The following is a 115,343-nucleotide window of genomic DNA, read 5'->3' on the forward strand; positions in this document are numbered from 1 at the left end:
TTATTTAATGTGAGCAATTCGTCTCTGTCCCTGGATAGATTTGTTTGAGCTCTTATCATTACTTCCCGATGATCTATAGAGTCTATCATATCTGCGATGTGAACTATTCCTTTTTGATTACCAGTCTTGAACTTGATTATTTTTTTTACTGGCTCTGGTGTAATAGGAAGAGGTGCTGTTGTTGATTGAGCATTTTGCTCCGTTGCTGATCTTACAGAGATATGTGTTTTATGATGTACAGATTGATTTTCAGTAGATTGTACTTCCATGGCATTGTCCATGTTTGTTCGGTATGAAGTATCACTTTGGGTTGAATTGTAGTCTGCATTTGCATTCTGTTCTTTGTTATGGTCAATATTTTGATTGGAATTTGGTGTGAAAATCAGATTTGCTCTGTTTGCGATCTTTTCAGTATTTACTTTAACATCAGTTCTGAAAGAGTCGATGGATTTTAAGAGTTGAATGGTATTCATCATGTCCTCCCTGTTTCTGTTAAAATTAAGCAATCCATCTTGTCCATCAAACTGATTCATATCAAATGATTTTATCCATTGGTCAAAATATGTTCTCGTAAAGGGTATCTCTGACTGATCTGAACCAAGTTTCAGCTTTTTTTCACCTTCTTTGTAGTGAACTCCGGTATCTAACTGCATTACAAAGTAACGACCATCATCGGCAGTATACATTTCTCCATTTTTGGCACTCATGATACCGATCAGGCTCTTATCATTGGCTGTGTGGTCAAAGATAAGTACATCATGGATCCCCCGTTTATCGTCATCTATCTTATTCACCCTGATGATCGTTTCTCCAAATGCATCATTGAAAATTCCTTGCTCTATTGCCAGTGCAGCTTTTTGTTTCCTGATGGTCTGAAATCTTTTGTTGAACTGTAGTAAAGAAACGGGTTTAAGGTAATTGGATGCGAAAATGGAAAATAAGGCAATCAATGAAGCGACCACCAGTCCTGGTATCATGATACGATATAATGATACTCCGGCAGATTTCATGCTGGATAATTCATATTTTTCAGCCATGTCTCCAAAAACCATTACCGAAGATATCAATACTGTAATAGGAACAGCCATCGGTATGAGTGTCACAGCATAATAAAATATCAATTCGATGATTTCAAATACTGTAATACCTTTACCAAGGATGTCGTCGATGTATTTCCACAAAAACTGCATCACCAGCACAAACGTAGCTATAAAGTAGGAGAGAATGGCGGGTCCGATAAAACTTTGAATAATGAGTTTATCTATCTTTTTCAATGATAATATTTGCTTACTTTAATGCAAAATTACCACTTTTTTTTGATAACTATGACGAAATAGAAAATTTGGTGTGTATAACATATAGCACTTCTTTTAGGGTAAGAATGAAAACGAACAAACGGCACTTTTGAGAATGTGTCTATAAGGAATATTTCGTCAATTTACCCCCAACTAAAGGCCCCTGAAGGGGAGATCAGATGTCTGAAGAGTGGTAAAGGGTGGGGCGTCCAAAAGTACAATCTAATCAATGGTTTCTCAGAATATTATTTTTAATTTTCTGATTCTTGCGTTGAGAGATGGGATATGGTGTGTATAACATATTGCACTTTTGTGAAAAAAATTAACTTGCTACATTTGCCTATACATACCCCCAACCCCTAAAGGGGAGACCAGCGCTAATATTGAAAGCATTGGCGTGGCTCGTCCCTTTAGTTATACCGTTGATTTTATAATATTTGGCGGTGTTTTTTATTACAAAGTTCAATCAAATTTATATGTTTGCACTTGGTAATGGTTTTGATCTCGTGCGCAACTCTTCAATTGAGTTTTGAGACTCTTCCATTGCCTTTTTATTTTATTTTCTGCTCTTCGAGAAACTGGTGCGTTTTGCATCTTTTCTAGCTCTGCCTTATAATCTGCGGTTTCTTTTCCAACTTCTCTATTTGCTGATCTGCGTCTACTGGTTTGTTTTTTTGTGTTTTAGGTTTTGATGAATCGTATGCCTCTTTGTTTGTAAGCATACCATAGATCACTCTTGTTAACTTGTTCATTATTACACCTAAAGCATCGTTATAGGTCTTACCTTTCGCTCTTTGATTTGAATATATCTCTTTAAAATAAGGGTCATACATAATCGCATTTTTAGCTACCATGTATATTGTACCCCTATATGAACTACTTCCTTTTTTGCTCATTTTAGGTTTCTTTGATATATCACCACTTGTATGGTTTTCTGGGTGTACTCCAAAATAGCAACAAAGTGATGCGGCACTGTTAAATCGATTTATATCTTCTATTTCTATGCTTAATGACACTGCTGACTCGATGCCGCAACCAGGAATTGTGACTAAGAAATCCGCTAAGTCGTTGGCTCCGTGTTTAGCAAGCTCTGATTGAAGTTCTTTGATCTGGGTGGAGAATAAGTTAATAGTTTGGGCCAATGTTTTAATATTTAGCTCAGTAAGTATCGTATTACCCGACCCTGAATCTAGCTTCACCGCTTTTTGGATGGCCTCAGCCTTCTCCATGGTTAACCCTTTGATTTTAGCCAAAGAAGCTGTTTTCGCATTTAATATCTTTGCCTTTGATGGATACTTTTGAAGTACTTTATACATGTATTTTGGCATGCCATTTTTACTAAAAGTTAAAAGACCAGGAATACAACTATACACTACTTTCTCAAGTTGGTTGATATTTCTCGTCTTTTGTTTAATAAATCCTTGTATAGTTTTGTGCATCTGTTTCGCAGTATAAAAATGTAAGGATCTAGGCTTGGCTTTCTCTAGTTCTTCATAATTTTCAGATACATGCCTAGCTATAATTTCACTACTGATGGCGTCATTAATATTGCGATGCATATTCTTTTTGACTCATGATGTGTCCGCAACGGATTAATCCTGAACATGATGATTCGCTTATCAAAACTTACCAATTGATTATACCAATTGTTTTCATACCCACCGGTACTTTCAATAGCCAAATAGATTTTATCAATAGACAAAAGTGCCTGTGATAAGACTTTTTTGAGTTCATCAAGACCGGATTGATTATCAATAAAATTCATCCTGCGATTAGTAAATTCATTACCCTTCGAAATTAAACTGAAATCACAATAACCTTTACTTGCGTCCAGTCCTCCAAATCCAACTTTCATACATAAATTACTTTAAAATGTGTTAAAAAATGTCAAGCCTTAAATTCCCTTATATTATACGATATCAATGTATCAAGTTATACCTCATGATTAAGCTTGGCGAAAGGGACACTAAAGGACGATATCTAAGTATCAAGGGGTGTTCCCCTTCAACCGCCAAGTTATAAATTATTTGTTTATCTTGAAACCATTAATTTTTAAAATGCAAACATATAAGGGGTGTTCCCCTTCAACCGCCAAGTTATAAATTATTTGTTTATCTTGAAACCATTAATTTTTAAAATGCAAACATATAAGGGAATGAGGGTAGCGAGGGAATTTAAGTATTTGTGCAGTTTGATATACACACAGGGATATGCTCTTTTTCTATTTCTGACAAAAGATTTTAAGGATGTCTATTACAGGTTTTGCAGCAAGTCCTTTAATGGCCGTGCTGCCAAAATGCTCTATTCGCTTTACAATATCAGTTCCTAAAGCTTTTTTAGCTTAATTTTTTCTATTCTGAATCTTTCAGGCCATTTTTCAATATAGGGTACTATTTCAATGGGAAATAGTCTTCCTAATGCTTCATTTGATAATTGACCAAGACCTGACATACACTATTAACTTTACATCAAACCATTTTGTACACCTCATCAAATGGTATTCTCATTCTGTCCCCCCAGACGCCTCCATTGTCCCTGATCCCGCATGAAACGATCATATTGATTTCGGCTCCCCATGCCAGATTTAATATCTTTTTTACCATTTTGCTATCAAAACCTTCCATTGGACAAGTATCACAACCTGCATCAGCCATAGCAAGCATAAAAGTTTGTGCAGCCAGTCCACAGGTTTTGTGGACAACGACTCTCTGGTCATTTTCAGATACCTGGTAGAAGATTGGCCGGAAAAGGCCAATTATAATTACAAGGATCTTTCTCAATAGACCTAAAAGTCCAAAAAATCGGGCATATAAAAAAGGCATGACTTTGCCATAATACAATTCCCAGCGTTTTACTCTCTTAGACTGCCTCTCAGTAGGACTATTTTTAAGTACATTTTGTGATTCGAGTTCCAGCATTTTTTTAGATCGTTTCATAAATAAATCCTGTCTGGTTACAAATACTACCATCTGCTGAGCAGTTCCAGCAGCTGATTGATTAAAACATGCCAATGAAAGTTTTTTAAGAATTTCGGGTTTGACGACATGATAAAACTCCCAAAGTTGCATGTTGGAACTGTTAGGTGATAAGACCGCAAGTTCCAGGCAATTTTTAACTTTTGCTGCATCAAGTGGCTCATCCTTAAAGATCCTTACTGAACGTCGATATCGTACTATTTCTTGAAAAGTCATAACTATTTATTTACAATTTTAATTCACAGATCATTATTTTATCAGATCTAAAAGTGGGTTTAAAATGATTCTGAGTAGCTCATCTATCATATTTACAATATGGATTCTGTACAAATTGTTTTAAACATTATGGTATTTTTCATTCTTGATGATGGTATATGCCCTGTAGAGTTGTTCGACAAAAAAAAGTCTGACCATCTGATGTGAAAAAGTCATTTTTGACAATGAAAGTAAATGATCGGCTCTTTTTTTCAGAATATCATGATGCCCAAATGCACCTCCTATGATAAAAACCATATGTTTACCGGCATGAATAGTCTGCTGCTCAATAAACGCTGCAAATCCTTTTGAATCATATTGTTTACCTTGTTCGTCGAGCAATATGACTACATCTTCTTTTTTTAATCTGGACATAAATAATTCAGATTCCCGCTTTTTTGTTTCATCAGCTGTTTGACCTTGTTTGATGTCTTTAAATTCTTCATATTGTAATTTTGTATAGTGTTTTAACCGCAAAAGATATTTGTCTATTCCGGAGGTAAGATAAGGTTCGTTGGTTTTTCCGATAGACCATATAGATATTTTCATACATTCAAATTTTGGTGTATTTAATGTAAAATGGATTGCATATGCCGTAATGAAAATTAGGTTGATGCAACAAGATTAAAAGTATGTTTTAATTTGCCGCTTGGAGCTAAATGATAAAAGTTTAAACATACTCTAAACACAAAAGTAAGAAATTCACTTTCTTTAGAAGACTTCAAAATACTAAAATAAAAGATTTTTTAAAAAATAAAAAAAATAATGTTCAAAAATGATCAATATCATTTATAAATGGAGACTATATTTAATTATAATACGTTATACAGAAAGAATGTTTTATATCGAAATGGCAAAAAAGAATGTAAAACCTATTTTTAATCACTTTTTATGTTTGAAATTATGAAAATTAAGATATTTATAAGTCTGTTTATAGTAATAGGTTTGTTGTCTTCGTGTGAAAAAAAGCCGATGGAAGCTTCAGGTGGTGATATCAACTTCAGATTTAAACTCACCTATGGTGATCAACCATTTGAAATGTTTAAAACTTATGACTATCCTGTGATTAAAGAGAAATTTCAAATGACACGATTGTCTTTTTATATCTCAGACCTTACCATCAGGTCAATCAATGGAGATATTAATGTGAAAGATATAGATTATCTCAACTTGACAGTAAGTCATACTTCACCACTTCCAGCCAACGGTTATGAGTACGTGATTAAAGGTGTTAAACCTGGTTCTTACACCTCTTTTGATTTTGGTGTAGGTGTTCCAAAAGCACTCAATGCATTAGCACCTAAAGATTTTAAAGCGGGGCATATCTTAAGTACTACTGCGGAATATTGGTCATCCTGGAAAAGTTATATATTTTTCAGACCTGAAGGACAAATATCTATAAATGGTAAGCCAATGTCTGAAACACCATTTGCACTTCACCTTGGAGCAGACGAAGCTTTCAGAAAGATATCTTTTGCAAAACCAATCATTGTAACTGAAGGAAATGTCACCAATGTTGATATTATGCTGGATATACAAAAGTTTTTTAATGGTAAGAAACTATATGATATCAAAACCACCCAACAGATTCATTCTTTGGAACAAATGCCCTTAATACTTCAATTGACAGATAATCTTGAAATTTCATTTAAGTGAAAAAATGAATTTTGACAAAGTAATGGTCTCTAGCTTTAAATTTATTCATTTTTACCAATCTTTTTGATCTTTTTCTTAATTTTCCGCTCTTTATCAAAAGTATAAATTATGAGCAGGAAAATTAGAATGGGTATGGTTGGCGGAGGTCAAGGTGCCTTCATTGGCGCAGTACATAGAATGGCTGCATTAATGGACGGACAGATCGAATTAGTCTGTGGTGCATTTAGCAGTGATCCGGAAAAATCAAAAGCCTCAGGAGCTGACTTATTCCTTCCGTCAGATAGGGTATATGATTCTTTTGAACAAATGATCACCTCTGAAAAAAAACTACCGGCTGATCAAAGAATGGATCTTGTATCTATTGTGACACCCAATCATGTACATTTCAAGCCTGCTGCAATGGCCATTCAGAATGGTTTTCATGTGATTTGCGATAAACCACTTTGCTACAATCTGGAAGAAGCCTATGAACTAAATAATCTCGTGAATCATTCTGATCGGATTTTTGCTCTCACCCACAATTATACAGGTTATCCTATGGTCAAACAAGCCAAACAGATGGTGCGTAGTGGCGATCTGGGTACAATTAAAAAGATAGTGGTAGAATATCCTCAGGGTTGGTTATCCACTCTTCTGGAAGCATCTGACCAAAAACAGGCGACTTGGCGTACGGATCCATTAAGATCTGGTATTGCGGGTGCTATGGGTGATATAGGCACTCATGCTGAAAACCTGGCTGAATATATCACAGGTTTAAAAATTTCAGAATTATGTGCGGACATCAGTACTCTTGTAGATGGCAGAAAACTGGATGATGACGGCAACGTATTGCTTCGCTTTGAGAATGGAGCCCGAGGTATCCTATATGCATCACAAATCTCAACCGGTGAGGAAAATAACCTTCGTATCCGTATCTATGGTGAAAAAGGAGGCTTGGAGTGGGCACAAATGGAACCCAATACACTTGTGGTACGTTGGGCGGACCGTCCTGTAGAATTGCTTAGAACAGGAGGTACAGGTATCTCCAAGGAGGCAGCTGCACACACAAGAATTCCTGCAGGCCATCCTGAGGGATACCTTGAAGCATTTGCTAATATTTACAGAAATGTAGCAAAATGTATTCAGGCACAAATCAGCGGTGTGCAAGTTGATCCAATGTACAAAGATTTTCCTGATATAGCAGATGGTGTCAGGGGAATGGAGTTTATATACAAAGTGATCGAATCCGGAAAAAGCGAACAAAAATGGATTAAACTATAGAAATTAACCTTAAACCTTAACCTAAATCTATATCATCAACCTTAATCTAAATAATTATGAACACAATCAAAGGACCTGCAATCTTTCTTGCCCAGTTTATGGGAGAAGATGCACCTTTCAACACTTTGGAAACGATCTGTCAATGGGTAGCAGACTTAGGTTATAAAGGCATTCAGATCCCCACTTGGGAAAGCAGACTGATCAATCTCGATCTGGCAGCCGGAAGTCAAACCTATTGTGACGAACTCAAAGGTAAAATCAATAGTTATGGACTCGAAATCACCGAATTGAGTACACATTTGCAAGGGCAATTAGTGGCGGTACACCCCGCTTATGATCTCATGTTTGATAATTTTGCTCCAGAATCGCTGAGAAACAATCCAAAGGCAAGAACTGAGTGGGCAGTAAAACAAGTCAAAAATGCAGCATCTGCATCCATGCGGCTGGGATTAAAGGCACATGCTACTTTTTCAGGTGCCCTGGCATGGCATACTATGTATCCCTGGCCACAAAGGCCAGCTGGACTTATCGACATGGCATTTACCGAGTTAGCAACAAGGTGGATACCTATTCTTAATCATTTTGACCATTTTGGTGTGGATGTATGTTATGAAATCCATCCGGGAGAAGACCTTCATGATGGTCTTAGTTATGAACTATTCCTTGAAAAAACAAAAAATCATCCGCGTGCCTGTCTTTTGTATGATCCGAGCCACTTCGTACTTCAACAGCTGGGCTATCTGGAATACATTGATATCTACCATGAGAGAATCAAGGCCTTCCATGTGAAAGATGCTGAATTCAATCCGACAGGTAAGTGCGGTGTATATGGAGGATTTGCTGACTGGAAAACAAGAGCGGGGCGATTTAGATCACTCGGTGACGGTCAGGTAGATTTTAACGGTATTTTCAGTAAATTGTCACAATATGGTTTTGATGGATGGGCAGTGATGGAATGGGAGTGTTGTATCAAATCTCCTGAGCAAGGCGCAAAAGAAGGTGCTCCTTTTATTCAGAATCATATTATCGAAGTGACTAAAAAAGCTTTTGATGATTTTGCAGGAGCAGCGGTAGATGAAGGTTTTTTGAGGAAGTTGCTGGGGATATGATGTCGAAGTGACACTACCCAACCATTTGACTGATCTCAGGGCTGTTCAACAACAATGAACAGAAGGACTGAAAAACAATGAGGTTATGCCCTAATTTTATAATAAATCCACCTTAATGGCAGATGGTTGTTTAATATTATGTCTTTTTTGTTACAAACTTTTACTATCAAAATTAGTTATAACTTTAAACATACTCTTACATACAAATAATTCAAAAATTCAAAAATTTAAAATGATAGACTTACCCACTCGCAAATTAAATTTGATTCAGTATTTAGCACAATCACAAGATGAAGTGTTTTTGGAAACATTGGAGCAACTGATATTGAAGAAAGAAGGTATAACAAAAAATAATTACTCACCTTTCACAGTCGAAGAATTAATAGAAAGAATAGAAAAGTCAGAATTGGATATTAGAAATGGTAAGTATAAAACTCAGGAAGATTTAGAAAAAATATCTGCTAATTGGTAATAAATGAAAATTATTTGGACTGATTTTGCCACCGAAAATTTGAAAAATATTTTCGACTATTACAGTGTCAATGCTAATAAGAAAGTTGCCCATGAAATTCGAAAACAAATCTTAGAGGCTACCAAACAATTAAAAAAGAATCCGGAAGCAGGTCAAAAGGAGTTGTACCTAGAAAGTTTAGGTCCAGTTTTCAGATATTTAGTGGCATCAAATTATAAGATAATTTATAGGTTTGATGATAATCAGATATTTATTAATGATGTGTTCGATACTAGACAAGACCCTATCAAGATAATGGATAAGAGTAGGAGATTGAAGTAATTTCTAATCTAAAGAAAGTTAATAATTTATCTTGAATTTTATTCATATATTAAGGTTTTTTAAATATTAGCGAATTAGCTAATAATTTAAAATATTAGCGAATTAGCTAATATTTTGCAAAATAAATTGTACGTTTGTACTAAAAATCAATAATATGATAGGGATATTGACTGGAGATATCATTAATTCAGAGAAATTCACTGAAGATAAATGGTTAGTGCCACTCCAATCTTTTCTAAAAACCGTAGGTGACTCTCCAGCAGATTGGGCTATTTATAGAGGTGATGAATTCCAAATAAAAATTGATGAACCTAGCCAGGCTTTCTTAAGAGCATTGGAAATAAAAGCTACAATGAAAAAAATCAAAAATTTGGATGTACGGATAAGTATAGGTATAGGCAAAGCAGATGTGATGAGAGAAAATATATTGGAGTCAAATGGCCCCGTATTTTTAAGATCGGGAAGAGGGCTTGATGATTTGAAAAAAAGCAAAGTAACGATGGCAATCAATACAGGCAATGAACTTATGGATACTGAATTGAACTTGTATCTGAAGCTGGCATTATTTGGAATCATGGACTCTTGGACAGTGGCATCTGCAGAAATGGTCAGCATAATACTCCAAAATGACAGTGTGCCTCAAGAAGATATTTCAAAAAAAACAGGAATAGCGCAATCAGCCATCTCTCAACGACTCAAAAGAGCAAATCTTGAAGTTTTGTTGGAATTGAACAAAATGTTTGTCAAAAAAATAAAGACTTTAGAATGATATTATTGGTAACTAAAGTGATTTTAGCACATTTTATTGGAGATTTTTATTTACAACCTTCTTTTTGGGTTCATGATAAAGAGCAAAAGAAGCACAAAAGCATTTATTTGTACTTGCATTCAGCGATTCATGGTTTGTTGGTTTGGATTTTACTATGGGAATGGAGCGCGTGGAGAATGGCCTTTTTGTTTACTGTAGTTCACTATGTGATAGACTTGCAAAAACTAGTGTTTCAGAAGGAGAAGACAAAGAGAAATTGGTTTTTTTTAGACCAGCTACTACATATTTTCTCTATCTTTATACTGATTGACATATATAAAAATGGAGAGATATCTATTGACATTTCACAAATATTAAATAGCAAAAACATCATTTTTGTGACAGGGTATGTGATTTTGACACTTCCTATATCTATCATCATTCAAAAGATGCTTTTACCTTGGTCTGATCTTATAGGTGAAGCTGATGACGATTCGCTGCTCAATGCCGGAAAATACATCGGTATATTGGAGAGATCCTTTGTTTTTGTATTCATTTTGGCTAATCGTTGGGAAGCGGTAGGTTTTCTTTTGGCGGCAAAATCAGTTTTCAGATTTGGGGATTTAAAGGAATCTAAAGACCGAAAGCTCACTGAGTACATTCTTTTAGGCACACTCTTAACCTTTGGTATTCCCATCGTTCTTTCTATGATAACCATTTATCAAGCCAGTTTAATTCAATAAAATGTTTCGTAATATAAAGTATCAATTAATCATTATCGTCAGTGCTATTTTCATCAATGTCGGAAAGTCGCAGGTAATAGAAGATACGATAATGAATATAAAACCTGGCATGGTGCCGGGTGTCACTATTATCGAAAAACCTTACCAATCCGGCGATCTCACTATGACTCAAAATCAGTACAAAATGATGCCGGCTTCATTTCAGGATCCGGCACGTATTCTAATCAAATATCCGGGCTTCAGTACACCCAATGATGGGGCAAATGGAATCATTTTCAGAGGTTTAGCTCCGGAGACCGCCAGATGGCAATTATTTGGTGCCGATATTATCAATCCCAATCATTTGAGCAATGCCGGTACTGCCAATGACCTATCGACAGAGAGTGCCGGCGGTGTCAATGCATTGAGTGGTTCCATCCTGGGCTACTATCATTTTGAAGCAAATCCTGCTGAAGTGTCAAAGGCTGACGTCCTATCCGGTCTTTCAGACATGAAATTAGCACCAAAGATAAAATCATTCATTGATCTAAATCTGATAGGATTGGAAGCGGGTTTGAATTTATCTTCCAAAAATGAAAATTCCACAAGATTTAAAAATATATATGCAGCATACAGATATAGTTTTGTAGGCCTGCTGTCACAATACGGAGTGGATTACGGAAATGAGAAAATAGGATATCAGGATTTTACCATGAATGCTGAAATAATAAGATCTTCTACAATCAATCTCAATATATTTGGAACTCTGGGATCAAGCAGTAATAATTTTCAGGCCGTCAGCCATGTTGATTCTATTTCCAGATTTAAGGATATGCAGGACATTTTTTATAAAAGTAACATGGTAATCGGTGGTGCACAATTTTTGTGGTATAAGAGAGGTAAGGCATTTCATAACACTACGATATTTTCACAAAGAAAAAATGAAAGACGTGAATCCACAAATGAAAGATTTTTATCCACGATAGGACAACCATATGGACAATTTCATGATCAGATTGAATCATTGATTTCTTCACACAGCTATTTTTCAAAGTTGACAAAAAAAGACGTTTTGAAGATTGGTTTACGTGCCAACGGACGAACAAATGATATCATAACAGGAAGGGTGGGGAAGCCCGATTTAATATTATCATTTTATCCATATATTCATTTTTCAAAGAATGTGACCGAAAAGTTTAAATATGAACTAGGCTCGGGTATATTGTACGACTCCTATTCTGAAGAGTGGACTCCTGAACCTTTTGCTACTATAACTTATGGTTTGTCAAAACACTTATCGATGGAGGCAGGCTACAGGCATTCATCACAGCTACTACTTCCTGCGCTGCCATTGCGGCAATACATTGATAAAATACCACGTGTCAAAGCACATAACGTACAACTTGCACTATCTTACATACTCGATGAATTAAACATTAACGCCACAGGTTTTTTTCATCAGTTGAGAGACCTTAGCAATTATGTTTTGGCGGGTAGCGGAGACAAAGAAAGTCATTTTAATATTTTTAACGGCAGTTTTTTAGGATATGATCAGTTTTTGACTGATCCGGTTTTATCATTCAAAGATTTTTCAAGAGGAAGAGTATTCGGGGCAAGTGCTTCGGTAGATAACGTTTTTTATGCCAAAAATAAGCATAAGTTTTCTTACAATGTGAACGGTACTCTTTTTAATGCTGAATATCAGATTCCCGAACTTGTAGAAGAATGGTTTCCGGGTAAGTATAATTATGGTTACACTTCCTCTGTACTTTTAAGTTATGAAACAAACTTATCAGGAACAGATAAAGCCAAAGTACTTACTTTTTCACTATCAAATCACTTGCGAGGAGGCCAGAGAGAACCAGTTTTAAGCAGTGAGCCTAATTTGTCAACTAGGACGATATATGAGTCCAACTCTTCTTTTTCAACAGCATTTGCACCTTATCAAAGATTGGATTTCAGGGTGGTGTATCAGCCTGGATCAGGTAAGAAGTACCAACATAGATGGTCTCTCGATATCCAAAATGTTTTAAACCGCCAAAATGATGGCTTCAGATATTATGACAGATGGCTTAAAAAAGTAATTTTGCAAAATCAATTAGGTCTGGTTCCGGTGTTGAGCTATCGTTTGGAATGGTAAAACTATTTAGTCATCACCAAATTTCAATAAATCTTAATTGTTAATAAAATATATTAAAAATGAATAGAAGATACTTTCTTGAAGTGGGTGGTATGATGTGGGCTTCCAGTTTATTTTTAAACTCAATAAAAATGGTTGACCTGATCAAGAAGAGCAAAAAAGGTATTGGATTGCAACTTTATACGGTGCGAAATGAAATGGACAAAGATGTCAAAGGTACATTGAGAAAGATTGCGGACATCGGATACACATTTGTTGAAAACGCCGGCTACAGCAATGGGAAATTCTATGGGATGACAAAAGAAGATTTTAAATCTATTTTGGAAGATTTGAATTTGAAAATGATATCTGGTCACATCGGATTAGGTCAAGAATCAGGTGAAAAGGGGCTAATCAACCAATTTGAGGAAGTATGTAAAGATGCAAGATATGTAGGTCAGAAATATTTGGGAACTGGCGGACTGGCAGCGGATAAAAGAAAGACCATTGATGATTATAAAAAGTTTGCACATTTGCTTAATAAAGGTGGTGAGATGGCAAAACAACATGGTTTAAAAATATTTCACCACAACCATGATTTTGAGTTTGTCAAAATAAATGGTATCGTTCCGTATGAAATATTGCTCAATGAGACAGATAAAAATTTGGTTACTTTTGAGTTGGATCATTACTGGACAAAAAAAGCTGGCATTGATTCAATAAAACTTATGAAAGATCATCCAGGCCGTTTTTCTCTTTGGCACATCAAGGATATGGATAATACTGAAAGACAATCTTTCACAGAGGTCGGAACAGGTATCATTGATTATTCAAAAATATTTCAAGAAAAATCTATTCCCAAGATGGAATATTTTTTTGTTGAGCAAGATAGTTGTGTGAATTACCCGCCACTTAAAAGTATTGGAATCAGTTTTAATAATTTGAAAAAGCTTCAACTCTGATTCAAAAGACATTTTTACAATTTCGAATCATCAATAGGGAGTTTTCTCTTTATTTGATGACAAGACTTATTTTCACCATAGGTATGAAAATGATTCCTGTCTTGCTAGGCTGGTATCTCTATGAGCTTACCGGCAGCAAATTTGCTTTAGGTATGCTGGGATTGAGTGAAGTAATACCGGCTATTCTTTTTGCTTTGCCGGCAGGCGTCAAAGTAGATACCAGCGCCAAAAAAAGCCTGATTATAAAATGTATTTCCGGATATATCATCATTCTCATCATGATGCTGTATGTCATTTCCGAATATTCTGTATTTAAAGATTCTATTACTTTTACACAATATCTGATTTTTATTTTAGTTGGTCTGACAGGTTGGTTGCGGGCATATATCTCACCATCTTTTTCAGCCATCATAGCACAACTTGTTCCTCAGGCTGCTTTGGTTCAAGCCGCTTCAGTAAATAGCATGACATGGTTACTCGCAGCGGTTGTTGGACCAACACTATCAGGCATGATGATTGGATTTTTTAGTATTTCCTTTTCATTTATTTTCGCTATAACATTGATGATCATTGCTGTTTTTATTTTCAATCATATAAGTGAGAAAGAAGTGAGTTACGATCCTGGTAAAACCCGCACCTGGCACAGTGTTTTAGAAGGATTGAGATTTGTCCATAGCCAAAAGGCTTTATTGGGTGCTATGGGTTTGGATATGTTTGCAGTACTTTTTGGAGGAGTAACAGCATTATTGCCTGTATTTGCAAAGGATATTCTCCATATCGGACCCCAGGCATTTGGATTGCTCATGGCTGCCACTTATTTAGGGAATTTTTTAGCCATTTTGTTTTTGACCAAATTTCCATTGTCAGGAAGTCAGGGATTTAAGCTGTTATATTCAGTGGGTGGGTTTGGGATTTGTATCATTGTTTTTGGAATTTCCCAATCCTTTTGGCTGAGCTTTGTGGCATTGTTTGTCAGTGGACTTTTTGATGGCGTCAGTGTGATAATAAGAGGTACTATCTTTCAATTATTGGTTCCGGATCACATGAGAGGGCGTGTTTCGTCAGTAAGTTCCATTTTTATCAATAGCAGCAATGAATTAGGACAGTTTGAGAGTGGGGTAGCAGCATCACTTTTAGGTACAGTGCCGTCAGTAGTTTTTGGAGGATGTATGACCTTGTTGATCACATCATTGGCATGGATAAAAATTCCGGCCCTCAAAAAAATCGAGTATTAAAGGCCGGAATAGTGAAATCTGATTAAAATTTATATCCTAAGGTAAGCATCAGACGTGATGGAGTTTCAGCAAATGAATATTGATTTCCGCCTATAGTGATATGGTCACCATATTTATCAAAATTACCCTCATACATCAAGTCAAGTCTCAATTTCCATATATCCAGGCCTGTACCAGCTTGCCATCCGTAGGTGGCATTTTTAAATCGTTGTTCATAACCTTTTATATCTACCACATCAGAAACACTGTTGATAAAAAAGTGCCCCACTACGCCACCCTGAAATCTTAGGACACCCAATTTAAAGCCTGCAATGACAGGGATATCCATATGATTATATTTTTCACTCTTTATGGTATTGAATACACCTGATTCTCCATAGGTTTTTATGTCATAATTTACTTTACTCGAATTGAATAAAAGAGAAGGCTCTACAAATATTCCCAATAAGGAAAGTCTGGTATATATCCCGAAATGATGACCATAACCAGCGTTTTGTATATTCCATTCGATATTTTGATTTCCTTGATTGATGATGATACCATCCTTGGCCAGATCATAAGAACTTAATCCTGTCTTTATCCCAAATTCTATTTGAGCAAAGGAATTTAAGGAAGTAAATGCCAGCAGAAAGAAAAAAATGAATCGCTTCATGACTTTTAATTTTTTGATTGGGGTGAAAAAATGATTTTGAAATGATAAAATAATAAAAAAAAGAAGTTATTAATTCCGAAACGGATTATTGGGTAAAAAATGGTTACTTTTGCACCTTGTTTAACTTATATTTAACCCGAAGAGATATTAATTTTATTTTTTAACAGGCTGTAAATTAATGTATTGTGTTGATAATTAATATTTAACTTATTTAGATTAATTTTAATATATCAAAAACAGTGCCGATATGAAAATCAAGCAAGCAGAATATATCGCCAGTTTTCCCAACGTTGCATCTTGCCCCCAGGACAGCAAACCCGAATTTGCTTTTATAGGGCGATCCAACGTAGGCAAGTCGTCACTGATCAACATGCTGACCAATAAAAAAGGTTTAGCAAAAGTATCAGTTACTCCGGGGAAAACCCAAATGCTCAATTTTTTCGAAATCAATAGCTCATGGGTTCTTGTTGATTTACCCGGTTATGGTTATGCAAAAACTTCAAAAGCCACCAAAGCTACTTTCAGCAAGATGATACGAACTTATCTCACTGAAAGGCCAAATTTATTTCTTGCTTTTGTTTTGATTGACATCAGACATTCTTTACACAAAATAGATGAACAATTTATTGGTTGTTGTGGTCAAAATGGAGTACCTATTTGTGTGGTTTTTACTAAATCTGATAAAATTAGTAAAAATCAGATTTCTCAAAATATCAATCATATCAATAATGCATTGCTAGAAACATGGAATGAATTGCCACCACAATTTATTACAAGCTCTGAGACAAATGCAGGCAAAGAAGAGATATTGAGCTATATAAACCAGATTATTGAGTCTGCAACGGTGCTGAATACCTGACATATCATGATGAATAATACATATCCCCATATCATACCTGATGTAAGTCAATGGCCTGTAGCAATGCAAAGCAAATACAGAGCAGAATTTATTTCTGAGCTGAATACTTATGTGATTGAACAGATTCTGGAGACTCATAAGCACAATTTATATGACTTGATTTCCAAAACCATTTATATGGAAAATCAAAGGATCAAACTAAATCCATGGAAGGTTGATCCTCCTGACGAAAGAGAATACTGGAAATCCATATCCACTGAGCTTGAGAATACCACTATCAGAGAAGATCGATTTGATGCTGAATTAGAACTACTCAAGAGAATCATCAACAGGTATGCAGAAGAAATTGTAGGGAATTTTAAGCCCGGTGCTTTTAAGTTTTCACGCGTGTTTTTAACATCATTTTTTAAAAGGATTTTCAATAGATATTTTGGACCCTCGAGTTGGCGCTGGGGTCAAAAAGAAGCCTTCAGGAAAAATCAAACTCCGCGGAAATATTGATCTCATAAGGAACCTGTTTCATAAAGGTACAGTAGTTTTTATGCCCACACACTACAGCAATCTTGATTCAATTATGATAGGTTATGCTATTGATTCCAATGTCGGCTTGCCTTCATTTTCGTATGGAGCCGGGCTGAATCTATTCAATGTGGAAATAGTAGGTTACTTCATCAATAGACTTGGGGCTTTTAAAGTGGACAGAAGGAAAAAGAATCCTATTTATCTGGAATGTCTGAAATCTATGGCCAGCTATTCGATCATAAAAGGGGTCAATTGTCTTTTTTTTTTCCGGGAGGGACTAGATCAAGGAGTGGATCTATAGAAGATAAGTTAAAACTGGGACTCATCAGTTCCTCAATAGAAGCGCAGAGATTACATCTGGAGAAGGGTAATGAAAATAAAATATTTGTGATTCCTTTAAGTGTGGGATATCATTTTGTTTTAGAAGCCTCACAACTGATAGAACAACATCTGCAAATCATTGGAAAAGAAAAATATAAAAGAGCGCGCCCGGCAGGTTTGACTTTTGGTACCATCATCAGATTTGTAAAAGACTTATATACACGGTCATCAGAAGTGTATATGTCTTTTGGCGATCCTATGGATGTATTCGGAAACAAAGTGGATGCGGATGGCAATAGTTTTGACAAGTTCGGTCACAAAGTCAATATGGGTGATTACTTTACATTTGACGGAGAACTTTCCAGTAACAGGCAAAGAGAAGGGGTTTATGCCAAGTATCTCGGTGAAAATCTGGTGGATTCATATCGCAGATTTAATGTTGTATTATCATCCAACGTTGTATCATTTGTTGCCTTTCACACTATTTATAAGGAATACAATGGCACAGATTTGTTTCAATTCTTAAACCAGAAGATAAGTCAGTATGAAATCCCGTATGAACTTTTTTATAAAAATGCTGTCACGGTAATTGAGCATATAAAAACACTTTCAAAAAATAACGCTTTGTTACTGTCAGATGAACCATGGAATGATGACCTAAAACTTATTAATGAAGGTTTTCAAAAATTAGGCATTTATCATGCTTCTGATATTTTGAAACGGATCAATCATGACAAAATTACATGTAAAAATATCAGATTATTATATTTTTATCAAAACAGATTGATTGATTACGGTTTGGAAGAAAAGATGAATTGGAAGAAAGCCTGGCATACTTAAGACTTAAAAATGAATTATATAATATTTGACCTGGAAGCCACCTGTTGGCTTGGAAGACCGCCAAAAGGATTAAACGAGATCATTGAGATCGGTGCTATTAAGGTCAATGATTACGGAGAAGCTGAATCAAAATTCTCTAAATTTGTAAAACCTACGATCAATCCTATTCTTTCTGACTTTTGTAAAAAACTCACTTCTATCTCACAAGAAGATATCGAACGCTCGAGAGTATACCCACATGTCATCTCTGAGTTTATGGACTGGATCGGAGTAGAAGACGAGCCATATTGCCTTATATCCTGGGGTAAATATGACTGCCAGCAACTTGCACAGGATTGCGAACTCCATCGCCTTGATGTACAGTGGTTAGATCATCACTACAATCTTAAGCCTGCATATAGAGAACTTAAAAATTTAAAAGATGAACCAGGCTTGAAAAAAGCTGTAAAACTGGAGGGTTTTGAATTTACTGGCGTTCATCATAGAGCCATCTCAGATGCTGAAAATCTGGCCAAAATATTCATGAAATACTTTAAAGAGTGGTCGGTTGGTTGATGTTAGCCCAAAAATACAATAACCAAATAAAAAATTGGTATAATCCAAATATTTTCAAAAAGCATTTTGAAAATTTGGGTATTATACATAATATAAAATATTATTTTTTTCATACAATAGTATTTCTGAAGTCGGATACGGTTTTCTGATTAAAATAAATAAAAAAAAAATAGTGAAATAGCTTGTTTTTATAAATTCTTGTTATTTTGCACCTGTTTTTTACAATTTGTTAACAATCGATCTTTCATTACGCCACATTATGACTATTAAGCCATATATCAAAGTTTTATATTTCTTTCTTTCTATTTTTATTTGTAACCATTTATCCGGCCAGATTACTCTCAAAGGGGAAGTTTTAGATGAAGGTAATGGAGAAGCATTGATTGGAGCCAACGTGATATTAAAAAATGACCCTACCAAGGGGACAGTTACTGATTTTGATGGATCATTTGAACTAAAAGTAGATAAGTTGCCTTGTGTGTTAAACATCTCTTATATAGGTTACACGCCGAAAGATATAGAAGTGACAGTTTCCGGGCAAAAATTGAAAATATTACTTGGGGAAGAATCTGTTACAATAGATTTGGGTGTAGAAATAAAAGGGCAACGAATATCTGAAAAACAAAAAGCTGCGCCACTCACTATTGAATCTCTCGATGCTATAGCTATCAAACAAACTGCGTCAACAGATTTCTACAACGGATTAGGTTCATTGAAAGGGGTTGACCTTACGACCGCAAGCCTTGGATTTACAGTTATAAATACAAGGGGTTTCAACAGTACCAGTCCGGTACGCTCATTACAGACTATAGATGGTGTAGATAACCAATCGCCAGGCTTAAACTTTTCACTTGGTAATTTCCTGGGTTCTTCTGAGTTGGATATACAAAAAGTGGATCTGGTAGTAGGCGCCAGCTCTGCATTTTATGGACCGAATGCCTTCAATGGTGTCATCGCTATGGAGACCAAAAATCCTTTTTTCAGTAAAGGATTGGCGGCCAGTGTCAAAGTGGGTGAGAGGTCTCTTCTGGAGACAGCTGTCAGATATGCTGATGTCTTTAAAAATAAAAGCGGTAAGCCTTTTTTAGCCTATAAGCTTAATTTCTCTTACCTAAGAGCCAATGATTGGGGAGCTGACAATTATTACCCGATCACTGATGCAAGAGGGAATGACATTTTTAGTGCTGCATTAAACCCGGGAGGATCCAATGCAGTAAACGTTTATGGTGATGAATACAATATTTTATTTAATGGTACAGACTTTAATTCTTTTACAGGGTTAAATACTTTTCACCGAAGAGGTTACAAGGAGGAAGATTTGGTAGATTACGACACCAGAAATATCAAATCCGGTGTGGCGGTCCATATTAGGACAAACCCTTCAAAGGATTTCGAATCCCCTGAAATTATTGCTTCATCCAATTTTGGCTACGGTACCACGGTCTATCAGGGGGATAATAGATTTAGTCTTAGGGGTATACAGTTCTATCAACATCGTCTTGAATTCAGAAAAAAAGATAAATATTTTATTAGGGCTTTCGCAACACATGAAGATGCAGGAGATTCATATGATCCATATTTTACTGCTCAAAAAATGATTGAAGCCAGCTCATCCAATGATTCATGGGATAGGGCATACCGTGACTGGTGGGAACGAAATAATTCTTTCAACAAATTGAAAGCCCTCGGTATGTCACAAGACAATTTCCAACAATGGCAAAAAGAAAATAAAAGTGTTTTGGATGATTTTCACAGACAAGCGCAAAATTTTGCATCATCTTCCAACAGGACCTTTAACATTAATGATTTTTATCAGCCTGGTACGCCACGATTTGACTCCCTTTTTAATTCTATCACTTCTCGAAAAAATAATAGGGTTGAAAATGGCACAAGATTTTTTGATCGTTCTGCTTTGTTTCATATACATAGTGAATACAAATTTTCTTCAGATTTCTTCAAAGAAGTCACTATTGGTGCCAATGGCAGAATGTACAAACCCAATTCTGAAGGTACTATATTTACCGATGAAACAGAAAGAATCACCAATATAGAATTTGGTGTTTATGGAGGAGCTAGTAAACAATTCGGTAATTTTACTTTATCAGCGGCCACAAGATTAGATAAAAATCAGAATTTTGATTTTCTGTTTTCACCGGCTGGTTCTGTGGTCTGGAAACCATCTGATAATAATTATCTGAGAGTTTCATTTTCATCCGCCATCAGAAATCCGACGTTGACCGATCAATACCTGGATTTGGAAGTTGGGCCTGCCAGATTGCTGGGGAATTTAAATGGGTATGATAGTTTAGTCACTTTAAATTCGTTTTTGGATAACCGAAATGATCCGAGGCTTGCATTAAAAGAGATCTCTATAGGTCCTATAAGATCTGAAAAAGTCAAAACTTTTGAAGTCGGTTACAGGACAACATTGTTTGAAAAGTTATTTTTGGATGCAAGTTATTACTATAACGTTTATGATGATTTTATTGGCTACCAGATTGGATTAAAAATACCTATTATATATGTTGAGTTGATTCCAGGTTTCCCTCCAACCCCTATCAGACAGTTTACTAATATTAAAGCAGTCAGAGTGTCAGCAAATTCAGATAAAATTGTCAATTCGCAGGGTTTTGCATTGGGCTTTAATTATTACTTTGGACGATATTATTCTTTTAATGGAAACTACAGTTATAACAATCTCATCACACAGGTAGATGATGATATTGTTCCGGCCTTCAATACACCTAGAAACAAATACAATATCGGTGTATCAGGTAGAGATATTCCGTTGGGTGAAGGTAAAAATGTTCTGGGTTTTAACCTGAATTATAAATGGATTCAAAGTTTTACATTTGAAGGCTCTCCTCAGTTTACCGGATTGATTCCGACTTACGATTTGGTGGACGCACAGGTCAATTATACTATACCAAAATATCATTTGGTTGTAAAACTGGGTGCATCCAATGCGCTCAATAATAAACAGTTCCAAACTTATGGTGGACCAAGAATCGGCAGAATGGCTTATCTTACTATTACATATGACTTTAAATCTAAAATTCATTAATTAACATTAAAAAAATTTTTCACATGCGAATTTTTACTAAATTATTCATTTTGATAGTTCTGTTAACTATCTCAAACTATTCTATTGCTCAGGAGGGGCGATTTACAAAAGAAGTATTTACCAAGGTAAATGTATCTACTTTAGGACCTGCAACTGGGTTGCAACAAAATTTTTCAGTAATGCCATGGGTAGGAGGGCTGTCGGCTACTCCACCAGCAACTGCAGGTACAGTACGCCAACCACTTAGGGCCCAATTTTATACACCTGACGGAGATGCTAAAAAAGACAGACCATTGATTATATTTTTACACACGGGTAATTTTTTTCCATATGCTGTTAACGGATCATGTGGTGGAACAGTTGCCGATTCTGTCAATGTGGAAATGGCTACCAGATTAGCTAAAATGGGATATGTAGTTGCTGTAGTAGAATATAGACAAGGATGGCTCCCAACTATAGCCCTAGAGATCATGAAGCGTTATTCATTGATACAAGCTGCCTACAGAGGGGTTCAGGACGTAAATAGTTACGTACGTTATTTCAAAAAAAGTGTTAAGGACTTAAGTAACCCACATGGTATTGATACCACAAAAATTACAGTATGGGGTGTAGGAACAGGTGGATACTTGTCTTTGGCAAGTGCATTTTTGAATCAATACTCTGAAATCACCAATACCCCTGGTGGTAAGTGGCTGCTTCCTACCTCAGCTACAACTTCAATTCCCATGATTATTGAAGCTCAAAATGGTTTAATCAACGGAGATGGTCCTCCAACAGTTGCAACCGAACAATATGTACCTGTTTTACAATTATTCTTCAAAGCTGGTGACACCTTAAGTGTTCCAAATCATGAAGGATTTAACTCAGAGTATGCACTTACAGTAAATATGGGAGGTGCATTGGGTGATTCATCATGGATTTCATCCAATGAAACCCCTATAATTTCTTTTCATGTCGGTAGTGATGCTTTTGCACCGTGTAAAACATCAATTTTAAGGGTACCAACTCAAAGGGGACCTGAGCCAGTTGTTGAAGTCTCAGGATCATGTGACGTTGCTACAATAGCCGATAGAAAGGGATTAAATGAAATCTTTAAAACGATTCCGGCCGGAAAAGACCCTTTTAAAGCAGCGAGTAAAACTACAAATTTAGGTTTTTATCGTTTTGAAGGTACACCTAATGATTCCGGTTCTCCATGGGAGTGGACAAATGCAGCGCAACCTAAACCAGGAACAGATCCAAACACTAAGGATTGTAATACAAATGCTGTATCAGCAAGAAAATATATCGACACTATCTTGGGTTATTTTGCACCTAGAGCATGTGTTGCCTTAAAATTAAATTGTTGGTCTGCATCAACAAGCGTCACTGATGCCCAGGTAAATCTAAAACTCGCTCCAAACCCGGCTACTTCTGAAATCAACATTACTGTAGCTGACAACAAGCCTGTAAAATCATACGCTATCTACGATATCAGCGGACGAATGCTCAGAAACATGAATGATGTCAACAGTTCTTTTGTTGCTGTTCGTCGTGAAAATCTTCAGGATGGAATGTATCTTATTCAACTCAGATTTGAAGAGGGAGTACTGACCAAGAAGGTGATATTTGAATGATAAAATTCATGTGAAATACTTTAAAGGCTCTGCAGTCAGTATTGCAGGGCCTTTTTTGGTGGATTGACTTTCAAGATAATATTTCGGTGCAATATCCAAATGATCTCACACTAATGAATGATGGTTGGAGGTTAAAATGTATAAAGTTTTCTACTTCAGTCTGTATTGAAGGTTTTCAATGCGTAGTTCTAAAAAATCTAAGTCAATTATACTTTCATCAAAAGGTAATCAGCCCGAAATCTGATAATTTTTCATTGTGAAATATCAATGAATGGTTAAATTACAGTCAAAACTGGTGAGTTAACACAGTTTCCAATCAATAGGAAAGTGGGTATAATTTGACAAAGGAGAATTAGAATTCAACAATTATGATTTTAAACTTTCGCAATCAATTTTCTGTCTGAAGCAAAACTTCTGAAAGCTTTTAAATGGAGGATCTTGGAAGTGTTTTTGGATGAAGTAGAAGGCTGATTACTAATTTTCATCAGACTCAATCATGTTCTTCAATTTCAGGATATCAGTTTTTAAAGAAACTAATTTTTTAAGCATTTGATTTTGTTCTCTGCTGGTAGATTTTTCAGATTGAAGTTCTTTTTTTGCCCCATCAATTGTAAATCCTCTTTCCTTGATTAGGATGTAAACACTCTCGAGTTTATGGATATCTTTTGGAGTGTATCTTCTTTCACCTTTACTGTTCTTTGCCGGACTCAAATAGGGTATTTCGCCCTCCCAATATCTGATGACCGATGTAGCAACACCGAACATTTCGGCGACCTCGCCGATAGAGTAATATAACTTAGTTAAATCAGCTGGCAGCATTACTTTATTTGATAATAGCTAATGTACTGCCATTTAAACCATTCAGATCAAAAATAGTTTCGATCTTTTGGATTTATTTTGAGATTCCCAAAAGTGATTTTTATCACCTTGATCAAACTGCCACTAAATCCCTCTTTTTAGTTATTTTATAAGATGATCAAACATTAAGATCAGGCCATTCCTGCTGTGGGAAAATTCATGGGAGGCATCATGCCAGCATCAGGATCTTCAATGTTTCCATACTGATTTTCATATCGTTTGACATTGTCCATAAGTGCTTTCATCAGACGTTTTGCATGTTGTGGTGTTAGGATTATTCGTGATTTAACCTTAGCTTTTGGTACGTTCGGCACCAAACGTATGAAATCCACTATAAACTCAGAGTGCGAATGTGAAATGATAGCAAGGTTGGAATAAGTACCTTCTGCGATTTCTTCTGACAATTCTATATTGATCTGATTTTCCTGTATATCTGACATTGTACTGATAATTTTAAAATACAAATTTAAAAACGCAAATGTAGCATAAATAGTTTTTATTCAATCGAAATAAGTAATTAATTGAAATGATTTTATGTCTCAACTATTAATGCCCACATGTTTTCAAGAATAATTGGAAAAACGTATATTTGCACTTCTTTACAATAATTCAAAAATAAAAAATACAAAAAATGGGAATAAAAAAAATCAAGGTGACCAATCCGGTAGTGGAATTGGATGGAGATGAAATGACCAGAATTATCTGGAAATTTATAAAAGATAAACTGATAGTCCCGTATCTGGATATTGATATCAAATATTATGATCTTGGTATGGAATATCGTGATGAAACTGATGATCAGGTCACCATTGATGCTGCCAATGCTATCAAACAATATGGAGTCGGGATCAAATGTGCTACTATCACTCCTGATGAAGCACGCGTTAAGGAATTTAACCTAAAACAAATGTGGAAGTCGCCAAATGGTACCATAAGAAACATCCTGGATGGAACTGTCTTTCGCGAACCAATAGTCATGAGCAATGTACCTCGTCTTGTACCCAACTGGACTTCTCCGATTATCATCGGGAGACATGCATTTGGTGATCAGTACAGAGCCACAGATACAGTAACCAAAGGAAAAGGAAAGCTGACGATGACTTTTACAGCCGAAGATGGTGCCGAAACAAGTTGGACTGTGTTTGACTTTAAAGGAGATGGTGTAGCTTTATGTATGTACAATACTGATGAATCTATCAAAGGATTTGCACATTCTTGTTTTAATATGGCGATCTCCAAAGGGTGGCCATTATATCTTTCGACAAAAAATACAATTCTTAAAAAATATGACGGAAGATTTAAAGATATATTTGAAGAGATATACCTGGCTGACTACAAATCAAAATTTGATGAATTAGGGATAGTCTATGAACACAGATTAATCGACGATATGGTTGCAAGTGCCTTAAAGTGGAATGGTAGTTTTGTATGGGCTTGTAAAAATTATGATGGTGATGTCCAATCTGATACAGTGGCACAGGGTTTCGGTTCATTGGGATTGATGACATCAGTCCTCATCACACCCGATGGCACGACTATGGAGGCTGAAGCCGCTCATGGGACCGTTACCCGACATTACAGAGACCATCAGGCTGGAAAACCAACATCAACAAACCCGATAGCGTCTATATATGCATGGACAAGAGGGCTTGCTTTCAGAGGTAAACTTGATGGCAATGAAGATCTTATCAAATTTAGTCAGGCGCTTGAAGATGTATGCGTTGAGACTGTCGAAAGTGGAAAAATGACCAAAGATCTGGCTGTAATCATCCATGGCAATAAAGTGACGCATGGTGCACATTATTTGTATACTGAGGAGTTTTTGGAAGAATTGGATAAAGGATTAAAGACTAAGCTGGGCTACTAATCATTACTTTTTTCAAATTGGATTGTGTTAAACTATTTTCGTAATCCAATTTCGTTCGGGCTTATGTCATAATTGCTGTTCAGTAGAATTAGAACACTCATGAAAACACATGTACCTTTTTGCTGGCCAACATTTAAAGTCGATCCATCCTGGTCTTTGTTTTTGGATAGGGACGGAGTTATTAATGAGCGTCTACCTAACGATTATGTTAAATCCTGGTCAGAATTCAGGTTTCTCCCCGGAGTATTAGATGCTATCGGAGAGTTATCAGCTCTATTTCATAGAGTATTTATTGTGACCAATCAGGCAGGTATAGAAAGAGGATTTTTTACACACGATGATTTGAAGGATATTCATGAAAAGATGTTGGACTGTATCTTGTATCACGGAGGCAGAATTGATGAAATATATTACTGTCCATATAAAGGAGATCTTGATCCACTATGCAGAAAACCAAATCCTTGTATGGCTTTAGAAGCAAAAAGTGATTTTCCTGAAATTGATTTCAAAAAATGCCTAATGGTAGGAGATTCGGATGGAGACATAGCATTTGGAAATAATTTAGGTATGAAAACCATTTTAGTAGGCGATAAAAATGATAATTCTTTTGCTTATAAAAACTCTTTACCGGATGCAAGATTAGATTCGTTGACTGATGTTGTTTCATTTTTGAAGAGTTTATGAGCTTGATTAGTTAATTTATAATCCAAAACGACTGAGGACCGTATAGTCAAACAAGCTAATATCTTAATGTGCTTAAATTCAATATATTATGAACTAATTTCAAAATAGTCGTCTTTTTTGGTTGCCTGACTCCCTAGTCAAGCAAAATGAGTTGATTATTGTATAGTCAGAACATGATCTATTGATTAACAACTAAGAAACATTTTAAACATACTTTAACAATGGTTTATTCCAAGCCCAGGCAGATCATTTGGGTACATATAGCCATCTATTATGGTAAACCCACCTAAAAAAAATGGATCTTCAATATCTAAACTGCCATCGAGGTCCAGATATTTTGTGTTTTTACATGAATAGGCTGCGTGCATTGCTGCCGTAATACTGACGATATTTTCATCGTTGCATCCCCAAAAGAGAGAAATACCGGACTTTAGAGCAATTTCAGAAATTTGACGTGCACCCATGATACCACCACACTTCATCAGTTTGATATTGAATATACCAAATGGTTGTGTTCTTTTAGCCAATTTGATGGCTGAATGAATATTGATCAGGGATTCATCTGCTACCAAAATGCTTTTTTCGCTTTCCTCCAGTTTATTTAACTCAACATCCATTTTAACAGGCAAAGGTTGCTCAATGAGTTCGATATCAATTTTTTTTGTTTCCTTGATAAACCGTTGCAATGCAAACAAATCATATCCCTGATTGGCATCCACACGGATGATCATTTTATTCCCAAATGTTTCGGAGATTTTAGTTACTCTTTCTATGTCTTCATCAATATTTACGCCTGTTTTAATTTTTAAAATCCTGAATCCTTGCTCATAATATTGTTTGGCTTCCATTATCATCTCACTGACATCTTTTATTCCAATGGTGATCGATGTTGGAAGGGGTTTGATTTTTTGTCCATATATATTTAGCACCGAAACATTTTTATATTTGCCAAAGGCATCATGAAGGGCAATATCTATAGCTGCCTGCGTACCAGGTAAATCAGGAAAAAGCCTGACTACTGCGTTTATTAATTGTTGAAAATCGTTGATGTCTTTGCCGATGAGAAATTGTAAGGCATCACTTTGCAGGTTTTCCATTGTATTTTGTGGTGTTTCACCCACGACTTCCGGAAAAGGATTGGATGCACCGAAGCCCACAATACCATTGCTAAGTCTCAATTCAAATAACACTATGTCAGTATCAAATATAGTTTTATACGCTATGGTATAAGGTTTGGTTAGTGGAAATTTTTGCAAAGTGGATTCAAAACTTACAATTTTCATAGAGTATCGCTTGAAATTAAATTTCTGAGTATAGGGATAATACCATTTACTCCTTGTTGTAATGGTAGTAACACAGGTATATCCAATTCTTCTTCATACATGCTTTGAAATTGTTTCGATTCATCTTCTGTACAATCCTCTGTATTGATGGCAATAGCAATAACTTGCGAATCATACATTCTGATCAATTCTATTTCTGATTTGAGTGCATGGATGGCGCCCCAGGACTCTGTATGTTCATAAAACTGTCTTTTGGGAGCGTGTACCAAAATGACATATTTTGCATTGCCGGATACCAGCAATTCTGCGCCACAAGGGCCACTTGGGTTTCTTAAAGCCGACTGACCCTCGATGAATATGACATCTGGATGTGTATCCTTCCAGCAGCTGACGATGGCATGTTCCAGTTCGCCGGATATAAAGTCATTCAATGTAGAATCCAGGACAAAGCCATATTTCCCGCCTTGCAGCCAACCTGTTTGACCTGTGTATATCATTTGCGCATTGAGTCCAGCATTGTGACAAGCTTGTATTACATATCTGCAGGTAGTCCTTTTTCCCAATGCACAATCAGTGCCCAAAACAGCGATTATTGGTGATTTAACACTAAATATTTCTCCGGACCAGAAATGTAAGTCTTTTTTATTTTTTGGCTTTCTGACATCGATTAGCTGTACACCAGAATCATTTGCAGATTGTACTAAATCGGGAAAATCGGTCAGGTATTCATGCAAACCATTGACAATGGACATACCGTGATGTATACATGATTTTATGACGGGCAAAAATTCTTTGGGTAGTACTCCTCCTACGGTGGCTATTCCAATGATACAATACTGAATATCAAGTATTTGCTGGACTACTTCTTCTATATTTGACAGAACTGGGATATTTCTATGTTTTCCATCCAGCACTTCGCCGGCATCCTTACCGGCATGTTTGCTGTCTATTACAGCACATATCGTGAAACGTTCTGTGCCGCGTATCAGACCATGGGCTGTTTTAGCATCAGATTCATGCAGCATACCGTCCGCGAGGACGATAGCTTTGGGTTTATGCTCAGACATTTTTTGGTTTTCTGGGTTTATTCTTTTAACAATAGTTTTCCGGGATACTTCTGAGTTGATTTTTTATCTTTATATACTTTTATGCCATTCACCCATACGGACAGTATGCCATCGGACAATGCACCCGGATTTTTAATATCAGAGTTATCTTTTACGATTTCGGGATCAAACAAAACCATATCGGCAAAATATCCGGAAGCAATAACACCCCTTTTTTTCAAACCTACATGTTCAGCAGCCAGGGATGTCATTTTTTGAATGGCATTTTCAAGACGCATGATTTTTTTATCCCTTACATAATAGCCTAAAACCCTTGTGAAAGCACCAAATCCTCGGGGATGACCACCAATGGCACCATCAGAACAAATATTGGTGTGCGCCCAGGAAAGAAAAGGGACAATGTCTGAGTCGGTCATAGATTTACCCATGATTGTTTCAATACCACTGGCATCAGGATGGTCTTTTTCGTAGGATTCGGCAGCAGCTACCAGATAAAGGAGTGTTTTGGCTATGTTTTCATTCCTCATTTTGGCAATTTCTGATATAGTTTTGCCTATATAGGATGGCTCAGGAGCAAATCTGACCATAACAGAACCAAATGGGTCAAAAAGGTGATCTATAGCATAATTTGAACCAGAAAGACTAGTGAAATTTTTTTTCGGAAAAAGCACACGAATGGTTGAGTTCCAGAAATCATAAGGATAACAATCCGCAGTAATATCTATTCCATCCATTCTGGCACTCTGCAATTTGGCCAGAAGAGCAGGACCGGTACCCCATTCGTCTTTAAGTGCAATTTTAAGATGCGATATCTGCACTGGTAATTTTGCAATACGTCCTATATCAATGATTTCGTCGATGGCATCAGTCATATTTATATCTTCGCTCCTTATATGACTGATGTATCTTGTTTTAGCTTTTGCAGCTACTTTGGCCAATTCAATCACTTCATGACGACTGGCATAAAATCCTTCTTCATACTCCAGGCCTGATGACAAACCCAATGACCCTTTTGATAATTCTTCAGCCAGCAGGTTTTTCATTTTTTCCATTTCAGCAGGTGTTGACATCCGATTGAGATCATTATTTCCCATAGCCATTTCTCTTAGGGTAGCATGACCGGTGTATGTGGCGACATTGACAGCCCGAGGCGTTTTTTCAAATCTCGTTTTTAATGTATCCATCAGATAACTTCCTCCATCCTGACCGGAAACTATGGTGGTTATTCCTTGATTTAAAGCGGCAATGGCTTCGGGCATTCTATTGAGGGAGCTTTCGATATGGCTGTGTGTGTCTATAAATCCCGGCGCTAATATTTTGCCTTGGCCATCTTCTATTATTTCGTCTTTGTATGGTTTCAAATCCCCGACTGCCGATATTTTATCTCCTTCTATGCGCACAGATACATTACGTGTCGGTGTGTTGGTTCCATCTATCAATCTTATATTAGTTATAAGAAATGTATTGGGAATGCTTGCCGCTGAGCCACTAAAAATTGATCTTACTGCATTTCTTGCCAGCTCATTGTCTCCGCTGCTTAAAAAAATCAGGGTTCTTTGATTTTTTACATCTCGGATAATCAGGTTTTTGAACCCTACCCAGCTACCTGTATGAGAATATTGTTCGTTTTCCTTATCAATAAACCATCCGAATCCATATGGATAGGTAGTTCCATCCTTAAGTTTTACTGGTGAAAAGACTTTTTTCAAGGTTGATTTTTTTACCAGTTTTTCGGTATTCAGTGCTTGTTCCCAATTCAACAGGTCTCCGGCTGATGCATAAAAATTACCATCACCCGTTACTCCATCGATATAAAAAAGGTCATTAAATACTCTTTTACCGTCTTTTTCAGAAAATCCCCTTACATGAGTGACTGGGATATTGCTATTGTATACATTGTGCACGTAGGTATGTTTCAGTCCAAGCGGTTTCACAATATTTTCATCAACAAAACCTGCCAAAGTCTGCTTGGATATTCTTTCTATAACGACTGCCAGTAAGATGTACCCAGTATTGGAATAATTCCATTTTGTCCCGGGTTCAAAATCTATCGAAGGTTTTAGATTTACGAATAATTTGACCATTTTTTCATTGTCAAGGGTATCCAGCGGGCTCCTGTTCTGTATAAAAAGTGATTCATAATCAGGAATCCCTGAAGTATGGGTCAAAAGATGGCGGATACTGACATTTTCATAAGGTAGTTCAGGGATATATTTTTTTACATTGTCGTCAATGCTAAGTTTTCCTTTTTCTTCGAGCATCATGATACACATGGCAACAAATTGTTTGGATATGGATGCCAGATTGAACGATGATTCCGGAATTAATGGTTTGTTGGTAGCAATATCAGTGACCCCTAAGCTTTTTTGAAATAAAATTTTCCCATTCTCAGCATAAAGAACAGCTCCGTTGAACCTACCTGTATTGTATAAATTTGTTAGAGTTGAATCCAGTTGTCCGGAAATATTGGAAATCTGAGAGCGACAAAAAACTATTGATAGTAAAACAAAAACGAATGACATAATATACCGCATAATGCAAGATAATTTGCGCTAAGATACAGAGTATTGAAATGTGTTGATACTTTAGATAGTCAATTTGTGAAATTAATCAAAAGTCATTAAAAGGTATTAGCCTCTTTTAAAGGAATATTATGCGAAAATTTAAATAAATAATTACAAAATAAAAAAGTCCTTTCTGTACAAATACAAAAAGGACTAATAAAAAACTATATTGAGAGTATCTTTAAAAATTATTCATAAAATTGTGACGATATATTGTTGTCATTTTTGGCTCTTATTTATATCAGGAAAATAAGAGTCATATTCACCACACTTTATTCTTTTATAAATTTATGTGACGATTTTAAGATTCCTTCTTCACTGACTATTTTGACAAAATAAATACCCTTTGCCAATTGATCTACATCCAATGTTGTCAGCATCTCATTAACATTTTGCTGATATATCATCTTGCCAGCTACATCAAAGATTTTAATCTGATTAGAACTATTCGGAGATATAATATAAATGTTAAGTCTGTCTCTGGCTGGATTTGGGAATAAGTTTACCACTGTTTCTTGAGTTTCAAACTGATTATCTCCATTCAATTCCTGACCTGCAGCTGTACCTAACTGTACTCTTAAAGTATAACAATTTGTGGCATTGAAGGCACTGCTGTTCTGACCATTAACCCTCGCATAGTAGGTTCCCGGCGTATATGTTCTGGCTATTGATTCATTATTTGTGCTACTTAGAGTTGATGAAGCTAGTAAGGAGCCCGAACTATTGTAAATCCTTAGGTTGTAATTTGCAGGCAGATTTGTTAATGTTACTGTGGCAGTTCCTCCTGTGGTAATAACAAATTTATAATAATCATTGTCTCCGCTTGGATTGATTAAGCCAAAAACATCTGTATTGAAAGGTATTGTTGCTGCCCCGGAAATGGTTCCGTTAGTGGATACATCATATACACTGGGGCATGTTGTAGCTGCGGCTGTTGTAAATTGTGCTTGAGTGTAAGCACTACTACCGCCGGTACAATTAGTTCTGACTCTCCAGTCATAAAGGCTGCTTGCGGTCAAACCCGTTAAATTAACAGTAAGAGATGTTGTAGCTGCTGCAGCTGTTGTCCATGTCGATGCACTATTCAATTTATATTCGACGGTATAATTGGAAGCACCAGCTACTGTAGACCAACTTACGGTAGCTGCGGAAGAAGTAATGTTACTGCTTGAAAGCCCTGTTGGTGCGTTACAAGTGACTGTAGTTAAAGTTGTAAATTGTGCCTGAGTGTAAGCTCCTGTAGCTCCGCTGCAATTAGCCCTTACTCTGTAATCATAAGTTGTATTTTGAGATAAACCAGAAAGATTTTGCGACAATAGTGTTGTACCTGTTGCAAGGTTTATCCATGTTGATGAAGTATTCACCTTGTAATCTACGTCGTAACTGATTGCGCCAGCAAGTGCATTCCAGGATATAGTTGCACTATTCGTGGTTATATTTGAAGAAGCGAGTCCAGCCACTGCTCCGCATGTTGGGCTCACAGCAAGTGCAGCAGTAAAAATACCACGTCCATGTGTTGCTGCGGCCAATAACCCATCACTTGCTCTGTACTGCAACATGTCCGTCCGTACATTAGGAAAACTGGTTTCCGGATTCCACACTGTTGATGAGCCATTAATCAATGAAGTTTGCCATACACCTGTTTCAGTAGCAATGATTGCTTTAGTATTATCTCCAGGATAAAACATAGCCCATCTCACCGGCATATCAGGAAGATTTCCGTCAATCTGTGACCATGATGTTCCGCCATTTGTTGTAACCCAGACATTATTTATTCCATAATTTGAAAAAGTGACTATAATATTTTGTTCGTCTGTTCCCAATTCTATGTTTGAAATATTAGCACCACTTATACCCAATGTACTTCCAATGTTAGTAATTGTTGGAGTAGTAGCATTAGCATTGGTGACCTTTACTAATGTTGATGCGACACCACTTGCTTGTCCTGCAAAATAAACGGTATGATTCGTAAAAGGCGAAACTTTCAGAGCCGATACTTTTCCATTATTGAATTGGGATACTGTTCTGGTCGAAAATGTAGATCCGGTCTGTGGATTTGTCCAAATGACATATTGATTGGCATTGCCGCTACAATACATGATATTATTGGCATCATCATAGTCAGTGGGATTAATGAACCGACCCGCAGAACTTGAGTAATTTATTGAAGACCAGGTACTTCCACCATTTGTACTTCTTCGGTACTGATTATAGACATAAGCTCCAAACTGATAGTTTCCATTGTCCTGATCTATATGACTAAAAGCACCATCTCCTCCCGTCACTTCAATGGATGAAGCCAGTCCCGGTGCATTCATACTATGTGTTCCGTTATCCTGAGTTCCGCCCAAAAAGTAATTTGTAGAAGTAGGGTGAATGGCTACGGAATAGTATTGTTTTATTCTTAGGCCTTCGTTTCTATCATTAAAGGTAGTACCGCCATCCGGTGAAACATGTATTCCTCCATCACTTGCAACAATTACTCTATTGTCAGGTCTCCAAATCATAGATTGTTGATCCGCATGAACATATTGACCTGTTGTGCCCACCCAATTGCTTATTTTTGACCAACTTGTACCACCGTTAGTAGATCGATAGCAATCCAGACTACCGACAATCACATTATTTGCATTATTAGGGTCTATAGCTACAGCCATACAATACCATGCCTGACCACTTGTAAAAGCAGGTGTCGCTGCCGTGGCAGACCAATTTACACCTCCATTGGTAGATTTATAGATTGTCGGAACTTCCCAACTGGAGTTAGATGGCAGTGCATACAATGTGTTTCCGCTACTTGCCAGTGTCACATTATAGTTGCAGGGAAAAGTGGTGGACGGACTACTCCAGGTTGTTGATGTGACTGTAGCAGGGTTATCAGTATATCTATATCCTGATGTTGCGGTAGTACTATTAAAGTATCCACAGACTATATGCAATCTGCCGGTATTACTAAGTTCAAGGTCAGGCACTCTCTTGTCCAAACCTGATGGAGATATGTCATCCCATACACTAGTTGATTTTGTGTACCTTCTCAATCCCGCATTGTTTGATGTAGAATTACATCCTACATATAAGTTGCCTTGAGCGTCACAAATGACTTTACTGACATTCCAGAAAGAAGTGGTTCCTGCCATCAGAGTCCACGTCACTCCATGATCATTGCTCATCCAAACACCTGATCCGCGCACGGCATCAGCATTGATAGCTTTTTCACCTGTTCCAAAATACATAATATTGTGGTTGGTAGGATCCTGACAAATGCTGCCTATAGCAAGATTTCCCAAAAAGTCATTTACCAAGGTCCAGGTGGCTGGTCTAACAGAAATATCGTTTGTTTTCCAAATACCGCCATCTATTCCGCCTACCCAGAAAGTATTTCCAGTTGGATCTGAAAGATCTACCCACATGGCTCTGACTCTTCCTGATGTAATGGCTCCTGTACCTGGTCTTGTGTTTCCATTGCTTGAACCGACTATATCCTTAAATGGACCTCTTTCTGTCCAAACCAAAGGCGATCTGTTACCACTGTATTTGGTCAATAATCTTTCTCTCACTTCATAAGCTTGATTCAATCGAAACTTTGGCACATATCCCAGATTTGGGTCTTTTGTGATGTCAATTTCATGCTGAAGACGGCGGGATATGCCATTTGCGGTTTCCTTAACTTCTCTGATTTGAGCATCTAATAAATAAGTCTGCAAGAGCAAAACAAATAAAATAATAAAAGGTGATTTCATTGTAAAGATTTATTAGTTAAAAAATAAACATAAGCATAGCCATTGGATAAAATTTCCATTAATCAAAAGAAATACAAATGTTTTTAGGTGAAGTAGTACAAATGTAAAGCTTCATTTGTAAAAAAATCAAAATTTTAATATAAAATCTTTCCAAATTTAAAAAATTGGTCGAATATACGGATAGACAAATCAGGGTATTCCCTAGTTATTTCATTATTCAGCAACTCAAATATTTTTAACTCTTATCTACCGAATTGTCGCCGCTAATTTACTTTTGTGCAATTGAAATACATACTTAATAACAAATTTTTATCTACTTTATTTTAAATTTTAAATTTTCATAATCAAATGATATTCAATGATATAAATTATATTTATCAAAATAAATATCTACTTTATCATCCTCCTGTTAGATAATATCACCAGAAATATGCATTAGCTTTGATTCGGTTTTGAATTCAAAGTATTCAGAAAATTCGATCCAATTTGCTAACAAAATATAAAACCTAAATTTTAAAGCCATGATTTCTTATTTCATTTTTCAAAGAAATATAAGCAAAATTACCTTTTTACTGGCATTTGTATTTGTCATACTACATTTTGATATGAGTGCACAAGATCAAAATACAATAGAAGTAAGAGGCAAAATTGTTGATAATAAAGCCAAAGGAGATTTGATTGGAGCCAGTATTTTAGTTAAAGGTTCAGAAAATGGAACTATTACCGATTATGAAGGAAATTTTCAATTGAATGTGCCCAAAAACTCAATTTTAGTATTTTCATATATTGGATATAAGCCAACAGAAGTATTAATAGTAAACAGTGATTTTCTTAATATTGTATTGGAGGAAGATTCCCAAATGTTAGAGCAGGTGACTGTGATTGGATATGGTTCGGTAAAAAAACGAGATGTCACTGGATCAGTTGTTTCTTTAAAACCTGATGAGTTAAATCGTGGCTTACAAGTAAATGCTCAGGATGCACTTATCGGTAGAATTGCCGGCTTGAATATAGTACCAGGAAATGGTGCTCCCGGAAGCAATGGAAATATCCGTATAAGAATGGGGGCATCACTATCTGCAGGAAATGATCCACTTATTGTGATTGACGGTGTACCTGTCAGCAACACATCCATAAATGCTATAAATCCTAACGACATTGCAACATTCACTGTCCTGAAAGATGCATCTGCAACTGCAATTTATGGTTCACGGGCATCCAATGGAGTTATTGTAATTACCACAAAAAAAGGTAGTCTGAATGAAGGTACTAAATTTAGCTTCAGCTCAAATAATTCCTTGAGCACTATTCCTAAAACATTCAATGTTTTATCTGCCGGTGAGTTTAGAGAAGCATTTAAAAAGTTCTCAAATGCTCCTGCTGCATACCAATTAGGAAATGAAAATATAAATTGGCAAGAAGAAATATACAGGACAGCTTTAGGTACTGATAATAATCTTTCAGTTACCGGATCAGCAAAGAATACACCTTACCGGATTTCTTTGGGTCACACCCATCAGAACGGAACTGTAAAAAGTAATAATTACCAAAGGTTTAATGGTAGCATTGGACTGTCTCCAAAGTTTCTGAATGATCATTTAGCCTTTGATATAAATGTTAAAGGAAGTTTGGAAGATGACACACCAGCTGGTGGTGTAATAGGCAGTGCAATTTCTTTTGATCCTACAAGACCGGTTTTTGAAACTTATCCTAATAATGTTGGGCTTGGATATTTTGTTTGGATGAACGGGGGAAAACCTATTTCGCTCGCACCTAGTAATCCTGTAGCAGATATTGCACTTAGTGATCGTTCCGACAAAACCAATCGGTCTATCGGAAATGTTGCTTTGGATTATAAAATACACGGATTTGAGGCGCTCAAGCTAAATGTAAATGTGGGATATGATATTCGCAAGAATACATACAATGAAAATATTCCAGAATTTGCCCCATCAATGTATACATCCAATAGAAGTGACGGCACCGGAAGAATGCTGTCACGCGAAAGTAATAATACCAATTATTTGCTGGATATATATGCTAATTACAGCAAGGATATTACTGAGAAGCATAATATAAATGCTATGTTGGGGTATGGATGGCAACGTTTTTGGTTTGATACAAAAAGCACGAATACAGATACTAAAGGTGTAGAATTGTCTGTGCCAACTCAAAGCGAAGGCGAGCTTTTTTTACTGTCTTATTATGGTAGATTTAATTATTCTTATGCTCGCAAGCTTTTACTTACAGGAACACTGAGAGCTGATGCATCTTCCAGATTTGCTGCTGACAACAGATGGGGATATTTTCCATCTGTTGCTTTAGGTTATATATTAAGTGAAGAGTCAATGTTTAAATCCGTCAAGTCTTTGTCAAATTTGAAAGTTCGTTTAAGCTATGGCCAAACTGGACAACAGGATATAGGAGGCTATTATCAGCACTTAGGCACTTATACAGCTTCATTTAATGATGCACGCTACTTATTTGGTGACGAATGGATTACAGTTTACAGACCAAATGGATATGACCCTAATATCAAATGGGAGACGACCAGTACCTACAATGCAGGATTGGACTATGGATTTTTTGATGATCGAATTTCCGGAAGTATTGATGTTTTCACCAGAGAAACAACGGATTTATTAAACAGAATATTTGTGCCGGCAGGGAGTAATTTTGCAAATGTCATAGAAACCAACATTGGTAATATGAAGGGAAATGGGGTGGAATTTGCCTTAAGAGCTGAACCAATTAAAACTAAGGATTGGTTATGGTCTATAGGTGGCAACTTCACTTATGCAAACTCACAAATAACAAAACTAAATACTATAGACACAGAAAATAGTTTTGTAAAAACCGGCAGTGCAGGAGGAACCGGTAATTTTCTCCAGGTACATAAAGTGGGCCACACTCCTTTTACTTTCTTTCTGTTGGAACAAGCCTATGGTGAAGATGGTAAACCTTTGGAAGGAAAATACATTTCTAAAAAAGATGGTACAATTACTACCAGTGAAGAAGATGCCAATAAATCAGAATATGGAAGTTCAACAATACCTTATTTTTATGGTCTTCAAACCAGAATAAATTATAAGGCCTTTGATTTAGGGATAACCGGGCATGGAGTTTTTGGAAATTTTGTATATAATTATCAGGAAGCAAAGCAGTCCCTGGAGTCTCTGTATTCAGCTACAGGTGTTTCAAATAATGTTTCCCATGTTACACTTAAAAATGGTTTCAAACAACAACGTATTTACACTGATTATTTTCTGGAAAGTGGTGCTTTCTTTAGCATAGATAACATTACATTGGGCTACTCAATAGACAATCTTTATAAAAAAATGCAAATGAGAATAGCTTTAAGTGCTCAAAATTTAATTAGAATAACTAATTATTCAGGAGTTGACCCTGAAGTTTTTAGTGGAATAGATAACAATATTTATCAGCGTCCTCATATGTACACATTATCATTAAATCTAAACTTTTAAATTCAAAAGATCATGAAATTTAGTTCAATTAAAAACCTGGCTGTTATAATACTTGTATTTGTACTTATCCCATCGTGTATCAAAGACTTGGATACTTTGCCTTTGGATAACAACAGACTAGTAGGTGAAACAGTATACAGCACCCCAAATGGATATAGGGGAGTACTGGCAAAATGTTATTCTTCATTAATTCTTACAGGACAAAAAGGTGGGGATTCAGGAGATGGAGATGTACCCGGGATTGACGAGGGGTATAGCGGCTATACAAGAGCTTTGTTTTATTTACAGGTGGCAGCCACAGATGAAATAGCACTGCATGCGGGTAGTGGACATGGAACTAGATCAATGCTATTTATGGACTGGAATCCATCCATTAAAGTGGTGAGCTATCCTTATTACAGGTTGTATATGTCCATTGGATATTGCAATGAATTTTTGAGGGAATCTGAAGAAAGTAAGTTAAGAGAAAGGGGAGTATACGAGGGTCTTAAAAATGAAATTGAATTTTACAGAGCGGAAGCCCGATTTATTCGTGCTTACTGTTACAGCATGATATGCGACCTTTATGGGGCAGCACCATTTATAGATGAGACCCAAAAATTAGGTATCATACCAATCCAAAAAACTCGTCAGGAAATTTATAATTATGTTGTATCGGAAGGGGAATTACTAACTAATGCGCTAAAAGAACCAAAAACAAATCAATATGGACGAGTAGACAAAGTAGCTGTCTGGTTTTTGCTTGCAAGAGTATATTTGAATGCTGAAGTATATATTGGTAAAAATGAATATGCTAAGGCCTACAATTATGCTAAAAAGGTTATAGATTCGGGAAAATATCCCCTTGCGTCCGATTACAGACATATATTTTTAGCAGATAATAATACTTGTCCTGAAATCATATGGCCATTGGTCCAGGATGCTGATTTTGCTCAAAGTAGTGCGGGTACAAATTTTCAAATAAAAGCATTGATCAATGGACCAATGGATAATTTTTATAAAACAGGTGTTGGTGCAAGAAGTTGGGGAAACGCAAGGGTAAAACCTCAGCTAGTGGATCTCTTTGAGCTTGCTGATCAGAAATTTGATCAGTTAGATAACTGGGGCGATAAAAAGAAGGACAAACGTGCTCAGTTTTTTACAATAGGAAAAACAAAAGAAACCTGGGCTGCAGGTAAGGCATTTCAAAATGATTTCAATAGCGGATATTCATGCATAAAATGGAGAAATGTAACAAAAAACAGACAGGAACTGGTACCAGGAGGTACTGTTTATTCTTCCGTGGATTTTCCATTGTTTCGTACTGCTGATGCATATTTAATGGCAGCAGAAGCTATTTTAAGAGGTGGAGGTGGTTCCCGAAATGAAGCACTGGGATATATTAATACTGTGAGAGACAGAGCTTATATGTCCGGAAGTTTCGGTTCGGACGTTTCAGGAAGAATTACTGATAGTCAAATGACATTGGATTTTATTTTGGCTGAACGCGGACGTGAACTACACACAGAATTAATTCGGCGTACTGATCTGATACGTTTTAATAAATATACTAAGGGCTATAATTGGGATTGGAAGGGTAGTGATGGGCAGGCCGGAAACTTTATGGGTAAAGATGTTCATGATAAGTATAAGCTATTTCCCATCCCTCAAGATGAGTTCACTGTCAATCCTAATCTAAAACAAAACCCTGAATATCAATAAATAAAGTTCGAAATGTGGCTTTGATGATAGGCAAAATTATAGGCAGGTTTCTTAATAAAGACCTGCCTATTTGCCTGCTTTTAGGGATAAGCCGTATTTTTTGTAGCGAATTTAGCTTGGAGAGTGGGTATACACTATTAAATCTTTCTAAAAATGTACTTAAGAATTAAATTTTTTATGTGTAGGCAAGGATATATTCTGCTCTGCTTAATTTTCTCAATTGGAGCTCTCTTCGGACAAACAACTGAAAATGAGATATTTGAAAATATTGAAAAAACAGGTGGTGTCCTTTTTGCTTATCCCGAATCTGAAATAGGCAATCAATCGATGGCGCCTAAAGGCTACAAACCATTTTATATAAGTCATTTTGGTCGCCACGGGTCAAGGTACTTAGCCAGTGATAGTGATTACAAGACTGTACTGGACGAATTTTCCAATGCTTCCCACTTTAAAAAGCTCACACCTCTTGGTTCTGAAGTTTTGAATCGATTGAATCAAATATGGGTGGAAGCACAAGGTCGGGGTGGCGATTTATCTCCTTTAGGTTTAAAGCAAATGCGGAGCATAGCTGAAAGAATGCACTTGTCTTTTCCTGAAATCTTTGAAGATAGTTTGGTCATTTCAGCAAGGTCCACATTAGTCCCACGATGTATTTTAAGCATGGATGCTTTCTGTGAAAAGCTTAAAGAATTTAATCCCACACTTCAAATTTCCAGAGAAGCTAGCAATAAATATATGTCATACCTGAATTTTCATACCAAAGAGGCTGTAGCTTTCAGGTCCGAAATCAATACCTGGCGAAAAGATTTGCAGGAATTTGAGAAGAAGAAAATAGCTCCTGAAAGATTAATGAATTCCCTTTTTAACGATAGTACATATATTATTAAAAAATTGAATAGCATTTCATTGATGAAGGGATTGTTTGAAATTGCAGGTGGTATGCAAAATCTGGAACTGAAAATATCTTTACACGATATTTTTAGCAAAGAAGAACTATTTAATCTTTGGCAATGCAAAAATTATAAATTGTATATAGAATACGCAAATGCAGGGCAAAACGGCGGTATAATGATGCATAATGGTAAAAATGTTTTGAGAAATATACTTGATTCCGCTGATGAAGTAATAGATAAAAAGAAAAATGGGGCAACTTTCAGATTTGCTCATGATGGAAATATAATTCCATTAGCCATGCTTCTTCACTTGGACAATTGTTACAATGTCTCATCCAACCCTGATGAGTATTATAAGGCTTGGAGTGACTTTAAAGTAGCTCCTATGGCTGGTAACATACAGATTGTCTTTTTCAGAAATAATGATACAGGTGATATTATAGTTAAGTTTTTATTGCACGAAAAAGAAACACGCATTCCTGCAATTAAAAGTGAATTAAAGCCACATTTTTATCGTTGGAGTGAAGTGAAACAATACTATGAGTTATTATTAGAAAAATATAATGTAGCAGTATCAAATTGACTTTGGATATTTGCTATGTTAATAGTTAACATTCTATTCAGCAGGGTCTGTAATATTTTCTTCTTTGATTTGCATTTATGTAATATTAGCACAGTTTATTAAGATAATAATCAGATGCTATATTTTTTTTTACTTTTGGGATTATTCTTAGCATTTTAACTTAATTTTGCTGTAATAAGTTTGATTTACAGATATTGAATCAAGTAAACATCGTGCGATGAAAGAAATCCTAATAGTTCTGTCATTGTTTTTTTTATCTTCTAAAATGGCCGCAGGGGGTAATCTTGATTCTATTCTGATTGTTTTAGACAAAACCGTAAAGGAGCGGCATTTATATGTTTTAGACAGGGAGAAACGTATTGAACTCCTGATGAATAAAATCAATCAGTCAACTACGGATGAAAATCGATTTAAATTATATGGAAATTTATTTAATGAATATAAAAAGATTCAGTTAACTTCTGCCCTGGAAGTAGCCAATAAAAGAATAAATATAGCTAAAAAGCTAAAAAATAAAGACTTTGACAATGAAGCTATACTTAATCTCGCAGAAATTATGGTGGGATTAGGGATGAACCACGAAGTCCACATGCTCTTAAGTGATTTTAAGATTTCATCACTTAGTAAAACTCAAAAAATTTATTATTTTCATATATGTCACTCACTTAATATACTTAATGAAAAAAACGCATTAACAGAGGAAAGAAAAAGCTACTATAACAAATTAATTTTTCAATATAAGGATTCTCTATTGGAAAATGTATCCCCACTTGAGCCTTCATACATACTTATCAAAAGCGGGAAACAACTGATGGAAGGCAAAGCTAAAGAAGTAATAACTTCAATATCTGAAGTCATAGGTGCCAAAGAAACAAATGAAAGAACATTAGCACATGCTGCATTTCTTTTATCAGAAGCATATAACAGTCTTGGTGATGACTTTCTGCAAAAAAAGTTTCTTGCTATTTCAGCAATTGCGGACTTGCATTCTGGTACAAAAGAGTATATTTCTTTGGGTAAATTAGGTCATTTACTTTTTAAGACCGGAGATATATCCAGGGCATATGAATATACTAAGTGTTCTATGGAAGATGCCATACAGTGTAATGCTCGTCACAGGGCTTTAGAGTTTTCTGAAATGTTACCTATTATAATTTCTTCGTATGACACGAAAATGAATTCAGAAAAAGAAAATCTTTCGAAAGCTTTATTATTAGCACTTCTTTTGTTTTGTATTTTAGTTATTGCTTTGATTTACATTTACCTACAATTAAAAAAGTTATCAAAAGCAAGGGAATTGATACACCAAATAAACCAAGATCTGAATTCTACGAACAATGACTTAAAAAAGTTGAACAATAAGCTGTCAGAAGCTAATATTATTAAGGAAGAGTATATTGGGTTTGTATTTAACTTGTGTATTCAATACATCGACAATATTGAAAATTATAGGATTAACATCAATAAAAAATTAAGAACAGGCAAGGCAGCAGAAGCACTTAAAGTTACTGAGTCTGGTAATCTGGCAATAGATGAACTAAATGATTTTTTTGCAAATTTTGACTTGGTTTTTTTAAATATATTTCCAAATTTTATTTTTCAGTTTAATAACTTTTTAAAAAAAGATGAACAAATAGTCATCAAAAAGGAAGGGACCCTAACACCTGAACTTAGGGTATTTGCACTGATAAGATTAGGGATTGTTGATAGTGATAAAATTGCGAAGTTTTTACACTATTCTGTACAAACAGTCTATAATTATAAATTGAAAATACGGAGCAAACTTTTAATCTCAAAAGAGGAGTTTAACTTGGCCATTCATGAAATTGGAAATTAGCAGTAAAAGCTTTGAAAGTGTAATGGGTATATATTACAGATTATTAATAAAATCTGAAATGTTGTTTTGAAGGTCTTGATTTTCTTCCAAAATTCTGATAAAAGCGCTACCCACTATCGCACCGTTACTATATTGATTGGCAATCTCGCGAGTGGGTTTATCATGAATACCAAATCCAATCAGAGATGGACTTTTCAGATTCATAGATTTAATTCTGTTGAAATATGCCAATTGATCTTCAGAAATCCCACCCTGTTTACCCGTTATAGATGACTGTGAAACGACATAGAGAAAAGCTGAACTTAAGCTGTCTGCTTGCCATATGCGCTCTTCTGAAGTCATAGGCGTGATGAGAAAACTGACTTCCATCTGATACTTTTTGAATAAATCCAGGTAGTCACGTTCATAAATTTCCATAGGCATATCCGGGATGATAAGTCCCTGAATACCTGCATCATGTGCATCCTGAAGGAATTTTTCTGCACCGTATTGCAGCATCTGATTGAAGTAACCCATCATGATGATCGGTATGCTATGGGTAGTTCTTACATTTTTAACATTGTGAAAGATATTGTCGATGGTTTGACCATTTTTTAAAGCTATTTCACTGCTTTTCTGAATGGTAGGTCCATCAGCAAGTGGGTCAGAATAAGGCATGCCAAGTTCTATCAGATCGACCCCGTTTTCTGCAAGTGCTTTAATGATCGTTTCTGTACTTTCCAAGGTAGGATGGCCTGCTGTAAAATACACATTTAGGACATTTTTTCCTTTATCGAGTATGGTTTGTCTGATGGTTTGCATGATTTATAATTGGATATTATGGTCTTCAATATATTTCAAATAGGTATTCAGGTCTTTGTCACCTCGTCCGGATAAGTTTACCACTACATGATCTTCCTTTTGGAGACCTATTCTGTCCAAAATAGCCAAAGCGTGTGCGGTTTCTAGTGCAGGAATGATTCCTTCAGATCTGGAAAGGTCGATCACTGCCATCATTGCTTCATCATCTGTGGCTGCGTGGACAGTTGCTCTTCCGGATTTAATGAGGTGAGCATGCATGGGGCCGATACCAGGATAATCAAGACCTGCAGACAAGGAATAAGGTTCGATTATTTGCCCATCTGCTGTTTGAATTAAAAGCGTCATACATCCATGGATGATACCTTTTGTGCCAAGAATGCTTGTTGCTGCAGAGTGGCCAGTATCGATGCCTTTACCTGCGGCTTCTGCAAGAACGAGTTTGACTCTTTCATCGTGCAAAAAGTGATAAAATGCTCCTGCTGCATTGCTCCCACCACCAACACAAGCGACAACATAATCAGGGTGATCTTTTCCTGTCTTTTCTTGCAATTGCCATTGGATTTCTTCACTGACTACGGCCTGAAATCGGGTAACCATATCAGGGTAGGGGTGTGGCCCTATCGCTGAGCCTATAATATAATGTGTCGTCTCAGCATTATTGATCCAGTCACGTATGGCTTCATTGGTTGCATCTTTTAGTGTTTTACTTCCACTTTCAGCCGGAACAACTTTTGCACCCAGCATTTGCATTCTGGCCACATTGGGAGCTTGCCTGACAATATCAACAGCACCCATATAAACGATACATTCCAGGTTCATCAAAGCGCAAACTGTGGCTGTTGCCACACCATGTTGTCCCGCACCTGTTTCTGCAATAATCCTTTTTTTCCCAAGACGTTTTGCCAATAGGATTTGACCGATAGTATTATTGATTTTATGTGCTCCGGTATGATTTAAGTCTTCACGTTTCAGATAAATATTCGCGCCATATTTTTTTGATAATGTTTTAGCCAGATATAATGGAGAAGGTCTTCCTACATAATCCTTGAGTAGGTTATTAAATTCTTCCTGAAAATCTGGTTCAGATATAATATTTAGATATTTGGTTCTGATTTCCTCGACATTTGCATAAAGCATTTCTGGTATGTATGCTCCTCCAAATTCACCATAGAATCCTGTGTCAGAGACATTGTATGATATTGTATCGGTCATAATAAGTTATTTAAGTTATTGTTTTATGGATGGGGGATTTTTTAAGATTATTTGCTTCTTCTAAAATTCTATTTATCACGTCTTGGAAATTTGAATTAACTTCATTGTTTGTGTATCTAAGTATTGTGATGCCAAAACTTTTAAATATATTATCTCTATTAATATCTGCTTCCGTGCTATATTGATGATTTATACCATCAATTTCAACTACAAGTTTAATAGAATGGCAATAAAAATCTGCTATAAATAAATCAATGGGGTGTTGCCTTCTGAATTTTAAACTAAGAGGCTTTGATTTTAAAAATTCCCAAACCTTTAATTCTTCTGAAGTCATCTTTCTTCTTAGAGAAGCCGCTTTTTCAAAGATATTAGGATTAGCTCCGTAAAACATATCATAAGAAAATTCGTCTTCATTACTCTTGTCTTCATTTCTTTTGCCTTTACTACCCCCGGAATCCTTGAGCGTAGGTCGTCCCTTTAGGGATTGATGGTTGAGCGCGGAATTTTCATCTTTGTTACCTTTACTACCCCCAGCCCCTAAAGGGGAGAGCCCCGCTTCACCTGAATCCTTGAGCGTAGGTCGTCCCTTTAGGGATTGAGGGTAGTTGGTGGCATCTTCGTCTTCATTACTCTTCTCATGCCCGACATCCTTGAGCATAGGTCGTCCCTTTAGGGATTGAGGGTCGCGGGATGTTTCTCCATTGCCCTTCTCACCCCCTGCCCCTAAAGGGGAGATCATCGCTTCACCTGCATCCTTGAGCGTAGGTCGTCCCTTTAGGGATTGAGGGTCGCGGGATGTTTCTCCATTGCCCTTCTCACCCCCTGCCCCTAAAGGGGAGATCATCGCTTCACCTGCATCCTTGAGCGTAGGTCGTCCCTTTAGGGATTGAGGGTAGTGGGTGGAATTTTCATCTTTGTTACCTTTACTACCCCCAGCCCCTAAAGGGGAGAGCCCCGCTTCACCTGAATCCTTGAGCGTAGGTCGTCCCTTTAGGGATTGAGGGTAGTTGGTGGCATCTTCGTCTTCATTACTCTTCTCATGCCCGACATCCTTGAGCATAGGTCGTCCCTTTAGGGATTGAGGGTCGCGGGATGTTTCTCCATTGCCCTTCTCACCCCCTGCCCCTAAAGGGGAGATCATCGCTTCACCTGCATCCTTGAGCGTAGGTCGTCCCTTTAGGGATTGAGGGTCGCGGGATGTTTCTCCATTGCCCTTCTCACCCCCTGCCCCTAAAGGGGAGATCATCGCTTCACCTGCATCCTTGAGCGTAGGTCGTCCCTTTAGGGATTGAGGGTTGAGCGCGGAATTTTCATCCCTGCTGCCTTTACTACCCCCAGCCCCTGAAGGGTAGAGCATCGCTTCACCTGAATCAGGGAGTGTAGGTCGTCCCTTTAGGGATTGAGGGTTGCGGGATGTTTCTTCATTGCTCTGTTCATCCCCGACCCCTAAAGGGGAGATCAGCGCTTCTTTTAAGTCCTTGAAGGTAGGTCGTCCTTTTAGGGAATGAAGGTAGTGGGTGGCATCTTCATTGTCATTTCTACCCCCGACCCCAAAAGGGGAGCTCAACGCTTTATCAGAATCCTTGAGCGCAGGTCGTCTCTTTAGGGATAGAGGGTTGCGGGTGGAATCTTTCTCTTTTCCTTGCTTACCCCCGACCCCTAAAGGGGAGCTCAGCCCTTTATCAGAATTTTTGAGCATGATTTTCCCCACAAACTTTCTGACCAACTCTACATCCTTAATCCCTGGACTTATTTCAAATTTACTATTGATGTCTATACCCTTAAATTGGGGATGGCCAATTTTTAATATTTCATCTACATCGTCCGGACCAATACCACCACTTAATAAAAAAGGTCGACAGATAGGTTTATGATTCAATATATTCCAATCAAATTTAATCCCACTCCCACCATAGTTTTTAGTTTCTGTATCGAAAAGAAAAAATTCGGCCATTCTAAAGTCATCAAGCATATCAAAATCAAAATCTTCATAAATTCTGAATACCTTTATTATGGGTATAAGTGATTGGGCATTGATACAATATTCGGGTGTCTCATTGCCATGAAGTTGTATTAGGTCTAAATCATATTTATCAATGTAATCTTTGACAATATCCATGTCTTCATTTACAAAAATACCTACTTTTTTTTGATGAATTTCATTATTTATGGTTGGTACAATCGTAATATATCTTGAAGATGGTTTGTAGAAATTGTAACCAATCCAATCTATATCCAGACTGACGATATCCTGGATGTTCTGACTTTCTTTAAGACCACAAACTTTAACGATCATACATTAACTTGATTAATCGCATTGATAAACTCTGTACATGATGCTCCGGGATCGGATGTTTTCATAAAATTCTCTCCAATCAGGAAACCTTCATAACCGGCTTTTTTCAGGTCAATGACTGTTTGCGTATTATCTATTCCACTTTCTGATACTTTCATTACACCATTTGGAATTTGAGGTAAAATGTCTATTGAAAACCTTATGTCTGTCACAAACGTCTTAAGATTCCGATTGTTTACACCAACATTTCTGATGGATTCATGATACTTTTTTAATTGATCAGCGGTATGGACTTCTAATAGTACTTCCATACCTAATTCTGTCGCCAGTTTTGCCATCTCTTCAACTTCGGATTTGGAGAGTATTTCTGCTATTAGAAGAATAACATCGGCACCCAAAGCTTTTGATTCTATTATCTGATATGGGTCTATCATAAAATCTTTCCTTAAAATAGGAATATTGACCAATGGTCTTACATTTATAAGATCTTCGTCACTTCCACCAAAAAAATCAATATCTGTAAGTATAGAAGATGCAGACGCACCCGCTTTTTCATATTTTGGTACTATTTCAGAACTTATAGCTTGTAAGTTAATCATTGGCTTCGAAGGAGATTTCCTTTTAAATTCTGCAATGATACCTGATCTCTCCACCAAAAAACGGGATAATGAGAACCTCGGTTTATGGAAGTGTGGTGTGCTTTCAAGTTGAGTTTCGCTCATCTTTTTCTTTCGTTCTGCGACTTCTTCACGTTTCCTGTGGACAATTTTGTTTAAAATATCGGACATTTGAAAATGATTATTGAACTGTTGAAATTAAACTTTTAAAAGAAGCAAGTGCACTACCTGATTGTAAAGATACTTTAGCTTCTGAGACACATTCAGCTATGGACTTATTTTGATCAAAACATTGAATTCCTAATGCTGCGTTGGCCAATACTACATCGTTTTGCGCGGCAGAACCACTGTTTTCAAGCACATTTGAAAATATTTTTGCAGCTTCTTCAACACTATTTCCACCATCAATGTCTCTTTGTGTATATTTAGGCATGCCGAACTGCGCAGGCTCAATTAATTGTTCCAATCCATTGGTTATAAGTTTTACCGAGCCTGTAAGTGATACCTCATCATATCCATCTGTAGAATGAACAATAGAGTATTTTTTATTGGTTTGTTCATGCATAAATTGATAAAGCCGGGCTAGTTTTAAAGAAAAGACACCGACACTTTGATATTGAGTACGTGCCGGATTGACCAATGGACCCAACATATTAAAAAATGTTTTTACACCCAACTCACGTCTGATAGGTCCTACTGATTTTAAAGCAGGGTGGAATAGGGGAGCGTGAAGAAAGCAGATATTAGCCTTATCCATTTGTTTGTATAGTAAATCAATATCATTTGAAAACCTGAAACCAAAATGCTCGAGCACATTGGATGAACCACTTACCGACGATACACCATAATTTCCATGTTTAGCCACATGATATCCGGCACCGGCCACTACAAAAGATGCCAGCGTGGAGATATTAAAGGTGTTTTTCCCGTCACCACCGGTACCGCATAAGTCTATAACGGGCAAATCTTCAAAATCTACCGGGATACATAAATCCAGTAAAGCATCTCTGAAACCTGATAACTCATCTACTGAAATATTTCTCATCAGGTAAACACTGATAAAAGCAGCAAGCTGAGAAGCGTTATATTTGTCTTGAGAAATATTGATGAGAACTTCTTTTGCCTGTTCGCGTGTAAGTTTCTGATGATCAAATAGTTGATTTAATATTTGTTTCATATTTTTTCTTTAAAGATTCAAAAAGTTGGAAACCATTTTTTTTCCATCGGGAGTCATAATAGACTCCGGATGAAACTGCACACCAAATACCTGTAGGGTTTTATGTCTTGCTGCCATAATTTCATTTTGATCATCCACTGCAGTAATGACAAGGTCCGAAGGAAAATTCTCCCTGTCAATCACCCATGAATGATATCTTCCGGCTTCAAAGGATGCTTCAATATTATACAAGATAGGATCACTTATTTGCGTTTTTAGGATATTGGTCTTTATCCCATGAAATACTTTAGACAAATTCTTCAATTTCCCACCAAATACTTCTCCTATCGCTTGTAGTCCCAAACAAACGCCAAATATTTTTTTACTATTTGCATAACGACGTATGACTTCTTTTAAAAGGCCGGCTTCTTCAGGTATACCTGGACCAGGAGATAATATAATATAGTCATATTTTTCCAAATCCTTGAGTTCAAACTGATCATTTCTGATCACGTCAGTTTTTGTTCCCAATATCTCATTTACAAGATGTACAAGATTATATGTAAATGAATCATAATTATCGATAATGACAACTTTTTTCATGGATTGAATGCTTGGATGATAAAATGATTGAATGATAAAATACAAATTTTGCTGTAAAACTCAGCTTTAGGTCTTCCACGAGACGCAGCTCTATAGTTTGCACCAACAGATGTTGCTGATTTCATAATTTGATATGAGACAACTGACGCAGCATTTGTTGCCTGTAGATTACCACAAAGTGAAATAATGTCAACAGCAAATTTCTTTGTTCGCAATTTAAACTCTCTTATAAACTTTTCTTTGTCATTCATTCTATATGAGATTTAATCTTGTAATTCTTTGATTCTCGCATTTATTCATCTTCTCATTCACTATTTACAAGTTTACACCCATTGTTAATGCCTTTTTCAAAGCCGCAAGTTTATTGTGTACTTCCTGAAGTTCACTCTCCGGGATACTGTCTATAACTATACCTGCACCTGATTGGTAATGCAAAGTATTGTTTTTGCTTAAAAATGAACGAATTATGATAGCATGGTTCAAGTCTCCATTTAACTTGATCATACCCAAACCACCGCCATAATAGGAGCGGGTAGTGGGCTCGTATTCATCAATAAGTTGTAATGCCCTGTATTTAGGGGCGCCGGATAAAGTTCCCGCCGGAAAAGTGTCTGCAAATATTTGGTAGCCACTGACTCCTTTGTTGATTGCTCCCGTTACTTTAGATACCAGATGTATAACATGACTAAAAAATTGAACTTCTTTATAATTTGTCACTTTGACATCATGACAATTTTTACTTAAGTCATTGCGTGCCAAATCTACCAACATGATATGTTCTGCATTTTCTTTGGGATCTTCCAGCAATTTCATGGCTAGTTCCTGGTCTTTAATATCATCACCGGTACGACGAAATGTACCAGCTATAGGATGGATTTCTGCAATACCTTCATGGACAACCATCTGAGCCTCAGGAGACGACCCAAATATCCTATAAGTGCTATAATCATAGTAAAAAAGGTAAGGACTTGGATTGATAGAACGCAAGGCCCTGTATACATTGAATTCATCTCCTTTAAAATCCTGTGAAAATCTCCTGGATAAAACCATTTGAAATACATCGCCACGCTGACAATTGGATTTTGCTTTCTTTACAATATTCAGATAATCGTCGTCTTCCATATTTTTTTGCTCCACACCGGATAGGAAAAATGGATAGGTCTGATGATCCTGCCGACTGATGATACTTAATACTTCGTCAATATGTTCGTCTTGACCTTCAATGACATTTTCTATAAGAAATAACTCACCATAAAAGTGATCAAACACAATGATATTTCTGAAAAAATCATACCGTAACCCTGGAATTCCATAATTGGGTTTGGAGCTATCAAACTGCACACCTTCGAATTCCTGCACCATGTCAAAACCTGTATAACCAAATACACCATTGAAGCGTTCAGTTATCAGATCATTGTTGCAATCAAGTTCACTCAGGAATCTGGTGATAGCTTCAACCGAATTTTGACCGTAAGAATTTTCCGTTTCTCCTGTTATTTTATTTGTAAATATGAAATGTTCATTTTCAAATTGTAATGTCAAAATCGGATCAAAACAAATAAATGACTGGCTGTCTTCTTTACTCGAGTAATCAGAACTCTCTAATAATAATATTTCAGGAAAATGTTCCCTTAACTTTAAAAATATACTTACAGGTGTTGTTAAATCTGAAAGTAATTTCATCGACGATGTTTTGACTCTCAACATAATTATAAATTATTAATATTAAAAGGTGCAATATGAAATTGTTGAAAACAAAAGCGGCTTACCAGGAATCTGATAAGCCGCTTTTATTTATTTTATACAATGGTATGGCTAACTCATTCCCGGTTTGAGATTCAACGAAAGCCACCACCAATTTGTATTCAAAAAATTCATTTTAATGTTTTGATGCTGCAAAGAAAAAGAAGTTATATAACTTATGCAAATAAAATTTAAATAAAAAGTAATAAACTGTGACAGTGATATATTTGAAAACGATTGTGGAATACTTTCCAGTGGATATATTCTGGTTTCTCAACAAGGTTTTCAACAATCAAATAATTCCCATAATTAATATTATGTTAAATAGAAAATAACAAAAACCCTGTACATCCTATCAAGCAAATAAATATGCACCAACTTTCGATTTATGGAACCACCGATATCTAATGTCAATCCGTCCATCGTTTTATATTTGGTGCCTGATGAAATTTTAATATCATTGAAATGTTTTTATCTTTGCCAAACAATTTAATAGCATTGAAACATTACATTCCTTCAGCCATCACTTCACTTAATTTACTTTGTGGATTTACCGCAATTATGATAGGTGATTTTTATTGGAGTCCGATATTACTATTATGTAGTTTTGTATTTGATAGTCTGGATGGTTTGGTTGCCAGAGCATTGAATGCCCAAAGTGAGTTTGGCAAACATCTTGATTCCATTGCAGATGTGATAAGTTTTGGTGTGGCACCAGCCTATCTGTATGCATTGTATTCTCCCGACCCTGAAAACGGTTTATTTACTATATCGGCGGTAGCTTTTATCGTGATTGGTGGCGCTATTCGTCTTGCAAAATTTAATTCTTCTCCTTCGAAGCCTTACTTTATGGGCTTACCTATACCTGCAAATGCATTGTTTTTTATAGGAATAATCATTGCTATTGAAAATGACAGTATGCCCTTTATAGAATTTTTCGGATCTAAAACAAATTATTTTATCACTCCCCTATTTATGGGTATTCTGATGGTCAGTTTTGGGTTCAGAATGTTTTCAACAAAAGGAATGACCAAAAATTGGAAAGATAATATTTTTCAATACATTATGGCTGTTGTGGCCGTCCTGATTATTCTTATCTATAGATATGAAGCTGTTTCATATATTGTACTGGCTTATGTTGCCCTTTCCATTATCAATACATTAACAAGTATCTTTATAGAAAAGAAGCAATCAATAGATTAAGAACTATAACTTTGCGTCGTATTTCAACAATTATAATTTATTATGGCTATTATAATAACTGATGAGTGTATCAATTGTGGCGCGTGTGAACCCGAATGCCCTAATAATGCCATTTATGAAGGTGGCATAGAGTGGACTATTAAGGATGGTACTAACCTGAAAGGAAGTTATACTCTCGAAAATGGTGCAACTGTAGATGCCGAAACAAAACAAAAGCCTGTGATGGATGACTACTATTTTATTGTACCTGACAAATGTACAGAATGTGTTGGTTTCCATGAAGAGCCGCAATGTGCCGCAGTCTGTCCTGTTGATTGCTGCGTACCAGACCCAGACCGTGTTGAGACAAAAGAAACATTGCTAAGCCGTAAGGACAGACTTCACTTATAATCTAAATTGCTAAAACTACATTCGTTGTGATTAAGTAAGGATCTTGATGTTATTTTAAAGCAAATGAATATCATTTCAGTTTGTAAAGTATTCCCAATTCAAATGATATCTTGCCCTGATCAGGTATAAGTAAATTTATAGCATTCTTGTCACTCGTAATCTTTAAAACTTCAAATGATAATGAAGAATTATCCTGATCCTTTGATGTGGTGCTGAAAAGTTGACTATTGAATAAAACAGGCGTATAAACTACTGAGGATCTTATGGACATTTTCTCAGATGCATTGTACTCCACTCCCACTGATCCAGAATAAATCCACTTTCTTATTAATTGGTTACCTGATGTTAGTTGTGATTTTTGCAATAGATCATTGCCAAGGTTACTATACAATGCCATATTGGTCTCATTGAGTTCATATGCTGTGCGTATCCTCCTGCTGATGCCCAAACCACCTATTAAATTCCATTTACTCAGGACTTTGTACCCGGCATTAATTTCTGCATTGATAAGGTGTAGGCTATTGACAGAGTTTGACAATATAGTTTCATCAACAAAATCTAATTGATTAATTGTCAGTGTCTTACTATTGCTTATAAAAGCAGAACTTACAGCCCTTCCTGATGGACTGCTTGCCGTGACCTGAGCATTTTGGTACAAGATATTATTTATACTTTGTCCATTGTGATGGATTACCTGATATTGAAAATATTTTTGATACTGCAAGCTTAATTCTGTATTCCAACGCCTGTTTATAATTTTTTGAGCGTAACCACCAATTTTAAAACTTCCGGGTGCTTTCACACCTGTAAATGCAGCACTTGTTTTTAGGCCATAATGTACTTTGTAGTCTTTCACTGTCTTAACCGGAGCAATTTGTATTTTAGTTACATAATTTGATGATAAAGGAACCATCGCATCTACAGGTAAATTGGAAATGGCATATATTCCTTCTTTTTTAATAGCATCGTTCTTAACATCTTCCTTATTAATAAGACTATTTTCATATTTTAGATCTTCAACATTTTCTTTTCGGTTGATGTCACTTGACAATTTCTGCAATGAAAAGGTTTCACTTTGTTGATCTACATGGTTTGTTTGTGGTGCTGCTTCCTTAAATTTTGGCTTAATATGATCAAAAGATATTGGAGTTTGATTGGCTGGCCATAAGCTTTTAATTTCTACTTTATCCACTGATCGATTGGAGTTAGCAGTATTTTCGTTCAGAGTTACATTTATAGCCGAGTTATTTGCAGATATGGTGTTGACTTTTACATTTTTTTTGTCTGTTTCACTTTTATCAACATCATCATCTTTTTGTCCTCTTTGATGGGCGATGATTTCATTTTGAGATTTTGGATTTCTATCTATTTCTATATTTAAATTTTCAGCTGTTGGATATAATTGATAATAGCTAAGGCCTGCCAGTACACATCCTGCCAAAACCAGCCAAACGTATACAAACTTTCTATCCTTTTTGACAGGCAATTCGGATTCTAAAGTTAGATTGAGCTTTTTCCAGCCCTCATCCATAAGTTGATTTATTCTGTTATCGTCCATATTTTATGTCGCTTAGGCTTGAATTAAAAAGTAATTGCAATTTTTTTCTGGCTTCTGAGAGATACCATTTAGATGTACCTTCAGAAATATTGAGCTCCTCTCCTATTTCTTTATGATTGTAACCCTCTATAGCATATTTGATAAAAACATCCTTAAAATGTCCCTGAAGTGTATAGACTTTATTCAGGATATGCTCATAATCCAATTGATCAGAGTACACAGTATTGTCTGAAATCCCGGCATGTGCTGTTTCATCTATAAAAAGAAACTTTATACCTCGCTTTTCTTTCCTGAAGTGATCTGCAATGGCATTGAATGTAATACGACGGATCCATCCTTCAAATGAACCTTTTCCCTCGTATTTTTGAATATTTTTAAGAATAATTAAAAAAGCATCATTGACTATTTCACTGGCTTTATTCTCGTCATTGGAATACCTGTAGCACATCAGAAACAATTTCCTGAAATATTTTCTGTATAGTGCTTCCTGTGACTTTCTGTCATTTCTTTTGCATCCATCCAGGATTACTTGGTCATTATTGTAATATTCGCTCAAATGAAATATGTGCCTTTTGTATTACAGTATTCTTTAATTTAAATGGTCATCATTTGCCACTAAAGGCCAATTGATAAGATTTGTAATAAACTATAAAGGTAAGACGTAAAAATCTAAAATACGGTTGGTAAAATACAAAAAAAAATGTTAGATAGTAAACCAAGACAATTTACAATCTAACATTTTAAGCATGAATAGCAAGACCTAAGGAATAATCTTAGTTTCTAATAATTCGATTCATACTGTAGGCGCTAAAAGATATTGAGTGATTAGGGGGAATCCACTCAAAAATTTATTAAACACCGATAAATAAGTCCTGTTCCTCCTCCTGAGGAAAAGTGACTACTCTCTTTGTTTTTGTAAACAAATTTACAAAGAAAGATTTTACACTTTAAAAAAATTGTTCATGGGTTGTAAATTATAATTATATATACGTGCAAATTGCAGTTTTGTTACTACAATTGCTCATAATAATTTGTTAATGTTGTAAATTCAGGGGAAATACGGATACAAATAGTTATTATTCCCGCAGCAATTTATCAAAGTTATCTTCTTCATCTTCATAAATTTCATCCCAGAATTTTCTGGACTTGATATTTACTTTTTCATCTCCTGAATGGGTCTTTTTCTTTATCTTCAAAGAATCCATGTCATCAAATTCAGGTTTTTTCAAATTCTTTTTTTGCTTATTATTTTTCATGACAATTCACAAAAATATTATTATCAATTGATTTTGATTGTTTAATAAATATAAGAGTATGTTTAAATTTTTATTGCCTTAAAATCAATATATTATGAACCTGGCTTCAAAATAATCGCCTCATTTAGTTCACTAAATTCGTTAATTATTTTATCGCCAGAACCATAATCTCTTGATTTACAACTAAAAAAAATTTTAAACATACTCTAAATTACTCTACAAATATCAAAGTATTCTTGAAATTTCCAAAAAAAATAATATTTTTTTTTTTACCGATTGTAAGCCAATCAAAAAAAATAGTTGAAAAGCTTATAGTTGAATAGGAAATAGTTGAATAGGAAATATTGAAGTCAAAATGGTCATCCTTCAATGTCTTTTTTGATGAGATTAGCAATAAGTCGGATGGTTTTTTTCCTGATCATCTTTTCTATTTCCCTGTTCACTTCTTTAAATTTGTACTGAAATTTTAAAGATAAATAATCATGATGGACATCTACTATCTTGATATTAAATGAGTTGGGCTCAATAAACTGATAATATTCTTTAAGTGCAACAGAAAGACTCTTTTCAAGCTGTTCGATAGTGGTGTGATATTCCATTCCAAGCTCAAAATCGATACTAACCTTTTTAATTTCTTTCTTGGTATAATTGATGATGTCCGCCATATATGCCCTATCATTTGGAATGTAAATAACATCATCATCTTCATTTAGGACTGTGATTTTTGTCAGGTTGATGTCCAGGATTTTACCTTTTGTGTCACCTATTCTGACATAATCATCGATGTTGATCTCTTTTGAAAAACTGATGATGATACCACTAATGATACAACTTACATATTCTTTTGAAATGATTGCAATAGCCGCCGCTACAATACTTAGTGATGTCAATAAATTTTTTAAATCTATGCCCCAAAAACCAAGAATCATAAGCATCACTCCTATTGTTACAATGATGTAATACAAATTATTAATCCCGTTAATGACATTGTCAGTGTACTTGTATGGTATATTTTTGCGTAACCTATAAGTAATGATTAAAATGGCGGTAACAATATTGACTACTGTAAAGAGAAGTAAAAAACTAACTACACTGTACAATATATCATACAGCCCATCAATGGTTGGTTTGTTGATCGTAAGCCATTGTTTGCAATAGAACAAGGCCCCTAACAGTAAAAACCTGATGATATATCTGAAAATTACGGCATTCATTAGTATATGTTTTGAGTGATTATCTAATTTATATTCAAAATGACTTGAATAAAAAATGTAAAATTAAACCATTTTTACCAACATGAAAAATATCCGGACATTGGGGTGCATTTCATTTTTTTCACCCTTTGCTCGATTTCTTTTCAAGTTTCGTTTGTTCGTCGTAGCTTCCAGCTACGATGCCATATAGACAGGCATCTTGCCTGAATCGCGAAATAATGGAATAATGATTTTTAATGTGAAGCGAAAAAATGAAATACACCCGGACATTGCACATTGGAATATAAAATATCAATGGCAAAATTTAAGTCTCCTAAAAATACTATTGAATCTCATTTTTTAAAACCACATTGCCGGATATTCTGACCATTGGTTTTAGTCAAATCATCCCCTAAGTCTGAACGGGCCACATTCGCCGCTTTGTTAATGGCCTCCACAATATCAGGATGCTGATCATACACATTGTATCGCTCAGCCGGGTCCCTATTCAGGTTGTACAATCCTGATGACACGGGAGTGTTTTCTGGTGCAGGTCCCGGAAACCCATCTGCTCCCGGCAATTGATTTTCATAAGTACGCCCTTCATGAGCATATACCAATTTCCAATTTCCCAATCTTACAGCTTCTAATGAGTTTCTTCTATAATAGTAATAAAATGTATCTCTTATGGGCTTATTTACATTTCCTTTCAATATTGAAGTGAAATCCAATCCATCAATTTTATTTTTTGGCAGCTGTGTACCACATACTTTTGCAATGGTGGGCAAAATATCTAACGTGGTAACCAATTGATTGCAAACCAATCCAGGTTTCGTAGTGCCTTTCCATGACATGATGGTGGGGACTCTATGGCCACCCTCATACGTTGTCCCCTTCCCTCTCTAAAACCACCCGACGAACCCGCATGATTGCCAAAATTGAGCCAAGGTCCATTGTCACTTGTAAATATTACCAAGGTATTTTTTTCTACCCCTGCATCCTTCAATGTTTTTAATATTTCGCCTATCGACCAATCTATTTCCAACATCATATCGCCAAATAAACCAACCTTACTCTTGCCTCTAAATTTTTCAGAAACGGCTATAGGTACATGTGGCATTGAATGCGGGAGATATAAAAAAAATGGCTTCTTTTTATTTTTTTTGATAAATCCAACCGCCCTTTCAGTATATAAGGTGGTAAGTTTTGCTTGCTCTTCAAGTGTTTTTATTTCTGCTATTTTAGCATCATTTTCAATTAATGGCAAAAATGGATATTGATTTTTTCTTTGGGCTTGTGAAGCTGACAACCCATCATATCCGACTGGCCACATATCATTGGAATATGGAAGTCCGACAAACTCATCAAATCCATGTTGACGTGGCAAAAATTCTTTATGATGACCTAAATGCCATTTACCAAATATACCCGTGGCGTATCCTTTTTGTTTCAACATCTCAGCTATGGTGATCTCATCAGGATGCAGTCCTTTCTCACTATTTGGCATCAATGCTCCGGAAATGCCTATTCTATTGGGGTAGCAGCCCGTTAAGATAGCGGCCCTCGAAGCACTGCAAACTGCTTGAGTGGCCAAAAAATTGGTAAATAACATACCTTCTCTGGCCATTTTGTCCAAATTTGGGGTTTGATAACCCAGAGCTCCGGTACAACTTAAATCACCATACCCAAGGTCATCCATAAAGATCAATACTATATTTGGATTTTGGGCTTTAACTGAAAAATTAGAGAAAACAATACAGTTGAAAATTCCAATTATTAGTGATAAATATTTGTTCATTGTATTATTTATGTTTTAAGTACTTACGATTTTTGGTGTAACTGTTTGGGTACACGCCTTCAAATCACAAAAATCAGATAAATTTTCGTCAGATTAGCCTACTTTTTGAGTTTTATTTCAAATTAATTATAGCTGCACCACTCTTTTTAATAGAATGAAGGTCAAATTGATATTTTGCTTGAGCTTCTATCCATTTTTTATCAATCCATTCGGGTACATTTCTGTCTATGATCACATGACCTGGATGAAAACGTTCTGACCATAGAGCCGGGTCATTGTATTTGTTTTTTGTAATTACCAATATATCTATATTTTGTGATCTGATGTTTTTAGGATTTTCGTCGTGATTGTTGATGTAGATTGTTTTAGTCCCGACTCTCCAAAACTTACCGATCGTATCTGAAGTTGTAAGATCTGCAACAGCAGATACACCATGCTTCATCCTGTTATTTAATGCTGCAAAGTTTTCTGATTTTATAGGCAATTTACCGGTTTTAATGGAATAAATATTTTGCCCATCTATAATATCTACCAAATTAGCACCAAAAGTATCATAAACAAACATTTTGGATTGTGTCTCTTGCTTGGCCATTCTAAACCCATTATCCAACAATACTAAAAATGCCAATAACAGCATAGAATAAAACACCTTGTAATTTCTGGTCTCCAACCACAGGATCAGAAGAATAACAAATAGAAGTAAAAAAAGCAATTCAACGTGACTGATCCAAATACCCGAAATGGTACTTGAAGGCCAGCTGCTTATGAATTTGATAGAACCATTTAAACATTCAAGCAAAAAATTCAGGATCGGGCCTAAGGCAATATTTACAGCCGAAAATACAGATTCAAAAGCGATCAGCATCGTGCCTACATATATAATGATAGTCACCAATGGCACCGCTACAATGCCGCTTACAGCAAAATAAACAGGAAACTGATGAAAATAAAATACAGTAGCCGGAAAAACCAGAATCTGCGCTGCAAGTGAGACGTTGATGAGATCCCAAATAAATTTAAGTACTCTGCTCGAAGGCTGCCACCAGGAAGCTATTTTGGGCTGGAAGTACAAGATACTCAGCAAAGAAAGAAATGAAAACTGAAAAGAAACCTGAAACAGGTAGAATGGATTGTAGATAAGCATACATATAGCTGCGATGGACAAAAGATTGAAGCTGTTTGTGCCCTTAAAAAAATGTGTACCTATGATATACAGAGACACCATGGCTCCAGCCCTGACTACTGATGGCGATAATCCCGTAAGTACCACATAAAACCATACGATAAATAAAAGAATCACAACTTTGAAAAATTTCCAACCGGAGTTACTTGAACTAATAAGTGACATGATCCACACAAACAAACTGATAAAAATAGCTACATGCAGTCCTGATACTGACAATACATGAATAGCGCCGGTATCTGTATAGCTTTTGTAAATATCTTCTGAAAGCAAAAGCTTTTGTCCAAGTAGTAATGCCTGTGCGATACTATTGTTTTCCTGATCAGTGATATATTTATTCAATGTTTGGGTTGCATAATCAGATGTATTTCCAACAGTCCTCTTTAATAGACTCACGCTATCAATTGAATCTCTCAAATGTAGCCCCGGCGGTACAAATGTCTGGAAAACAATATCTTTTGATTTCAAATAAGCACTATAATCAAAGGCCTCTGGATTGGTGTTTTTTGGAATAGTTTTTATTGCAGCAAGAGCCAGGAACCTGTCTCCGGGTTTGTATAATGAAGCCAGTGAATCATTTTGCGAAAATTTCACAATCATCTTTGAATCATCATTGCTGATTTCTCCATTTTCTGTTTTGATGTATTCCAGTTCGGCGAGGTATTTATGATTTCCTGAAGACTTGAGTATTTCAGTGATCGTTCCGTAGATGGTGACTTTTTGATCTACATATGCTGAGAGCACGCTTTCCGATAGCTTTTTATTTTTAGCTTTAATGAGCCATCCTCCAGCAGTGAATACAAACAAAAGTAATATAAAGCCCTGGATAAAAGATTTATTATGATACACCTTAAGTGTCAACTCTCCTGCTATATACAAGACAGATATTAGCAACAACGAGTATGATAAAAGACAAGAAGAAAGATTAACGTACTGAAAAGTGAATACCCCTACTACCAAGGCAATAGCTATCCGCAAATATGGAAACCGGGAAAAATTTATCACACCAGTATTTATTTTCAAAAACAAAAATATGTGATTCTTTATAAAAGAGTGAGTAAATTACTGAAAATATCATGGAAGTGGGGATATTTCTATCTTTTTTAGAGTTTTAATAGGATCAGAATATAAATATGAGAAAAATATATATAAAATTTAACATTATTTTAATATTAAGGTATTACTTTTGCGGAACATTTTTTAACCAAAAGTAAATATTTTATTTATCAAATTTTGCTTGAGCTATCACTCTTTGATTTATAGGTCAGGTAAACCTAAACACACAAAATCACAAATTTATGAAGACGAGAATTTTACAATTATTTTTATTTCTGATGCTGGGTCTGGGTGTCCAGGCACAGGTGACGACATCCAGTATGGTCGGTAAGGTCACTGATGATAAAGGAGAGGCGCTCATTGGAGCGACGGTGTTGGCCACACACACACCTTCAGGTACGCAGTATGGTACTACAACTAATGAATCCGGACGCTTCACTTTATTGGGATTAAGGGTCGGAGGACCATACACTGTTGTAGTATCATATATTGGTTATGAGGAGTTCACCCATAACAATATATTTTTGTCTTTGGGAGTAACAGCAGATGTTAATACAAAGCTAAATGAAGGATCTGTCGTCCTTGGTGAAGTGGTTGTAACTTCATCAAAAAATGACTTGTTTAGTTCAGACAGAAGCGGAGCTGCTCAAACCTTTGGAAGAGATGCACTTGCTTCAGTACCAAATATTGGTCGTACTATTAATGATATTACCAGATATAATGTTTATTCAAATGGAAGAGGATCTTTTGCCGGACAAGATTCAAGATTCAGTAGTTTTACGATCGATGGATCTGTATTTAACAATGGTTTCGGTCTCGGATCTTCAGCATCGGCAGGAGGTAGAACCGGTACAACGGCTATATCATTCGATGCACTTGAGGAAGTACAGTATAATGTTACTCCATATGACGTAAGGCAATCAGGATTTGCAGGAGCAGGTATTAATGCAGTTACCCGATCAGGTACCAATGAAATATCCGGCTCAGCATACTTTTTTACAAAAACTACAGATTTAACAGGTAACAAAGCTGACGGACAGGACCTTCCACCTTTTAAAGTTGATGAAAAAACTCTTGGTATGCGATTAGGTGGAGCTCTGGTGAAAAATAAACTTTTCTATTTTGTAAACTTTGAAAGACTAACGAGTTCAAATCCAGCTTTGGATTGGGTTCTTAACCGTCCAGGTGCTACTGGAAATGTTTCCAGAGTGTTGGAATCTGATATGCAGGATCTCTCAAACTTTATGAAAACCAATTTTAATTTTGATTTAGGAGCATTAGATGGTTACAATAATGATATAACAAGTACAAAAGGACTGGTTCGCTTTGATTACAACATAAATAATAACCACAAACTTTCTTTAAGGTATTCTCATCACGATTCTGAATCAGGACAAAGAATTTCCGACAGTAATAGTAGTAACACAGCTGGTTTTGGAAACAGAACAAACAGGGCTTTGGCGATATCACCTGAAAACACCGGATACTTTATACAGGATAACACAAGATCGATTGCTCTGGAATTGAATTCAATACTTAATCCAACATTGTCCAATAATCTTGTAGTGGGTTATAACAAACAAATTGAAGACAGAAGTTACAGAACACAATTGTTCCCTACAATTGACATCCTTAAAGATGGTTCAACTTATACTTCTATAGGCTTTGACCCGTTTACTCCGAACAATAAGTTGAATTATTCTACATTAAGCGTTACAAATAATTTAACTAAATTTGCAGGAAATCACCAAATTACCTTAGGTCTGGCATTTGAATATTTTAATTCCAATAACGTATTCTTCCCTGCATCAAATGGAGTATATACGTATAATTCTATTGCTGATTTTAAAACAGCTGCATTGCAATACAAAAACGACCCAAATAATCCGGTTTCACCTGTTACTTTGGCCCGTTACAATTTAAGATATTCACTGCTGCCTGGTGGTGCAGAACCACTACAGGTACTAAAAACAACCACATGGTCAGCTTATATTCAGGATGAATTTAAAGTCAACGACAGATTAAAAGTTACCGGTGGAGTGCGGGCTGATTATATTGCTTATGACAATTCTACTGCCAAAGACTTTTTTAATCCTGTAGTAGCCGGTTTAACTTACAAGGATGAAAATGGTCAATCTCTTAAAATAAATACTTCTGAATTTCCACAGCCAGGCATTCTGTTATCTCCAAGAATTGGATTTAATTATGATCTGACCGGCGACAGAAAAATGCAGCTTAGAGGCGGTACAGGTATATTTGTTTCAAGGATACCTCAGGTATTGGTATCAAATCAGTTGGGTAATAATGGTGTGAATACAGTCGCAACAAGATTTGATAATACGAAAAACTATCCTTTCACTCTTGACCAAACAAAATACATACCTGCAACAACTGACATTACAAAACTTCCGGCTTATGTTATAAACGCATCTTCTGATGGGCTTAAATACCCGACTATTTGGAAATCAAGCCTTGCCATTGACAGAAATCTTGGAAAAGGATTTTCTGCAACTATAGAAGGTATTTATAACAAAACCATACATGGATTAAGATATATTGATGCCAACCTAAATAATGCTGACAGAAAGTTCTCTGGTCCGGACACTAGAGAAAGATATCCAGCCACTAGATTTATTAATGCGGCAACAAGTAATGTTTTTGTTTTAAGAAATACAGATATAGGTCAATCTTACTCACTTACGGCAAAACTCGAAAAAGCGGCCATTGATGGAATCGGTGGTTTGTTGGGTTATACATATGGAAATGCAAGGGATATGCAATCAGTAGGTAGTACGGTTCAGGCAAATATGCCAACTGTACGAGGTCAAAATTTCCTGGATGAAACACTTAGCGATGAGAATAGAAGACATAGATTTGTAGGTTATCTTACTTATAATATTCAGTATGGTGATAAAATTGGTGGAGGTACTACCATTACTTTAGGTTTTGAATCAAATGCAGGAGGACCCATTTCTTACACTTATGGTAATGACCTTAATGGAGATGGTCAGAACAATGATTTAATTTTCATTCCGAAAAATGCATCTGATATTAAATTCTCAAATATTAATGTTTCATCAACTGACCCAACTGTACTATTTACACCTGCTCAGCAAGTTGAAGCTTTTGAAAAATTTATTTCAAACAATGAATATTTTAATTCAAAAAGAGGTACTTATGCTGAAAGAAATGAAGGGGAATTCCCATGGTTTACAAGAGTCAATCTGGCGGTGATTCAAGATGTGACATTTAAAATCGGAGGTAAGAAAAATGGTTTTCAGATCAGATTGGATATGATTAATTTTGGAAATCTTCTCAATAACAAATGGGGAGTTGGTTGGGCAACAACTACCAACAACCCTTTGTCAGTAGCATCAACAGGTGCAGATGGAATACCTTCTTTCAGACTTGCAACTCAAGTGGTAGATGGCAAGACGATACTTTTACAAGATGCTTTCAGAAAGAGTATCAATGTGGATAATGTCTGGCAAGCGCAGTTGGGTATAAGATATACTTTCAACTAATTTTAGAAATATTTATTTTTTATAAGAGTCAGGCAAGATTTATAATTTGCCTGACTTTTTTGTTTTAATTCAATACGATGTTAAAATCCAAATTTATTACAATTTGCATTTGCTTAGCTTCCTATGTCACTCTTGGACAAAATCAAAGTTTAAAGCAATTACTGGCAGAATCACATCCATTAGTTTGTGGCCATAGAGGTGGGTATTATTCCGGTTACCCGGAGAATAGCATTGAAGTGACCGACTTTATATTGAATAAAATCAGTCAACGGCCTATTATGATTGAAATTGATCTGAGAAGCGATCAAGGCGGGAAAATTTGGCTGATGCATGATAATACATTGGATAGAACCACCAATGATACAGGAGAGATATCTTCTAAATCATCAGAATACCTGAAAAAAATCAACTTAAAGTCTCAACATGGCGCAATGACTACTTTTAAGATGGTATCATTTGAAGAGTATTTACTTTTTGCTGCCGACAAGCCCATTTATTTAATGCTCGACATAAAAGATATAGAATTGTATCCAAAAATTGATGTGCTTTTAAGTAAATTTAAAATGGCAGACCGATCAATAGTTTTGACTTTTTCTGTTGAAAATACAAAAAAGGCTTTAGAATGTACAAAAAATACTATGATATCTATGCTGGTTTCTAATGATGAAGAATTTAATGAATATAAAAAACTTCAAAATCATCATCATCGTTTAGGAACATACGTGACAGATTCGACACCTGATTCCCTTATAAATTATCTTGACAAAGCAAACACTCCGTTAATCAGTGATCCACGAGAGTTATGGAATAAAAAGACGGCGCCTGAGACTTCTGATTTTTATCACTCATTCATCAGAAAAAAGCAATTAGACATCCTTGTCACAGATTTTCCTGTGGAAGTCATCCAAATGCTACACAACGAAAATGAGTTGCGCATCAAAATTCAAAATCTACATTTAAAAAAGTTTAAATGGCTTGTTGACAAACAAATAGACTCCCTCACTACCCTACTCCATGATGATGTGTTTTATATCCACTCCAATGGCTGGAAAGAAAACAAAACAGAAGTGATAGCCAATATCTTATCCGGAAAACTTACTTATAATGATGTGAGAGTACAGGAATCAACAGTAAGAATTGTAGATAATACTGCCGTTGTTACTGGCAAAGGTACTTTTTATGTCTCCTTAGAAGGGAAATCTTCAGAGTTCAACCTGTTTTACACGGAGGTATATGTGATGACAAATTCAGGTATCAGGCTAATCAGCCGACATGCGTGCAAGATATAATTCCGGACAATTCCCTTTATGGACAAATGTATTTTCAGTACATTATCCTTTTACTTCTCTATCTTCGGCATAATCTCAGCCTTCATTACTTCAATTCTGTTAAAATTAATTTAAGTTTGGCTAAAACTGTATCTTTTAGTATATATATGGTGTTATCTTTGCATTCATAATTATTTTAATAAGTCCTTTGGAATAAACATAATGAGGGTAATTTTATTGTTATTTGTCTTATCACTTTCTACTCACGTCATCGGTCAAAACCGAATCAAATGGTTGACATGGGAAGAGGCTATTGAAAAGTCCAAAAAGGAAAAAAGAAAGATATTTGTAGATATCTACACCGACTGGTGTGGTTGGTGTAAAAAATTAGATAAAACCACTTTTGCAGAAGAGCACATTGCAAAATATATCAATTCAAACTACTACGCTGTCAAATTTGATGCTGAAATGGAGACCTCTATATCACTAAAAGGTCAGGAATATAAGTTTGTCAAAAGTGGTAATCGGGGCTATCATGAATTGGCTGCGCAATTGCTGCAAGGACAAATGAGCTATCCATCCATGGTATTCATGGACGAAGATTTCAACATCATTCAGGCTATTCCTGGTTTTCAGGATATCAAGACATTTGAAATGATTTCGACATACTTCGGAAGTAATAGCCACCGCAACACACCCTGGAACAAATATATGCAGACGTTTCAACGGTATGATTTTTTTAATCTGCCTGTTGGGAAATAATAGGATGCGCTATTGCTTTGAGAGTTAAATGTAATAAGACATATATCCAGATTATAAATCCTTCTTTTTCAGCAATCTACATCCATCCTCTAACATAGATAGGATAGGATAGTATTCTATTCTATTTTAAATTTAAAAAACCTAAGTATCCATAACCAAAACTATCATTCTACATACTACTTTTTACTTCGAAAATACTGTACCCTGTAAAAGGTCTCCCGTCTAGGGTCATTCCCTGTATATTGATGATGTATTTTGATTTTTTGTCTGAAGTGTAAAAAGAAAAATCAGATTTCCCATTTGCATCAGACTTAATAAGTGGTGACCAGTACAAAGTGTTACGGACATCAGGTTTGCCGGCTATTTGTGATTTTGCCCCATAGTCCGGACTATAAAATTCACGTGCTTCATGAAATCCCTCTGCAATATATTTGGCAACATTTTTCTTTTTATCTCTTTTTTGTGGTTGAGCACTTTTGAGTCTGGTGTAAATGTGTATAATACCTCCCATGCCATCGTTACCATACATTGTAGTAGCAGGCAGGCCCCTAAGGACATCAATAAAATCAACTGTATTGATATCAATAGTACTGACAACAGTAGAAGAAATAGGCACTCCGTCAAGGTAAAATACAGCTGGTCTCACAGTCCCCAGAGAATTTAATCCTCCCCTGAAACGTATAGATGGATCCCCGGAATTTCTTCCTACATATTCAGCTCCCGGAGTTGTATTGACCACAAAATCATATACAGTCCAAGTAGGGTTAAAAAATTTTAGAGAATCCATAAAAACCCTTGAATCATATCTGGGATAAATAATGCCCCTTTCTTTTGCTATGATGGCGTCTCTTTTTGTTCTCGACACCTTTATAGTCACCTGATCCAACTGAACAGACATTGATGTATATAAAGAATCATTTCTGTTTTTTTCAAGTGATGTCATAAGAAATTCATAGGGATTGAAGTCTTTTTGCCAGTTTATCCTATTGGTGTAACCCGCAAGCACTTGCAAATCTTTATCCTGATCTATTTCTAATTCTACTTTGTCTGATGATTCTATTTTTTTACCTTTCTTGGCTTCTTCATAAGACCGCAGGAACACTGTTTGGCCTTTGTATGCAGGAACATTATAAAATGCAAATCTTCCTTTTGCATTAGTACTTGCCTGGTCGGCATATCCGGCTCCTTCCAGGATACTTATATCTACTTTGGCATTTCTTAGTGGTTTACCATCTTTCAGCACTGTACCACTTATGGTGACACCTTGCTCTGGTCCATAAGTAATGGCCGGATCAGCTTCGTCAAGTAAAGCATCACTTTTGATTCTTGTATATCCGTGCACCATCATGGCTATATCGAGGAGCATTATATTTTTAGCTGAATTCTCTTTGAAATAAAAACCCGGATGTCGTAATGAACGGGTCAGGTCAGAATTCAACAAAAAATAGGATTTAATATCGAGGTCATTTGGAGAATAATGGACTTCATTTGCATCTATAACCGAAACTGCATATTCTCCTTGAATAGGAACTCCGACAGGATCAGAAATTTGGCATGTTACTTCCGCTTTACTTCGTGGATTTTGGAAAGCATATGGCATCTCCACCTTGACTATAGGTGAATCTTTGATATTATTGACAAATATAGTTCTTTCAGCTACAGGCACACCATCCTTATTGAATAGGGTCACTTGTGAGACTCCTGAAGAAATATCACTTTTTTCAATTTTTACATTTATGGTATTACCTTTCAGATCATCTTTAGTGTAAAACACTTCTCCTCTGGTATGACAAATCAAAAATGCACCATCAAGACCACCTTGAATATTTGTGTTAAGGACTACATTAAAATTGTCATTGTTTCTATTCATAACTCTGATACCATATCCTGAAGGTAGAATTTCTGGCAATTCATACTTTTGATTATTGGCCTCTACAATATATTTTTTTCCTGAAGTTGGTTTTAAGGTAAATATCCCCATTCCGTCATGAAGGGTTTTTGATTGAACTATGGGATTACCTTCACCATCTTTGATGGATAACGTAACTTCTGCAGGTTGGCCGGCATTATTAAGTGCTTCAAAAGCAACTACAGTCTCAATGCCTTCGACTAATTGACCTCCTTCCGGAAAAAATCGAATATTGAAATTATCATTTTTAGGAACAGTAGAATTTTGTATCTCCTGACCAGTAGCCATTGAATTTGCTTTCCAAATTTTTATTTCTTTGGAGAAAATGTATTTTGTGTCGTAGTTCAACATGTATGAGGTAAACGCCTGAATGGTATAGTTACCTTCTTCCAATTCATAATCCAAAGGAATGTACCCTTTTCCATTTTTAGCAATGACAGGTACTTTAAGTTTTGTTTTGATACTGCTGTTATCATCTACAAGCTGAACATAAACAAGATTTGATACATTATTTTTTTCATGCAACGATGCATCAGTAGCCTTTACACTAAACCAAATCGTATCTCCCAAAATGTAATGTGGCTTATCTGTAATCACATACACCTTTTCGTGGGGAAAGTTGTAAATCAGATAATCCAATCTTTTTACAATTTTTTCAAAGACAGGATTATTGATAAAAAATGAACATAAGACTAATGTCAAAGGCATCAAAACCAGTAATTTTTTATTTTTTATTTTTTCCAACATAGAAATATTAATTTTTAATGATTAACAAACTTCAACAAATATATAAATTTCTCAATATAGTTTAATTTCTTCCGCACTTTTAACGAAATAATAACTTGAACAAAATTCTAAATACACTATACTTAACGAAAATAAAGCCAAATTGTGATTAAGGCGTCTATTTTTTTGTAGAGTCAACGCATATATTAAAAACACGGAGTTGTACATGTCTTTATTATATTATAATGATAAATGATCATGACGATCCATGTCCTGATTTTAAAACACTTTAAACTTTAAGCTTCATCAATACTAAAAATCCTTAGGTCGGTTAACACATTTTCGAAAACTAATTCATTTTTAAGTACAAACAATTTTTTTCTAAAAAATATTTGTTAGGTCAATTAAAAGTGTGTACATTAGCGTCACAACGACAATAAGTTTTTTTTTAAAAGCCACATATATGCGACGTTTTTATCATTTCTTTGTGCTGTTATTAGTATTAACAGGTCTAATTTCCAATAATAGTTTTGCTCAGAATGGATTTAGATCAGCCGATGGTTGGGGTACAGGTTGGAGTACTACAGACTACTGGGTCGGCACAGGGTTTGGGACTACTTATGGTAAAACCTATCAAAATACATCTGGTAGCGGCAACAGATATTTCCGACTTCACACAGATTGGGGCGGAAACCAAAGAACACATGGGCCAATAGAAAGTGATTGCATGACAGCCTCTGATGAAATTATAACTATTGGGTCTCAAAAAAACTTAGATACTTGGGGTGGATGCAAAGCATACTATATCAATGTATCAAATACTACAGACCGCTATGTTTTCAGGACAAGATTTGGCGATGGCATTAACAATACTCCAAAAATGGTTGTTTTTAGGGTGCAAGGTGCTATCCAAATTGTGCAAACTGTCAGCCAATCTCCTACCAGCACAGCTGTCACTTCATCAGCCCCAGTCATTATTACCTCCAATTTAAGTGGCACATTATCGACCGGTCAAGGAGTTTATTTGCGATTCACAACTGATAATTGGTTTAGCTCCACTATAATCCCAATGACAGGAAGCAATACTACTTATACTGCATCAATTCCACCTCAAACATCAGGTACTGTCGTGAAGTATTATGTATTTACTTCTGGATCAGGTCTGACGATTGGTCACGGAGATGCTGACTTTTATACTATCAATGGTAATACTAACAATGGCACAAATTACCAGTACATAGTGCTGACAAGTAATTCAGCAGTGTCGGTAACTCCTTCCAATCCCACTGACAATGTGCCCGTGACTATCACTTTTAATGCCTCAGGAACCGCATTAGCAGGTGTTACTAAAGTGTATCTTCATTCGGGTGTTTCAAGCACAGAGTCAAGCCCAACAACCTTTAACCATACAATTGGTCACTGGGGACAGGATGATGGAATAGGGCTTATGACCAATACTGGTGGCAACACCTGGAGTATATCCATAACTGCAGGATTACGGTCTTATTACAATGTGCCTTCTGAAAAGGATATTTTTGGTATAAATTTTTTATTCAGAAGTGCCGATGGGACGCTTAAGGAGCACAATAATGGTTCAAATTTTTTCAATACAGTAAATCCCGGTAACTACTTCAAGATAATTTCACCAGCCAATAATCCTCAATTTAGTCAAGTAGGAAGTACATTATCTATTGATGCCACCACCCCCATTTCACCAGCTATCTGGACGCTTGACCAAATTGATCCTTTGAATGGCAATTTAATCCAAAATCTTGTAACGGGTAATATAAATGATCAGGTATTTACGTATAGCTTACCAATAATAAATACAAACCAAAGAAAATTCAGAATTTCAGCAGATTACGGCTCAGGAATTATAAAAGTAAAAACGTTTGTTGTACAGGGATTTAATCTTGTAAATATTGCATCGAAACCAGAAGGGACTAAGCCAGGGATCAACTACCATCTATCGGATGCCACAAAAGCTACATTGGTTTTGCATGCCCCAAAATATACCAGATACCTGAAAGGGACAGGCGCAGAAGGTGGAACAAATACTTCTGCGCCCAAAAATGTAGTATATGTGGTAGGGGATTTTAACAACTGGACACCTTCTGAAGCATATAAATTGAACAGAGACACAGTGATGAATGGAGTGCATGATCGTGGCGATTACTGGTGGATAACTTTAGATGGCCTTACTCCCGGACAGGAATATGTCTTTCAGTATCTCATTGATGGCAGTATCAGAGTGGCAGACCCATATACGCACAAAGTTTCTGATCCTGATGATTGGCAGATACCGGCATCAGTTTATCCAAATCTGATAACCTACAGACCCCAAGCCGTAGATAGGGCATCTGTACTCCAGACAAATAAACCCCAATACAACTGGACTGCTCCATCATTTACAAAACCTACAACTGACAGACTTAATATTTATGAGTTGCATTTCAGGGATTTTACGGAAGAAGGGACGTATCTTAAAGCAATAGAGAAATTAGATTACATCAAAGGTTTGGGCATCAATGCGATACATGTGATGCCCGTTTCAGAATTTGAAGGCAATAGCAGCTGGGGATACAACCCCAATTTTTATTTTGCTGCAGACAAAGCCTATGGCACAGAAAATGACCTCAAGTTTTTTGTTGATGAGTGTCATAAAAGACAAATTCAGGTTTTTAATGATGTAGTTTTAAATCATGCCTTTTACTCAAATGTAATGGCCAAAATGTATTGGAATACTTTGGAAAACAAACCAGCCAATGATAATCCTTGGTTTAATCCTAATCACAAAATGGTCAGAAATACCGGAGGACATTGGGGAGCTGATTGGAATCATGAGAGTGAGCATGTACAAAATATGGTGGATTCTATTTTGGGGTATTGGTTGAAAGAATTTAAATTTGATGGGTTTAGGTTTGATTTTACGAAGGGTTTTGGTCAAACAGATCCTAACGACTTTCCATCAGGAGATGATTGGGCAAGCGCAACCAATACAGACAGAATAAATCTATTAAAACGAATGGTAGACCGAATGTGGAACGTTTATCCTGGTTCAGTAGCCATCTTTGAGCACTTAGCCAATTCTGATGAAGATAGAATCCTTGCAAACCATGGAATACTGATGTGGAGTGGCGTGGGTCATCACAATGATTTGAAGAGGTTTGTGTTAGGCTATCCAGACAATGACCCAAATATTTATAATTCAGGCCTTTATAATGCTCCTGATCTGGCATTTTCACTACAAAACTGGATGAGTTATGGAGAGAGTCATGATGAAGAAAGATTAGGATATGAACTGATGCAATATTACAATGGAACAAAAAACACTCCAAATATGATAGACAGGTTGAAGATCGCTTATGGTTTTAACCTGCTTTTGCCTGGACCGCGCATGCTATGGCAATTTGGTGAACTCGGTTATGAAGTCAGTATCAATTTTAATGGTCGGACAGGAGAAAAACCTGTAAGATGGTACTATTATGACGAACCAAAACGTAGAGAATTGTACAGGTTCATTTCTTACCTATTTCAGATAAGAAATAGGTATAATTTATATCCGGTTTTTCCAGACAATACAAGTACATTTGATGCTGGGAATATAGGATTAGGAGCTGCAGATGGACTAAACACCCCGAGGATAATGCGATTGTCAACCGTAGATGGAAAACATGCTATCATTATATCAAACCTCCACACAACTCAAAGTAAGACCTTAACGAACGTCCTTTATGATGTCACAGGCACTTGGTACAAATATAATGGTACTACAGCTGTAGATGGTCAACAATTTATAGTGACCAATACTTCATCAGATTATCCACTTTTGCCTTCAGAAACAGTATTATTGACCAATTTCCCCTTGGATTTCTGTACTAATGTAACAAAATCTTCAAATGATGGTGATTTTTCATTGCGATATGCACTGGAGTGTGCAATAGAGGGAGAAACCATAACCCTTGATAATGTCATCCCATCATCCACTATCAATTTAACAGAACCGATAATATTAAACAAAAATATAACAATCCGGGGGCTGCTAGGTGCAAATATAAATATAGATGGCTCCTTCATAAATGGTCAATCTTTGTTTCAAATCATGGCAGGTAAATCAATTACGATAGAAAATGTAGATGTAAAATGTAGCCAAGGCAATATCAATGGAAGATGTCTCCTGAATAATGGAGGTAATATAATTCTGAAAGATGTAGAATTTATAGATAGTACAAGTAATACCAGCGGAAACACAGTATATAACTCTGCCGGCACCATCGATGTACAAAATAATTTGACAATAAAAAGACATTAATTTGTCCTATAAAATTCAAAAAAACCTTAATTGAGAAATTATAAAATATTATTTTGTGCCCAAAATATTATTTTATGAAGATCATCTGTATAGGCCGCAATTATATCGATCATGCCAAGGAGCTCAACAATCCTGTTCCAAAATCTCCCATCATATTCATGAAGCCGTCTACTGCATTATTGAAGGATGGAAAACCTTTTTATCATCCTGATTTTAGCGAAAACGTGCATTATGAATTGGAAGTTGTACTAAAAATATCTAAAAATGGAAAAGCCATAGCAGAAAAGTATGCTGAAGACTATTATGATGCAGTAGGATTGGGTATTGATTTTACAGCTCGTGATATTCAGGATAAATGTAAAGACAAAGGACATCCTTGGGAGTTGGCCAAGTCATTTGACAATTCTGCAGTGGTCGGAGATTTTATTGAAAAGTCAAAAATAAATTCACACGGTATAAAATTTCAGCTTATAAAAAATGGCGTCCTGACCCAAGACGGAAATACAAAAGATCTGATATTTAACTTCGGTTATCTGATCAATTATATTTCCGGATATTTCACTCTTCAAAAAGGAGATCTTATATTTACAGGTACACCTGCCGGTGTTGGAAAAGTAAATATCGGAGATCATCTGGAAGGATATCTTGAAGGACAAAAAATGTTGGATTGCAGAATAAAATAACCTGAATAAGCATTTCGCACAATAATCAACTGAATTCGAGCCTGAGACAATCATCTTTAGTATAAAAATTAGGGTGTTTGTCTGTTTCATATATATTTTTTAAATAATAGTTTGGTGAATGCATTTTAATAATTGTACTTTTGCAATTGAATATTTAAAAAAAATATAATATGCCATATTTGTTTACATCGGAGTCGGTTTCAGAAGGCCATCCGGATAAAGTAGCAGATCAGATATCTGATTCATTGGTTGATCATTTTCTTGCTTTTGACCCTAACTCAAAAATAGCGTGTGAAACTTTAGTAACCACTGGCCAAGTAGTGCTCGCAGGTGAAGTAAAATCCAAAACCTATCTTGATGTACAGCAAATAGCAAGAGATGTAATTAAAAAAATCGGATATACAAAATCCGAATATATGTTTGAAGCACATTCATGTGGTGTATTGTCAGCTATACACGAACAATCGCCTGATATCAATCAAGGAGTAGAACGTGCAAAGAAGGAAGACCAGGGTGCTGGTGATCAGGGAATGATGTTTGGCTATGCTACAAATGAAACGGACAATTATATGCCATTGGCATTGGATTTGTCGCACAAAATACTTCAGATACTAGCTCAGATAAGAAAGGATGGTAAAAAAATGAAATACCTCCGACCTGATAGTAAATCTCAGGTTACTATAGAGTATTCTGATGATAATCAACCTATAAGAATCGATAGTATAGTCGTATCCACACAGCACGATGATTTTGGTCCGGATGAGGAAATGCTGAGCGAAATCAGAAAAGATATAATAGGTATCGTCATTCCTGAAGTCAAAAAGACACTTAAACCAGAGTTGAGAAAACTATTCAATGACGACATCACTTACCATATTAATCCTACAGGAAAGTTTGTGATTGGTGGCCCGCATGGAGATACAGGTTTGACTGGCAGAAAGATCATAGTAGATACCTACGGAGGAAAAGGGGCGCATGGAGGTGGTGCTTTTTCGGGTAAAGATCCAAGTAAAGTGGACAGATCTGCGGCTTATGCAACAAGGCATATCGCCAAAAATCTGGTAGCTGCTGGAGTTTGCAGTGAAGTATTGGTACAGGTTTCGTATGCAATTGGTGTCGCAAAACCCACAAACATTTACGTGAATACCTATGGTACTGCCAAAGTCAAAATGAAAGACAGTGAAATCGCCAATATAGTTTACGATTTATTTGATATGCGACCGTATGCGATTGAAAAAAGATTGAAGTTACGTACTCCAATATATTCAGATGCAGCAGCTTATGGCCACATGGGAAGAAATTCTGAAACAAAAGAAGTCACATTTAAAGATGGATCCGGTACTGTAAAAACAATAAAAGTCGAAACCTTTACATGGGAGAAACTGGATTATGTAGATAAGATTAAAAAATTATTCAGGATTTAATAGATAAAGTGCAGTATCTTAACTTCTGGTGTCTAAAAGCGAGAAATTGTCAAACACCTTTGTACTTTTTGAAAAACCAGATTTTCAATATATCCGCAGTAATGATATATGCTACAATAATTGAAATCATTGATGATAGCTGTATAATGCTTAAAGGTACCAAACCCAACTTTTGAGCAAATGACAAGTAAGGAAGTACTATTGTAAACAGCAAGCCAATCATACTCAGGATAAACAGAATTGTCGAAGGTTGGCTCTTGAAGAAACTTTTATGAGTTCGGATTATAAAAAGTATACATAATTCAGTAAGTACTGATTCAATAAACCAACTTGTCTGGAAAGTTGATTCCTTAGCTTTCAGAATGTACAATAGCACAACAAAAGTCAAAACATCAAAAAATGAGCTGTGGATGCCAAATATTATCATATATCTGTTAATAATTTTCTGATTCCATTTTCCGGGTTTGGAAAGCTGCTCTTCATCTACATTATCTGATGCAATCATCATATAGGGAAAGTCTGAAATAAAGTTTGTCAATAAAATTTGTTTTGGTAACATCGGTAAAAATGGTAAAATCAGAGATGCTGTAGCAACACTAAACATATTTCCAAAAGTGGACCCAGTACTGATATAAATATATTTTAATGTGTTGGCAAATGTTTTTCTTCCTTCCCTTATACCTTCCACCAAAACAGACAAATCTTTCTGCATTAAAACAAAATCCGCTGCTTCTTTTGCAACGTCTGCGGAATTATCAACACATATCCCTACATCAGCTGCATTTAAGGCAGAAACATCATTGATTCCATCTCCCATGTAAGCTACTGTAAACGATTTTCTCAAAGCCTGAATAATAATTTCTTTTTGGTGTGGTTCTACTTCAGCAAAAATATCAATACTCTTCACTTTTAGTCGCAAAGCTTCACTGCTGGTATTAAAAAGTTCCTTGCCCGTCATAATTACCGGATGATCAATACCTAGTTGCATACCGATCGACTTTGCAACGTTTTTATTATCACCTGTTATAATTTTCAAACCTACATTGAGCTTTCTTAGTTGTCCTATTGTTTCTGTAATGCCAACTTTTACGGGATCTTTCAGAAGCACATAACCTGCAAATATCATTTCTGATTCTTCACTTTTTTGGATAGGGTCATCAATATAGTTTTTGTAACCTACAGCAATAACTCTATAACCATCAAAACCAAACTGCGTGTACCGATCCTTTATATTCTGAGTAAAAGGAGTAATTTTTTTTATTTCACCATTGCTGCATCTGACATATGTACAAATTTCAAGTATTTGATCGAAAGCACCTTTTGAAATGAAAATTTTATCAGTACCATTATCAATTCCAATACTCAACCTCTTTCTTAAAAAATCAAAAGGTATTTCTCCTGTTTTAATTATTTTTTCATTCGGGTTAGTATTTAATATTTTCAATGCTTCATCTATTGGATTGCTATAACCTGTTTCAAAAGATGCATTCCAGATAGCCAATTTTTTAGTAAATTCACAGTTGTTTCCTTCAAAATCAACAGTTCCATCAACTATGATGGTCCCTTCAGTAATGGTACCGGTTTTATCAGAACATAACAAATTTACCTCCCCTAAATTTTGTATCGATGATAATTTTTTGACAATAACTTTTTTTCAGCAACCTATTTGCCCCTGCACTCATGGCAATCGTGGTAATAGCAGGTAGTAATTCAGGAGCCATACCCACAGCAAGTGCTAAAGCAAATAGTGTTGAATCAACAATACTTTTATGATTTAAAATATTGGCTATCAATATAAAAATTGATAAAAAAAGAGTGATTTTCATTAAAAAATACCCAAAATCTTTGATACCTTTCTCAAATGTTGACTCAACAGTTGTTCCGGATCTGATAACAATGTCCCCAAAAAACGTATCATTTCCGGTATTAATTACAAGTGCCTTCGCTTTTCCACTTACAACATTTGTACCTTCCCAAAGACAGTTGTACCTTTTGGGCAGCGGTGTATCTTCTTTTATTTTTCCAGCAAACTTTTGAACCGGAAAAGATTCTCCGGTTAGACTTGCCTCATTAATGTGTAACTCATTGGATGAAACAATAATACAATCCGCCGGTATGATGTCTCCGGCATTAAATACAATTATATCTCCTGGAACAACTGAAGCAGAAGGTATATCTGAATATATCCCACCTCTTAAAACTGTACATTTTGCTGAGATGAGTGATTGAAGCTTTTGGACGACTTTGCCTGCATTTCTTTCCTGAATATAACTTAATATCCCTGTTGACAATACAATCATGGAAACAATAACAACTTCGGAAATATCACCTAAAAATGCAGATAAAATAATTGCTCCTATTAGCAAGAGCATCAATGGGTTAAGAAATTGACCTGAAAGCAACTTCAAATCTCTATATATATTAGATTGTTTCCTTTTGTGAATTCCAAATTTTTGTAGATAATCGTTGGCTTGCTTTATACTAACTCCATTTTCCGAACTTCGAAGTTTATTACACCACCACTCAATATCATATGCCCAAAAACATTTTTGTTCATCACGAGAAATCATATGCCTATATTTGATTATTGATTAAAGCCGGGATGACAAGACTTTACTGTTGGCTATTCGATGAGTATATTCTCTATTATTTCCAATCCATACCCTATCAGCCCTACCCTTTTTTTCTTATGATTAGATATCAACCTAATTTTTGAAACACCAAGTTCTCTTAATATTTGAGCACCTGTTCCAAAATCTCTTTGCTCATCTGAAATTTTTGGATTATTGTTGGGGTTGTTATCCAGGGTTTTAAGTTTTTCAAGAATAGATTCAGTCTTTTCACCGTGTCGCATAAACAGCAAAATTCCTGACTGATTTTGAGCTATGAGTTGAAGAGACTTTGATAGCTGCTCAGCGTATCCTTCAAATAATATACCTAAAACATCACCCGTTTCTGTACTGGAATGTACCCTCACTAATGTAGGTTGATCATTAAAAACCTTTCCCATAACAAAAGCCAAATGTATATCTCCCGTAGTAATTTGCCGGAAAGCTCTAACTGAAAATTTACCAAAAGATGTTTCAAGTTCAGTTTCGAATTCAAGCAAAACCAATCTTTCTTTTGACATCCTATAGGCCACCAAGTCTTTAATAGAAATAATTTTGATTCCTAATTTATGACCTATTTCGACCAATTGAGGTAAGCGAGCCATAGAGCCGTCCTCATTAAGAATTTCCACAAGAACTCCTGTAGGATAACAACCGGCCAATCTAGCCAGATCCACTGCTGCTTCTGTATGTCCTGTTCTTCTCAAGACACCACCTTGTTTTGCTATCAATGGGAAAATGTGTCCGGGACGGGCAAAGTCTTCCGGCTTAGTATCCGGATGGATAAGTGCTTTAATTCCTGTAGCTCGATCATAGGCTGAAATTCCGGTAGTACAACCATGACCAATCAAATCAATAGAAACAGTAAATGCGGTATTGTGCATGGCAGTATTGGATTGCACCATCAGGTTAAGATCGAGTTCTTTTGCTCTTTGTTCAAGGATAGGTGTACAAATGAGTCCCCGACCGTGACTTGCCATAAAATTTATCAATTCAGGTGTAATTTTTTCTGCAGCGCATATGAAATCACCTTCATTTTCCCTATCTTCATCATCTACTACTATGATGATCTTTCCATCTTTAATGTCTTCTATTGCTTCAGAGATAGTGTTAAGCTGTATAGTAAGAACTTTATCTGCTACCATTGATTATCTAATTTGCCGCAAAAATAGAATTTAATATCTCACCTTTTTGTTTCCAGCTATAATTTTCTCTTACAAATTGTTTTCCATTAGTAGCAATCATTTGATATAGTGCCTGGTTTGACGTTAATTGCAATATATGCTGAACAAATTCATCCCTTGTCTCTGCAAGAAGTATTTCCTTATCAGTCTGTGCTCCTATTGAATCATTGACTGCTTTTGTTGTAACACATGGTATGCCAAGAGCCAATGCTTCCAAAATTTTATTTTGCTGACCTGTCCCCGACCACATCGATACAATAAAAACTTTGCCTTTAAGATAAGACAGACGTATGTCGTTGACCCTTCCAGTGATTGTGATTTTTTCAGATGCAAGTGATTTTACAGTCGATGATGGATCAGTACCGGAAATCAAAAACTTAAAGTGTTCAGGAAGTAAGGGCATGATTTCATTGACTGTGTACTTTACTGATTCTACATTGGGCAGGTATGACATATTTCCGACAAACACCAGATCAAATTCCTTTTTAATATTAACACAATGAAATTCTGTAAAATACTCATCAATTCCATTACCCAAAACAATCATACTCTCAGCTTCAGGAAAATCAAATAATGACTTATCCTGTTGTGATATGATCGTCAGGTGATCAAAACTCTTTGCAATTAGTTTTTCATATAGCTTCATCCTTTTTGCTTCCAGTCTAAAAAAAATGCTGAGCGGGAAACCTGCAATTTTTGCCCTGCGATCCATACTTGTACCAAACCCATCCATGTAATCAAGGGTTTTAGGACCTGTAAGGTCTTTGGTATATTCTGCCATTCTCAAAAGCTGACAATAACAATGATCCGGATTTATCTCGTGGTATAAGCCGTTAATTATTTCTTTGATTTTTTTGCTATAGAACCATCCTATTTGTATAGGCAAACCATAAACAAAGGAACTGAAAACCTAAAGTATCCTTTCAATTGGGGTAATCCTGATCACACTTATACTCTTAGTGTAAGATTGAAGGGTTTCAAGCCATTCTGGCTTTATATCTTCGTCAATGATACTGATCAAATGAATGTCATGATCTGCACTTAGATATTTTATCTGATAAAAAGCTCTTAGTTTATCGCCTTTGTCAAGTGGATATGGAAATCTTGATGTAACAAATAGAATCTTCAAAACTTTGCGATCATTTTTGATATTGAAGACTTAATGCTGGAGAATTACCTAAATTATCATTCAAGGCGACAGCTGATGAGATACGATAAGTATTTTTTAAGTTGAAATGTAACCCAAAACTGTAAAAACCTAGTGTTGGATTAATTCCTACATTGATTTGAGCCTCCTGAATTACATTATATCCTACTCCGATCTTAAAATCAGGTTTTCTGTATATGAGTTTGTCCATCTCCATGATCATAAATACTTTATTGGATGGTTTGTACATGACTCCAAGCCTGACTCGGGTTCCCAAATCTGTTGCATCGGTAATTTTGGACTTACCGGGACTGAATATATGCGTTGCAATACTAAATTCTTTATTTAATTTCAGTTGCATTCCGAGTTCGACTGTGTATAAATTTTTACTTCCTACTTTTTCGACATTGTACCGCAATATGTCAAATTGACTGCCAATACTTAAGTTCGGGTGGAGTTTTCTGGCATAAGATAAACCAAATTTCTGTTCTGAATACTCAGTAAAACCAAAATGGGAAACCAACAAACCAAATGTTCCGAATTTGAAACTCTTAGCTCCTGCAATGGAAATAGTAGTCATTTCTTCCAGATTAAATCTCCTCTCAAAACTGATATCTGCACCAAGATTAGTAATCTCTGTCAAACCTGCCTGATTGAGATAAATGGATTTGATACCGCCCAAATTTACTCCGGCTCGTGACAATCCCAGAAAGTTAGCACCCCCTAAGCTTGTAAAGCCCGATTGTGCCCATCCTGAAATGGAAACAAACATGAGAAAAAATGTCAGATACTTCATATCACTTCGCTATTTGCAGACTTAAGGGGATAAAGTTAAAAATATTATTCAATCCGAAGTATGTTTAGATTTTTATGTTTGAGTGAAAATGTCCCAATTTAACTACAGTCTATAACTACTCCAATTAAAATTAAGGAAAATTGACCCTCCTTGAGCTGAAATTAACTACATTACTCCGATCAACACACAGTATAAATGACTTTTGATGTAAATTTTTTGCCTATAAAAGGATTGTTATATGACTTAGAATATATATCGCCTTTTTCGTAGGTCCACGAGATATCAGTATCAAAAACACACAAATCTGCTTTTTCCCCCTCCAAAATATTTGGAACCTGCAGATTCAGAATTTTTCTGGGGTTGACAGTCAGTTTTTCCACTATTTTTTCTACTCCCAATTCATTTTTAAGATATGAAAGGCATGCAACAAAGCATGTTTCGATACCCGATGCACCCGATTCTGAATAAGGAAATTCAAGGTTTTTAACTTCTTCGTCAAGTGGAATGTGGTTGGAAATGATACAATCGATAGTGTCATCTTTTAATCCATTAATCAAAGCTTTCCTGTCTTTTTCTGACCTTAGCGGTGGTGTAACTTTCAGGTTTTGATCAAAGTCCATCAGAGTTGTATCAGTAAATATCAAATTGGTGTAAGGAACTGAACAAAAAACTTTCAGACTCTTCTTTTTTGCAGATTTTATTTCATTTATGGACTCTTTTGCCGAAATGGCATGAATGAGTAGCTTTCCATTGTTATACTCAAGTAATAGAATATCTCTTTGTACCGCATGAATTTCAGATATGGATGGTTGTCCTTTCATCCCTAATAAAGTACTGGTTTCACCTTCGTGCATCTCTCCACCGCTACTCAAAGTGTGGTCATCGGGATGATGAATGATAAGTCTATCAGTAGTTGACGCATATTGAAGTGCCCGACTCAATAGACCCGAATGCTGCACGGAAACCAAACCATCTCCAAAAGCAACTGCTCCTGCCTCACGCATATCAAAAAACTCGCCCAAATCCTGCCCCTTGATGTCTTTACTCAAAGCACCGACAGGTAGTATTTGTACATTATTTCTATCCGGATGATTTATCAGGTAGCTGATTTGGCTTTTATTTTGGGTTATGGGCTTTGTCCCGGGAAAAACCACAAGTGAGGTAAAACCACCTTTTAGTGCAGCTTTTGTCAAAGAATCTATGGTTTCTCTGTGTTCAAATCCGGGTTCCCCACTATGAGTTCCAATATCGCAAAGTCCAATGGTACAATGTAAATTATTGCCGGAAACAATTGTCGGTTTTTTTGAACTTAGATTATGACCAATTTTAGAAATTATGCCGTTTTCGATCAAAATGTCTACCTTCTTCAGATGATATTCTGATGGTTGGTGTACTATAGTTACATTTTTTACTAAGGTCTCCATCATTAATTCTTTAACAATCTGATCAAAAGAGTTTCAGCTGCCAAAAATAACAATGCCAAAATAACAAACCACTTCCACAAGACAACGCCTTTATCTTTTTCAGTGATAGATCCTGATAAATTGGCTTGCTGCGTATCTGAAATCAATTTGATCGAGGGGTTTTGGGTATTTAAATCTTCCAATTCAGACTCACTAAGATGCGACATATCTGACTCTTTTCTGTCGTAGTTTAAAGCTATTTTGCCAACTGTCTCACTGTCAAGCAATAAATCAAAGATGCCATCATTTTTTATTTGCCCGCCCATAGATAAGTGTATTTGATTACCTACAGGTGTTTGACCCGGTATTATTTCATTTTTATCATCTTTGAGCTTGTATACATAATCACCAGTTTTTCTTTGGTTTGGTACTATCACACTCATATTATTGCTAATGATATAAGATATAGGCTTTTGTTTGGTGGTAGAAATAGCCATTTTATATATCAGAGGAACAAAAACTTCAGCATTATACACCAGATCATTGGACTCAGTATTTAATGGGGAAGCACATAAAAATAACTGTCCATCTCCTACCCTGAATTTTGAAAGATATGAACCTGCGTCCCTATATGTAAGTAGTTTTTCTTCTGCCGTAGACGATAGTGTCAAAAAATTGTATGACAATGTGCTTACCGGCAATTTTAAGTTTCTTCCAGTGTTGATATAAACATCTGAAAATACAAACTCTTCAGTATTGATAATCGAAACTTCCCGCTTCAGGTTTGTTTGATTTCCAAGTCTGCTTGCCCCAATTGTGGTCAGAAAATCATTGTACGAACCGATATCGACTGATTTGCCTGGAAATATGAGAACCTTGCCCCCGTCACGCATATATTGAAGTAACTGATTGCCCAGACCACTACTGATAGCTTTAAGGTCATGGAGCATGATCATATCAAAATTCTGAAACTGCTGGTACTGAAGCTGATTGGAACTTTGATTGCTTAGAGTGAAGTTTTTTATTCCATTAAACAACGCATTCATAAATCGGTCAGGTCCTGCATCATTGATAAAAAGCGCTTTGATAGTGTCAGCCACATTGAAAGATATGTAGTATTTGTCATCAAACTGAACCGGATAATCAGAAACCTGCAGGATACCTGTATGCCATCCTGATTTATCAATAGTCAGATTAACTGTATCAGTGACTGTACTATTTGCAGCAATATCTCTTATAGCTACAGGTTTTTCCTGCCCGTCTTTCAAAAAACTGATTTTTACTTGTTCGATATCTTCGGGACTGTTATTTTTTACTTTGACGAGTAGTTTATTGGTTTGATTTAAAAAAGGAATAGGCCCTTCAAACCATGCGCTATCTATTGTAACATTTTTTTGTGTTGTAGACTGGACAGGCACCATATTAATTTCCATAGTAGTATCCCGGTACTCTTGTAAGTTGACTATACTCTTTTGAAAATCTGAAAGAATATAGGAGAGTCTGTTACCAGATGACCTTTCAAGGAGCTGCCTTTGTCTGTTCAGGACAAGATCGAGATCCTGCACTGATGAGGTAATTTGCACATCTTCAATGTATGTCAATGCATCTTCTTTACTTAATAGCCTCTGATGCTTGCCTTCAAAATCATGTGTCAATATCTGAAACCTGTCTTCATCACCATATGAAGAGACCACTGAACGCGCTTTATCCTTGGCAATGTCCATAAGTGGTATTTCACTTTTATTGGTAGTCATGGAAAAAGAATTGTCAATAAAAACAGAAACATAATTTAGTCCTGATTTGATTCCGGTCCCTTTGGGTATAAATGGTTGAGCAAAAGCAAATACAAGACACGCCACGGCAAGACACCGACTGATCAGAATCAGCAAATTCTTCAGTTTATTGCGATTTGAAGTTTCTTCCTTTATTTCCTTCAGGTATTTGACATTGGTAAAATATACCTTTTTAAACCTTCGGAAGTAAAACAAATGGATTATAATCGGAATGGAAAGTGCCAATAAGGCCCATAAAAAAGCTGGAAAAAGAAATTGCATAAATGTTTTTTAGCAATGTGCGTGCAAAATTATCATTATCAATAATAATATAGAGCAAAATGTTTAATATTTTATAAATTGTTTAACATGATTAGGGAACAATACGCGGTTAAATGGCCTTCAGTCTTGTCTCTAAACTCTATTTTAATCCCAATTTCTGTTGATTGCATTTTTGGAAATGGCAAAAAAAAAGCAACCTGAGTGCTCAGATTGCTTTTTATGTGGAAGTTTATTCCATTCTACTTTAAATGTATGAGTTTTCCTGAAGCGACATGATCCCGTAATACTAACTTGTAAAACAACATGCCTGATGGTAATTCTGAAAGATCGATTATAGACTCAAAATTGCCTTTATCAATGTTTATCGTATTTTTGTACAACTCTCTGCCATTCATGTCCAGCATCGACAATACACCTTCTCCTCCTTGCGGATGAGATATGGACAAGATCACTTTGTCATTGTAGGGATTGGGCATGAAGACCGCAATCAATTCTTTGACAGGCTGGATTCTGGACTCAGTCTGAAAATCTTCTTTTATTGAACCCTGGTCAACAGAAATATTACCTTTTTTAATGGCGACGAAATTGACTGCAGGTGTGTTTGCTGTAATAGAATCCAGACTTATTTTCAATGGCAAACTACCTTTCAACACATCCACAGGATTAGGATATGTCGCTTTAGTATCGAGCAAAAACCATTGAAATGCCCCCGGTAATCCGGTAATCTTTTTTTCAACTAAATCTGTGAGGGCTTGCAAATCAGCTTCATCAATGCGTCCATTTTCATCAATATCAGATGCCAGATATTGTTGGTAACTACTGAATGTAATTTCACCAGCCAAAAACTTTTGTAAAAGCAATACATCTTTCTGATCAATAAGAGAATGTGTGCTATCACTATATGTCGCTGATAAAAAGGCTGATTTGTTGACCAATGCCGATGTATCAAATTTAAACTTCCCATCCGCTACTGTTTTTACTGTCCGGGAGATAAATGATGTGGTAGTATCTCTTTTTTCGTTGATCTTCTTACCATAATTGTACCTATAGAGTTTATAACCGGACGCATTGATAAATGAATCCAAAAGCAAAGTTTCAATAGTATCAAACTTTGAAGTATAAGTAACTATGGCATCCTTATACTCAAGTCTTACATCAACTTGGGCCATAGGTTTGTCTGTAATTGTTGTGGCAGAACCATTTAGTCTTCTTGATGTCACAATTGGGGCTACAGGAGCTGGAGGTGGTGTTGAAGTTTTAGGTTTACAATTGGGTATATTTGCACCATTATTTTGCACATTGATCTCAGTCATACAGAAAGTCTGAGCCCCTTTACTGTCTGTTACCCAAATTTCCACATTATTTTTTCCTACATGATCACAAGTTAATATTTTAGAAGTCTCATTGATGTTTTTTGAAAAAGAAAATTTCAAAGGGTTATTACCACACTTGGAATGACTACCTTTATCAAGGTCTTTCGCCCATATTTCGACCATACCATTATCAACCTTTCCGTCTTTATCAGTATCTACGCCCATCAAGGCTGTAACCAACTCACCCAAACAATATGGTACCGGTTTCGCACCATTGAGCACTGTGACATTAGTGTTGCAATAAAATGTTTTCCCGCATCCATACCTGATACTGTAAGACACTTTAGTAGTTCCTATCGGGTAAGTGCCGGAAATATTATTCCCTTTTGCTGTAGCATACGGGGAGTTGTTTGTTATTTCGAATTCACCGCCACAAGTACCTGGGGCAAGTGTCATCGAGTTGGTAGTCAAATTTGCATTTTGACAATTTATACTCTCTATGGTGATATCGGCCGGGCAATTTACTACAGGCGGAATATTATTGACTATGTATATAAATTGAACATGTTTGTAAAATGTGTTGCTGTAAGAAGATGTTGTAGCACACCAATCCATGACTTTCCATGTTCGCATGATTTTTTTGCATTGGCTGTTGACAGTAAAAAGCATATCGCTGTATGATTTTCCATACATACCGCATCCGGTATTGTCCCACTCAGGATAGTTGTATCCGGACGGCAATTGGCTGGGATTTGTGACGGGATTGCATCCTGTCAGTTCGATATCCTGAGGCCACGATATATAAGGTCCTGATGCCGACCCTGAAGATACATAAATGGTCTGTGTGCACGAATGCCATCGCCACATATTGTCCTCGACCATCCAGGTACGGGTGATGTATCCTGAGTTGCAGCTGTTTAAATAATACTTAACGACCGGGGTACCGGCAGAATAGGTTTTATACCCCTCAGTATATGTGGCATTGCCGTATATGGATAAGTTCCATATTTCATCGTAGCAACTGACAGTGACATCTTTAGGACAATTGAGTGAAAAAGGCCATTCTTCAGCAAAGCATTGGGAAGAAAAACTGTTGAAAAGGATAAAAAAAAGAAAAAATCGGGAATTGAGAATGAATGTTTTCATCTGTTTATTTTTATTTGTTTTTTAATGGTCAGATGGAATTGATAACTTATCTCCATCTTTGGTGTTATCGAACTTACGTTTCGCATGAAAATAATCATCAAGGTTTGTGTACCACAAAGATGGTTCATGCTCATTTCATGTGTTTATTTTTTAATTTTCTTTTAATTGCCACATGGAATTGATAACTTACCTCCATCTTTGGTGTTATCGAACTCTCGTTTCGCATGAAAATAATCATCAAAGTTTGTGTACCACAAAGATGGTTCATGCTCATTTCATGACAATAAAAAATGTTTTAATAGTGTGATCATTTACATATTAAAACAAAAGTACATATATTTTATATTGATTGTATGTATTTTATAAAATATTTTATAAAAATGGGTGATTCCCCTTAGGAAAAGAATGTCTGAATTGTTCTTTTTAAAAAATATTGTTATTTTTGTACTCTAAAGAATAACTATTTATCTATTTTAAATTATGGGTTATGAAAAAATTTTTATCTCTAGTCATGATAATGTCTTTCTTATTGTCGATCCACCAAAAAGCATATCTTCAAAAGTATAAGTATGGAGATGTAAAAATTGACTTATTAAATCTTGCTGAATGCGATTTTTATAAAGGGGCTGATGCCATGGTGACCTACATAGCTGGAGACAATTCGGTACTATATTCAGACGGTGAAGGATTTTATAGCGTCAGAAAGGTTAAAAAGCAAGTTAAAATATTTAATGATCGTGCAAAAGATGCCGGGACTAATCATGTTGTTTTTTATAGTCCTAAGGACAGACGTGGTAAAATTAAATTCAGGGGACTTAAAGGAAAAACCTATCATCTTGAAAATAATAAAATAGTAGAAACAAAGCTAAAAGATGACAATATCTTTGAAACGCAAATAAACAATTATTATAAAAGGATATCATTCACCATGCCAAATATCCAAAAAAACTGTGTGTTTGAATTTGAATATGAATTACAATCAGAATATTTTTATAACATAGATGAATGGCATATACAAGGTGAATATCCGTAGTGTATAATGAGTTTTATACAAGCACTCCGAAATACTATCGATATCAAATAAGTGTAACAGGAGGAATCCCCATAACAAAAGATGAAAATAATACTTATGATGTCAAACTCCATTATAAGTCAACAACATCTGATGGAATATCACGATCCAGCCAAATTGAATCTGTGGCCTTTCCTTTCAACAAAAGGGCATTGATACATGAAAATATTCCTCCAATAGAAAATGAGCCCTATTCAGTAAACACTTCAGACCAAATGGCAAAAATAACGCATCAGTTAATTCTTGTTGACTGGCCTGGAGAAATGATCAAGAACATTGCAATTGATTATCCCAACTTTACAAAATCATTGCTTGATGATTCAAATTTTGGAAATGTATTGAAAAAAGGAGATTTTATTAAGGATTTTGTTGTTCCAATCCAAAATGAACCTCAACTCGAGACTGCAGATAAGGTGTATAAAACTTTTATTGAAAAAGTACAATGGGACGGATACCATCACTATCGTACAGAAATGAGTGGAAAAACTCTTTTTAAGCAAGGTAAAGGAGATTCAGGTGACATCAACCTGAATTACATTGCCGCCCTTAATGAAATGGGGATTGCATCTTTTCCGGTCATTATGAGTACAAGAGGAAATGGAACACCACATCCTGTTTATCCCGACTTCTCTGATTTCAACTATGTATTTGCAGTATCTGTCATTGGAGAAAAATTGTATTTTTCAGACGCAACATCAGGTTTGGGTTTTGGCATTTTACCTATAAGATGTCTGAATGGTGATGGATGGATCGTATCGGAAAATGGAGCTGATTGGATTAAAACAAAAAAAGATTTCTCCGGCAGACATGCTTTGTTATCAAATATTTCTTTTGCCGATAATAAGATGAATATGAAGTCATCCGAAGTAAGATCCGGATATTTTGCATTTGCAGATAATGAAATCTTAAAAGACAATGAAGCCGATTTTATTAAAAGTAAATACCAACCCGATAATGTAATTTTGGATTCTATGTTGATCGTGGAAAAAAAGATAAACTCAATAAAGTCTCAGTTTGTATCCCATTGGGATTTTGAAGACGAAAACTTGAAGTATGTATATCCTTTTGAGCTAAGGCCCTTTAAGGATAACCCATTTAAAAAGGAAAAAAGAAGTACAACCATTGATTTTCCTTTTATTCAGGAATACAAATTATTGACACATATTGATATTGGTGCTGATGAAGTGTTTGAAGTGCCTCAAAATATACATGCTGCCATGGGAGAAAATGCAATTGTCTTTAAATATACTTCAAACTTTAATAATTCTCTTGGCAAACTGTCTATCAACATTGATTTCAAAATAAATCAAACTGAATTTCTTCAAGAAGAATACCCTGAACTGCGTGAAGCATTTGACAACATCATTAAGAAAATATCAGAACCTGTAATTATCAAAAAAAAGTTATGAAATGATGATGAATCACTGGAACAAAAAATATAACTAAAAAATGGAAATATGAAATGTCTCCAACTTTTTTTGATTCTTCAATTTTATTGTTGTGGTGTGACTGCTCAGCTTTCATTTAGCGGGATTCCTGATAGTCTTATCTCAGGGGCAGATGCTATTGTAATAGACCAATTGGAAAAACTGGAAATTTTCAACAAAAATAAGTGCTCTTATTCTATCACTTCAAAGTCTTTAATACTTAAAAACAGCGACAATAATCTGACAAATATTATGATCTTTTACGATCAGTTTACTAAAGTTGATGCATTGGAAATTGTTATTAAGGACATAAATGGCAAAAAGTTAAAAACCATAAAAAGAAAAGATTTTCAGGATGAAGCGGCATATGATGGATTCAGTATCGCCAATGATTCAAGGTATTTGACATATCATATATTAGGTATACCTACACCATATATTATTGAAAAAAATATCAACAGGTCCTGGATTCAAACATTCAATTTGCCAGGATTCAGTCCGTATGAAGGTAAAAACGTATCCATAATCAATAGCATTTTTCAGATAGAAAATCATGAAGAATCGAATCCTGTTCATTTCTACAACGCATCAAATGAAAAAATGGATACGTTTTCGATAGCTGGTAAAATGAATACTTTATTTAAATTTCAAAATATCCCACATACCAGAATGGAGAAAAAAAACTATAAATCGGAGCATGGAACGCTGATCACTCCCATCCTTGCGACATTCAGCATGGAAGGAAAATCGGGAAGTTATAGTTCGTGGAAAGCCCTCGGAGACTGGATTTGGTCGTTGATTCAGGAAACAGGAGAGCTCAATGAAAAATCAAAAAATGAAATATTGCTTTTGATAGGTGAAGAAAAAAATGAAAAGGAAAAACTAAAAAAACTATATAAATACTTACAAGCAAGTATGCGATATGTCAGCATCCAGTTGGGGATAGGTGGTTGGAAACCTATGGATGTCCAGCAAGTGCACAATTTTAAATACGGAGATTGCAAGGCATTGAGTAACTATATGCGATATTTGTTAAAACTTGCCGGAATAAGATCCAATTATGTCATAATCAATGCAGGCGACCAACCATCATTCAAGGACACATCAATAGTCAGAAATGCCTTTAATCACGCGATTTTAGTGGCATTTCCTGATAATGATACTGTCTTCCTCGAATGTACTTCCAACCTTTCTGCGCCGGGATATCAAGGTTCATTTACAGGTAACAGATTGTGTCTTTTTATTGATGAACATAATTCAGGTATAATAAAAACAAAAACATACAATCATATCAATAATCTGATGGAAAATAATTATGTCATAAATGCGGAAAAGCATTCAGTTTTACACCATCAACGATTGAAAGGCATCGGGATTGAATATAAAAAATTGCATTTCAACCTGTCTTTAGATAATGAAAAGTTTATTCAGCATCTTACTGAAAATAGTTCTGATATCAATTCACAAAAAATTATAAGTAAAAAATACTCAAATGAATCTTTTGATCCGGAAATAAATCTGAGCACTATGTATATAAGTCATAAAAAAACTATGCAGACAGGTGACCGATATTTTATCGATCTAAATCATGACAAACTACCTGTTGAATTGATTTTTCATACATCATCAAATGATATTTCTGAAGTATATAATGGATTTACCGCCACAGACCATTATGAAATTGAAGTTCCCGTAGGCTGTTTTGTTGAAAAACTTCCAAAAGACCTGCAATATGCTTCCCATATCGGCGACATCACTTCCACAACGACAAGTACTCCTGACGGAAAAATAAAATATCACAGAAAGGTGGTAATAAAAAACGGAAAATATGAAGTCAGCGGGCAAGACGGGATGTCAATGATGCTGGACACTGTTAAAAAAGCTTACAATGAAAAAATAGTCATAAACTGTAAATCCTGACTTCCTGAAAGGTGTACCGTAGGCGGGACACGAACCCCGCGCACTATTGCATAATGATGATTTTTAATTTTCGCATTCAATCAGATGTTTGGTACAATATAGTCGTGGACTTTTGGTTAAGTTAACTTATTAAAAAGTCCTAAAATGCTTGGCACCTTACATTAGGGTCGACCTGATACGGATGAGCCAGGATGATTGATCAGTGCACCAGTGCCTGCGATCCTATTGCCAAAAATATTGATTACAGAATAGTTATTGAAGGTAGAACCTGGATTTAGCCATATACCTTTGTCACTGATATTTTGTACGACTGAAGGTGTAGGTAATATGATGGTGTTACCTGATGCAGCATGATGGTTGAAAGTACCTTGATTATAAATGATCCACTCAGGAAGTTTCGATCCATTGGCAAGATCTAAATTTCCATAATTATTAAATGTACCAGTATTAAAAAATACATATCCTTGTATATCGAGACCACTCCATGATCCTCTGAAAGTGAAGTTGCCGTTGTTACTTAATGCTCGGTTATCTATGTTTATGGTTGAAATATTGGTAGTGCCATTACAAGAGATAGTGGCGGATGGATTATTTTGAATAGCATTTTGGCCTATGTTGGTCAGGCTTAGATTTACTGGAGATCCAGCAGAAGATATATTCATCACATTGCTATTGTCAATTCCATGCCCGACGGTATTGGATATCGTGACGGATGAGCTGGGAGAAATATTTATGACACCGCTATTGTTTATACCCGCTGATGCACTTCCTGAAACCGTAACATTAGCCCCATTGATGTTTAAGGTTGCTCCTGATGCAATTGTGATAGACCTGCATTGTATAGGAGCACCTGAATTAACATTTACAGTTTGGCCGGGAGGAATGATGACATTGAAACAAGGAAGCGGAACGGTTGGTGGACTCCAATTTGCTGAATTACTCCAAAGTGTATTCATACCAGCATTTGTAAATGTACTAGTTCCCGTAGGAATACCTTCGTCTATCATACCGTCACAATCGTTATCAATATTGTCACATACTTCAGTAGCTCCAGGTTTTATTTGATTGTTATTGTCGTTACAGTCTGAGCTATTGGCTACGTATCCACTAGGCATCGCACAAGCCACTATCGATACAGCGCTATTTCCAAATCCATCACCATCACTATCCTGATACCATGTGGATGGAGGAGGTAGTGCACCATTGATATTGCCATCACAATTATAGTCCTTATCATTGCAGTTTTCGGGTGCTCCCGGATACACCTGAGTATCATTATCGTTGCAATCAGGAATATTTTGGGTGTAACCCGACAAAGAAGTACCACAATGGGTAGTAGTGATAGCAGGATTGCCCCATCCATTGCCATCAGCATCAGCATACCAAGTACCAGAGACGATTGGATTCTGAAAGCGTACAGGAACTACCACTGGCGAGCATCCTGTTTTTTTGTACCTGAATATATAAAATATTTAAACCCACACAAGCAATATTTGGCGTAAATTCATCCAAGACCCAGTTTAAGGTGCCAGTAGATGTTGTTAGCCCTACATTCGTAAATATCCCTGATGTAGGTGCATTGTTTATGTTTATCTTCTGTCCGGATATAAATGCAGGTATGACTACATTTGTACATTTAGTACCCATGATGCGCTGGGCAAATAAGCCGGGATTTTCAGCTGCTGGCAAAGTGACTGGAAATGCACAATTGATCATGATGCCATTATTAGTGAAAGTACCTATTTGTGTGAGAGATGTCGATGAAACATTAAGTGGGTCAAAGGTGATCGTACCATTGTTGGTTGTGGTGCCTTGATTGTGTAGCGTGAGCAGGTTTACTGGCTTACAGTTTTCTATAGTCAATACGCCTCCCGTAAGATTTCTAAAATTTTTTGTGCAGGTAAAAGTAGTAGCCGCATTATTGAGATTAAAAGTACTCATATTTTCTATACCAGCCTGATATACATTATCGGTCGCATGGATATAGCTTGTCCCTGAAATATTGGTGGTGCCTTCATTGCGTATGGGAAACCTTTGTGATGTGATGTTAAGGTTGCCTGATGAAGTAAAAACAGTGGTAGGTTTGACTTGTATACCATAAAAAGCACCGGACTGAGGATTGGTCATATTAATGATACCTTGATTAGTAACAGTTCCTATGATTTCCATAGGTGATGTATAGGCAAATGTTATAGGGTCAATACTATTCGGGTAGTTATCGATGGTCATGACACCGGTGGCGGTATTGGTCGTATTTTTAAGATAGTTGTAGGTATTGGAATTAAAAACTCCATGATTAATAAAAGATGCGGCAGCACTTGCAATTATCATCTGAATACCTGTAGCTCCATTGAGCGTCATACTATTATTATTGATCACTTGTGTATGATCTTCAAACTGTATCCCGAGGCTACTTGTAGTAATGGTACCATTGTTGGTAAGAGCTGTATGACAAGGAAATCCAGGGTCACATCCTTCTTGCATATATATAGTAGATGTAGTGATGGTACCTTGATTATTGACATTACAGTTCCAGACTTGACCACTACTATGTGATACCGAGATCAATACTAAGCTGCCAGCATTGATTGTCACCGAAGGTGCTACGGTAAGGTCTGCACCGTTGATCACCCTGAATTGACTAGTTGTGGTGATACTGGCATTGACATTCAGATTGGCATAAGAATGGAGCTCTGCTACTGAAACAGCCACGTCTACATTAACTGTTATGGTAGAATAAACACTGGGTATCTGAGCAATCTCACCTGCAGCTGGCAGACAGTTACAATCCCAATTATTGGCTTCTGACCAGTTGTTAGTGCTGCCGCCGCCATTCCATACGCGGGTTTGTGTCGAAGCAATAAAGGGTAAAATGAGCATTACTATCGTAAATAAACTATTTTTCATATTATAAACATATAAAAATTAATAAAAACTGATATCTTTTATACAGTACACAACTGAGTTATTCTCCAAAACTTTCCTTGATCAAAGCCTTTTTGTCTCTGCTGATCGGAATTTCTATATCATTTGAAAGGACAAGTTTGCTGTCATCACTCGCAAAAGATACCATTGTGATGTGCGCCGCATTGACCAAAAAACTTCTGTGTACCCTGAAAAACATGTGTTGAGGTAGACCTTCCTCCACCGCTCCCAATGTTTTTGCCAATATCCTGCGACTTCTGTCTTTGAAAACAACAATAGTGTAGTTGCTTTCGCTCTTGAGATACGAGATGTCGTCATACTGACAGCATTGATAGCCACCCGGAAGAGGCAGGATGACCTTTCCACTGGTTTTGATGGCTTGGGCAAGTGATACCTCCTGATGGATGATGATGGGATCTAAAGTAGGCTCAAACGTCTTGATAGCTTTCATTTTTATCTTGTTTTTAAGGTTTTAAAAAAAAAGTCCAACAATTAATATGATTTTACAAATGGTGTCCATGATTTTGGGTTTTGTATGGCAAAAATAAAGGCTATTTCTATGCAAAAAAAATTTATGGTATCACATAATGATGTGAATTTTTCCATACAATTAGAGGATAATCTTACCTGTATTAACCAGAAACAAACCAAAAATTTCTATAGCTTAACAAGTTTTGCTGAAATCCTCACCGAAGTAACCTTGACCTAAATCTTTCATCATTGTATTCTGTACCAATGGTTGCCATCACTTTGAATGGTCACTGCACTGTTTTGAACAACATTTGTCGGGTCTGACCCTGGAGTAACGCAATTTAAGTTAACAAAACCTGGCTTTACCGGCACATCTTTATCACTATGATTTACATTCTAAATTTTGAGCTACCGGGTGAGGGAAGAGTTATAGTAGGGTTTGTGGTCAATCCCTGTCCAACTCTTATGGTGTGATGATCTTCATTGAGTGTTAAATCGGATGAAATTGTCAAAAATCCGGCACCAAAAGATTTATCAGTTTCGATTGTGCTTTTACCCACACCATTGTAACCTACAGTAAGCTGCCCATGCACGCTGGCCTTACCTTGCGTGGTTGATGAGCCTTCGACAAGGGCATCGTCTTGTACTGTGAGATTATCCTTTATCAATAGATTGGTATGCATGGTGGCGTCTGCCAAAGCATCAAGAGTACCGCTGACTGATGTATTGCCATTTTTTCTTACTAAAAAAGCATTACGTCGATCTCCATCAGCAGTACCATTTCCTATCATAAATAGTGGGTCGGTATCTACCCAAGTTGTTCTGTTTGCAGTATTAAATTCACCTTCGTTGTACCTACCTACTGCAGTAGAAGAGAAGGCTACAGCATGTGTCCCTACTCCCAAAGCAGCTGAATTGACTCCAAAGGCGCCACCGCCAGATATGCCTGCCGCGTTGGTTCCAGTATCACCTACGTACCCATTTCCTGTGGCAAAAGAGTTTTCTCCATGAGCTTGGGCTTCATTGAATGCACCTGATCTTAGACCTGCAGCCCATGAGCTGTTTGCGGCTAAAGAAGTCTCACCTGTAGCATATGAACCATCACCCATGGCGGTGGAATAAGACCCACTTGCAGTTGTGTAAATACCAGTGGCTAATGAATACCAACCAGTTGCACCTATTGTTGAAGATGGATTATCAGCATAAGACAAATCTACTGCACCATCTCCTATATCTCCATAATTATTTGGGTCTCTTCCTAAGAGTCTCCAGCCGGGGTTGTAGCCTTCCGTGATGCGTTCTAGCTGACTTGGTGCACTATCATGAGCCAGTATCCACCCAGTATCACCAAATAAAAACAACTTGCTTTTACCTGATGGTATCTGCGCCAGCGTGCCTACTGTAGCAACAAATGATGTTGTATTTTCTATGAGTAAAAAAGTACCCTTTACTCCGGATGGTAATGTCACCGAAAAGTCTGCGGAAGGGCTTCCATTGAGTGAAAAATACCCTTCTCCTATGCTCTGAAGTGTGATAGATGTGGAAGTTACTTCAAAACCTGACGGCCTTATACGTAACTTACCATGTATATCCAGGGCAGTTTGTGGATCAGAGTTATTAATACCCACATTTTGTCCTATGGCATTTGCCAAAAACAAAATCATTATGAAAGATGTAAGAAAGTGTTTCATTGTATTAAATATTTAGTTGGTTAAAAATAATAAGGTTATTTAGTTGGTTAAAAATAATAAGGTCATCATCCGGTGTGTCAGGATGATCTATTTTATCAATGGACAAAAATATAGGCATTTTGATGGCAAAAAAAATTTGGGGCATCACATAATGATGTGAATTTTTGTTTGACAAACGACGAACGAGCACAGGATTCCCCTAGGGGTCAGGCGTCGCAGGAAGGTAACCGATCCGAAAGTAGAACGCCGAACAAAGTCTGGTGGCTGAGCGCATCCGCCGCAGCGGAGGAGTCGAAACCCCAACGAATGATGCCGCTAAAGGTCCACATAGCCTACCGATGAAGGAATCTTGGTGGTTGAGCGCATCCGCCACAGCGGAGGAGTCGAAACCACAACGAACGATAACTGCTAACTCTTTACAAATTTTTCTACCACAACACGATCCCTATCACTCAGTACAAGAAAGTATGTACCATCCGGCAAGGTGGAAATATCTATAAAGCGGCTGACTGACATATTCATCATGATTTTGCCTTGTATATCTATGATCTTTATATTACCTTCTGAATCATTCAAACCGTAAAGCTCTATGGTGTGACTTGATGGATTGGGTATGATCTTTATTTTATTAGGAACGATATTCACTACATTACTAGCGATGGGTGTACCAAGAACACTGAAATTATTGAATGTCACACGATTACCCTCATCTGCTTTGGGATCAGAGCTTTGGAACCGTATTCTCACCTTAAAGTCATCCTTACTTCTTGCCACTTCTACATTTGCCAGATCGATATTGTACAATTTGTAGGCGTCTCCCAGATTGAGCGATGTAGCTATCAATGCATCTGAAGACCAGATACCATTAGGAAGCTGATATTCTAATATGAGTTTGTCAGCTGCACCTTCATTTTTGCAGGCAAGGTTTAGTTTGATTTTTTCATATCCTGATGTGCGCAGATGCAGTATGAGTTGGTTTTCACTATCGGCTGTAAAGGGTTGTTTTACCTGGATACCTCTCATTTCCGTAGGGTCATAATTTTTATTGACATTGGCCGCAGGGATATAATTGATGTCAGTAGGACTGTTGCGTCGCTCCATAGATGCTTTTCTGTATTGCGGATGATCTTTTACGAAGGGATAACCACTTAGGGCAGATACAAACCCAAGTTTCGTTCCTGATAATGCAGCGTACTTTGGGGCAATATCCGTCAGAGGCTCATCATTGGGTATGGTGGAGTCAAAATACCAGAAATACAGGAGCTGTTCGGTATTGGATTTTTTAAATACTGCGGTGATTTGGTTATTATTGGACAATGAAAGTTTGATTTTTTTATCTGTAGCAGAGCTGGCTCCTGTCCAGTGGCTAAACTCATAACCCACCGATGCAATAGCTTCCAGCTCTATGGGTACATTGCTGAAATACCTGCCACTCCATGGATAAGGCTGAGCAGCTATGCCGGGTGTAGATGGGATAATAGGGATCGTATTGACTCTCACTTAGCCATGGTCTTTATTAGAAACATTGATACTAAGAGTGTGGTGACTGCCTGCGTTAAGGCTGGTTTTGATATGTTCAAACTGCGCCGGTGACCTTTGACTGGCAAAGTTTTTCAAGGCTTGCACATTTGACTTCCATGTGGTCAGATTTTCCGGTCTTCTCCATCTGTTGCAGTGCTCCGTCATTTCTGGCTCAATGTTTTTTGCAAGCGTATCAATAGTATTATTTATATGGCTGACAGCGTACCGGGTATTGAGCAGGTCACAATATCTATTGACCAAATAATGTCTGAATTCCTGATTTTCAACCAATTTCCTCAACAATAATGTGGCCCATGATGGATTGGGCCAGGCAGGGCCATTCGGCTCCAAAGCCATTTGCAGTGTATTGTGAGTAGGGCCACTATTCAGGTGGGGCACGTAATCAAAAGGGAGGTCAAAGCCAAAATCAAGATCGAAAATCATCCACCTCCATCGACCATCTTTGATGCCTGCAGTCGGATCAAAATCCGGGCGCATATATCTCCAGTACATATTATTATTGCCGGGCCAGTCGGTATTTTTTACATAGATATTGGACAACTGAAAATCCACAAAACTTTCGATACTCATCCATTCTTTTACTTTGTTATAATTTGATGAATTTTGCATGCTGTTGGTGGAGATGTATTGGATCATGTTGTCGTAATGTGCCTTACCAGCCGGATTTCCCCATTTATACTCCCGATCATTATTGACTATACATATTTCTTCCTCACTGAGGTTATATTTATTTTCGATATAGTGGTCGTTGTATTTGTCTCTGACATTATGAATTCCCCAGTATTCGCCATTGATAAAAAGAATGGACGGTCTGTAATATTGGGTTTCTATATTCATTCCTTTGGCTAGTGACTGAAAAAGTCCATCCCTGAATACAGTGAAATCCCAGTCATTTCCGGAGTTGCGCAGGATAAACTGCTTGTAATTATTAGTGGTTTTGTCAGGAAACAACCGGTAATCCAAATTACTCTTCCCAATATGGTCTTTGTACATGACCCTGATAGACTTCCTTGGTCTGCTGGTCGTAGTATTGCCATTGAGTTGGATGGCTATGTTGTCCTTAAAACCCAGCGTCCCATTTTGTTCAAAAAAACTGATATGGGCAGGTCTCTCCCAGTCCTGCTTAAAATTCTGATGGTTTCCGGCTACATAAATTCCTGTCTCCGGATCAAAGAGATTTTTTCGGTCTGTAGTTAGCGAAAATACAGGAAGGGTGTATCTTTTGTTGGATTTGGGATCCACGATATAGGTAAATGTACTCACAGGACCCGGTGGCGCATCTTGATGAAATGCCCGTGCCTTGATGGTGTTGATTTTATACACTTCACCTAGAGGCGGTTGCCAACCTTCGTAGTAAGGAGGCCCTGTTGCCGGATCTGCATTAGTAGGTATCATGCTGAACACATTGGGCTCAGAGGCTCTGTTTCTCACAGATATCGGCGACTGAAATACCGGTGATGCAGACATCGGATCAGTACCATCGGTAGTATATCTGATGTTGACACCCTGGTCTTGTGTTTCGAGTTTTATATCAAACGATGACGTATAGTACCCATCTTTGTGCGATGATGTCACTGACCCAAGCAATCTGGTAAAACCATTGCCGCTATTAGTGGTTCCGGGCGAAGAAGGTTGCATATACTTCCATGATAGAGCACCATCCGGAAGCCTGCCATAAGATATCCCTCTGCTCTGTGATACTAATGGCATAGAATCTGCCAGCATACCGTCTGGAGCGAACAGATATATGGTCTCATTGTCCTGATTTATTTTAAAATTGGTGTGCAAAACTCCGGACTTTCGGTCTTTGCCGGAAGCCCATACCAGAAGATGCTGCCCGGAAGCAATAGTGACTGCCGGAAAAACCCACTTGTTTTTTATACTCTTATCATCTGTCAGGGTATAAGATGACAGTACTATATTTTGAGCACTGCCATTGTAAAGCTCTAGCCAGTCTTCATAGTCTTCGTCAGCATCCGGATGAACATTGTTAGTAGCCATGACCTCATTGATCACAAGCTTGCCGGAAAGATTGTCTGCCAGACTACCCCACCTGTTTTGCAACGTAACAGGAACGTTTTTCACTTCCAACTGTCTGTTGGGGTTACCACCCGGCCACTCACCAAAGTCCCAGGTTGCGGTATTTCCAGATATATAAAAGTATTTATATGTGTACACACCAGATGTCACATTTGGAATGGTCAAGGTATATATCCGATCACCGTCAGCATCAGATAGCTTATATGCTGAGACTGTTCCTGGCATAGGCCATGCAGGATTATTTCCGATACCCTTACTATTATCAGCTGTAGCACCTGATACATAAACGGTATGAATGGATGGGTTAAAAGTTGAGGCAGTACCCATATTGACATGTAAGGTCACAGTATTTTGGCCAAAAACCATATACTGAAGGGATACCCATAAGAATATTAATAAACTCTTCTTTATCATATTACTTTAATATTTAGGTTGTTGTTTAGTTTTTAGAACAGCATGATTCTGCTTTTTTTTGTGGTAGATGATAAGCTAAGGTGTAAAATGGAATGATAAGGTATAAAAGACGTTTCATCTGTTTATTTTTATTTGTTTTTTAATGGTCAGATGGAATTGATAACTTATCGCCATCTTTGGTGTTATCGAACTTACGTTTCGCATAAAAATAATCATCCCAGTTTGTGTAACACAAAGGTGGATTCATGCTCATTTCATGACTTTAAATATTTTAATGGCGAAGAATCATTTTTTATAAAAAGGAGTGATAGGGTCATATAATACTTATCACATCACAAAATTATGGGCATTTTGAATGCGATAAAAATTTCGGGTATCACATAATGATGTGAATTTTTATGTTAGTAAAGTAATATGTAGAAATCGCCCATATTGGATTTTATAGCTTGCCGTGGTGTCGATCCTACTACAAACGACAATCAGCAGGTGTGCTTTTGGAGGCAGGACAAAGAATGCATGAAATACTAATCGCCCTGGGTTAATTCTTTATTCACTCATTTTGTACATATCAAAATATAAAAATCATTTGCTCAATTATGGATATTTGCCATTAGGGATTGTATATTTGTCATTAAGTAATAAATGCAGCATTGAAAAAGATATATATTGCTATTGCTTATCTCTATATATGGTTTGTTCCTTCATTTGCACAGCAGGAAGCATTTTACAATATATACAACTATACCCCGAGAGATTTGGGATTGGATATGCTACTATTTGAGATTGTACAGGATTCTCGTGGTATCTTGTGGTTTAGAGACTATAGCAGTATAGGAACATACGATGGTCATAAATACCAAAACAAGACCTTTGATCTTGAAAAAATCGCCGGAGAAAACCAAGATATTTTTGATATACATTCAGATAGTGACGGAATCATCTGGGTAGCTTGTTCAGCAGGATTGTTTTATCATGATAGTGTAAGTGGGTTTGTAAAAGCAGAAATCGATGGCATTGCAAATCTTACATTTTCATCTGTCACAGATACCCCAAATAACACTTTTTTTGCCGCAACTTCAGAAGGAAAAATCTATAGATTCAATACTGAAACCAAGACTATCAACCAATCATTTATAATTGATCATGGACATCACATTGTCAAATATATGCTTTATCATGAGGGAAGCCTATGGGTATCGACTCGCGATGGTATCTTTATGTGTGATGAACATGGATGTTGTCAGAAGGTCTATACTTTTGATCCATATGATCATGCTTATACCTTTGCAGATAACAGATATCTGAAAATCAAACCCTTGAAGGACGGCACGATTCTGGCCAATGATAATAATGGTCAAATTATTTTTTTGAATAGAGAAGGCAGCGTAAAAAAAATATTGGATTTCCACCTAAAATCCACTGAAAAAGCGGTCAATGACTGGATAGAAATTTCAGACCATCATATCCTCTTTGCAACCTATGACGGTATTTACAACTATAATCCTACTACAGGTACTTTAGTACACAAAGGCAATAAATACTTCAGCAACAATCAACTTTACAATACTCAACTTTTATGTAGTTACAAAACAAAAAACAATACGATATTTTTTGGAAGTGCCTTATGCCTTTCAAAAATTAATATTCTCAACGAAGACTTTGCCAATTTCAATTATGTATTTCCATCAAAGACTGTCCTCGTAAAAGAAATTCCTTCTTTATCCCACCAATGGCTGATCGTCACTGAACAAGATGGTATTTTGATCTTTGATCCTGTAAAATCAGAAAGCCGTAATTATCTGAATCTAAAAGGTGAAACAGTAGATTATGCCTTATATGATGAAGATGAAAACGTATTGTGGCTAGCAACTCGGCAATCTATATTAAAAGTAAATGCAAATATTAAACCAGGGATCATCCGGCAATATAGAAAATCGTACGCCAAGACTACCGGAATGTCTGTGTATCACAAAGATGTGTGGTTTGTATCCGGAGGAGTATTACATCAATTAGATTCCCAAAAAAATACTGTAAAAGTCATAAATCACCCAAATATCATCCTTGAGGGAATTTCTCACAACTCTGACGGGGACCTCTTTGTAGGGATGGAAAAACTATATTTAGTCAAAAGTGACAGTCTTATTTCGATGACAAATGAACGGTTGCCATTGCTACATGGGATACACTGCATCACTCATGACCAAAATGGGAGCATATACTTTGGGAGTGACAGAACATTTATAGTATATCACCACAAAAGAAAAAAATGGGATATTTTTAATTTGAAAAACGGTTTACCCAATGAGCCTTTGGGATATATGGTACATGATGGAGACCACCATGTCTAGATGTGTACCCGAGCTTCGGGCATATGCCGGTTTGACCTGCGTACTCATACCAGCAGATATTTCAAAGAGGATGATGGTTTGGTGGACAATATTTATCTTTTTGGTATATCCAATATCAAAAAAGGAATTGTCGCGGCACATCGATGGCAATTTTTTAGTTATTATCAGCCAAAAAAATCAAAAGAATTAATCTCATCGACAAAAATTATTTTTGACAACATCATGATCAATGAAAAACATGTGGATTTGACTCAATTGAGAGAAGGTAAGTTATCGTTTTCATCTGGTAATTCATTGGTCAAAATGGATGTATTATTTCCATCGTATATCAATAAGTCTATGTACCAGCTTCAATACAGGCTGAAATCTGAAAATGATTCTTTATGGACCGATATCGAGGATCACCAACGGCTGATTTTAAATCAGATCTCTCCCGGGGCATACAAATTGGAGTGTCGTGCTTTCAACAAATTAATTCCTGAGGACCAGGTTTATGCCTCACTCGATGTAGTGTCATTAAGTCCATTTTACCAAAAATGGTGGTTTATTATGTTTTGTCTATTGACATCATATTTGATTTTATATTTAATATATAGGTACAGGAAATTGCAAAATGCGAAAATTGCAAAACTGAGATCATCTATATCACAGGATTTGCACGATGAGATGGGCAGTAATCTGAGCAATATTATGCTACTGGGAGAATTAGCATTGCTCCAAAATACAAACAACAGGTCCACTATGAAACTTATGGTCGATAAAACCAGGTCCGTAATACAAAGTATGTCAGATATCGTATGGAGTATTCATCCCGGCAATGATGTACTACCAAATATTATTCAGAGAATTCAGGATAATTGTGTTGAAATACTCGAGCCATTGGGGATAACTGTAAAATTTGAAATCCAGGATGATGTAAAAAATGAAACCCTGAATATGTATCAACGCCAGGCTTTTTATATGATTCTGAAAGAAGCCATCAATAATTGTGGGAAATACAGTCATGCAAAAAATGCAATGCTCCAAATTAATCTTTCAAACAACAAGCTTATATCAATTTTTTCTGATGATGGCAAAGGATTTGAATACTCACCAAATAAAAAAGGAAATGGCATCTATAATATCAAAAATCGTGCTCTCAGTATTGGGGGAAAAGCTACAGTGGATTCTGCACCAAATCAAGGCACTAAAGTGATATTGGTCATACCTATCAAGTCAAACAGACCTTGGATCCGTTAGAATGATGTTTCCATAAACTCAAAATCAAAATGTTGGATAAACTATTTTTCGCAAACCATTTTATTTTGAGTTTAAACACTTCTGGCAGCAACGGGTGAGACAAAGATCATTCTTTGATAAATATTTTGTGCACGGCTTCTGTGACAGAGTGTACATGCAGTTTTTTATATATGCTTTTTATATACGTCCTTATCGTATCGAGACTTAATGTCATCTCGTGAGCTACCATTTTATAGCTCATGCCTTTAGCCATAAATTGTAGTATTTGCAATTCTCTTTCTGTAAGATCAAAATGTGGTACCTTTTCTTTATTTTTGTCAAATGGCAACTGTAATACTCTACGGGCTATGGAAGGTGTCATAGGCGCTCCTCCGTTATAGACTTCCTTAATACTGTTCAGTATCGTTGTCATATCGCTTTTTTTCAGCAGATACCCGGTAGCACCTGCCTTCAATGCCTGAAAAATCTTATCATCATCATCAAACATGGTGTTCATAATGACTTCGACTTGAGGAAACTTGGATTTTAACTCCAATACACCTTCTATGCCTGATTTTCCGGGCATATTGATATCCATTATGATCACATCCGGTGGATCGTCCTGTATATTTTGTATTATATTTCTGCAATGTCCATAATCACCCATGAGCAAAAACTCATCTGAAGACTTGACGATAGAAACCAAAATTTCCCTTAGACCTGCATTGTCCTCATATATGGATACCTTAATTTTGTCCATAAAAAAAGATAAGTTAGATAAAAATGCAAATAAATGTATTTTTTAACAAAATGCAATATTTCTTTCATCACATAATGATGTGATAAAAAGGTGATTAGTCAGGTTTATCGACGAAAATATAATGGACAGAAAATATTCTGCGAAAAATTTAAATCATAATGTTTGTAAATTAAATAATTATGATTGTAAATTTTCGCAATCAATTTTCTGTAAGCTATAATAACTTGTCTAATGAAGAGATTCATACTTACCAAATGTGACTAAACAATAGTAATGTAAGAACCTCCAATTCTTATAAAAATGAGGAAAAAGTTTATTCCGACGATATTGTAGTCAATCGCAAGTTGTAGTATTATAGCTTTTTTTTGTACCGAAGGCGGGACTCGAACCCGCACACTATTGCTAGCACTGGATTTTGAGTCCAGCGTGTCTACCAATTCCACCACTTCGGCTAAATAATCTAAGAATCACCTTTCTGGTAAGGCGATGCAAAGTTAGTAATATTTTCACGAATGCGCAAAAGATATCTTGTTTTTAAATAAATATCTCTGATATCCTCAAGTATATTTTCTGTATTTGACTGATTTTCAACGCACACAGCTTTTTCTTTCATCAATGTATCCAAATCGGATTGCTTCGAATCCAAAGTTTCCATGATGGCTTTATAATTTTTATCATCAGGATCTGATTGAAGTTCTTCTATGAGCTCATTGATTTCCATCATTTCCATCAGAAAGTCCTGATCTACAGGAGCGGTTTCTGTTTCACCCAATAAACCTCCTCCTTCTAGAATGTACTTTGTACGTAGATTTTCATCAGACAAAGTACGGTACGCCGCATTGATATCACCTGATTTGGATAGAACTTCATGCTGGGAGCCATCATCACTACTACTTGAAAAGTGATCTGGATGTGTCTCACGACTCTGTTTGTAATAGTTTTTGCGGAGCAGTGAAAGATCCGGCATAAAGCTCACAGGTACCTCCAACAAGTCGAAATAATACACGCTCAAAATTGCTAAATTGTTAAAAGAGTCTCGAAATATCCAAACCCAATGCAAAGATCATCAAGCCTATCAGCAAGAAAAATCCGATATAATTGACCACTTCCATAAATTTGTCTGAAGGTACTTTGCCGGTAATCACTTCCCAAAGTAAAAATACTACGTAACCACCATCTAGGGCAGGTATTGGTAGTAAGTTGAAGAATGCAAGCAATATCGAAAGGCTGGCTGTAATATTCCAAAACACTCTCCAATCCCATCCGGTATCAAACATGGAAGCGATAGAAAAAACACTTCCCAAAGAATCTTTCGCTTTGATTTTGCCAGAAAACATCTGTCCAAATGCCTTAAGCTGATCACCAAGAAAATTAACACCCATTTTTGAACCCTTGGAAATAGATGCCAAAAGACCAAATTTCTCTGAAGATAGCGGAAGTTGCTCCATGGCAATACCTATTTTTCCTTCTTCAGTAATCTCTATTTGTTTGGTTATAGTATCTCCGGCAGTTTCGAGTATTTTAAATTCAGCTTTTTTGCCTTTGAAGTCCTGAAGTGCCTTTCTGAATTCATGCTGGAAAGCTATGAACTTATCATTTACTCCTATGATGTTCATTCCTGGTTTCAGACCTGATTTTGCAGCTGGTCCATCCTGACTTACTTCCATGATATTCATGGGTATACGCGGATAAAACAAAGATTTTCCCTTGTTTTCAAACTTAGTAAGTTCAGCAACTAATGTAGGCGGTACATTCAACGTCACTTGCTGACCATTTCTATCCACGATGATTTCTTTAGCTTCATTGATGATGATTTCTTTGGCAACCACACCTGCATTAAATTTTACTACAGGTACACCACCCGCAGATAGTACCTTATCGCCATCTTGCAATCCCAGTTCCATTCCCAAACTATCCACAACCATACCATACTTCACGTCATCTGTCTTGATGTATGTCTCTCCCCAGTAATAAATCATTCCTGCAAAGATCAGAAGTCCCAGAAAAAAATTGACCGTAACACCTCCTATCATGATGATAAGACGCTGCCAGGCTTTTTTGGAACGAAACTCCCATGGTTGAGGAGGTAGTTTCATTTGCTCTTTATCCATGCTCTCATCGATCATTCCTGATATTTTGACATAGCCACCAAAAGGTATCCAACCTATACCCCACTCCGTATCACCGATTTTTTTCTTAAACAATGAGAAATAAGGATCAAAAAAAAGATAAAATTTTTCAACCCGGGTTTTAAACCACTTGGCCGGAAGATAATGGCCCAACTCATGTAAAACAACGAGTATAGAGAGACTTAATATAAGCTGCAGTGCCAGACTGACTTTATCCATAAATTGATGAGATTATTAAAAGTGATAAATAGTTTGTGTTTAACGGAAATGATTTCATGAATGTTTAAGAAGATAGCCTTGAAAATATTGAATTTCTACATATTAAATTTTCGGAATTCCATCTCCAAACACCATAAAAGTCGCAAAAGTATGTGTTTATATCCTATTACTGGCATACTTTCATATAAAATCCATAGCTTTATGAAAAATTTAAGATGAATGATAATTTTTTATACCACAGACATCATTGAAAATCACATAAAACTTCGTGGAGAAGAGCATCATCATTGTACAAAAGTGCTAAGGAATCAAGCAGGAGCACAAATATCTGTGACAGATGGAAAAGGGCACATGTTCTTCGCGGAAATAGGGCAAACTACCAAGCTCGAAACTCACTGTAGAATTATTGAAATTAAAAAACAACCACAATCTGCACACCTACCTTCCGTTGCTATAAGTCTTCTTAAAAATCCGGCAAGACTTGAGTGGTTTGTTGAAAAAGCAGTCGAAATAGGTATTGCTGAAATAATTTTGTTTCAATCCTGTCGAACCGAAAAAAAATCTGTGAATACAGAAAGAATAGAAAAGCTGATGATTGCTGCAATGAAACAATCACTGAATTTATATCTTCCAAAATGTACAATATTGAAAAGTTTTGAAGACCTAATTTCAGAATCTCAAAAATTTGACGGAAAATATTTAGCATGGTGTGGAAGTAATACTACTCATTTGCAGGATTTGCGCCATAAAAATGAACACAACATCTTACTCTTAGGTCCTGAAGGAGATTTTACAAAAGAAGAGACAGAAATAGCTGAACATAATGGTTTCCAATTAGTCTCATTAGGAAGCACTCGTCTAAGGACAGAAACTGCTGGTATTGTCGGACTGACGATGATGCATTATTGAATTACATCATTATTTTTTTGATAAAATCATCTGATAGTTGATTTTATCTTCACCAATGTAAGATAAAAATATTTTGTTATTCTCATATTTTTCAATGGTCCACTCCCTTGTTAAATTTTCTGCTGTAATACCAGGTGGAGAGTAAAGGGAAAGGGACAAGATGGCAATGTCATTTCTAGCAAAAACCTGCCAAAAACCATTTATATTTTTACTCGACCCATTTGAATAGAAATAATTTCTTCCTCCTACAAAAGTACTAAAGCTCAAAGACATGTTATAAAAAGCATTTGTATCTCCATTTCCATTTTTACTAAAACTAGTTATTGTCCATATGGAAGCTACCAAAGCATTTGTAACTTGATATGTCAATACTTCGGTTTTGACTTCTTCATTTTTTGAACAAGAAACAAAGAAAAGTAACATAAAAATTATGGGTAATGTGAAACTCTGTTTCTCCTTCCATATTATTTTCATGGTTGAAATATTGAATTTTTAAAAGGTTGTTATTTCTCCAAAAAAACTTTTGCGCAGAAACAATTTTTCCGGATCCTAGAAATATTGTTTTTCTTTCTGAAGGCATATCATGACCATCGTAGATGTAATCAATTTCAAAACTAAGTTTCAATGCAAGAGATAACCGCCTATATAAATTGACTTTATCTAATTTGCCATTTTGATCATAAATGAAAGAATCAATAGCATTAATCGAATTAGGAGTATGAAAGTAATGACTTGTATGCTTCAATATCTTATCATCTTTATATTCAATGTAAAATTTTAGATTTTGAGCAAAGTCCTCTACTGTCAGTACTTTACCTGTTTGGTCATAATGAAGATTTGTACGCTCCTCATAATTATCAGTTGTAGTTGTTGAAATTTGGACTAATCTTGACCCATATTGATCAATAATATCATCACTGCTACAACTAACTATACTAAAAAAACATACCCATAAAACAAGTAAACTATGATATGAAACCATTATCGTGTTGTTTCTAAATACAAATTTAGGCTAATAATTCGATATATGTGATAAAACAAAAAAAATCTGATTGTCAATCGAGTTGTTAATCTTTGTTAATTATGATTAATGTTTCTTCGACATAGATCAACTTTGAAATTATAAAGTGCAAATTCATGTAATTTTGCTCAATTATTTCTATCCACCACAATAGCAACAGAACATGTTTACACCAATTAGAGTTATTGGCTTATTTATCATATCGTTAATCCTATTGACATCATGTCAAAAAAACAGTAAGGTATTTAAACCTACTACCACCATAATCGATGGTCAGTTCACTTCCATGCAAGGTCCTGTTATTATTTTCCAGGGAAAAAATGAAATAAAGGTTCCTGTTGACCCAAATGGTAAATTCAGAATTGATACCAAACTTGAAGCAGCGGGAGTATATAAGATTTCTTTCGGTTATGATGCGCTGTCTGTTTTTTTAATTCCCGGTGACAAAATTTCGGTGACAGGCGATATACGCACACTCCTTTCAGGTACAAAATTCACAGGTGATCGTGCTAATGAGAATAATTTTCTGATTTCGTTTGAAAATCTTAAACAGACATCGCAACCACATGATTTTCAGGCGTTTTTCAGTCAGTCAGAAGAAGATTTTATTGCAGCGATAGAAAAGAGAACCAATGAATTGAACCAACATCAGCAAGAATATCAAAAACAAAATGGCCCTTTCGAAACTATATTTGCCGAAATCATTTCTCAGGATCTCAAATATGATGAAGCCATCGTAAAATTAAATTACCCACTATACCACAAATACTACAATCCTGATCAATCCCTTCAACTTTCTGATACATATGACAGTTTTTTGCAAAATACTGAAATAGATTCTGATGAAAGCATGATGGTACCCAATTACAAACAGTTTTTAGGGTCATATCTTGAATATAGAGCAGAAACGGATTCAACTCTTAAAAATACTTCAACTGCTGAAGCAAAGTTTAATATTATAAAATCTGTATTTCAAAGTCCAAATGTAAAAGACTGGTTGTTGCATGATTTGATGTCGCAAACGCTGGATATGTCGGTCAATGATGCTGCTTCTCTGATCAAACCATTTAATGATTTGCAGAAAAATGAAGAGTATAAACTCGAGATCAATAACAGATTTCGTCAGTGGGAGCCTTTACTGAAAGGAAAAACTGCACCTGATTTTGTTTGTACTTCCATAGATGGAAAAAACATTTCGCTTAAAAGCCTGGAAGGCAAATTGGTCTATATAGATGTTTGGGCTACATGGTGCGGACCCTGTTTGCGCGAACTTCCATTCTTAGAAAAGCTGCAAAATGAATTTAAAAGAGATGACCTGACATTTGTAAGCATCTCCATCGATGAAAACAAAACTGCATGGCAAAATATGGTGAAAGAAAAAGGTATGAAAGGCTTACAATTGTTTTCTGAAAACGCCTGGTCATCGCCTCTGGTTTCATCCTATATGATTAGTGGTATACCGAGATTTATCCTTATAGGAAAAGATGGAAACATTATAGATGCCAATGCACCCAGACCATCATCATCAGAAATCAAACAACTTTTATCTGCAGGCACGGGGAGTTAAAGCAGATGATCAGTTCGTTTTGTTTGCAAGATACCAATTTTTCAATTTTCACAGGTGGAAAATTTCTGATTGTAATTTTTACTGAGCGACTTTCCTTTTTACCAAAAAAATACTCCATGTAGTAATACTTAAGCTTCCTTCCAGGACGAGTGTGTCATTGGTAAGTCTTTCTATGTTCATACTAAAACCATCAGGAATATCTATTGATAGTTTTCCTCGGTTTATCTCATATTTTAGTTCTTTCTGATTTTCAAAAAGATTGGATTGCACTTTAGAATCTTTTGAAAAATCAAACCAGGCATCCTGCATAAAGTTATTAGGTTTATTGTTCATTTCTGAAGCAAATACATCCCAAGTGCCTTCAATTTGGGATTTGAGCGTTTGATCATCTTGTTTACAACCGGCAAACACGAATAAGCAGGTAATTCCGTATAAAATTGAGTTACACTTCATTTGAAGTATATTATTGCTTTTAAAATCAGAGTGCAAAGTTAATGATAATTAGAAATTACAAGCAATTATATTAGCAAAAGTGTGAAGAACAATAATGTATACAAATGTTTATCGTCATTCAGTTTAAGCGCTTGTCAAACCATAAACTGAGCAATCTGTATTTCATTTTTCGTTAACCAATATATTTTAACTATATCTTTCCCTGGAATTGAAAATACTTTCCAAAATTCCTATTCAATCGATCTTTTCCGGTAAAACCAATACAGGAACATTGGACGCAAATAATTCAGAAATAGTATTGGATTCAAAGAAAGCTCGCTCCAGAAAAGTATGCTTACGCCCTACCATCGCCAAAATACCGACATCATCATGATTGTCTACATAATTCTTTATCTCAAACACTGGATCTACCCCATCTACTTCGATGATCTTATTGACTATTCCGTCCAGCATTCCGGTAGATGAATTTAACTTTACATTTTCGCCGGGGACTACCACATGAAAAATATCAATGTTTGTATCAGGAAGATTTTTAAATTCTTTAAGCACAGAGATTGAGGAAGGGTTGTTAATCCCTTTTTCATCCAAAGCTAAAATGATATTGTTTCCTTTGATATCATCTTTCACACCTACCGGTATTGCCAAAACAGCCACTTTTGAATATTTTATAACTGACTCAGTCACACTTCCCATCAACATATTTAGAATTCCGGAACTACCTTTTGTGCCTAAGACGATGAGATCTTGTTGGGATGACTGGGCATATTTGACAATCGATTCCGAAGTTTCACCTTCTATGACTTTCAATTGCGGTTCCTCACTTATTTTGATCAAAGGTCTCAATTTTCCGACAAAATACTGAAGGTCTTCTTCCGTTGCTTCTCTGACTTTCTCTCGTATTGACCTGATAGATTCAGTAATAGCACCTGAATCATAAGTAGTGACAAATGTCAGTTTTGCATTAAGTTTATTTGTCAAATCAATGGCATACTCACAAGCAAATTTGGAGTTTTTAGAAAAATCTGTTGTACATAATATTTTTAACATAACATGTTCTTTTTTAAATTTTAAACTGTAACAAAAACTAATACCAGAATTATAAATTTGAAAGAAAAATTGCAAATTACATATCAATGTCATTTAGTTAAGACCTCTTTATGAAGTCTTTCCCTTGTTAGACAAAGATTTAGATAGAGCAAAAACAAAGAAAAGTTCCTTATCTAAACGACATTGGGTTACATATTCACTGTTGCTGGTGGATTTTCTTCCAGTATCATGATGGGAAGATGTATACCCTCAGCTGTTTTTAAACTCATAGATCTGTTAAATACGGAATCTAAAAGTTTTCTCTTTCTGTGTACCATCACTAACATATCTGCTTTTTCAAAAATAGCATAATCGACAATGGATTGTATTACATCTCCACCATAGATATTATTAATTTCAAACGCAAAATCCGGTTCTTTAGTTCTGAATACTTCTCTGATGACTGTATCACGAGTACTGTCTATCTCTTTTTCATCTTTTTTGATGTGGAGAAAATCAGTCGCGGCTTTGAATGTTTCATTAAATTTTAAATAGGCTGTGATAGACTCATCAAAATCAGTGCTGTCATCAATTGTAAAAATCACTTTTTTGGGGTTTGACCATTTGGTATTTTCATGAATTAAAAATACGGGACAGGAAGTCAGCTTTGTTATAATGGATGATGTTGTTCCGAGAAACTTTTCAATGAGACTATGATCGTCTCTCATGCCACTCACTACATAATCGAAACTCTGATCGTTGGCATAGTCAGCAACGGTAAATCCCGGTACTCCAAACCTGACTTCTCTTTTTATTGTTATTTTTTCAGACGATGTGTCTTTAGGCAAGTGTTCAGTTATAAATTTTTTAAGACGCTGATTGGCAGACTCATATGAAGCATCCATTGTATCTAAAAACATGGAATCAGCCGTAGAAAAACTACCATTAATCACATGAATCACAGTAACTTCAGCTCTTAAAGCATCGGCGAAATGTGCGGCATATGTAAATGCAGCTAAAGATGATTTTGTAAAATCCACTGGTACCAATATACGTGTCATAGTGTGTATTTTTATCCAAAAATAATACAGAAAAAGTTAAAGATAGATGATCAATATTATTACTGATTCTGATATTGATCATAAGGCAGTACCCTACTATTAGAGATGTTTAAAATTTCAGCATTGGATAATAAATGATGAGACACCTAAGACTTTGAGCCGGACACAAAGCATCAGAATAATTGGGTGTTCCGTCCAACCAAAAGATCATTCCACCCGACCTTTCTGACGGCAAAGGCAAGGATGAGTAAACTATATTTAAAGAGGTAAAAGAACAAGCTTTACAAGTATAACACTCCTCTAAATTTACCCACCCTAAATGTGTCCACAAGCCGACGTTTGTGGTTTCTTCATTATTGAGTGAAATGGTTCACTCAATTTGCTTTGCAACCATTCAGTCACCCTTAAAATGGATGGGACAAGTTCGTTATTTGAGTCCTATAGGTATTATGTTATTAAAATCAGCAATTCTTGGTTTAGTACTAATTTTATCCGCCTTTTTATTCAAGTGCCTTTTTTATGGTACTTAATTTCATTTGACTACCAACACAGTTATGTTAATTTTCTGTGATCTGGAGATAAAAATGTCTGTAGCAGATAAAAAGATGCTGTCACCAGCAAACTCACAAACAAAAATATGCTATAAGTAGTTATAAAGCCATATTTTTCAGCCAGAAACAACCCA

Annotated in this window: 87 protein-coding genes, 1 tRNA gene and 2 pseudogenes (2 of these 90 only partly in view); 38 read left to right on the top strand and 52 right to left on the bottom strand. The window is 36.1% G+C overall.

Annotated features, from left to right (window positions below):
* The 6 genes from IPK35_11565 to IPK35_11590 form a co-directional block, all read right to left on the bottom strand.
* A protein-coding gene (locus tag IPK35_11565; GenBank protein ID MBK8053877.1) for an LptF/LptG family permease crosses the window boundary here: on the bottom strand, positions 1-1,274 show its 5' portion. Its footprint begins 376 nt before the window's first position; 1,274 of the gene's 1,650 nt are visible here — the first part of the coding sequence; its start codon is at positions 1,272-1,274; its stop codon lies beyond the left edge, outside the window.
* 620 nt (positions 1,275-1,894) lie between these two features.
* Positions 1,895-2,854 carry a transposase gene (locus tag IPK35_11570; GenBank protein MBK8053878.1) on the bottom strand — a complete coding sequence of 320 codons (960 nt, stop codon included), beginning with the start codon at positions 2,852-2,854 and terminating at the stop codon, positions 1,895-1,897.
* Positions 2,812-3,150, bottom strand: coding sequence for a hypothetical protein (locus IPK35_11575; protein ID MBK8053879.1), 339 nt, complete (start codon positions 3,148-3,150; stop codon positions 2,812-2,814). The genes IPK35_11570 and IPK35_11575 overlap by 43 nt, the downstream gene beginning before the upstream one ends.
* Positions 3,151-3,516: 366 nt before the next feature.
* Positions 3,517-3,612 (bottom strand): GrpB family protein, encoded by a 96-nt coding sequence (locus IPK35_11580; protein ID MBK8053880.1) that lies wholly within the window; start codon positions 3,610-3,612, stop codon positions 3,517-3,519.
* 151 nt (positions 3,613-3,763) lie between these two features.
* Positions 3,764-4,486, bottom strand: coding sequence for a nitroreductase family protein (locus IPK35_11585; protein ID MBK8053881.1), 723 nt, complete (start codon positions 4,484-4,486; stop codon positions 3,764-3,766).
* A 120-nt stretch (positions 4,487-4,606) separates the two neighbouring features.
* Positions 4,607-5,074: a 23S rRNA (pseudouridine(1915)-N(3))-methyltransferase RlmH gene (locus IPK35_11590; GenBank protein ID MBK8053882.1), complete on the bottom strand. Its 468-nt coding sequence runs from the start codon at positions 5,072-5,074 to the stop codon at positions 4,607-4,609.
* Between the two features lie 354 nt (positions 5,075-5,428).
* On the opposite strand from IPK35_11590, the gene IPK35_11595 reads away from it, so the two are divergent.
* The 10 genes from IPK35_11595 to IPK35_11640 all read left to right on the top strand — a co-directional run bounded on the left by IPK35_11595 (position 5,429) and on the right by IPK35_11640 (position 15,129).
* Positions 5,429-6,181, top strand: a complete 753-nt coding sequence (locus IPK35_11595; protein MBK8053883.1) for a hypothetical protein — start codon at positions 5,429-5,431, stop codon at positions 6,179-6,181.
* 108 nt (positions 6,182-6,289) lie between these two features.
* Complete coding sequence (locus IPK35_11600) at positions 6,290-7,441, top strand: Gfo/Idh/MocA family oxidoreductase (protein ID MBK8053884.1); 1,152 nt, start codon at positions 6,290-6,292, stop codon at positions 7,439-7,441.
* A 56-nt stretch (positions 7,442-7,497) separates the two neighbouring features.
* A complete protein-coding gene (locus IPK35_11605; GenBank protein ID MBK8053885.1) occupies positions 7,498-8,550 on the top strand; it encodes a sugar phosphate isomerase/epimerase in 1,053 nt (350 codons plus the stop codon).
* Positions 8,551-8,785: 235 nt separating this feature from the next.
* Entirely contained in the window at positions 8,786-9,022 is a 237-nt protein-coding gene (locus IPK35_11610) for a hypothetical protein (GenBank protein ID MBK8053886.1), read from the top strand.
* A 3-nt stretch (positions 9,023-9,025) separates the two neighbouring features.
* Positions 9,026-9,343, top strand: coding sequence for a type II toxin-antitoxin system RelE/ParE family toxin (locus IPK35_11615; GenBank protein MBK8053887.1), 318 nt, complete (start codon positions 9,026-9,028; stop codon positions 9,341-9,343).
* 154 nt (positions 9,344-9,497) lie between these two features.
* The gene (locus IPK35_11620) at positions 9,498-10,112 is read left to right on the top strand and encodes a transcriptional regulator (protein ID MBK8053888.1); all 615 of its coding nucleotides are present in this window, start codon (positions 9,498-9,500) and stop codon (positions 10,110-10,112) included.
* Entirely contained in the window at positions 10,109-10,834 is a 726-nt protein-coding gene (locus IPK35_11625) for a DUF3307 domain-containing protein (protein ID MBK8053889.1), read from the top strand. Before IPK35_11620 ends, IPK35_11625 begins: the two co-directional genes overlap by 4 nt.
* 1 nt (position 10,835) lies before the next feature.
* Complete coding sequence (locus tag IPK35_11630) at positions 10,836-12,953, top strand: hypothetical protein (GenBank protein ID MBK8053890.1); 2,118 nt, start codon at positions 10,836-10,838, stop codon at positions 12,951-12,953.
* A 59-nt stretch (positions 12,954-13,012) separates the two neighbouring features.
* Positions 13,013-13,894, top strand: a complete 882-nt coding sequence (locus IPK35_11635; protein ID MBK8053891.1) for a sugar phosphate isomerase/epimerase — start codon at positions 13,013-13,015, stop codon at positions 13,892-13,894.
* A 56-nt stretch (positions 13,895-13,950) separates the two neighbouring features.
* Positions 13,951-15,129, top strand: coding sequence for an MFS transporter (locus IPK35_11640; protein ID MBK8053892.1), 1,179 nt, complete (start codon positions 13,951-13,953; stop codon positions 15,127-15,129).
* A gap of 22 nt (positions 15,130-15,151) precedes the next feature.
* Here IPK35_11640 and IPK35_11645 read toward each other — a convergent pair whose 3' ends face one another.
* Positions 15,152-15,781 (bottom strand): outer membrane beta-barrel protein, encoded by a 630-nt coding sequence (locus IPK35_11645; GenBank protein MBK8053893.1) that lies wholly within the window; start codon positions 15,779-15,781, stop codon positions 15,152-15,154.
* A gap of 247 nt (positions 15,782-16,028) precedes the next feature.
* Here IPK35_11645 and IPK35_11650 point away from each other — a divergent pair, with 247 nt between their 5' ends.
* The 7 genes from IPK35_11650 (at position 16,029) to IPK35_11680 (ending at position 23,558) form a co-directional block, all read left to right on the top strand.
* Positions 16,029-16,640: a YihA family ribosome biogenesis GTP-binding protein gene (locus IPK35_11650; protein MBK8053894.1), complete on the top strand. Its 612-nt coding sequence runs from the start codon at positions 16,029-16,031 to the stop codon at positions 16,638-16,640.
* Between the two features lie 6 nt (positions 16,641-16,646).
* On the top strand, positions 16,647-17,141 hold the full coding sequence (locus tag IPK35_11655) for a hypothetical protein (GenBank protein MBK8053895.1): 495 nt from the start codon (positions 16,647-16,649) through the stop codon (positions 17,139-17,141).
* A gap of 40 nt (positions 17,142-17,181) precedes the next feature.
* On the top strand, positions 17,182-17,463 hold the full coding sequence (locus tag IPK35_11660; protein ID MBK8053896.1) for a 1-acyl-sn-glycerol-3-phosphate acyltransferase: 282 nt from the start codon (positions 17,182-17,184) through the stop codon (positions 17,461-17,463).
* A complete protein-coding gene (locus IPK35_11665) occupies positions 17,415-18,323 on the top strand; it encodes a hypothetical protein (protein MBK8053897.1) in 909 nt (302 codons plus the stop codon). Before IPK35_11660 ends, IPK35_11665 begins: the two co-directional genes overlap by 49 nt.
* Before the next feature lie 9 nt (positions 18,324-18,332).
* Positions 18,333-18,878: an exonuclease domain-containing protein gene (locus IPK35_11670; protein MBK8053898.1), complete on the top strand. Its 546-nt coding sequence runs from the start codon at positions 18,333-18,335 to the stop codon at positions 18,876-18,878.
* A 259-nt stretch (positions 18,879-19,137) separates the two neighbouring features.
* Positions 19,138-21,942 (top strand): TonB-dependent receptor, encoded by a 2,805-nt coding sequence (locus IPK35_11675; GenBank protein MBK8053899.1) that lies wholly within the window; start codon positions 19,138-19,140, stop codon positions 21,940-21,942.
* Positions 21,943-21,992: 50 nt separating this feature from the next.
* Complete coding sequence (locus IPK35_11680; GenBank protein ID MBK8053900.1) at positions 21,993-23,558, top strand: T9SS type A sorting domain-containing protein; 1,566 nt, start codon at positions 21,993-21,995, stop codon at positions 23,556-23,558.
* A 474-nt stretch (positions 23,559-24,032) separates the two neighbouring features.
* Here IPK35_11680 and IPK35_11685 read toward each other — a convergent pair whose 3' ends face one another.
* The gene (locus IPK35_11685) at positions 24,033-24,377 is read right to left on the bottom strand and encodes a MerR family transcriptional regulator (GenBank protein ID MBK8053901.1); all 345 of its coding nucleotides are present in this window, start codon (positions 24,375-24,377) and stop codon (positions 24,033-24,035) included.
* Between the two features lie 170 nt (positions 24,378-24,547).
* On the bottom strand, positions 24,548-24,856 hold the full coding sequence (locus IPK35_11690; protein MBK8053902.1) for a DUF3467 domain-containing protein: 309 nt from the start codon (positions 24,854-24,856) through the stop codon (positions 24,548-24,550).
* Positions 24,857-25,047: 191 nt separating this feature from the next.
* Between IPK35_11690 and IPK35_11695 the strand changes: the two genes are divergently transcribed.
* Positions 25,048-26,283 (top strand): NADP-dependent isocitrate dehydrogenase, encoded by a 1,236-nt coding sequence (locus IPK35_11695; protein ID MBK8053903.1) that lies wholly within the window; start codon positions 25,048-25,050, stop codon positions 26,281-26,283.
* Positions 26,284-26,382: 99 nt separating this feature from the next.
* Positions 26,383-26,967: an HAD family hydrolase gene (locus tag IPK35_11700; GenBank protein MBK8053904.1), complete on the top strand. Its 585-nt coding sequence runs from the start codon at positions 26,383-26,385 to the stop codon at positions 26,965-26,967.
* Between the two features lie 215 nt (positions 26,968-27,182).
* On the opposite strand, the gene IPK35_11705 is transcribed toward IPK35_11700, so the two are convergent.
* The 4 genes from IPK35_11705 to IPK35_11720 form a co-directional block, all read right to left on the bottom strand.
* Complete coding sequence (locus IPK35_11705; protein MBK8053905.1) at positions 27,183-28,250, bottom strand: dipeptide epimerase; 1,068 nt, start codon at positions 28,248-28,250, stop codon at positions 27,183-27,185.
* Entirely contained in the window at positions 28,247-29,317 is a 1,071-nt protein-coding gene (locus IPK35_11710) for a DUF1611 domain-containing protein (GenBank protein MBK8053906.1), read from the bottom strand. Before IPK35_11710 ends, IPK35_11705 begins: the two co-directional genes overlap by 4 nt.
* A gap of 17 nt (positions 29,318-29,334) precedes the next feature.
* Positions 29,335-31,851, bottom strand: a complete 2,517-nt coding sequence (locus IPK35_11715) for a serine hydrolase (GenBank protein MBK8053907.1) — start codon at positions 31,849-31,851, stop codon at positions 29,335-29,337.
* Positions 31,852-32,153: 302 nt separating this feature from the next.
* Complete coding sequence (locus IPK35_11720) at positions 32,154-35,621, bottom strand: T9SS type A sorting domain-containing protein (GenBank protein MBK8053908.1); 3,468 nt, start codon at positions 35,619-35,621, stop codon at positions 32,154-32,156.
* Positions 35,622-36,142: 521 nt separating this feature from the next.
* Between IPK35_11720 and IPK35_11725 the strand changes: the two genes are divergently transcribed.
* The 4 genes from IPK35_11725 (at position 36,143) to IPK35_11740 (ending at position 44,120) form a co-directional block, all read left to right on the top strand.
* Positions 36,143-39,106 carry a SusC/RagA family TonB-linked outer membrane protein gene (locus tag IPK35_11725; GenBank protein MBK8053909.1) on the top strand — a complete coding sequence of 988 codons (2,964 nt, stop codon included), beginning with the start codon at positions 36,143-36,145 and terminating at the stop codon, positions 39,104-39,106.
* 12 nt (positions 39,107-39,118) lie between these two features.
* Positions 39,119-40,807, top strand: coding sequence for a RagB/SusD family nutrient uptake outer membrane protein (locus IPK35_11730; protein MBK8053910.1), 1,689 nt, complete (start codon positions 39,119-39,121; stop codon positions 40,805-40,807).
* 177 nt (positions 40,808-40,984) lie between these two features.
* The gene (locus IPK35_11735; protein ID MBK8053911.1) at positions 40,985-42,283 is read left to right on the top strand and encodes a histidine-type phosphatase; all 1,299 of its coding nucleotides are present in this window, start codon (positions 40,985-40,987) and stop codon (positions 42,281-42,283) included.
* Between the two features lie 217 nt (positions 42,284-42,500).
* Positions 42,501-44,120, top strand: coding sequence for a hypothetical protein (locus IPK35_11740; GenBank protein ID MBK8053912.1), 1,620 nt, complete (start codon positions 42,501-42,503; stop codon positions 44,118-44,120).
* 33 nt (positions 44,121-44,153) lie between these two features.
* Here the strand turns inward: IPK35_11740 and IPK35_11745 are convergent, their stop codons facing one another.
* The 8 genes from IPK35_11745 to IPK35_11780 form a co-directional block, all read right to left on the bottom strand.
* Entirely contained in the window at positions 44,154-44,921 is a 768-nt protein-coding gene (locus IPK35_11745) for a tryptophan synthase subunit alpha (protein ID MBK8053913.1), read from the bottom strand.
* A 3-nt stretch (positions 44,922-44,924) separates the two neighbouring features.
* Positions 44,925-46,121, bottom strand: coding sequence for a tryptophan synthase subunit beta (gene trpB / locus IPK35_11750; protein ID MBK8053914.1), 1,197 nt, complete (start codon positions 46,119-46,121; stop codon positions 44,925-44,927).
* A 22-nt stretch (positions 46,122-46,143) separates the two neighbouring features.
* Entirely contained in the window at positions 46,144-48,429 is a 2,286-nt protein-coding gene (locus IPK35_11755) for a DUF559 domain-containing protein (GenBank protein MBK8053915.1), read from the bottom strand.
* Positions 48,426-49,217, bottom strand: a complete 792-nt coding sequence (gene trpC / locus IPK35_11760; GenBank protein ID MBK8053916.1) for an indole-3-glycerol phosphate synthase TrpC — start codon at positions 49,215-49,217, stop codon at positions 48,426-48,428. The genes IPK35_11755 and trpC overlap by 4 nt, the downstream gene beginning before the upstream one ends.
* Positions 49,218-49,227: 10 nt before the next feature.
* Complete coding sequence (gene trpD, locus IPK35_11765) at positions 49,228-50,223, bottom strand: anthranilate phosphoribosyltransferase (protein MBK8053917.1); 996 nt, start codon at positions 50,221-50,223, stop codon at positions 49,228-49,230.
* 9 nt (positions 50,224-50,232) lie between these two features.
* Positions 50,233-50,805 carry an aminodeoxychorismate/anthranilate synthase component II gene (locus tag IPK35_11770; protein ID MBK8053918.1) on the bottom strand — a complete coding sequence of 191 codons (573 nt, stop codon included), beginning with the start codon at positions 50,803-50,805 and terminating at the stop codon, positions 50,233-50,235.
* A complete protein-coding gene (locus tag IPK35_11775) occupies positions 50,802-51,056 on the bottom strand; it encodes a four helix bundle protein (protein ID MBK8053919.1) in 255 nt (84 codons plus the stop codon). The genes IPK35_11770 and IPK35_11775 overlap by 4 nt, the downstream gene beginning before the upstream one ends.
* A 64-nt stretch (positions 51,057-51,120) precedes the next feature.
* Positions 51,121-52,512 (bottom strand): anthranilate synthase component I family protein, encoded by a 1,392-nt coding sequence (locus tag IPK35_11780; GenBank protein ID MBK8053920.1) that lies wholly within the window; start codon positions 52,510-52,512, stop codon positions 51,121-51,123.
* A 534-nt stretch (positions 52,513-53,046) separates the two neighbouring features.
* Here IPK35_11780 and IPK35_11785 point away from each other — a divergent pair.
* On the top strand, positions 53,047-53,751 hold the full coding sequence (locus tag IPK35_11785; GenBank protein MBK8053921.1) for a CDP-alcohol phosphatidyltransferase family protein: 705 nt from the start codon (positions 53,047-53,049) through the stop codon (positions 53,749-53,751).
* A gap of 42 nt (positions 53,752-53,793) precedes the next feature.
* On the top strand, positions 53,794-54,141 hold the full coding sequence (locus tag IPK35_11790) for a 4Fe-4S dicluster domain-containing protein (GenBank protein ID MBK8053922.1): 348 nt from the start codon (positions 53,794-53,796) through the stop codon (positions 54,139-54,141).
* A gap of 70 nt (positions 54,142-54,211) precedes the next feature.
* Here IPK35_11790 and IPK35_11795 read toward each other — a convergent pair whose 3' ends face one another.
* The 6 genes and pseudogenes from IPK35_11795 to IPK35_11820 all read right to left on the bottom strand — a co-directional run bounded on the left by IPK35_11795 (position 54,212) and on the right by IPK35_11820 (position 62,134).
* Positions 54,212-55,699, bottom strand: coding sequence for an autotransporter outer membrane beta-barrel domain-containing protein (locus IPK35_11795; protein ID MBK8053923.1), 1,488 nt, complete (start codon positions 55,697-55,699; stop codon positions 54,212-54,214).
* Positions 55,689-56,255, bottom strand: coding sequence for an RNA polymerase sigma factor (locus tag IPK35_11800; protein MBK8053924.1), 567 nt, complete (start codon positions 56,253-56,255; stop codon positions 55,689-55,691). Before IPK35_11800 ends, IPK35_11795 begins: the two co-directional genes overlap by 11 nt.
* A gap of 520 nt (positions 56,256-56,775) precedes the next feature.
* Positions 56,776-56,928: a hypothetical protein gene (locus tag IPK35_11805; GenBank protein MBK8053925.1), complete on the bottom strand. Its 153-nt coding sequence runs from the start codon at positions 56,926-56,928 to the stop codon at positions 56,776-56,778.
* Between the two features lie 386 nt (positions 56,929-57,314).
* Positions 57,315-58,169, bottom strand: a complete 855-nt coding sequence (locus IPK35_11810) for a mechanosensitive ion channel (GenBank protein MBK8053926.1) — start codon at positions 58,167-58,169, stop codon at positions 57,315-57,317.
* A 332-nt stretch (positions 58,170-58,501) separates the two neighbouring features.
* Positions 58,502-59,946 (bottom strand): annotated as a pseudogene (locus IPK35_11815) (sulfatase).
* Between the two features lie 112 nt (positions 59,947-60,058).
* Positions 60,059-62,134, bottom strand: a complete 2,076-nt coding sequence (locus tag IPK35_11820) for a ComEC family competence protein (protein ID MBK8053927.1) — start codon at positions 62,132-62,134, stop codon at positions 60,059-60,061.
* Positions 62,135-62,427: 293 nt separating this feature from the next.
* On the opposite strand from IPK35_11820, the gene IPK35_11825 reads away from it, so the two are divergent.
* From IPK35_11825 to IPK35_11835, 3 genes are all read left to right on the top strand, one after another.
* Entirely contained in the window at positions 62,428-65,709 is a 3,282-nt protein-coding gene (locus IPK35_11825; protein MBK8053928.1) for a TonB-dependent receptor, read from the top strand.
* Between the two features lie 77 nt (positions 65,710-65,786).
* Positions 65,787-66,998 carry a DUF4440 domain-containing protein gene (locus tag IPK35_11830; GenBank protein ID MBK8053929.1) on the top strand — a complete coding sequence of 404 codons (1,212 nt, stop codon included), beginning with the start codon at positions 65,787-65,789 and terminating at the stop codon, positions 66,996-66,998.
* Positions 66,999-67,199: 201 nt separating this feature from the next.
* Positions 67,200-67,739, top strand: coding sequence for a DUF255 domain-containing protein (locus IPK35_11835; protein ID MBK8053930.1), 540 nt, complete (start codon positions 67,200-67,202; stop codon positions 67,737-67,739).
* A gap of 169 nt (positions 67,740-67,908) precedes the next feature.
* Here IPK35_11835 and IPK35_11840 read toward each other — a convergent pair whose 3' ends face one another.
* Positions 67,909-70,395, bottom strand: coding sequence for a TonB-dependent receptor plug domain-containing protein (locus IPK35_11840; protein ID MBK8053931.1), 2,487 nt, complete (start codon positions 70,393-70,395; stop codon positions 67,909-67,911).
* Between the two features lie 442 nt (positions 70,396-70,837).
* On the opposite strand from IPK35_11840, the gene IPK35_11845 reads away from it, so the two are divergent.
* From IPK35_11845 to IPK35_11855, 3 genes are all read left to right on the top strand, one after another.
* Entirely contained in the window at positions 70,838-74,686 is a 3,849-nt protein-coding gene (locus IPK35_11845; GenBank protein ID MBK8053932.1) for a hypothetical protein, read from the top strand.
* A gap of 74 nt (positions 74,687-74,760) precedes the next feature.
* Positions 74,761-75,369 (top strand): fumarylacetoacetate hydrolase family protein, encoded by a 609-nt coding sequence (locus IPK35_11850; GenBank protein MBK8053933.1) that lies wholly within the window; start codon positions 74,761-74,763, stop codon positions 75,367-75,369.
* Between the two features lie 170 nt (positions 75,370-75,539).
* A complete protein-coding gene (locus IPK35_11855; GenBank protein MBK8053934.1) occupies positions 75,540-76,793 on the top strand; it encodes a methionine adenosyltransferase in 1,254 nt (417 codons plus the stop codon).
* 49 nt (positions 76,794-76,842) lie between these two features.
* On the opposite strand, the pseudogene mgtA reads toward IPK35_11855, so the two are convergent.
* The 8 genes and pseudogenes from mgtA to IPK35_11895 form a co-directional block, all read right to left on the bottom strand.
* A pseudogene (gene mgtA / locus IPK35_11860) lies at positions 76,843-79,363 on the bottom strand (magnesium-translocating P-type ATPase).
* A gap of 53 nt (positions 79,364-79,416) precedes the next feature.
* Complete coding sequence (ribB, locus tag IPK35_11865; protein MBK8053935.1) at positions 79,417-80,547, bottom strand: 3,4-dihydroxy-2-butanone-4-phosphate synthase; 1,131 nt, start codon at positions 80,545-80,547, stop codon at positions 79,417-79,419.
* A 7-nt stretch (positions 80,548-80,554) separates the two neighbouring features.
* Positions 80,555-81,367 carry a glycosyltransferase gene (locus IPK35_11870; protein MBK8053936.1) on the bottom strand — a complete coding sequence of 271 codons (813 nt, stop codon included), beginning with the start codon at positions 81,365-81,367 and terminating at the stop codon, positions 80,555-80,557.
* A 129-nt stretch (positions 81,368-81,496) separates the two neighbouring features.
* Positions 81,497-81,715, bottom strand: a complete 219-nt coding sequence (locus IPK35_11875; GenBank protein ID MBK8053937.1) for a hypothetical protein — start codon at positions 81,713-81,715, stop codon at positions 81,497-81,499.
* A 10-nt stretch (positions 81,716-81,725) separates the two neighbouring features.
* Entirely contained in the window at positions 81,726-82,529 is an 804-nt protein-coding gene (locus IPK35_11880) for a hypothetical protein (protein MBK8053938.1), read from the bottom strand.
* A 179-nt stretch (positions 82,530-82,708) separates the two neighbouring features.
* Positions 82,709-83,956 (bottom strand): dihydroorotase, encoded by a 1,248-nt coding sequence (gene pyrC, locus IPK35_11885; GenBank protein MBK8053939.1) that lies wholly within the window; start codon positions 83,954-83,956, stop codon positions 82,709-82,711.
* Entirely contained in the window at positions 83,956-85,986 is a 2,031-nt protein-coding gene (locus IPK35_11890; GenBank protein MBK8053940.1) for a BatA and WFA domain-containing protein, read from the bottom strand. The genes pyrC and IPK35_11890 overlap by 1 nt, the downstream gene beginning before the upstream one ends.
* Before the next feature lie 239 nt (positions 85,987-86,225).
* Entirely contained in the window at positions 86,226-88,445 is a 2,220-nt protein-coding gene (locus tag IPK35_11895) for a T9SS type A sorting domain-containing protein (protein ID MBK8053941.1), read from the bottom strand.
* Positions 88,446-88,932: 487 nt separating this feature from the next.
* On the opposite strand from IPK35_11895, the gene IPK35_11900 reads away from it, so the two are divergent.
* Genes IPK35_11900 through IPK35_11910 form a run of 3 tightly spaced genes read left to right on the top strand, consistent with a single transcriptional unit; the run spans position 88,933 to position 92,864 of the window.
* Positions 88,933-89,478 (top strand): DUF3857 domain-containing protein, encoded by a 546-nt coding sequence (locus IPK35_11900; GenBank protein ID MBK8053942.1) that lies wholly within the window; start codon positions 88,933-88,935, stop codon positions 89,476-89,478.
* Positions 89,478-90,926: a hypothetical protein gene (locus tag IPK35_11905; GenBank protein ID MBK8053943.1), complete on the top strand. Its 1,449-nt coding sequence runs from the start codon at positions 89,478-89,480 to the stop codon at positions 90,924-90,926. Before IPK35_11900 ends, IPK35_11905 begins: the two co-directional genes overlap by 1 nt.
* Before the next feature lie 48 nt (positions 90,927-90,974).
* Positions 90,975-92,864 carry a hypothetical protein gene (locus IPK35_11910; GenBank protein MBK8053944.1) on the top strand — a complete coding sequence of 630 codons (1,890 nt, stop codon included), beginning with the start codon at positions 90,975-90,977 and terminating at the stop codon, positions 92,862-92,864.
* A 161-nt stretch (positions 92,865-93,025) separates the two neighbouring features.
* Here the strand turns inward: IPK35_11910 and IPK35_11915 are convergent, their stop codons facing one another.
* The 6 genes from IPK35_11915 to IPK35_11940 form a co-directional block, all read right to left on the bottom strand.
* Complete coding sequence (locus IPK35_11915) at positions 93,026-94,294, bottom strand: hypothetical protein (GenBank protein MBK8053945.1); 1,269 nt, start codon at positions 94,292-94,294, stop codon at positions 93,026-93,028.
* Complete coding sequence (locus IPK35_11920; protein MBK8053946.1) at positions 94,239-95,771, bottom strand: hypothetical protein; 1,533 nt, start codon at positions 95,769-95,771, stop codon at positions 94,239-94,241. Before IPK35_11920 ends, IPK35_11915 begins: the two co-directional genes overlap by 56 nt.
* A gap of 58 nt (positions 95,772-95,829) precedes the next feature.
* Positions 95,830-96,240: a LytTR family transcriptional regulator gene (locus tag IPK35_11925; protein ID MBK8053947.1), complete on the bottom strand. Its 411-nt coding sequence runs from the start codon at positions 96,238-96,240 to the stop codon at positions 95,830-95,832.
* 409 nt (positions 96,241-96,649) lie between these two features.
* Complete coding sequence (locus tag IPK35_11930) at positions 96,650-97,951, bottom strand: hypothetical protein (GenBank protein MBK8053948.1); 1,302 nt, start codon at positions 97,949-97,951, stop codon at positions 96,650-96,652.
* A gap of 408 nt (positions 97,952-98,359) precedes the next feature.
* A complete protein-coding gene (locus IPK35_11935; GenBank protein ID MBK8053949.1) occupies positions 98,360-99,451 on the bottom strand; it encodes a T9SS type A sorting domain-containing protein in 1,092 nt (363 codons plus the stop codon).
* Positions 99,452-101,947 carry a CotH kinase family protein gene (locus IPK35_11940; GenBank protein ID MBK8053950.1) on the bottom strand — a complete coding sequence of 832 codons (2,496 nt, stop codon included), beginning with the start codon at positions 101,945-101,947 and terminating at the stop codon, positions 99,452-99,454.
* Between the two features lie 650 nt (positions 101,948-102,597).
* Here IPK35_11940 and IPK35_11945 point away from each other — a divergent pair.
* Positions 102,598-104,295 carry a hypothetical protein gene (locus tag IPK35_11945; GenBank protein ID MBK8053951.1) on the top strand — a complete coding sequence of 566 codons (1,698 nt, stop codon included), beginning with the start codon at positions 102,598-102,600 and terminating at the stop codon, positions 104,293-104,295.
* Positions 104,296-105,534 (top strand): hypothetical protein, encoded by a 1,239-nt coding sequence (locus tag IPK35_11950; protein ID MBK8053952.1) that lies wholly within the window; start codon positions 104,296-104,298, stop codon positions 105,532-105,534. It abuts the gene before it with no gap.
* Between the two features lie 106 nt (positions 105,535-105,640).
* Here IPK35_11950 and IPK35_11955 read toward each other — a convergent pair whose 3' ends face one another.
* From IPK35_11955 to rseP, 4 genes are all read right to left on the bottom strand, one after another.
* Positions 105,641-106,273 (bottom strand): response regulator transcription factor, encoded by a 633-nt coding sequence (locus IPK35_11955; protein ID MBK8053953.1) that lies wholly within the window; start codon positions 106,271-106,273, stop codon positions 105,641-105,643.
* Positions 106,274-106,641: 368 nt separating this feature from the next.
* Positions 106,642-106,725: transfer RNA gene (locus IPK35_11960), tRNA-Leu, on the bottom strand.
* Positions 106,726-106,733: 8 nt separating this feature from the next.
* On the bottom strand, positions 106,734-107,285 hold the full coding sequence (hscB, locus tag IPK35_11965; GenBank protein ID MBK8053954.1) for a Fe-S protein assembly co-chaperone HscB: 552 nt from the start codon (positions 107,283-107,285) through the stop codon (positions 106,734-106,736).
* 13 nt (positions 107,286-107,298) lie between these two features.
* Positions 107,299-108,621: an RIP metalloprotease RseP gene (gene rseP / locus IPK35_11970; protein MBK8053955.1), complete on the bottom strand. Its 1,323-nt coding sequence runs from the start codon at positions 108,619-108,621 to the stop codon at positions 107,299-107,301.
* Positions 108,622-108,840: 219 nt separating this feature from the next.
* Here rseP and IPK35_11975 point away from each other — a divergent pair, with 219 nt between their 5' ends.
* Positions 108,841-109,530 (top strand): 16S rRNA (uracil(1498)-N(3))-methyltransferase, encoded by a 690-nt coding sequence (locus tag IPK35_11975; GenBank protein ID MBK8053956.1) that lies wholly within the window; start codon positions 108,841-108,843, stop codon positions 109,528-109,530.
* Between the two features lie 9 nt (positions 109,531-109,539).
* Here the strand turns inward: IPK35_11975 and IPK35_11980 are convergent, their stop codons facing one another.
* Positions 109,540-109,899 (bottom strand): hypothetical protein, encoded by a 360-nt coding sequence (locus IPK35_11980; GenBank protein MBK8053957.1) that lies wholly within the window; start codon positions 109,897-109,899, stop codon positions 109,540-109,542.
* A gap of 19 nt (positions 109,900-109,918) precedes the next feature.
* Positions 109,919-110,512 carry a hypothetical protein gene (locus IPK35_11985; protein MBK8053958.1) on the bottom strand — a complete coding sequence of 198 codons (594 nt, stop codon included), beginning with the start codon at positions 110,510-110,512 and terminating at the stop codon, positions 109,919-109,921.
* 202 nt (positions 110,513-110,714) lie between these two features.
* Between IPK35_11985 and IPK35_11990 the strand changes: the two genes are divergently transcribed.
* Entirely contained in the window at positions 110,715-112,118 is a 1,404-nt protein-coding gene (locus tag IPK35_11990; GenBank protein ID MBK8053959.1) for a TlpA family protein disulfide reductase, read from the top strand.
* A gap of 78 nt (positions 112,119-112,196) precedes the next feature.
* Here IPK35_11990 and IPK35_11995 read toward each other — a convergent pair whose 3' ends face one another.
* The 4 genes from IPK35_11995 to IPK35_12010 form a co-directional block, all read right to left on the bottom strand.
* On the bottom strand, positions 112,197-112,571 hold the full coding sequence (locus IPK35_11995) for a hypothetical protein (GenBank protein MBK8053960.1): 375 nt from the start codon (positions 112,569-112,571) through the stop codon (positions 112,197-112,199).
* A 234-nt stretch (positions 112,572-112,805) separates the two neighbouring features.
* A complete protein-coding gene (locus IPK35_12000) occupies positions 112,806-113,618 on the bottom strand; it encodes a universal stress protein (GenBank protein MBK8053961.1) in 813 nt (270 codons plus the stop codon).
* A 188-nt stretch (positions 113,619-113,806) separates the two neighbouring features.
* Complete coding sequence (locus tag IPK35_12005) at positions 113,807-114,658, bottom strand: universal stress protein (GenBank protein ID MBK8053962.1); 852 nt, start codon at positions 114,656-114,658, stop codon at positions 113,807-113,809.
* A 552-nt stretch (positions 114,659-115,210) separates the two neighbouring features.
* A protein-coding gene (locus IPK35_12010; protein ID MBK8053963.1) for an MFS transporter crosses the window boundary here: on the bottom strand, positions 115,211-115,343 show its 3' end. It continues 1,094 nt past the right edge of the window; only the last 133 of its 1,227 coding nucleotides appear in the window; the start codon falls outside the window, past its right edge; the stop codon is at positions 115,211-115,213.

The sequence above is a fragment of the Saprospiraceae bacterium genome (assembly GCA_016713025.1).
Lineage (GTDB): Bacteria > Bacteroidota > Bacteroidia > Chitinophagales > Saprospiraceae > OLB9.

Excerpts from the sequence above, each read along its gene's own strand:
- IPK35_11570 (MBK8053878.1), bottom strand. The coding sequence starts at position 2,854 with ATGCATCGCAATATTAATGACGCCATCAGTAGTGAAATTATAGCTAGG.
- IPK35_11575 (MBK8053879.1), bottom strand. The coding sequence starts at position 3,150 with ATGAAAGTTGGATTTGGAGGACTGGACGCAAGTAAAGGTTATTGTGAT.
- IPK35_11585 (MBK8053881.1), bottom strand. The coding sequence starts at position 4,486 with ATGACTTTTCAAGAAATAGTACGATATCGACGTTCAGTAAGGATCTTT.
- IPK35_11590 (MBK8053882.1), bottom strand. The coding sequence starts at position 5,074 with ATGAAAATATCTATATGGTCTATCGGAAAAACCAACGAACCTTATCTT.
- IPK35_11595 (MBK8053883.1), top strand. The coding sequence starts at position 5,429 with ATGAAAATTAAGATATTTATAAGTCTGTTTATAGTAATAGGTTTGTTG.
- IPK35_11600 (MBK8053884.1), top strand. The coding sequence starts at position 6,290 with ATGAGCAGGAAAATTAGAATGGGTATGGTTGGCGGAGGTCAAGGTGCC.
- IPK35_11605 (MBK8053885.1), top strand. The coding sequence starts at position 7,498 with ATGAACACAATCAAAGGACCTGCAATCTTTCTTGCCCAGTTTATGGGA.
- IPK35_11615 (MBK8053887.1), top strand. The coding sequence starts at position 9,026 with ATGAAAATTATTTGGACTGATTTTGCCACCGAAAATTTGAAAAATATT.
- IPK35_11620 (MBK8053888.1), top strand. The coding sequence starts at position 9,498 with ATGATAGGGATATTGACTGGAGATATCATTAATTCAGAGAAATTCACT.
- IPK35_11625 (MBK8053889.1), top strand. The coding sequence starts at position 10,109 with ATGATATTATTGGTAACTAAAGTGATTTTAGCACATTTTATTGGAGAT.
- IPK35_11630 (MBK8053890.1), top strand. The coding sequence starts at position 10,836 with ATGTTTCGTAATATAAAGTATCAATTAATCATTATCGTCAGTGCTATT.
- IPK35_11635 (MBK8053891.1), top strand. The coding sequence starts at position 13,013 with ATGAATAGAAGATACTTTCTTGAAGTGGGTGGTATGATGTGGGCTTCC.
- IPK35_11640 (MBK8053892.1), top strand. The coding sequence starts at position 13,951 with ATGACAAGACTTATTTTCACCATAGGTATGAAAATGATTCCTGTCTTG.
- IPK35_11645 (MBK8053893.1), bottom strand. The coding sequence starts at position 15,781 with ATGAAGCGATTCATTTTTTTCTTTCTGCTGGCATTTACTTCCTTAAAT.
- IPK35_11650 (MBK8053894.1), top strand. The coding sequence starts at position 16,029 with ATGAAAATCAAGCAAGCAGAATATATCGCCAGTTTTCCCAACGTTGCA.
- IPK35_11655 (MBK8053895.1), top strand. The coding sequence starts at position 16,647 with ATGATGAATAATACATATCCCCATATCATACCTGATGTAAGTCAATGG.
- IPK35_11660 (MBK8053896.1), top strand. The coding sequence starts at position 17,182 with ATGCCCACACACTACAGCAATCTTGATTCAATTATGATAGGTTATGCT.
- IPK35_11670 (MBK8053898.1), top strand. The coding sequence starts at position 18,333 with ATGAATTATATAATATTTGACCTGGAAGCCACCTGTTGGCTTGGAAGA.
- IPK35_11675 (MBK8053899.1), top strand. The coding sequence starts at position 19,138 with ATGACTATTAAGCCATATATCAAAGTTTTATATTTCTTTCTTTCTATT.
- IPK35_11685 (MBK8053901.1), bottom strand. The coding sequence starts at position 24,377 with ATGCTGCCAGCTGATTTAACTAAGTTATATTACTCTATCGGCGAGGTC.
- IPK35_11690 (MBK8053902.1), bottom strand. The coding sequence starts at position 24,856 with ATGTCAGATATACAGGAAAATCAGATCAATATAGAATTGTCAGAAGAA.
- IPK35_11695 (MBK8053903.1), top strand. The coding sequence starts at position 25,048 with ATGGGAATAAAAAAAATCAAGGTGACCAATCCGGTAGTGGAATTGGAT.
- IPK35_11700 (MBK8053904.1), top strand. The coding sequence starts at position 26,383 with ATGAAAACACATGTACCTTTTTGCTGGCCAACATTTAAAGTCGATCCA.
- IPK35_11705 (MBK8053905.1), bottom strand. The coding sequence starts at position 28,250 with ATGAAAATTGTAAGTTTTGAATCCACTTTGCAAAAATTTCCACTAACC.
- IPK35_11710 (MBK8053906.1), bottom strand. The coding sequence starts at position 29,317 with ATGTCTGAGCATAAACCCAAAGCTATCGTCCTCGCGGACGGTATGCTG.
- IPK35_11715 (MBK8053907.1), bottom strand. The coding sequence starts at position 31,851 with ATGCGGTATATTATGTCATTCGTTTTTGTTTTACTATCAATAGTTTTT.
- IPK35_11720 (MBK8053908.1), bottom strand. The coding sequence starts at position 35,621 with ATGAAATCACCTTTTATTATTTTATTTGTTTTGCTCTTGCAGACTTAT.
- IPK35_11725 (MBK8053909.1), top strand. The coding sequence starts at position 36,143 with ATGATTTCTTATTTCATTTTTCAAAGAAATATAAGCAAAATTACCTTT.
- IPK35_11730 (MBK8053910.1), top strand. The coding sequence starts at position 39,119 with ATGAAATTTAGTTCAATTAAAAACCTGGCTGTTATAATACTTGTATTT.
- IPK35_11735 (MBK8053911.1), top strand. The coding sequence starts at position 40,985 with ATGTGTAGGCAAGGATATATTCTGCTCTGCTTAATTTTCTCAATTGGA.
- IPK35_11740 (MBK8053912.1), top strand. The coding sequence starts at position 42,501 with ATGAAAGAAATCCTAATAGTTCTGTCATTGTTTTTTTTATCTTCTAAA.
- IPK35_11745 (MBK8053913.1), bottom strand. The coding sequence starts at position 44,921 with ATGCAAACCATCAGACAAACCATACTCGATAAAGGAAAAAATGTCCTA.
- IPK35_11755 (MBK8053915.1), bottom strand. The coding sequence starts at position 48,429 with ATGATCGTTAAAGTTTGTGGTCTTAAAGAAAGTCAGAACATCCAGGAT.
- trpC (MBK8053916.1), bottom strand. The coding sequence starts at position 49,217 with ATGTCCGATATTTTAAACAAAATTGTCCACAGGAAACGTGAAGAAGTC.
- trpD (MBK8053917.1), bottom strand. The coding sequence starts at position 50,223 with ATGAAACAAATATTAAATCAACTATTTGATCATCAGAAACTTACACGC.
- IPK35_11770 (MBK8053918.1), bottom strand. The coding sequence starts at position 50,805 with ATGAAAAAAGTTGTCATTATCGATAATTATGATTCATTTACATATAAT.
- IPK35_11775 (MBK8053919.1), bottom strand. The coding sequence starts at position 51,056 with ATGAATGACAAAGAAAAGTTTATAAGAGAGTTTAAATTGCGAACAAAG.
- IPK35_11780 (MBK8053920.1), bottom strand. The coding sequence starts at position 52,512 with ATGTTGAGAGTCAAAACATCGTCGATGAAATTACTTTCAGATTTAACA.
- IPK35_11790 (MBK8053922.1), top strand. The coding sequence starts at position 53,794 with ATGGCTATTATAATAACTGATGAGTGTATCAATTGTGGCGCGTGTGAA.
- IPK35_11795 (MBK8053923.1), bottom strand. The coding sequence starts at position 55,699 with ATGGACGATAACAGAATAAATCAACTTATGGATGAGGGCTGGAAAAAG.
- IPK35_11810 (MBK8053926.1), bottom strand. The coding sequence starts at position 58,169 with ATGAATGCCGTAATTTTCAGATATATCATCAGGTTTTTACTGTTAGGG.
- IPK35_11825 (MBK8053928.1), top strand. The coding sequence starts at position 62,428 with ATGAAGACGAGAATTTTACAATTATTTTTATTTCTGATGCTGGGTCTG.
- IPK35_11830 (MBK8053929.1), top strand. The coding sequence starts at position 65,787 with ATGTTAAAATCCAAATTTATTACAATTTGCATTTGCTTAGCTTCCTAT.
- IPK35_11835 (MBK8053930.1), top strand. The coding sequence starts at position 67,200 with ATGAGGGTAATTTTATTGTTATTTGTCTTATCACTTTCTACTCACGTC.
- IPK35_11840 (MBK8053931.1), bottom strand. The coding sequence starts at position 70,395 with ATGTTGGAAAAAATAAAAAATAAAAAATTACTGGTTTTGATGCCTTTG.
- IPK35_11845 (MBK8053932.1), top strand. The coding sequence starts at position 70,838 with ATGCGACGTTTTTATCATTTCTTTGTGCTGTTATTAGTATTAACAGGT.
- IPK35_11850 (MBK8053933.1), top strand. The coding sequence starts at position 74,761 with ATGAAGATCATCTGTATAGGCCGCAATTATATCGATCATGCCAAGGAG.
- IPK35_11855 (MBK8053934.1), top strand. The coding sequence starts at position 75,540 with ATGCCATATTTGTTTACATCGGAGTCGGTTTCAGAAGGCCATCCGGAT.
- ribB (MBK8053935.1), bottom strand. The coding sequence starts at position 80,547 with ATGGTAGCAGATAAAGTTCTTACTATACAGCTTAACACTATCTCTGAA.
- IPK35_11870 (MBK8053936.1), bottom strand. The coding sequence starts at position 81,367 with ATGGCAGAATATACCAAAGACCTTACAGGTCCTAAAACCCTTGATTAC.
- IPK35_11880 (MBK8053938.1), bottom strand. The coding sequence starts at position 82,529 with ATGAAGTATCTGACATTTTTTCTCATGTTTGTTTCCATTTCAGGATGG.
- pyrC (MBK8053939.1), bottom strand. The coding sequence starts at position 83,956 with ATGATGGAGACCTTAGTAAAAAATGTAACTATAGTACACCAACCATCA.
- IPK35_11890 (MBK8053940.1), bottom strand. The coding sequence starts at position 85,986 with ATGCAATTTCTTTTTCCAGCTTTTTTATGGGCCTTATTGGCACTTTCC.
- IPK35_11895 (MBK8053941.1), bottom strand. The coding sequence starts at position 88,445 with ATGAAAACATTCATTCTCAATTCCCGATTTTTTCTTTTTTTTATCCTT.
- IPK35_11900 (MBK8053942.1), top strand. The coding sequence starts at position 88,933 with ATGAAAAAATTTTTATCTCTAGTCATGATAATGTCTTTCTTATTGTCG.
- IPK35_11910 (MBK8053944.1), top strand. The coding sequence starts at position 90,975 with ATGAAATGTCTCCAACTTTTTTTGATTCTTCAATTTTATTGTTGTGGT.
- IPK35_11920 (MBK8053946.1), bottom strand. The coding sequence starts at position 95,771 with ATGAAAAATAGTTTATTTACGATAGTAATGCTCATTTTACCCTTTATT.
- IPK35_11925 (MBK8053947.1), bottom strand. The coding sequence starts at position 96,240 with ATGAAAGCTATCAAGACGTTTGAGCCTACTTTAGATCCCATCATCATC.
- IPK35_11930 (MBK8053948.1), bottom strand. The coding sequence starts at position 97,951 with ATGAAACACTTTCTTACATCTTTCATAATGATTTTGTTTTTGGCAAAT.
- IPK35_11940 (MBK8053950.1), bottom strand. The coding sequence starts at position 101,947 with ATGATAAAGAAGAGTTTATTAATATTCTTATGGGTATCCCTTCAGTAT.
- IPK35_11950 (MBK8053952.1), top strand. The coding sequence starts at position 104,296 with ATGTGTACCCGAGCTTCGGGCATATGCCGGTTTGACCTGCGTACTCAT.
- IPK35_11955 (MBK8053953.1), bottom strand. The coding sequence starts at position 106,273 with ATGGACAAAATTAAGGTATCCATATATGAGGACAATGCAGGTCTAAGG.
- rseP (MBK8053955.1), bottom strand. The coding sequence starts at position 108,621 with ATGGATAAAGTCAGTCTGGCACTGCAGCTTATATTAAGTCTCTCTATA.
- IPK35_11975 (MBK8053956.1), top strand. The coding sequence starts at position 108,841 with ATGATAATTTTTTATACCACAGACATCATTGAAAATCACATAAAACTT.
- IPK35_11985 (MBK8053958.1), bottom strand. The coding sequence starts at position 110,512 with ATGGTTTCATATCATAGTTTACTTGTTTTATGGGTATGTTTTTTTAGT.
- IPK35_11990 (MBK8053959.1), top strand. The coding sequence starts at position 110,715 with ATGTTTACACCAATTAGAGTTATTGGCTTATTTATCATATCGTTAATC.
- IPK35_11995 (MBK8053960.1), bottom strand. The coding sequence starts at position 112,571 with ATGAAGTGTAACTCAATTTTATACGGAATTACCTGCTTATTCGTGTTT.
- IPK35_12000 (MBK8053961.1), bottom strand. The coding sequence starts at position 113,618 with ATGTTAAAAATATTATGTACAACAGATTTTTCTAAAAACTCCAAATTT.
- IPK35_12005 (MBK8053962.1), bottom strand. The coding sequence starts at position 114,658 with ATGACACGTATATTGGTACCAGTGGATTTTACAAAATCATCTTTAGCT.